The organism is Embleya sp. L77 (assembly GCF_055557415.1).
This window is the reverse complement of the sequence record NZ_CM145710.1, coordinates 2,567,734-2,683,076: the sequence shown is the minus strand read 5'-3', so window position 1 is coordinate 2,683,076 and position 115,343 is coordinate 2,567,734. Positions and strand designations below refer to the sequence as shown.

At 71.5% G+C, this 115,343-nt stretch carries 88 protein-coding genes and 2 pseudogenes (2 of these 90 only partly in view); 49 read left to right on the top strand and 41 right to left on the bottom strand.

Annotated features, from left to right (window positions below; all coding sequences use genetic code 11):
• The 3 genes from ACZOOI_RS41380 to ACZOOI_RS41370 all read right to left on the bottom strand — a co-directional run.
• Positions 1-481, bottom strand: the 5' end (the start) of a protein-coding gene (locus ACZOOI_RS41380) for an SDR family NAD(P)-dependent oxidoreductase (protein WP_465281971.1). Its footprint begins 6,269 nt before the window's first position; the window shows 481 of its 6,750 coding nt (coding positions 1-481); it begins with the start codon at positions 479-481; its stop codon lies beyond the left edge, outside the window.
• 22 nt (positions 482-503) lie between these two features.
• Positions 504-2,090: a PfaD family polyunsaturated fatty acid/polyketide biosynthesis protein gene (locus ACZOOI_RS41375; protein WP_465281970.1), complete on the bottom strand. Its 1,587-nt coding sequence runs from the start codon at positions 2,088-2,090 to the stop codon at positions 504-506.
• A 73-nt stretch (positions 2,091-2,163) separates the two neighbouring features.
• Positions 2,164-3,315, bottom strand: coding sequence for an SDR family oxidoreductase (locus tag ACZOOI_RS41370; RefSeq protein ID WP_465281969.1), 1,152 nt, complete (start codon positions 3,313-3,315; stop codon positions 2,164-2,166).
• A gap of 428 nt (positions 3,316-3,743) precedes the next feature.
• Between ACZOOI_RS41370 and ACZOOI_RS41365 the strand changes: the two genes are divergently transcribed.
• From ACZOOI_RS41365 to ACZOOI_RS41355, 3 genes are all read left to right on the top strand, one after another.
• The gene (locus ACZOOI_RS41365) at positions 3,744-6,143 is read left to right on the top strand and encodes an MMPL family transporter (protein WP_465281968.1); all 2,400 of its coding nucleotides are present in this window, start codon (positions 3,744-3,746) and stop codon (positions 6,141-6,143) included.
• 296 nt (positions 6,144-6,439) lie between these two features.
• Positions 6,440-7,147 (top strand): thioesterase II family protein, encoded by a 708-nt coding sequence (locus ACZOOI_RS41360; RefSeq protein WP_465281967.1) that lies wholly within the window; start codon positions 6,440-6,442, stop codon positions 7,145-7,147.
• A 79-nt stretch (positions 7,148-7,226) separates the two neighbouring features.
• Positions 7,227-8,066 carry an SDR family NAD(P)-dependent oxidoreductase gene (locus ACZOOI_RS41355; RefSeq protein ID WP_465281966.1) on the top strand — a complete coding sequence of 280 codons (840 nt, stop codon included), beginning with the start codon at positions 7,227-7,229 and terminating at the stop codon, positions 8,064-8,066.
• A gap of 71 nt (positions 8,067-8,137) precedes the next feature.
• On the opposite strand, the gene ACZOOI_RS41350 is transcribed toward ACZOOI_RS41355, so the two are convergent.
• The 3 genes from ACZOOI_RS41350 to ACZOOI_RS41340 all read right to left on the bottom strand — a co-directional run bounded on the left by ACZOOI_RS41350 (position 8,138) and on the right by ACZOOI_RS41340 (position 15,492).
• On the bottom strand, positions 8,138-8,419 hold the full coding sequence (locus ACZOOI_RS41350) for a hypothetical protein (protein ID WP_465281965.1): 282 nt from the start codon (positions 8,417-8,419) through the stop codon (positions 8,138-8,140).
• A gap of 239 nt (positions 8,420-8,658) precedes the next feature.
• Positions 8,659-14,196 (bottom strand): ATP-binding protein, encoded by a 5,538-nt coding sequence (locus tag ACZOOI_RS41345; protein WP_465281964.1) that lies wholly within the window; start codon positions 14,194-14,196, stop codon positions 8,659-8,661.
• Positions 14,197-14,583: 387 nt separating this feature from the next.
• The gene (locus ACZOOI_RS41340) at positions 14,584-15,492 is read right to left on the bottom strand and encodes an SDR family NAD(P)-dependent oxidoreductase (protein ID WP_465281963.1); all 909 of its coding nucleotides are present in this window, start codon (positions 15,490-15,492) and stop codon (positions 14,584-14,586) included.
• Positions 15,493-16,199: 707 nt separating this feature from the next.
• On the opposite strand from ACZOOI_RS41340, the gene ACZOOI_RS41335 reads away from it, so the two are divergent.
• From ACZOOI_RS41335 to ACZOOI_RS41325, 3 genes are read left to right on the top strand one after another with little or no spacing between them, the layout of a single operon-like run.
• A complete protein-coding gene (locus tag ACZOOI_RS41335) occupies positions 16,200-16,523 on the top strand; it encodes an acyl carrier protein (RefSeq protein WP_465284152.1) in 324 nt (107 codons plus the stop codon).
• Positions 16,516-17,769, top strand: a complete 1,254-nt coding sequence (locus tag ACZOOI_RS41330) for a beta-ketoacyl-[acyl-carrier-protein] synthase family protein (protein WP_465281962.1) — start codon at positions 16,516-16,518, stop codon at positions 17,767-17,769. The genes ACZOOI_RS41335 and ACZOOI_RS41330 overlap by 8 nt, the downstream gene beginning before the upstream one ends.
• Positions 17,766-19,202 (top strand): hypothetical protein, encoded by a 1,437-nt coding sequence (locus ACZOOI_RS41325; RefSeq protein ID WP_465281961.1) that lies wholly within the window; start codon positions 17,766-17,768, stop codon positions 19,200-19,202. Before ACZOOI_RS41330 ends, ACZOOI_RS41325 begins: the two co-directional genes overlap by 4 nt.
• Before the next feature lie 672 nt (positions 19,203-19,874).
• Here the strand turns inward: ACZOOI_RS41325 and ACZOOI_RS41320 are convergent.
• Positions 19,875-20,243, bottom strand: a complete 369-nt coding sequence (locus ACZOOI_RS41320; RefSeq protein ID WP_391584621.1) for a chaplin — start codon at positions 20,241-20,243, stop codon at positions 19,875-19,877.
• Positions 20,244-20,510: 267 nt separating this feature from the next.
• Entirely contained in the window at positions 20,511-20,873 is a 363-nt protein-coding gene (locus ACZOOI_RS41315; protein WP_465281960.1) for a hypothetical protein, read from the bottom strand.
• Between the two features lie 269 nt (positions 20,874-21,142).
• Here ACZOOI_RS41315 and ACZOOI_RS41310 point away from each other — a divergent pair, with 269 nt between their 5' ends.
• Together ACZOOI_RS41310 and ACZOOI_RS41305 are read left to right on the top strand one after the other, a co-directional pair.
• On the top strand, positions 21,143-21,817 hold the full coding sequence (locus ACZOOI_RS41310; RefSeq protein ID WP_465281959.1) for a TetR/AcrR family transcriptional regulator: 675 nt from the start codon (positions 21,143-21,145) through the stop codon (positions 21,815-21,817).
• 262 nt (positions 21,818-22,079) lie between these two features.
• Positions 22,080-23,264, top strand: a complete 1,185-nt coding sequence (locus ACZOOI_RS41305; RefSeq protein WP_465281958.1) for a GDSL-type esterase/lipase family protein — start codon at positions 22,080-22,082, stop codon at positions 23,262-23,264.
• Positions 23,265-23,436: 172 nt separating this feature from the next.
• On the opposite strand, the gene ACZOOI_RS41300 is transcribed toward ACZOOI_RS41305, so the two are convergent.
• Positions 23,437-23,973 carry a TetR/AcrR family transcriptional regulator gene (locus ACZOOI_RS41300; protein WP_465281957.1) on the bottom strand — a complete coding sequence of 179 codons (537 nt, stop codon included), beginning with the start codon at positions 23,971-23,973 and terminating at the stop codon, positions 23,437-23,439.
• A 245-nt stretch (positions 23,974-24,218) separates the two neighbouring features.
• Here ACZOOI_RS41300 and ACZOOI_RS41295 point away from each other — a divergent pair, with 245 nt between their 5' ends.
• The 6 genes from ACZOOI_RS41295 (at position 24,219) to ACZOOI_RS41270 (ending at position 36,669) form a co-directional block, all read left to right on the top strand.
• Entirely contained in the window at positions 24,219-25,379 is a 1,161-nt protein-coding gene (locus ACZOOI_RS41295) for a trypsin-like serine peptidase (RefSeq protein WP_465281956.1), read from the top strand.
• 206 nt (positions 25,380-25,585) lie between these two features.
• Positions 25,586-27,187 (top strand): amidase family protein, encoded by a 1,602-nt coding sequence (locus ACZOOI_RS41290; RefSeq protein WP_465281955.1) that lies wholly within the window; start codon positions 25,586-25,588, stop codon positions 27,185-27,187.
• A 1,129-nt stretch (positions 27,188-28,316) separates the two neighbouring features.
• A complete protein-coding gene (locus ACZOOI_RS41285) occupies positions 28,317-32,414 on the top strand; it encodes a Pls/PosA family non-ribosomal peptide synthetase (protein ID WP_465281954.1) in 4,098 nt (1,365 codons plus the stop codon).
• Between the two features lie 226 nt (positions 32,415-32,640).
• On the top strand, positions 32,641-34,002 hold the full coding sequence (locus ACZOOI_RS41280; protein ID WP_465281953.1) for an aspartate aminotransferase family protein: 1,362 nt from the start codon (positions 32,641-32,643) through the stop codon (positions 34,000-34,002).
• Positions 34,003-34,093: 91 nt separating this feature from the next.
• Positions 34,094-35,368: an aspartate kinase gene (locus ACZOOI_RS41275; RefSeq protein ID WP_465281952.1), complete on the top strand. Its 1,275-nt coding sequence runs from the start codon at positions 34,094-34,096 to the stop codon at positions 35,366-35,368.
• 212 nt (positions 35,369-35,580) lie between these two features.
• On the top strand, positions 35,581-36,669 hold the full coding sequence (locus ACZOOI_RS41270) for an FAS1-like dehydratase domain-containing protein (protein ID WP_465281951.1): 1,089 nt from the start codon (positions 35,581-35,583) through the stop codon (positions 36,667-36,669).
• A 38-nt stretch (positions 36,670-36,707) separates the two neighbouring features.
• Here ACZOOI_RS41270 and ACZOOI_RS41265 read toward each other — a convergent pair whose 3' ends face one another.
• The gene (locus tag ACZOOI_RS41265; protein ID WP_465281950.1) at positions 36,708-38,036 is read right to left on the bottom strand and encodes an aspartate aminotransferase family protein; all 1,329 of its coding nucleotides are present in this window, start codon (positions 38,034-38,036) and stop codon (positions 36,708-36,710) included.
• A 90-nt stretch (positions 38,037-38,126) separates the two neighbouring features.
• Here ACZOOI_RS41265 and ACZOOI_RS41260 point away from each other — a divergent pair, with 90 nt between their 5' ends.
• Positions 38,127-39,032, top strand: coding sequence for a LysR family transcriptional regulator (locus ACZOOI_RS41260; protein ID WP_465284151.1), 906 nt, complete (start codon positions 38,127-38,129; stop codon positions 39,030-39,032).
• Positions 39,033-39,183: 151 nt separating this feature from the next.
• Here ACZOOI_RS41260 and ACZOOI_RS41255 read toward each other — a convergent pair whose 3' ends face one another.
• The 6 genes from ACZOOI_RS41255 to ACZOOI_RS41230 form a co-directional block, all read right to left on the bottom strand.
• Entirely contained in the window at positions 39,184-39,666 is a 483-nt protein-coding gene (locus ACZOOI_RS41255) for a phosphatase domain-containing protein (protein WP_465281949.1), read from the bottom strand.
• A 302-nt stretch (positions 39,667-39,968) separates the two neighbouring features.
• The gene (locus ACZOOI_RS41250) at positions 39,969-40,898 is read right to left on the bottom strand and encodes a DUF4034 domain-containing protein (RefSeq protein ID WP_465281948.1); all 930 of its coding nucleotides are present in this window, start codon (positions 40,896-40,898) and stop codon (positions 39,969-39,971) included.
• A gap of 260 nt (positions 40,899-41,158) precedes the next feature.
• The gene (locus ACZOOI_RS41245; RefSeq protein WP_465281947.1) at positions 41,159-42,490 is read right to left on the bottom strand and encodes a JmjC domain-containing protein; all 1,332 of its coding nucleotides are present in this window, start codon (positions 42,488-42,490) and stop codon (positions 41,159-41,161) included.
• Positions 42,487-43,782: a hypothetical protein gene (locus ACZOOI_RS41240; RefSeq protein WP_465281946.1), complete on the bottom strand. Its 1,296-nt coding sequence runs from the start codon at positions 43,780-43,782 to the stop codon at positions 42,487-42,489. The genes ACZOOI_RS41245 and ACZOOI_RS41240 overlap by 4 nt, the downstream gene beginning before the upstream one ends.
• On the bottom strand, positions 43,779-45,953 hold the full coding sequence (locus ACZOOI_RS41235) for a DUF4135 domain-containing protein (RefSeq protein WP_465281945.1): 2,175 nt from the start codon (positions 45,951-45,953) through the stop codon (positions 43,779-43,781). The genes ACZOOI_RS41240 and ACZOOI_RS41235 overlap by 4 nt, the downstream gene beginning before the upstream one ends.
• A 101-nt stretch (positions 45,954-46,054) precedes the next feature.
• Positions 46,055-46,204, bottom strand: coding sequence for a hypothetical protein (locus ACZOOI_RS41230; protein ID WP_391584599.1), 150 nt, complete (start codon positions 46,202-46,204; stop codon positions 46,055-46,057).
• Between the two features lie 962 nt (positions 46,205-47,166).
• Between ACZOOI_RS41230 and ACZOOI_RS41225 the strand changes: the two genes are divergently transcribed.
• Entirely contained in the window at positions 47,167-47,922 is a 756-nt protein-coding gene (locus tag ACZOOI_RS41225; RefSeq protein ID WP_465281944.1) for a DUF4328 domain-containing protein, read from the top strand.
• A 146-nt stretch (positions 47,923-48,068) separates the two neighbouring features.
• Positions 48,069-49,481, top strand: coding sequence for a proline--tRNA ligase (proS, locus tag ACZOOI_RS41220; RefSeq protein ID WP_465281943.1), 1,413 nt, complete (start codon positions 48,069-48,071; stop codon positions 49,479-49,481).
• A 173-nt stretch (positions 49,482-49,654) separates the two neighbouring features.
• Here the strand turns inward: proS and ACZOOI_RS41215 are convergent, their stop codons facing one another.
• On the bottom strand, positions 49,655-51,340 hold the full coding sequence (locus ACZOOI_RS41215) for a PucR family transcriptional regulator (protein WP_465281942.1): 1,686 nt from the start codon (positions 51,338-51,340) through the stop codon (positions 49,655-49,657).
• Between the two features lie 577 nt (positions 51,341-51,917).
• On the opposite strand from ACZOOI_RS41215, the gene ACZOOI_RS41210 reads away from it, so the two are divergent.
• Together ACZOOI_RS41210 and ACZOOI_RS41205 are read left to right on the top strand one after the other, a co-directional pair.
• A complete protein-coding gene (locus ACZOOI_RS41210) occupies positions 51,918-52,922 on the top strand; it encodes a GlxA family transcriptional regulator (protein WP_465281941.1) in 1,005 nt (334 codons plus the stop codon).
• A gap of 120 nt (positions 52,923-53,042) precedes the next feature.
• The gene (locus ACZOOI_RS41205; RefSeq protein ID WP_465281940.1) at positions 53,043-53,666 is read left to right on the top strand and encodes an isochorismatase family protein; all 624 of its coding nucleotides are present in this window, start codon (positions 53,043-53,045) and stop codon (positions 53,664-53,666) included.
• A gap of 74 nt (positions 53,667-53,740) precedes the next feature.
• Here the strand turns inward: ACZOOI_RS41205 and ACZOOI_RS41200 are convergent, their stop codons facing one another.
• On the bottom strand, positions 53,741-54,403 hold the full coding sequence (locus tag ACZOOI_RS41200; protein WP_465281939.1) for an O-methyltransferase: 663 nt from the start codon (positions 54,401-54,403) through the stop codon (positions 53,741-53,743).
• A 97-nt stretch (positions 54,404-54,500) separates the two neighbouring features.
• On the opposite strand from ACZOOI_RS41200, the gene ACZOOI_RS41195 reads away from it, so the two are divergent.
• Positions 54,501-55,166: a TetR/AcrR family transcriptional regulator gene (locus ACZOOI_RS41195; RefSeq protein WP_465281938.1), complete on the top strand. Its 666-nt coding sequence runs from the start codon at positions 54,501-54,503 to the stop codon at positions 55,164-55,166.
• Between the two features lie 116 nt (positions 55,167-55,282).
• On the opposite strand, the gene ACZOOI_RS41190 is transcribed toward ACZOOI_RS41195, so the two are convergent.
• On the bottom strand, positions 55,283-57,994 hold the full coding sequence (locus tag ACZOOI_RS41190) for an immune inhibitor A domain-containing protein (protein WP_465281937.1): 2,712 nt from the start codon (positions 57,992-57,994) through the stop codon (positions 55,283-55,285).
• A 635-nt stretch (positions 57,995-58,629) separates the two neighbouring features.
• Here ACZOOI_RS41190 and ACZOOI_RS41185 point away from each other — a divergent pair.
• Positions 58,630-58,893: a hypothetical protein gene (locus ACZOOI_RS41185; protein WP_465281936.1), complete on the top strand. Its 264-nt coding sequence runs from the start codon at positions 58,630-58,632 to the stop codon at positions 58,891-58,893.
• Between the two features lie 45 nt (positions 58,894-58,938).
• Here ACZOOI_RS41185 and ACZOOI_RS41180 read toward each other — a convergent pair whose 3' ends face one another.
• Both ACZOOI_RS41180 and katG read right to left on the bottom strand, forming a co-directional pair.
• Positions 58,939-59,931 carry a phosphotransferase family protein gene (locus tag ACZOOI_RS41180; protein ID WP_465281935.1) on the bottom strand — a complete coding sequence of 331 codons (993 nt, stop codon included), beginning with the start codon at positions 59,929-59,931 and terminating at the stop codon, positions 58,939-58,941.
• Positions 59,932-60,167: 236 nt separating this feature from the next.
• Positions 60,168-62,399, bottom strand: a complete 2,232-nt coding sequence (katG, locus tag ACZOOI_RS41175; protein WP_465281934.1) for a catalase/peroxidase HPI — start codon at positions 62,397-62,399, stop codon at positions 60,168-60,170.
• Between the two features lie 569 nt (positions 62,400-62,968).
• Between katG and ACZOOI_RS41170 the strand changes: the two genes are divergently transcribed.
• Positions 62,969-63,391 carry a Fur family transcriptional regulator gene (locus ACZOOI_RS41170; protein ID WP_465281933.1) on the top strand — a complete coding sequence of 141 codons (423 nt, stop codon included), beginning with the start codon at positions 62,969-62,971 and terminating at the stop codon, positions 63,389-63,391.
• 89 nt (positions 63,392-63,480) lie between these two features.
• On the opposite strand, the gene ACZOOI_RS41165 is transcribed toward ACZOOI_RS41170, so the two are convergent.
• Complete coding sequence (locus tag ACZOOI_RS41165) at positions 63,481-65,880, bottom strand: ATP-binding cassette domain-containing protein (RefSeq protein WP_465281932.1); 2,400 nt, start codon at positions 65,878-65,880, stop codon at positions 63,481-63,483.
• A gap of 424 nt (positions 65,881-66,304) precedes the next feature.
• Between ACZOOI_RS41165 and ACZOOI_RS41160 the strand changes: the two genes are divergently transcribed.
• Complete coding sequence (locus ACZOOI_RS41160; RefSeq protein WP_465281931.1) at positions 66,305-66,754, top strand: DUF6314 family protein; 450 nt, start codon at positions 66,305-66,307, stop codon at positions 66,752-66,754.
• Positions 66,755-66,931: 177 nt separating this feature from the next.
• Here ACZOOI_RS41160 and ACZOOI_RS41155 read toward each other — a convergent pair whose 3' ends face one another.
• A complete protein-coding gene (locus tag ACZOOI_RS41155) occupies positions 66,932-67,837 on the bottom strand; it encodes a MerR family transcriptional regulator (RefSeq protein ID WP_465281930.1) in 906 nt (301 codons plus the stop codon).
• A gap of 101 nt (positions 67,838-67,938) precedes the next feature.
• Here ACZOOI_RS41155 and ACZOOI_RS41150 point away from each other — a divergent pair, with 101 nt between their 5' ends.
• The 7 genes from ACZOOI_RS41150 (at position 67,939) to ACZOOI_RS41120 (ending at position 74,273) form a co-directional block, all read left to right on the top strand.
• Positions 67,939-68,838, top strand: a complete 900-nt coding sequence (locus ACZOOI_RS41150; RefSeq protein ID WP_465281929.1) for an alpha/beta fold hydrolase — start codon at positions 67,939-67,941, stop codon at positions 68,836-68,838.
• On the top strand, positions 68,835-69,383 hold the full coding sequence (locus tag ACZOOI_RS41145; protein ID WP_465281928.1) for a YybH family protein: 549 nt from the start codon (positions 68,835-68,837) through the stop codon (positions 69,381-69,383). The genes ACZOOI_RS41150 and ACZOOI_RS41145 overlap by 4 nt, the downstream gene beginning before the upstream one ends.
• A 2-nt stretch (positions 69,384-69,385) precedes the next feature.
• Positions 69,386-70,384, top strand: coding sequence for an LLM class flavin-dependent oxidoreductase (locus ACZOOI_RS41140; protein ID WP_465281927.1), 999 nt, complete (start codon positions 69,386-69,388; stop codon positions 70,382-70,384).
• Between the two features lie 154 nt (positions 70,385-70,538).
• On the top strand, positions 70,539-71,480 hold the full coding sequence (locus ACZOOI_RS41135) for a DUF1028 domain-containing protein (RefSeq protein WP_465281926.1): 942 nt from the start codon (positions 70,539-70,541) through the stop codon (positions 71,478-71,480).
• Positions 71,477-71,737, top strand: a complete 261-nt coding sequence (locus tag ACZOOI_RS41130; RefSeq protein ID WP_465281925.1) for a hypothetical protein — start codon at positions 71,477-71,479, stop codon at positions 71,735-71,737. The genes ACZOOI_RS41135 and ACZOOI_RS41130 overlap by 4 nt, the downstream gene beginning before the upstream one ends.
• An 11-nt stretch (positions 71,738-71,748) precedes the next feature.
• On the top strand, positions 71,749-72,750 hold the full coding sequence (locus ACZOOI_RS41125) for a M20 family metallopeptidase (RefSeq protein WP_465281924.1): 1,002 nt from the start codon (positions 71,749-71,751) through the stop codon (positions 72,748-72,750).
• A 26-nt stretch (positions 72,751-72,776) separates the two neighbouring features.
• Positions 72,777-74,273, top strand: coding sequence for a purine-cytosine permease family protein (locus ACZOOI_RS41120; protein WP_465281923.1), 1,497 nt, complete (start codon positions 72,777-72,779; stop codon positions 74,271-74,273).
• Between the two features lie 70 nt (positions 74,274-74,343).
• On the opposite strand, the gene ACZOOI_RS41115 is transcribed toward ACZOOI_RS41120, so the two are convergent.
• On the bottom strand, positions 74,344-75,552 hold the full coding sequence (locus ACZOOI_RS41115) for a serine hydrolase domain-containing protein (RefSeq protein WP_465281922.1): 1,209 nt from the start codon (positions 75,550-75,552) through the stop codon (positions 74,344-74,346).
• Between the two features lie 392 nt (positions 75,553-75,944).
• Here ACZOOI_RS41115 and ACZOOI_RS41110 point away from each other — a divergent pair, with 392 nt between their 5' ends.
• Both ACZOOI_RS41110 and ACZOOI_RS41105 read left to right on the top strand, forming a co-directional pair.
• Positions 75,945-76,574 (top strand): ClpP family protease, encoded by a 630-nt coding sequence (locus ACZOOI_RS41110; protein WP_465281921.1) that lies wholly within the window; start codon positions 75,945-75,947, stop codon positions 76,572-76,574.
• Positions 76,571-77,158, top strand: coding sequence for a ClpP family protease (locus tag ACZOOI_RS41105; protein WP_465281920.1), 588 nt, complete (start codon positions 76,571-76,573; stop codon positions 77,156-77,158). The genes ACZOOI_RS41110 and ACZOOI_RS41105 overlap by 4 nt, the downstream gene beginning before the upstream one ends.
• Before the next feature lie 56 nt (positions 77,159-77,214).
• Here ACZOOI_RS41105 and ACZOOI_RS41100 read toward each other — a convergent pair whose 3' ends face one another.
• Complete coding sequence (locus tag ACZOOI_RS41100) at positions 77,215-77,640, bottom strand: helix-turn-helix domain-containing protein (protein WP_465281919.1); 426 nt, start codon at positions 77,638-77,640, stop codon at positions 77,215-77,217.
• Between the two features lie 153 nt (positions 77,641-77,793).
• Between ACZOOI_RS41100 and ACZOOI_RS41095 the strand changes: the two genes are divergently transcribed.
• Together ACZOOI_RS41095 and ACZOOI_RS41090 are read left to right on the top strand one after the other, a co-directional pair.
• Positions 77,794-78,681, top strand: a complete 888-nt coding sequence (locus ACZOOI_RS41095) for an NmrA family NAD(P)-binding protein (RefSeq protein ID WP_465281918.1) — start codon at positions 77,794-77,796, stop codon at positions 78,679-78,681.
• A 264-nt stretch (positions 78,682-78,945) separates the two neighbouring features.
• Positions 78,946-79,926, top strand: coding sequence for a right-handed parallel beta-helix repeat-containing protein (locus ACZOOI_RS41090; RefSeq protein WP_465281917.1), 981 nt, complete (start codon positions 78,946-78,948; stop codon positions 79,924-79,926).
• Positions 79,927-79,999: 73 nt separating this feature from the next.
• Here the strand turns inward: ACZOOI_RS41090 and ACZOOI_RS41085 are convergent, their stop codons facing one another.
• Positions 80,000-81,604: an N-acyl-D-amino-acid deacylase family protein gene (locus ACZOOI_RS41085; RefSeq protein ID WP_465281916.1), complete on the bottom strand. Its 1,605-nt coding sequence runs from the start codon at positions 81,602-81,604 to the stop codon at positions 80,000-80,002.
• Between the two features lie 500 nt (positions 81,605-82,104).
• Between ACZOOI_RS41085 and ACZOOI_RS41080 the strand changes: the two genes are divergently transcribed.
• Entirely contained in the window at positions 82,105-83,664 is a 1,560-nt protein-coding gene (locus ACZOOI_RS41080; RefSeq protein ID WP_465281915.1) for a phytoene desaturase family protein, read from the top strand.
• 272 nt (positions 83,665-83,936) lie between these two features.
• On the opposite strand, the gene ACZOOI_RS41075 is transcribed toward ACZOOI_RS41080, so the two are convergent.
• From ACZOOI_RS41075 to ACZOOI_RS41055, 5 genes are all read right to left on the bottom strand, one after another.
• Positions 83,937-84,674 carry a S1 family peptidase gene (locus ACZOOI_RS41075; protein WP_465281914.1) on the bottom strand — a complete coding sequence of 246 codons (738 nt, stop codon included), beginning with the start codon at positions 84,672-84,674 and terminating at the stop codon, positions 83,937-83,939.
• A gap of 522 nt (positions 84,675-85,196) precedes the next feature.
• Complete coding sequence (locus ACZOOI_RS41070; RefSeq protein ID WP_465281913.1) at positions 85,197-86,114, bottom strand: protein kinase family protein; 918 nt, start codon at positions 86,112-86,114, stop codon at positions 85,197-85,199.
• A 70-nt stretch (positions 86,115-86,184) separates the two neighbouring features.
• Positions 86,185-86,394, bottom strand: a complete 210-nt coding sequence (locus tag ACZOOI_RS41065; RefSeq protein ID WP_465281912.1) for a hypothetical protein — start codon at positions 86,392-86,394, stop codon at positions 86,185-86,187.
• A gap of 429 nt (positions 86,395-86,823) precedes the next feature.
• The gene (locus ACZOOI_RS41060; RefSeq protein ID WP_465281911.1) at positions 86,824-87,321 is read right to left on the bottom strand and encodes an NUDIX domain-containing protein; all 498 of its coding nucleotides are present in this window, start codon (positions 87,319-87,321) and stop codon (positions 86,824-86,826) included.
• 141 nt (positions 87,322-87,462) lie between these two features.
• Complete coding sequence (locus ACZOOI_RS41055) at positions 87,463-88,959, bottom strand: serine hydrolase domain-containing protein (protein WP_465281910.1); 1,497 nt, start codon at positions 88,957-88,959, stop codon at positions 87,463-87,465.
• Between the two features lie 213 nt (positions 88,960-89,172).
• On the opposite strand from ACZOOI_RS41055, the gene ACZOOI_RS41050 reads away from it, so the two are divergent.
• Positions 89,173-90,018, top strand: coding sequence for a M55 family metallopeptidase (locus ACZOOI_RS41050; protein ID WP_465281909.1), 846 nt, complete (start codon positions 89,173-89,175; stop codon positions 90,016-90,018).
• A 130-nt stretch (positions 90,019-90,148) separates the two neighbouring features.
• On the opposite strand, the gene ACZOOI_RS41045 is transcribed toward ACZOOI_RS41050, so the two are convergent.
• The gene (locus ACZOOI_RS41045) at positions 90,149-91,096 is read right to left on the bottom strand and encodes an SMP-30/gluconolactonase/LRE family protein (protein WP_465281908.1); all 948 of its coding nucleotides are present in this window, start codon (positions 91,094-91,096) and stop codon (positions 90,149-90,151) included.
• Positions 91,097-91,362: 266 nt separating this feature from the next.
• Between ACZOOI_RS41045 and ACZOOI_RS41040 the strand changes: the two genes are divergently transcribed.
• The 3 genes from ACZOOI_RS41040 (at position 91,363) to ACZOOI_RS41030 (ending at position 94,749) form a co-directional block, all read left to right on the top strand.
• Positions 91,363-91,812, top strand: a complete 450-nt coding sequence (locus ACZOOI_RS41040) for an Lrp/AsnC family transcriptional regulator (RefSeq protein WP_465281907.1) — start codon at positions 91,363-91,365, stop codon at positions 91,810-91,812.
• 479 nt (positions 91,813-92,291) lie between these two features.
• On the top strand, positions 92,292-94,286 hold the full coding sequence (locus ACZOOI_RS41035; RefSeq protein WP_465281906.1) for an ATP-binding cassette domain-containing protein: 1,995 nt from the start codon (positions 92,292-92,294) through the stop codon (positions 94,284-94,286).
• A gap of 262 nt (positions 94,287-94,548) precedes the next feature.
• Positions 94,549-94,749 (top strand): hypothetical protein, encoded by a 201-nt coding sequence (locus ACZOOI_RS41030; RefSeq protein ID WP_465281905.1) that lies wholly within the window; start codon positions 94,549-94,551, stop codon positions 94,747-94,749.
• 73 nt (positions 94,750-94,822) lie between these two features.
• On the opposite strand, the gene ACZOOI_RS41025 is transcribed toward ACZOOI_RS41030, so the two are convergent.
• The gene (locus ACZOOI_RS41025) at positions 94,823-95,383 is read right to left on the bottom strand and encodes a hypothetical protein (RefSeq protein ID WP_465281904.1); all 561 of its coding nucleotides are present in this window, start codon (positions 95,381-95,383) and stop codon (positions 94,823-94,825) included.
• 356 nt (positions 95,384-95,739) lie between these two features.
• On the opposite strand from ACZOOI_RS41025, the gene ACZOOI_RS41020 reads away from it, so the two are divergent.
• The 3 genes from ACZOOI_RS41020 to ACZOOI_RS41010 all read left to right on the top strand — a co-directional run bounded on the left by ACZOOI_RS41020 (position 95,740) and on the right by ACZOOI_RS41010 (position 99,019).
• Complete coding sequence (locus ACZOOI_RS41020) at positions 95,740-96,384, top strand: HNH endonuclease family protein (protein ID WP_465281903.1); 645 nt, start codon at positions 95,740-95,742, stop codon at positions 96,382-96,384.
• Positions 96,385-96,746: 362 nt separating this feature from the next.
• Positions 96,747-97,382 carry a HEAT repeat domain-containing protein gene (locus ACZOOI_RS41015; RefSeq protein WP_465281902.1) on the top strand — a complete coding sequence of 212 codons (636 nt, stop codon included), beginning with the start codon at positions 96,747-96,749 and terminating at the stop codon, positions 97,380-97,382.
• An 890-nt stretch (positions 97,383-98,272) separates the two neighbouring features.
• Complete coding sequence (locus tag ACZOOI_RS41010; protein WP_465281901.1) at positions 98,273-99,019, top strand: DNA-binding response regulator; 747 nt, start codon at positions 98,273-98,275, stop codon at positions 99,017-99,019.
• 49 nt (positions 99,020-99,068) lie between these two features.
• Here the strand turns inward: ACZOOI_RS41010 and ACZOOI_RS41005 are convergent, their stop codons facing one another.
• Entirely contained in the window at positions 99,069-99,956 is an 888-nt protein-coding gene (locus ACZOOI_RS41005; RefSeq protein WP_465281900.1) for an amidohydrolase family protein, read from the bottom strand.
• A gap of 169 nt (positions 99,957-100,125) precedes the next feature.
• On the opposite strand from ACZOOI_RS41005, the gene ACZOOI_RS41000 reads away from it, so the two are divergent.
• On the top strand, positions 100,126-100,437 hold the full coding sequence (locus ACZOOI_RS41000) for an L-rhamnose mutarotase (RefSeq protein WP_465281899.1): 312 nt from the start codon (positions 100,126-100,128) through the stop codon (positions 100,435-100,437).
• 144 nt (positions 100,438-100,581) lie between these two features.
• Here ACZOOI_RS41000 and ACZOOI_RS40995 read toward each other — a convergent pair whose 3' ends face one another.
• The 3 genes from ACZOOI_RS40995 to ACZOOI_RS40985 form a co-directional block, all read right to left on the bottom strand.
• A complete protein-coding gene (locus ACZOOI_RS40995; RefSeq protein WP_465281898.1) occupies positions 100,582-101,526 on the bottom strand; it encodes an aldo/keto reductase in 945 nt (314 codons plus the stop codon).
• 94 nt (positions 101,527-101,620) lie between these two features.
• Entirely contained in the window at positions 101,621-102,472 is an 852-nt protein-coding gene (locus ACZOOI_RS40990; protein WP_465281897.1) for an SDR family NAD(P)-dependent oxidoreductase, read from the bottom strand.
• Entirely contained in the window at positions 102,469-103,872 is a 1,404-nt protein-coding gene (locus ACZOOI_RS40985) for an L-fuconate dehydratase (protein WP_465281896.1), read from the bottom strand. Before ACZOOI_RS40985 ends, ACZOOI_RS40990 begins: the two co-directional genes overlap by 4 nt.
• A 271-nt stretch (positions 103,873-104,143) precedes the next feature.
• Between ACZOOI_RS40985 and ACZOOI_RS40980 the strand changes: the two genes are divergently transcribed.
• A complete protein-coding gene (locus tag ACZOOI_RS40980) occupies positions 104,144-104,983 on the top strand; it encodes a fumarylacetoacetate hydrolase family protein (protein ID WP_465281895.1) in 840 nt (279 codons plus the stop codon).
• A 41-nt stretch (positions 104,984-105,024) separates the two neighbouring features.
• Here the strand turns inward: ACZOOI_RS40980 and ACZOOI_RS40975 are convergent, their stop codons facing one another.
• A complete protein-coding gene (locus ACZOOI_RS40975; protein ID WP_465281894.1) occupies positions 105,025-105,696 on the bottom strand; it encodes a FadR/GntR family transcriptional regulator in 672 nt (223 codons plus the stop codon).
• Positions 105,697-106,298: 602 nt separating this feature from the next.
• Here ACZOOI_RS40975 and ACZOOI_RS40970 point away from each other — a divergent pair.
• Complete coding sequence (locus tag ACZOOI_RS40970; RefSeq protein WP_391584527.1) at positions 106,299-106,577, top strand: hypothetical protein; 279 nt, start codon at positions 106,299-106,301, stop codon at positions 106,575-106,577.
• A 221-nt stretch (positions 106,578-106,798) separates the two neighbouring features.
• On the opposite strand, the gene ACZOOI_RS40965 is transcribed toward ACZOOI_RS40970, so the two are convergent.
• Positions 106,799-107,155 carry an ArsR/SmtB family transcription factor gene (locus ACZOOI_RS40965; protein ID WP_465281893.1) on the bottom strand — a complete coding sequence of 119 codons (357 nt, stop codon included), beginning with the start codon at positions 107,153-107,155 and terminating at the stop codon, positions 106,799-106,801.
• A 141-nt stretch (positions 107,156-107,296) separates the two neighbouring features.
• On the opposite strand from ACZOOI_RS40965, the gene ACZOOI_RS40960 reads away from it, so the two are divergent.
• Both ACZOOI_RS40960 and ACZOOI_RS40955 read left to right on the top strand, forming a co-directional pair.
• Positions 107,297-108,430: a cation diffusion facilitator family transporter gene (locus ACZOOI_RS40960; RefSeq protein WP_465281892.1), complete on the top strand. Its 1,134-nt coding sequence runs from the start codon at positions 107,297-107,299 to the stop codon at positions 108,428-108,430.
• An 830-nt stretch (positions 108,431-109,260) separates the two neighbouring features.
• Entirely contained in the window at positions 109,261-109,500 is a 240-nt protein-coding gene (locus tag ACZOOI_RS40955) for a hypothetical protein (protein WP_465284211.1), read from the top strand.
• Here the strand turns inward: ACZOOI_RS40955 and ACZOOI_RS40950 are convergent.
• Positions 109,452-109,769 (bottom strand): MFS transporter, encoded by a 318-nt coding sequence (locus ACZOOI_RS40950; RefSeq protein ID WP_465281891.1) that lies wholly within the window; start codon positions 109,767-109,769, stop codon positions 109,452-109,454. The two genes, ACZOOI_RS40955 and ACZOOI_RS40950, sit on opposite strands and share 49 nt — an antisense overlap.
• 42 nt (positions 109,770-109,811) lie before the next feature.
• Here ACZOOI_RS40950 and ACZOOI_RS40945 point away from each other — a divergent pair.
• Positions 109,812-110,569 (top strand): annotated as a pseudogene (locus ACZOOI_RS40945) (SAM-dependent methyltransferase).
• A gap of 1,087 nt (positions 110,570-111,656) precedes the next feature.
• Here the strand turns inward: ACZOOI_RS40945 and ACZOOI_RS40940 are convergent.
• Positions 111,657-114,916: pseudogene (locus tag ACZOOI_RS40940) on the bottom strand (BTAD domain-containing putative transcriptional regulator).
• A gap of 181 nt (positions 114,917-115,097) precedes the next feature.
• Here ACZOOI_RS40940 and ACZOOI_RS40935 point away from each other — a divergent pair.
• Positions 115,098-115,343, top strand: partial view of a polysaccharide deacetylase family protein gene (locus ACZOOI_RS40935; RefSeq protein WP_465281890.1) — the start only. Its footprint extends 624 nt past the window's final position; the window shows 246 of its 870 coding nt (coding positions 1-246); it begins with the start codon at positions 115,098-115,100; its stop codon lies off the right edge, out of view.

The window sequence follows — 115,343 nt, the reverse complement described above, 5'->3', positions numbered from 1 at the left end:
CCTCGGCCACGCCACGAGCGAGCATGACCCGGCGCCAGGTCGGCCGCTGGGACCGGAAGGACATGCGAAAGGCCAGCTCGGTGGGGCTGGCTCCCAGGATGATGCCGGTGCGTTCTCGCATCGTCTCGGACGGGCCCTCGTCGCCACAGGCGTCCTGCAGGACGCGTTCGGCCGCGACCAGGCTCAGCAGTTGCGCCGTGTCGGTGGCGTCGATCGTGGACGGTGGCGTGCCGAAGGCCAGGGGGTCGAAGGCCACCGGCGACATGAACGCGCCACGCTTGCCGTAGGTCTTGTCGGGGGCGGTGGGGTCGCTCGAATAGTGATCGCTCACGAGCCAGTGGGTGTCCGGCACGTCGCGGATGAGGTCACGGGCGTGGACCACGTCGCGCCAGAACCCGGCGACGTCCGAGGAGCCGGGCAGCAGGGTGCTCAGCCCGACCACGGCGATGGGTGGTTGGGAGGGACGGGAACTCTCGGGCACGGGACTCCTTGCGATCTGCGATTCAGAGCAGTTCATGGGCGGGGAAGGTGAACGCCTGGGCAGGCAGGTCGACACCGTGGCTGCGCAGTTGCTGCGCGCGGGTGAGGACCGTTGCGCCCTCCATGAGATTGCGGGCGATCTGCACCACGGACAGGTTCGCGGGATCGGCCAGGAACCCGTCCTTGCGCCAGTCGTTGAATGCGCCCACCGCGGGGCCGCACCAGATCTGGTAGTCCACACTGCGGTCGGCGGTCCCGGTGGTCGCCCAGGTGCTGGACATGCCCAGGTACCAACGGAACACCAGCGCCATGCGGTGCTTGGGGTCCACGGCCGCGCGGTCGGCCTGCGCGGGCTCCCTGGCGCGCCAGAACTCCTCGGTCTGCGCCCACACCTGGGCCACCGGCTGACGGAACATCTCCCGTTCGAGGCGGGCGATCTGGACCGGGGGGATCTCCTCCAGCGACTCGTGATCGCGGTACAGCTGGAAGAGCCTGGAGGCCCGGGCGGCGAACATCGTGCCGCGGCTGAGGACCTGTACCTTCGACCCCATCTCGAACATGTCCGCGGACGGCGCCATGGCCACGTCCATGGTGTCCGCGGCCTGGAGCATCGTCCGGGCCAGGTCGGAGGTGTCGGCCTCCAGGCTGAGCTGGTTGACCGATCCGGTCACCACGTACGCGGCGCCCAGCGCGAACGCGGCGGCGACGGCGTGCGGGGTGCCCAGGCCGCCGGCCGCGCCGATCCTGGTACGCGGTGCGATGCCGTGCCGATGGGCGACCGCGTCGCGCAGGGCCAGGATCTGCGGGAGGGCGGTGGACAGCGGCCTGCCGTCGGTGTGGCCGCCGCTGTCGGACTCCACGGTGAGGTCGTCGACCATCGGCACGCGGGCCGCCAATGCCGCCTCGTCGGCGGTCAGGAGTCCCTCGGCGACGAGTTCCCGAAGCAGTTCGGGCGGCGCCGGGGCGAGGAACTGTTCGGCGACCTCGGGGCGCGAGACCTTGGCCATCATCATCCGAGGACGCACGACCCGACCGTCGGCGCGCACCCGCAGGCCCGCGGCGCAACAGTGCGCGAGGGCGCGGGTGACCTTGCTGAAGGCCGACACCGACACGCACCGCACACCGTGTCGGATCGCGAGGGCGGCGACCTCGTCCTCCCAGGCGGGCGAGTGCGGGTTGTGGATGATGTTCACCCCCCACGGGGCGTGTTCGGGCAGATCGCGGCGCAGTTCCTCGATCGCCCGCCGAACCGCGTCGATCGGCAGCCCGGCTGCTCCGAAGATCCCCAGCAAATCGGCCCGCGCCATCGCCTTGACCATGGCGACGCCCGCGATTCCCTGCGCCATCTCCCCGGCCACGTAGGGGAATCGCACGCCGTGGTCGGTGGTGAAGGACCGGTCGCCGAGCCATTCGGGATACAACGGAGAGAGTGTGCCGACGACTTCGCAACCGTCGACGGGCGCGTCTCCCAGGACGGCGCCGGTCACGGAGTCGGACAGACGCCGAACGATCGTGGCCATGCTCCGCGGTTGGCGAAGCACGGCCAGGAGACCGTCGGCGGTGGGATCCGACATGTCGTGACGGGGTGCTGCCTGTAGTCCGATGGTCATGAACGGTTTCTCCTGTGGGCTTTCGGAAAGGTGGTCGGACTTCGCCGACCTTCGAGGAATCCCGTGTGGACCGTCAAAGAATCCCGTGCGTGCCGGCCAGGAGATAGGCCATGTCGACGGTCGTCCGGGAACAGGGTCCGCCCAGGACACGGCGCGCGTTGCGATCGTCGAAGACCCGCGTGTGCCGAAAATACGCGGCGAACCCGGCGTAACTGTGAAAGCGCTGCTCGGCCGGGGAGAGCTTTTCGGGCAGCTCGGGCCCGAGGACGATGCGAATGGGTGCAAATTTCTCGAAGAGTTCGATGAGCGTCGTGGCGGACACGTCGTCCGGGTGCACGATGTGGTATGTCTCCGCGTCCGTGGATCGGTGTTCCGCGGCGATGCCCACGATGGCCCGCGCGGCGTCCTCGACGGGAAGGCAGTTCAGCCGCGCGTCGGCCCGCCCCTGCATGTGGATGACCGGCCGCAGACCCCGCGGAATGGAGAGCCCGGCGATGCCTCTTTCGATCGTCGACGCACGCAGGAGGGCGCTGATGGTCTGAAAGGGGTGGGCCGGCAGGCCCGGGGTCGGGGCACGGTCCGTCAGGAGAATGCTGGGCCGCATGACCAGCGCCGGCATTCCGCTTTCCCGGGACCACCGGCGCAGCAGGGATTCGGCATCGCACTTGGACCGCTCGTATTCGTTCTCGAAGCCGTACGTGTCGATCAGGTCGGCTTCGGCAACGGTCCCCGATCGTCGGGCGCCCGCCACGAACGCGGTGCTGACATGGCAGAACGGCGCGCCGTGCGGGCTCCGGCCGGCGATGTCGAGGAAGTTTTGCGTCCCGGTGACGTTCACCGGCCTGATCGCCCGGGCGCCGGTATTGAGGTCGATGTTTCCGGCACTGTGCAGGAACATGTCGGTCCGCCGGACGAGCTTTTCGATCCGGTCGTCCGGGAGGCCGAACAGCGGACGCTCGATTTCGATGTCCACCTCGTCGGCGCGTCGGCGAAATTTCTGAATGAAATCCGGTGTCTCGCCCAGCCGTCCGAGGGCATGGGAGATTCGGTCGATCGCACTCGTGCCGCCGCGGCGGGAGAGCAGCGTGACGGAGCAATTCCGATTCACGAGTTCACGAACGAGCCGCAGCCCCAGGAAACCGGTGCCACCGGTCAATGTAACCTGCACGGTCTCATTCCTCTTCTCCGGAACCGATGGCCGGTATTGCGCGTCGATCCTATCCATGACCGGGCCGTGCAAAAGTCCAGGTTACGGGCCGGGAAGTCAGATTCACCGGTATGGCCTAGTTGCACGGATGCCGAGCAGTGGATGCAATTCACCATTGTCGACACATTCATAAGGATTGGCTATTCACGCCTTCGCCCTGCGAGCCGGGCACGTACATCCGATTCTTATACATACGATTTATCGCCGCACGCCGGCCGGGATCGGCAATCGCGAGTTGCGGTCCGCACGCGCGGTACGCTCGCCGGCAGCACGAACAATTCCTCCGAATATCCGCGGCCACGGCGGATCATCGGCAACAGGATTCGCCCCTCGCCCGCCGCCGCCCCGACGCGATGGCCGGCCCGGGTTCGCCCCGTCTGCACCCGACCCCGGTTCACGGGCGTCCTCGCCCATCGCACAGACGACGTCGTCCTGGGAGGACACGCATGCTCGACACCATTCCGGTCCCACCTCCCGAACACGAGACGCCGGACCCGCCCGGCGACCCGCTGAGCCGCCTCGCCGGGCAATGCGTGCGGCACCGCCGCCTGCTCCTGGTGGGCGCGATGATCGTCCTGGTCCTGGCCGCCACCGTGGTCGCCGGCGCCAGGGACCGCTGGTCCAACGGCGGGTTCACCGCGACCGGAACCCGGGCCGCGGAGGCCGAACGCGTCGCCGCCCGATACGGGGCGGACGCCGCGGACCTGGTGTTCTACATCCGCGCCGACAAGCCGGTGGACGACGCCGAGGTGGCGGAGACGGGCCGCCGGCTCACCGCGCTGGTCGCGGGGCGACCGGGCGTGGACGCGGCGCAGTCCTTCTGGAGCACCGGCTCCCCCCTGTTGCGCTCGCGGGACGGCCGGGGCGCACTGATCCGCGTGGACCTGGCCGGGACCGAACGCGACTCCGCGGTCGCCTCGCGCGCCCTGGTCCCGGCCGTGCGCAAGGCCGCCGGCGGTCTGCGGGTCGATGCCACCGGGCCCGCGTGGCTGAACGCGCAGGCCACCGACGAGTCCGAACGCGACCTCGAACGCGGGGAGTTGCTCGCGGCACCGCTGACCATGATCATCCTGTTGCTCGCGTTCGGGTCGCTGACCGCGGCGGCGATCCCGCTCGCCGTGGGCGCGGTCTCCGTGGCCGGCGCCCTGGCCGTCCTGGCCACACTGACGCTCACGATGCCGATCACCGTGTTCGCGATCAACATCTGTGCCGCACTGGGCTTCGCGCTCTCCGTCGACTACGCCCTGTTCATCGTGACCCGCTATCGCGAGGAACTCTCCCAGGGCGTCGAATCACGCCGGGCCATCGCCCGCAGCATGGCCACGGCCGGACGCGCCGTGCTCTTCTCCGCGGCGACGGTGGCCCTGTGCCTGTCCGCGCTGTTCGTCTTCCCGCTGGAGCTGCTGCGCTCGTTGGCGTGGGCGTCGATCCTGGTGGTGATCATCTCGGCGCTGACGTCCCTGCTGGTCCTGCCCGCCTTGCTGGCCGTGCTGGGACCGCGCCTGGACCGGCTGGACCCGTTCCGCCGATTCCGCCGCGGGAGCGGACGCGTGGGCGGCGGCAGTCCCGCTTGGCGTCGCATCGCCACGCTCGCCACCTCCCGTGCGGTCCTGTGCGGGGGCACCGCCGCGGCTCTCCTGTTGGTCCTTGCCCTCCCCTTCCTTCATGCGCGGTTCACCACCATCGACGAGAAGATCCTGCCGAGGAACTCCGAACCGCACCGCACCGCCGAGCTGTTGCGCACCGACTTCGCCGACCCGCCCGAGCGCGTCATCCCGGTCATCCTGCCCCGGGCGAACGCGGCGACCGACGCACCGGCCATCGACGCGTACGCCCGACGGTTGTCCGCGTTGCCCCATGTCGCGCACGTGATCGCCGACACCGGCGACTACCGCGCGGGACTGCCGGTCCCGGCACCGCAGTTGCCCGCACCGGAGGCGGAGGAGCCCACCGCCGAGGGCACCACGCGGGTCGTCGTCCGCCCGGTCGCACCGCCCGCGGCACCCCTTCCCGCCGTCCCGGGCAGCGTGCTGCGCGTGGTCGGCACGGCCGACAGCCAGTCGCCGGACACGGTCGCGCTCGTCCACCGGTTGCGCACCCTGCCCGCCCCCCAACCGCACCTGGTCGCAGGCAAGGCGGCGGAGTTGACCGACACCAAACACACCCTGCGCGAGGCACTCCCCTACGGCGCGGCCATCATGCTGGTCGGCACCCTGGTCATGCTCTTCCTGTTCACCCGCAGCGTCCTGGTACCGATCAAGGCGGTCGCGATGGGCCTGCTGAGCATGACCGCGAGTCTGGGGGCCATCGTCTACGTCTTCCAGGACGGTCATCTGCGGTGGCTGGTGGGCGACTTCACCACTGGCGGATCGTTGGAGACCACGATGCCGCTGCTGACCCTGGCCGTCGCCTTCGGCATCTCGGTGGACTACGAGGTCTTCCTTCTCGCCCGGATCAAGGAGGAGTTCGTGCGCACCGGGGACAACACCCGCTCGATCGTCTTCGGGATCGAGCACACGGGCCGGCTGTTCACCGCCGCGGCCCTGACCGTCGCCGCCACCATGGTCGCGCTGACCATGTCCCACGTCACGCTGCTCAAGACGGTCGGCGTCGGTCTCGCGGTCGCGGTCGTCGTGGACGCCACGGTCGTGCGCGGCGTCCTGGTTCCCGCGCTGATGCAGCTCACCGGCCGGGCGAACTGGTGGGCGCCGTCGTTGTCGTTGCCCCGGCGTCGCCCGCGCGAGGCCGGCCCGAAGCTGCCCGACGCGCGCAGCGAGGCACTCCCCGAACTGGTCGGCCAGGCCGCGGACTCCACCCCGGACGCAACGGACCGACCGCAATCCTGATCCCTGAAGCGGCGCCCGTTCGAACCGCAAATGATCCGATTCACAAGGCTGTTCGGACGCCCGGACGTCGAACTCCCGTCATTGCCCCGTTCGGGCGATCGTGTTTCCGACTCGGCTCCCCCGAGGGCATAGAGTCTGCGCGATCGGCCGGCTTTCGCCGAGCGCACCCGACCCCCGCCCTTTCCCGTAGGACGAATCGAGAATCGCCTGTGGAATCCATCTGCCGCCCACTCAGCACTCGCTCTCCGCGTCCGGACCTGCTCACTTTCACACCCCGGTCGCGCGCTCCCATGCGAATGTTCGCCATTCCCTATGCGGGTGCGGATGCGATGATGTTCGCACCGTGGGTGGAATACCTGCCGGATTCGGTCGAACTGACGGCCGTACGACTTCCCGGTCGCGGCGCACGGACGGGTGAGGTCTCGCTCACCGATCCCGCCCAACTGAGCGCGATGGTCGCGGAACTCGTCCTGGAATCCGACGACGGCCGGCCGTACGTCTTCTTCGGCCACAGCATCGGCGCGATGATCGCCTTCGACACCGTGCGGGAGCTGCGCCGTTGCGGCCACGCGATGCCCGCGTTGCTGGCCGTGTCGGCCGTTCCCCCGCCGCAGGGCGGCGCGTTCGCGCGCGCATGCCGACCGATCCTGGTTTCGGATCAGCCCTGGCGACAATTGGGGCTGACCGACCTGCTTCCGCCCGAGGTATTCCGGGACCAGGGCGCCATGACCGCCTTCGGGCCGCCCATGATGGCCGATCTCCTGTTGGCCCTTCAGCACCGGTACGTCCACGAGCCGCCGCTGGATTGTGCGTTGAGTGTCTTCGGCGCTCGGGACGACACCCTGGTCGCGGTGGAATCCCTGTCGAATTGGCAGGAACAAACCACGCGACCCATGCGGCTGCGCACCTATCCCGGTGGGCACCTGTACGTCCACGAGGCATTGCCGAGTCTGTTGACCGACCTCTCCGCCGATCTGCGCACCACCGTCGGCGCCTTTTCCTGAATTCCGGGGCCGAGTGCCTCGTCGTCCGAATATGTCGAGTGTTTGGAGTGAGCCCGTGATTCGAGATTACGCAGGACGCGTGTGCACGGTGACGGGAGCCGCCTCCGGGATCGGCCGGGCACTGGCGTTCGCCCTCGCCGAACACGGCGCGCAGTTGGCCCTCTCCGACGTCGACGCGGAGGGACTGGGCGCAACCGCGGAGCGGGCCCGGCAGTTGGGTGCGGAAACGGTGCACGCCGACGTGGTCGACGTCGCACAGCGCGCGGAGGTGCAGGACTGGGCGGACGCCACCGCGGAGCGCTTCGGCCGGGTCAACCTGGTGATCAACAACGCCGGCGTGGCGTTGACCGCGAGTGTCGACGAGATGGAGTGGGCCGACTTCGAGTGGATCATGGGCATCAACTTCTGGGGCGTGGCGCACGGTACGAAATCCTTCCTGCCGCACCTGCGTCGCGCCGACCCGGCCCACGGCGCGCACGTGGTCAACGTCTCCTCCTCGTTCGGGCTGTTCGGCATGCCCCTGCGCAGCGCCTACTCCGCGACGAAGTACGCCGTCCGGGGCTTCTCCGAATCCCTGCGCAACGAACTGCGCCGTGAGGGCAGCGAGATCGGGGTGACCACCGCCTACCCCGGCGGGATCAAGACCGCCATCGTGCACAACTCGCGGGCGGCGCAGGGCACCGACCGGACCGAGGTCGCGGCGGTGCACGACTCGTTGGCCAAGACCTCACCGGAGATCGCGGCGCGGGTGATCCTCACCGGCGTCCGCAGGGGCCGCACCCGCGTGTGCATCGGCCTCGACGCGAAGGTCATGGACCTGGGCACCAGGTTGCTGGGCTCCGCGTTCGAACCGGTCGTGCACGCCTCGATCGAACGCGCGAGGTCCAAGGTCGTGCGAAGCAGCGCGCGCGCCGTGTGACCGACGACTGCGGCCTGCCCGATCCGATCGGATCGGGCAGGCCGCAGTCGTGTCCGGTTGCGGTGGAACGGCTACCGGAGGCCGCCCCAACCGCCGCCGCCGCCTTCGCCGCCACCACCGCCGCCACCCCACGGACCCCAGCCGCCGCCACCGCCGCCGCCGTGCGCGTCACCGCCGCCGTGGCCCCAGCCACCCAGGCCGCCACCGGCCCCCCAACCGCCCGAATGCGGGGCCGAGGCGCCCGCGTTCGGGTCGGCGTCGGCCGCCGCGCAGACCGCCGGCGTCGCGGACGCCGCGCCTGCCATGAGCACGGCCGCGACGACGGTGACGGAAGCGCGAGTGAACCTACGCATGAAATCCCCTTACCTTCGAAAAGCACCACCTCGCCCGAGGTGGTCGGATTCATCCTGAACGCAGATCCGAGTGTGCGGCACGCAACGACCCCGCAAATCCCGCCACGATTATCGGGTTTCGGCGCATCGTCGCTGCTCACCGCCCATGTCGGCGATTTTGGAAACCACCCCTACGGACGCAGGCCGCATTGCTGCGTTCGGGCGACCGCCGGCACGACGGGCTCGGCGGCACGCCGTCTTCACAAGAGCGAGCGCTCCGGTACCGGAGCCCGATCTGCGCGCAGATCGGCCCCGGTTGCCTCGGCCTCGTCCCCGAGAGCCGGGCGCAGGCGGGACTCGATGGCCTCGATGATCCGCGGGCGCAGTTCCTCGGCGCGGATGACGTCGTCGACGGAGCCGACCTCGACCGCCCGCCGAACGTCGTGCACCCGGTCGAACTCCGCGGCCACCTCGCCCAGTTTCTCCGCGCGCACCGACGCGCGGAGCTCGTCGAGTTCCGCCTTGCACGCGGCGCGCTCCGCACCCACGGTGGTCGCGACGCGGGCCTCCTGGTTGCGCACACGCGGGTCGGCGGCGGTGCGCGCGTGCACGTCGCCGGCGAACACCACCGCGGCGGCCGGGGCGCCGCCCAGGACCGAGGCGAAGGAGCCCTCGAGCGCGAGCACGGTCATGTTCGGGTTGAGTGCCTTGGAGAAGACCACGAACGCGCCGCCGTGGTAGCGCGAGATCACGCAGAACACGATGGGGCCGCGGAAGTTCACGATCGCCCGGCCGATCTCCGCGCCGTACTCCAGTTGCAGCTTGCGCATCGACTCCGGAGAACCGTCGAACCCGGACAGGTTCGCCAACACCACCAACGGCCGGTTGTCGGACGCCGCGTTGATCGCCCGCGCCACCTTCTTCGACGACTGCGGGAACAGCGTGCCCGCCGTGTACGTGTCCGGGCCGTCCGTGGGCGGGAAGCCGAGCCGCGGCACCGACCGCGACTCGATCCCGATCAGACACACCGGAATGCCTCCGAGCCGCACGTCCTGCACCGCCGCGGTGTCCGCGTCGGCCATGCCCGCCCAACGCTCCGACACGGGGTGGTCCTGGTCGGACAACGCGCGCATCACGGTGCGGATGTCGAACGGCTTCTTGCGGTCCGGGTTGTGCTCCGCGGAGAAGATCTCGCCGACGGTGCCGAAGTCGCTGCCCGCCAACGTGTGCGGGAAGTCGCAGACGTCGCGATCGAACGGGTCGCTCGTCCGTGCCCGCCGCGGCATCCGCTCGCCGGGTGCGACGTAGGTGTGGTCGTAGTGCTCCATCAGCACGTCCCGCGCCGCGCACAGGTTCGGAGCCCAGTACTGCGCCTGCCCGTTGGGGCCCATCACCCGGTCGTAGCCGCCGATGCCGAAGTTGTCCTCGGCGGAGACGCCGCCGGAGAAGTCCAACGACTGCTTGCCGGTGAGCACCATCGCCGAGTCCGGCGTCATCACCAGGATGCCCTTGGTGTGCATCAGCATCGTCGCCTCGGCGTTCCAGTACGGCTGCGCGCCGACGGTGATGCCCGCGACCACGATGTTGATCTCGCCGCCGTCCTGGGTGAACGTGACGATGCGCTTGAGCGCGGCGGCGACCCAGTCCATGTTCTCGGTACCCGAGGTCATCGAGATCCGCGCACCCGCGGACAGCGCGTACCACTCCACGGGCACCCGCATGCGCTCGGCCAGGTCGAGCGCGGCGATCACCCGGCGGCACTCCGGCTCGGACAGCGCCCCCAGCGACTTCGTCGGATCGCCGAGCAGCACCACGCGGGTCACGCCCTGGGGGTGCAGTGCGGTCGCGGTGGTGACCACGCCCACGACGATCGCCGCGGTGTTGTTCCCCCTCGGCCGCTCGACCGGCCTCAGCACGTGCGCGTCGTCCAGGTCGTACTCCACGAAGTCGCCGAGCAGGCGGGTGAGTTCGTACGGGTACACGGTGTTGCGACCGGCCGCGCGGAGCACCTTGCGCCGATAGTCGTCGAGCGGCTCGACGGGTTCGAGCGAGCGCTCGCCGATGGTGAGTTCGGTGCCGCCGGAGACGTCGAAGGAGACTCGTGCCGCGATCTTGCCCAGTTCGCCGGTCTCCCGGTCGCGGCGGCGTGCGATGAACACGATCTCCTCCAGCCCGGCGCCCTCGGCCGTCGGCAACACGCGCCCGATGATCGTCTCCAACTCGGCGCGGGTGATGTCGCTCGGCGGCCAGACGTAGATCACGATCCGGTTGGTGTCGGCGTACTTGCCGGTCGGTCGCCGCGACTGGGCGCGGCGGATCGAGTCCAGGCAGGTGGCGACGACGTTCTCGGCCGTGGGCAGCGCGATCAGTCTGCCGTCGTGCTCGCGCAGTTCGGTCAGGTCACGGACCTGGGCGAAGGCGACCAGGCGGTCGTCCGAGGGGTTCTCCCGCGCCACGCACCGGAAGAGGTAGACCTCCTCGTCCGAGGACGGCAGGCGGGTCAGGTCGAACTTGCTCAGCCGCTCCAGTTGCATCCGCCGGGCGATGTACGGGTGCAGACCGCGGATCAGCCGCTCCTCGACCATCCCGGTGCCGGTCGCACGGAAGGTGAAGTGGTGGTGCATCACCGCACCACCGCGGCCGGCGACGGTGGCGGTGAGTCGGCGCACCCGATCCGACAGCGGGTGCGCGGCCAGGACCTCGTACAGCGCGGCCGCCATCGCATCGGAGTCCGCCGGCTGCTTCTCCCACGCGAGGTAGATGTCGGCTTCGACGGCGTCCCCGTCTCCCGCCAATTCCGCGAGCCCGCGCAGCACCCCGCCGAGTTCGTCGAACCTGACCGCCGAGGAGACCAGCCGCGAGCCCGCCCGCTCGGCGACCACGAACGTGCACCCCGCGACCCGGCTGGAACGAACGTCGGTGAGGCCCTTGTTGCCGTAGTACCGCCGGGTCAGCACCTCCAGCATGATCGTGTTGTCCAGGTCGTCGCGGACGAGCCGACGGCCGAGCAGGCGCACCAGGGGCTCGGTGCTGCGCACCATCGCGGCGATCCGCTCGGCGCGGTCCGGCGCGTCCGGGTGCGCGTCCAGGTGGCGCAGGTGCCTGCGCACGTCGGTGTAGACGCGGGCGCGGTTGCGCCGCAGCAGCGGTTGGGCCAACCAGGCGAACACCAGGCCGCGCGCGAGGTCGGCGACCACCGGGAAGCGGACCTGGGTCGCGGCCACCAGCCGCTCCAGGGCCAGGCCGACCGACTCGCGCAGCGTCGCGTCCGGCGGCGCCTCCCGCAACCACACCCGCAGCAGCGTCGTGACGACCGTGGCGTCGGCGGACGCGCGCTGCTGGGCGAGGAAGATCCTGAACACCGCGGCCTCGAGTTCGGCCGAGGGCTCCGACGCGGTGACGCCGTAGTGGGCGAGTGCTTTGGCGAGCTTGGCCCGGAACGCCTCGGGCAACCCGGCCCGTTCAACGTCGAGGCTCTGCAGGTAGCTGTGGAAGTGTTCACGGGCGCTGTGCACGTGCCCGTCGCCGCCGCCGTCCTCGCCCGCCGGGCGGTTGCGGCTCAGTTCGGCGAGGTCGGCGAACGTGTCGACGAGTTCGAGTTCCTCGGCCAGCAGTTCGTGGCCGTCCTCGACGGCCGCCCGGCGCGCGGCGAGGTAGTCGTCGAGTACCCGGCGTTCGTCGTGCGGATCGACGTCGAAGCCCAGCAGCAGGGCGCGCAGGTCCTCCAGGCCGCGCGCGGCGCGCTCCCGGGTCGGGATCGCCTCGGGAGCGGCCGGCAGGTTCAGCTCGACGGACGAGGTGTCCTCGGCTTCGGCATCGTCGTCAACGAGCGGCTCCAGCCGCATCAGCGCCGCTCCGGTGTCCACCTGACTGCCCACGGACACGGTGCATTCCTTCAACCGCGCCCGGAACGGCGCCCGCAGCACCGTCTCCATCTTCATGCTCTCCAGCACCAGCACCGGAGCGCCCGCCTCGACCTCGGCGCCCACCTCCAGTGGCGTGGCGACGACCAGTGCCGGGGCGGGCGAGCGTACGACGCCGCCCTCGTCGCGGCCGACCCGGTGGGTCACGCCGTCGACCTCGACCAGGTGGATCGGCCCGTGTGTGGCGGTGAGCAGGTGGTACGCGGTGCCGTTGACCAGGATCTGCCCGATGTGCCGGTCGAAGCGGTCGAGTTCGACGTCGGCGGTGCGCGCGAGGTCGCCCGCCTGGATGCCGACCCGGAAGCGACGCGGGCCCACTCGTGCCACGCGCACGCGGTAGCCGACGCCGCGCAGTTTCAGGTCCAGCGGTCGGCCGCTCTCGTGTTGCACCTGCGGGCGTCCGCCGGAGGCGGTGGACAACAGCCGCTGCCGTTCCGCGTGTTCCTCTTCCTCGTACGCGTCGATGGCCGCCGCCGCCAGCGCCACGGCGGAGTGCCGATGCGAGACGAGCCTGCCCTCGCCGCGGACGCGGTCGATCCAGCCGGTGTCCGCGCTGCCGTCGATCACCTCGGGCTGGTCGAGCAGGTCGAGCACGAAGCTCTTGTTCGTCGCACCGCCCTCGATGACCACCCTGGTCTGCAACATCGCCCGCCGCAGCCGGCCGAACGCCTCCTCGCGGTCCCGGCCGTGGGCGATGATCTTCGCGATCATCGAGTCGAAGTCGGCCGGGATGGTGTCGCCTTCGCCGACTCCGGTGTCCACCCGGATGCCCGGCCCGGCGGGCAGGTCCAGACGCACGATTCGGCCCGGGGCGGGCGCGAAGTCGCGGTCGGGGTCCTCCGCGTTCAGCCGGGCCTCGACGGCGTGCCCGCGCTCCACCGGCGGTTCGCCTTCGAGCCGACCGCCCGATGCCACCCGCAACTGGGCCTTGACCAGGTCGAACCCGGTGGTGCACTCGGTGATCGGGTGTTCGACCTGGAGGCGGGTGTTGACCTCCAGGAACGCGAACTGCCGGTCGCCGGGGTGGTAGAGGAACTCGACGGTCGCCGCTCCGCGATAGCCCACCGCGAGGGCCAACCGCTCGGCCGACGCCTTGAGTTCGGCGGCCTGTTCGGGGTCGAGCACCGGCGACGCCGACTCCTCGATGATCTTCTGGTTGCGCCGCTGGATCGAGCAGTCACGCACGCCCAGCGCCCAGGCCGTGCCCTCGCCGTCGGCGATCACCTGCACCTCGACGTGCCGGGCGCCGGTGACCAGACGTTCCAGGAACACGATGCCGCTACCGAACGCCCGTGCGGCCTCCAGGCTGGTGCGCTCGTAGGCGTCCGTCAGCTCGGCCTCGCCGGTGACCACGCGGATGCCGCGGCCGCCACCGCCCGCGGTCGCCTTCAGCATCAGCGGGTAGCCGATCTCGGCCGCCGCCGCCAGCGCGGCCGGCAGGGTCTCGACCGCACCCCGGCTCCACGGCGCGACCGGCACACCGACCTCTTCGGCGATGAGCTTCGCGTAGATCTTGTCCCCCAGGCGGCGCATCGCCTCCGGACTCGGCCCGACGAAGGTGACGCCGATCCGTTCGCACAGTTCCGCGAACGCCGGATCCTCCGCGACGAAACCCCAGCCCACCCACGCGGCGTCCGCCCCGGTCGCCAGCAACGCCCCCTCCAGGACGGCGTGGTCGAGGTAGGGGCGGGCAGCGGCGGGACCGAGGTCGTAGGACAGGTCGGCCTCGCGCACGAACGTGGCCGCGTGGTCGACATCGGTGTGCAGGGCGACCGTCTCGATCCGGGTCCCCGTTTCCGCGGCCAGCTCCCGCACGGCGTGGATGAGCCGCATCGCGGCCTCACCACGGTTGACGATGGCGACACGACTGAACACTCGACCGACCCTCCTGTTTACCAACGATGTGCGTTCCGCAACAGGACGGTTCCGGCGGTGACGACCTTCCGTCCACCGACCGTGGCCGTGTCGCAGACGGGGCAGGCTACAGGGCTTGGGACGCAGGAAATGACCACGAGCCGTCGCCCATTCGGGGCTGACCAGGGCTTATCCGGGAGAGCCCAGGTCCTGGTCTCGATGATCGCCTGATTGGCCGTCGCCCGTTCGGCGCAGCGCCACGCCCGGCGTTCATCCGAATCGGGCAACTGTGGGCGCGGTCCTCCGCGTTGGCCGCGCCGAACGTCGAGGACCCCGCCGCGCGATGTCGGTCGCGCGGCGGGGTCGGGTGCCGCGACTTCCACGGCCTGGCAGGAGCCGGGACACGGCTCAGGGTCGGGACCGGCCGTCCCGCCGGGCTCCGACGGGCAGTACGTCGTCGGCACCCCCGCTTCGGCTCGGCTCCGCCGGGTCGATGTCGAGGTCCATGTCCCTGTCGAGGTCCGTGTCGGGACCCTGCACCCGGGCCGCGCCGCCGCCGAAGTCCTTGGCCGGACCGGGTACGGACAGGAGCCGGTAGGGGACATGGCGCAGCAGACCCGCCAGCACCTTGTAGCGCATGCTCGGCACGCACACGACCGGTGGACGGCGCCGATGAATGGCGCGCACCGCCTGCTTCGCGACGTACGACGAGGCGAGCGTGAGCAGCGGCGGCGGTGCGCTGATGTCCGCTCGCACGTGGAACTGCGAGGCGATGTACCCGGGCACGAGTGCGGTCAGCGCGACGGGCGAGGTGCGGATGCGCCGGGAGTAGGCGAACGACTGGGTCATGGCCAACTCGTACGCCTTGGTCGCGCCGTACGCCGTGCCCAGCCAGGCGGGCCCGACGGCGGCCACCGAGGACACGACCAGGATGCGGCCGGAGCCGCGCCGGAGCATCTCGGGCAGCGCGGCGTGGATGAGCCGGGACGGCGCGACGACGTTGAGGGCGAGCATGCGCTGTTCGTCCGCCCACGCCGTGCGGTCGAAGGACGTGCCCAGCGCCGCACCGGCGTTGTTGATCAGGATGTCCGCGTCGCACGCCGCCGCGGCGACCCCTTCGAGGTCGGCCTCGACGGTCAGGTCGGCGGGCAACACCCCTGCCTTGATGTCGTGTTCGGCCATCAGGTCGGCCGCGAGTCGGTCCAGGGGTTCGGCACTGCGGGCGACCAGGATCAGATCGTGGCCGCGGGCGGCGAGGGCGCGGGCGAGGTCGGCGCCGAGACCACAACTGGCGCCGGTGACCAGGGCCGTGGACATTACTGCCTCCTTCTCGAAGCGGGCGGATGCGAACTGCCCGGCTCCCCGGGGGCGTCGACGGCTCGAACCGGCGGATCCACGGTCGGGGGCCCGGACTTGGATGGACGGGTTGCGGGCTTCGGATCGGCGCGATCACCGGCGCCGGGGCACGGACGCAGCACATGGGGCGACGCCTTCGCGAGGACGTGCGCGCCGAGGGACGGTCTACGTGCCCACTCGGCAGGCCCGCGGCCGAACCTGCGGCCGTGACCGGATCGAGGCGTGCGTCCCGCCACCGGGAGGACGCTTCCCGGGACGGGTCGTTCGGCGTCCGTCCTCCCGCCGCCGGGGGACACGGATCCCGGGACGCATCACCCGGTGTCCGCTGTCCGCGTACGGACGGTCCACCGATCGGCCCCCGTACGGGCCGGTTAACCGCCCGGACTCGGCAAAGGTCACGCCCCCGCCGCCGTCGGGTGATCGCGGTGCCCGTGGTTGCGTACTTGCGGGTGAACATCGGGGCCCGCTCCCGGTGCCGTTCCCGGTCCATCGCCCCAGGTGAAGGGCGGGTTCGGGGCCGTGAGGGCGGCCGGGCGGGAGTTTTGCGCCCGACCCCGCCACCGATACACAAGATGCTCGATCGCATACCCGATCGGGGTTGTTGTACGGCGACGCGCCGCCGGGTGTGCGCGGTCCGACCGAGCAGGAAGGCATTCCCCGTGTACGCGATGCTGTGTGAGTTGCTGGTCCAGGAGTTCGGCATCGACGCCGCGGATCTCGTTCCCGAGGCGACGTTCGACTCGCTGGAGTTGGACTCGCTGTCGCTGGCGGAACTGGCGGTCATCGTCGCGGACCAGACGGACAAGGACTTCACCGGGCTCGGCAACCTGGACAAGGACACCACGCTGGTCGAGGCCGCGGCGGCCTTCGAGGCCGCCCCCCGGAGCGAACCGCCGACCCCGGCCGTCCCCGACCCGGCAGCCTCCTCCGCCGCGGCCGCCGCCTCCGCCCCGGTCTCCGCTTCGGGCCATGCCGCGTCCTCGGATGGCTGAGATGCCCTCCTCCGAGGTCGCGGTCACCGGTCTGGGCCTGGTCACCGCCGGCGGGATCGGCGTCGAAGCCACCTGGCGGACCCTGTGCGCGGGCGTATCCACGGCGCGCCGCGACCCGATACTCGCCGGCCTGCCCGTGGACGTCTCCTGCGCCGTCCCCGACTTCGACGGGGACGCCCGTCTGGGCCGACGGTTGTCCCGCCGGATGGACCGTCCCGCGCAGATGACCGTCGTCGCCGCCCGAGAGGCCCTGGCCGACGCCGCCCTGGATCCCCGGACCTGGGACCCCACTCGCGTCGGCGTGATCATCGGCTCGGGCGGTCCGAGCATGGAATCCCTGACGGAAGCCATGGCGAAACTGGCGGCGGATCGCGCCACTTCCATCTCCCCGGCCGCGCTGCCCCGCTCGCTGCCGAACACCCCCGGCACCGAGGTCGCCCTCGATCTGGGCGCCCAGGGAACCAACTTCGCCCCCGCCGCCGGCTGCGCCTCCGGAGCCACCGCGCTGGGCATTGCCCGTGACCTGGTGCGCGCGGGCACCCTGGACATCGCCTTCGCCGGCGGCACCGACACGATGTGCAACCGGATCACCGCGGCGGCCTTCGCCCAGTTGGGCGCCCTGTCCACGCGTTCCGGCGACCCGGCTCAGGCTTGTCGACCGTTCGACGCCGACCGGGACGGATTCGTGCTGGGCGAGGGCATCGGCATCCTGGTCCTGGAACGGTTGGAGCACGCACGTGCCCGCCGGGCCCGGGTCCGGGCTCTGCTGTCCGGGTACGGCTCCGCGAACGACGCCTACCACGTGACCGCGCCGCACCCCGACGGCCGCGGCGCCCGACTCGCCACCCGCGCGGCCCTGGCCGACGCCGGCTGGAGCCCGGGCGATGTCGACCACATCAACGCGCACGGCACCGGCACGGTCCTCAACGACGCCGCCGAGGCCCGCTTCCTCGCGGCCACGTTCGACCGCTGCCCACCGGTCACCGCCGTCAAGAGCATCCTGGGCCACGCCGGCGGCGCGGGCGGCGCGATCGAGGCGGCCGTGACCGTCCTGACCCTCGAACACGGGAGCATTCCACCCACCGCCAATCACCACCGCACCGACCCGGACATGGATCTGGACGTGGTTGCCAAGGCCCCGCGCCGCCCCACCCGCCTGAACACCGCGATCTCCACCTCGGTCGCGTTCGGTGGCCAGAACGCCGTCCTCGCCTTCCGCGCAGCAACCTCAGGAGCCCCCGCATGACCGTGACCCAAGCGGAAACAATGTCGGCGCGATCCGCCGCCCCGGCCTTCGGCCGGCGGCTGGAGGAGTTGGACTGGTGGCGTTCGTGCAGTGTCCGGGTCGTCGACCCGGCCCCGGAACTCTCCGTCGTGGTGCGCACGTTCCTGGACGATCTGACCGCGGCATTCGTACGCGGCGGGCACCGGGTGGTCCCGCGGGGGGAGAACGAGACCCGGCTCGACGTGGTCCTGGTGGGCGTGTCCGTGCCGGACGGCCCCGGCCCGCTGGCCGACCGCATCGTGGAGGAGCAGACTCCGCTGATGCTCAAGCTCCGCAAGGAGCAGGGCCGGCAGGGCGTGGTCGGCCGTCTGGTCGCGGTCGCGGAAGTGCCCGAGCGGTTGAGCGGGATGTCGCACCCCGAGGTGGTGCGCGCCGCGCGGATCCTGATGGCCAGGGTGGGTGTGTTCACGGTCGTGTTCATCTCCCCCGGCGCGCTGCCCGGGGAGGTCGCCGAGGCGACGCTGTGCACGATGGAGGGCGGACACCCCACCGAGACCGAGGACGTCGCCCAGGGCATCTGCGATCGGCTCGTCGCCGCGGCCTGTGCGCACGAGGTGGCCGGCCGCCACGACGTGGTGCCCGACGCCATCGGCGCCGACGCGTGGGCGGCGGCCCGCACGCCGCGGAGCCTGGCGGTGGCCGGGACGCGGATGGGGGACCTGGGGTTGCTGCCGGCGCCGCATGCGATGCGCGACTTCGTATCGCCTCGGCTGAGCCGCACCTACGCGATGTACCTCAACCTCCAGGGCTTCAGCGAGGGCATGCTGTTCGCCTTCGACCCCGACCTCGACGCGCTCGTGGTCACCGCCTCCGGACGCTGGGGGGTCGACAAGCGCGACCTCTCCGACGGCGACCTCGTGGCCGTCGACCATCGGCTGAACCAGGGCCGGTTGCGCGTCCTGGCCCCCGAGGGCATGCAGCCTATGGCGCCGTCGGTGGAGGCGTGGGAGGTCTGCGCACTCTTCGAGGCGGCACCGACCGTACGGGTCGGCCGGAACGCGGCGGGGCACTGGGAGTGGGACCCGAACGGCACCCGCGAGGTGCCGGCCATCCGGGCGGGCCTGCACGCGCACGTCGGCGTCTCGCACGCCGACTCGGCCCTGATCGAGAGCATCCCGCCGGACCGGGACCGCTATCCGTACGGGTTCGGCTGCGGCACGGACCTGATGATCGACGTCGCCCGCTCCACGCTGGCCGCCTCGCGCGCGCTGCACGACCCCGCGGACACCCGCCACTACGTGCGCTGGCCGATGCTCTACCACGGCGAGATGGCCCTGGAACTGTGGGGACCCGGGCAGCCCGAAGAGCCGCTGCGCGGCCTCCTGGACCTCTTCGACCCGCAGGTGCTGGGCGCCGTGCGCTTCCACCCGGACCACATCGACCAGCCATGCTGAGCAGCACACCCCGCCCGCTCCCGCTCTCGGGCCCCGACCCGGCCGTCCGGACGCACGCGACCGCGCCCCTTCCGGAGCCGTCCGGGACCTGACCGGGCGAACGTCGGCCCCGACCGTTTCGATGGTCGGGGCCGACGGCGTTGAACACCCCGCACCGACATCTTGGGCCGCCGGCCCCGTCGCGAACAGAACCGACCGCGACGCCATGGTCTACGAGTCACGCAACTGCACGGCACCGCGCGTCAACCTGAACCCCGGTGACACGCGCCCGTCCGTGAACGCGTTGGTCGGGCTCGACGCCGGCACGACGCCCGCCGCCGACCTGAACACGGCGAACGCGTCGGCGCCGCCGCCGAGGCGAGGCGACGGCTGCTCCAGGACGCCCGCTGCCGCTGACATCTGCTCGTGCCGAGGTCCACTCTCGCTTGTCGACCGGCCCTCGGGCATGCCGATGACGCGGCGGCCCGCCGGGACCCGGTGTGCTCGGTGTTGCGGCGGTTCGTCGCGTGCGGGGCGGCACCGGTGGTGCCCCGGGGCGCAGCCCGCCCCTCACTCCGGTGTCGTCACAAGGCGGCGACACCGGAGTGGACTTCGGGTTCCGAGGGTTGTTTCCCTCTCCGTTCGACGAGGTTCGGCGCGGCAGGCGGCCGAACCGCTGTCCCGAACGGGGTGTCAGACCCCCACACGCTCGAGGAGCGAGCGGTGGCCGTCGTCGTGCTGGTAGCCGCCACCGTGCGGGTGACCCTGAGGACGGTGGCCCTCGTGCTCGTAGTCCTCGTCGTCGATCTCGTTGTTCTCGATCTCGGCGATGACGCATTCGTTCCCGAACGCCGGGTTGAGCGCGGCACCCGTGTCGGCGGTGTTGCCGCAGCCCATGGCCGGGGTGTGGAACGGAGACTGGCCGATGTTGCCGGAAAAGACGCCCGAGGACTTCACCGCGGCAGCGTCGGCCTCGGAGCTCGCGCTCGCGGCGCCCGCGCCCGCCATGACGAGGGCGGCGGTACCGGCGGCCAGGACACTGGCCTTCTTGAACGAGTTCACGACAATCTCCCGTATAGCGCAGCATCCGCGCCGCCCGATTGCGACGCGCACTCCTCTCAACGAGACGGTTCGACTCCGGCAACCCCACCCCCACACCGGTTCACCCGAATGGCCCCCACCCTCGCACCCTCCAACGGGTGCCCGACCGCGATCCGCTGCGTCCTGCCGACGTCGACGAGCGCTATGCGCGAGTGGCCTCGTACTCGGGGAGCACCTCCGGGGCGGCCGCCTGCGAGCCTGAGGCCTGTCCGGATCCGGGTGGGTGGGTCACTCGGCCGGGAGGGAACGGCGGCGTGCGCGGTGGACGGTGAAGACGAGTGCGGCGGACGCGGCGACGATCAGGGCTACGAACCCGGGGTGGATGTCCTTGGACAGGCTTTGCGCGCCGTCGGGCCGGACCAGCCACACGGTGAGCGGGATCGCGAAGGCGACGGCCACGAGCACGGACGCCAGGCGGACCGCCCGGTCGCGGACCCGGGTGAGGGCGCCGACCAGGGCGATCACGACGGGCACGACCGCGATCAGGGCGAACTGGGCGAGGACCATGACGGGCACCGCCCACGCGCTGATGGTCACGGCCCGAGGCATGCGTCGACCGGTGCCCGCGGGGGAGGTTGCTACGACTGCCATGACGATCTCCTGGTGTGTGCGTGAAGGGGGATGCGTGCGTGGGGTGGGTGAGTGCAGAGTGGGCGTGTCGTGGGCGGCTCGGACGTGCGGAACCGGAGGGGTCGCGCCACCCGGATGACTGAGCAGCCTTGCCGTTCGTTATAAGTTGTAACTCTCACAAGCATCCCTCGTCAAGAACGTGCGTGATACCTTCTAACCAGACCTTGAGCATGTAGCCGACGAGGCTCTCGAGGTTCACCGAGATCCATCGAGGTGGAAAGAGGCAGACCATGGCGGAGACCGACGCGGCGACCCCACGCGAGCGCTACCGCACCCAGGTGCGGGCCGAGATCAAGGAGCACGCCCGGGAGCAGATCGCCACCGCCGGAGCCTCCGCACTCTCGCTCAACGCGATCGCCAAACGTATGGGTCTGAGCGGGCCCGCCCTCTACCGGTACTACGCCGGCCGGGACGACCTGATCACCGAACTCGTCGAGGACGCCTACCGCAGCCTCGCCGACACCATCCACGCGGTCTCCACACCCGCCCCCGACCCGAGGGCGCTGGCGTACGCCATGCGCGAATGGGCCCTGGCCGACCCGCAGCGATACCTCCTCATCTACGGCACGCCCGTCCCCGGCTACCACGCCCCCGACCACGTCACGCTCATCGCGAACGAGATCATGGCGACCCTGCTCGACGCCTGTTCCGCGACGCCCCCCACCGGCCCCGCGACACCGCTCGACGAGCACCTCGAAAACCACCGGCACTGGGCCGGCGACAACCCCGCCCCCGCCGCCGTCCTCCATCGGGCCCTGTCCTTCTGGACCCGCCTGCACGGCGTCCTGTCCCTCGAACTCGCCGGACACTTCAACGGAATGGGCTTCGACCCCGCCGTTCTGTTCGCGGCCGAGTTGGCGGACCTCCTCGCCGATGGCGATGTTCCCCCCGCCGACCGGCACTGACCACCGAAATCCGAGACACGATGGCCGCAACCGCACGCAAGATGAACGTCTTTGCCGCACCCGTCCCGGCCGTCGAGGACGCCTCACCGTTCGATACCCTGCCGACCCGTACCGGCCGGGACCCCGGATGGCACCCGGCCGCCGCGACGCATTGACCACGAACGGCCCTGCCCCGCTGCACAGGCTTCCGGCGCCGGCAGCGGCCACGCCCGAGCCTCCATGGTCCTTCTTCCCACCTCCCCCCGATCGACGAGACCAGGCAATGAGCACCGAACACGACTGGACCACCACGCCCATCACCGCCGACCTCGTGCGCGGCGCCCTCGAACTGGAGTACACCGACCGCGGCGTACTGCCCCACCGGCTGCCCGCACGCGCCCGGCGGCAGATCTCCGACGGTCAACTCGCGATGGCGGAGTCACAACCCTCCGGCGTACGGCTGGCCCTGCGCACCCGGGCCACCGCCGTCGAACTGGACGTCGTGGCCACCAAGCGGGTGTACCTCGGCGCCCCGCCGCGCCCCGACGGGGTGTACGTGCTTGTCGTGGACGGGCGGATCGTGGACCGGGCCGGTGTGACCGACGGCGACACGCTCACGATCGACCTGGCCACCGGAAGCGCACAAACCAGGCCCGGGCCGGTGCAGACCGTGCGGTTCACCGGCCTGCCCGGCGACGAGAAGGACGTCGAGATCTGGTTGCCGCACGACGAGAGCACCCTGCTGGTCGCGCTGCGTACCGACGCACCCGTACACACCCCGCCGACCGGCGACCGCAAGGTCTGGCTGCACCACGGCAGTTCGATCAGCCACGGCTCCAACGCCGCCACCCCGACCGGGACCTGGCCGGCCCTGGCCGCGGCTCTCGGCCGGGTGGAGCTGATCAATCTGGGATTCGGCGGCGGCGCGCTGCTCGACCCGTTCATCGCCCGCACGATGCGCGATGCCCACGCCGACCTGATCAGCCTCAAGATCGGCATCAACATCGTCAACTTCGACCTGATGCGGCTGCGCGCGTTCGGTCCGGCCGTGCACGGTTTCCTCGACACCATCCGGGACGGACACCCCACCGCGCCGCTGCTGGTCGTCTCGCCGATCCACTGCGCCATCCACGAGCACACTCCGGGGCCCGCCGCGCCGGACCCCGCCGCGATGAGCGAGGGACGCCTGCGGTTCACGGCCACCGGAGACCCCGCGCAGACCGCCGCCGGGAAGCTGACTCTGACGGTGATCCGGGACGAGTTGGCCGGCATCGTCCGGCAGCGCGCCGACACCGACCCGAACCTGCACTACCTCGACGGCCTCGACCTCTACGGCGAAGCGGACCAGGCCGAGCTGCCGCTGCCCGACGAGCTGCACCCGGACCCGGCCGCCCACCGCCGCATCGGCGAACGCTTCGCGCACCTCGCGTTCGGCGCGGGCGGTCCGTTCGCCGCCCCGACCGACTGACCGAGCGGCTGACCGATCGGCTGACCGACCGACGGACTGATCGACCGACCGACCGACGGACTGATCGACCGGCTGACCGGCTGCGACCGCAATCGCGGTCGCAGCCGCAGCCGCTGTCGCGTGCCGCCGGCACGACGCGGCCGGAGCACGTCGATGTCCGCCGCCTGGCGGATCAGCGCACCATCAGTCGCAGCAGCGCCTCGCGCAGGTCGTCGCGGCGCCCGGCGACGAGTTCCTCCAGGGTGATGTCGAAGACCATCGCCACGAGCAGATGCGCCATCGGTTCCGGTGGATCCCAGCCCAGGGCGACGAGTTCGGGCTGCACGAGGGCTCTGGTACGGGCGTTGCGGGCGCGGGTCTCCTCGAAGAGGTCGGGGTCCGTGCGGGCCTGGACCAGCAGCGCCCTGGTGCCGGTGGTCGCCAGGGCGGCGTCCAGATAGCCGTGCACGCCGCCGACCAGGCGCTCGCGGCCGGCCGCGAGACCTTCCAGATCGGCCAGGACCCGCTCCTCCAGCCCACCGTGGTACCTGCGATGCAGGGCCACGAGGTAGCCGCGGCGGTCCTTGAAGTGCTGGTAGAAGCTGCCCTTCGCCATGCCCGCCGCGTCCACCACGGCGTTCACCGACATCCTGGACAACCCGCGCGCGTCGGCGACGTCGAGTCCCGCCCGCAGCAACGCCTCGCGCCCCGGTCCGGCCGGCCGTGCCATCGATCACCTCTGTTCGACGGTCAAACCACCTGGTGGTCTTGACAGTTGCGCTCCGCATGAACACCTTATGACCGACCGGCCGGTCATGAACAGAGTCGATCGCGACGTGCACACGGCGCGATCCCGGGGGACGCCTGCACGGGCGCTTCCTCGCGCACGCAACAACGTTCATTCCGTTGCCCATTCGAGAGAACACGGACCATTTCATGCGGATACGAAGCACGTTACGACGCAAAATCGCGACCGTGGTGGGGGTGCTCGGTCTCACCGCCGCGGCGCTGACCGCGACGCCGGTCGCGCATGCCGACAACACCGCCCCGGTCGAACTGCCCCGATTGGTCACCGCCGACCCGGTCAACCACGCGGGGATGCTCCAGGCGGAGGTCGCCTTCTGGAACGTGGCGCGGATCGCCGAGTACGGGCTCAACTCGGACGGCGCCGACGCGTTCCCGCCGCCGGGCGGCTGGGACGACCTGAGCAAGCCGTGGACCGGCCAGGGCGCGATCTCGCACACCGCCGGCAAGCTCCTGATGGTGTACCGCAATTCCTTCGACGGCTCGCTCGTGCCCTCCTCGTGTTCGGCGAACGTGGTCACCAGCGCCAACCGGAGCACCATCGTCACCGCGGGCCACTGTCTGAAGGTGACCGCCAACCTCCGCGGCGGACTCGGCGACGACGTCGTCACCAACGCCGTGTTCATCCCCGGCTTCAACGGCGCGAACGTGTCCCGCTTCACCGGCGGCGACGACACCACCGCACCGCTTCCCGGCACCGACATCGCGCCCTACGGCGTCTGGGGCGTCACCCGTGCCTGGATCACCCCCACCTGGGACGCGGACAGCACCTTCCGATCCGGCGGCGACGTGGCGATGGCGACCGTCGAACGCCCCGGCGACCCCACGCCGATCCAACAGCTCACCGGCGGCCAGAACATCGCCTTCGGCGTGGACGCCAACCCGCTCTCGCTCCACCAGTTCGGCTACCCCACCGACAACACCCGCAACTGGTACTGGACGAAGAACAGCGACGGCACCACCTCCGCCGACTTCGGCGTCGCCCCCTCACTGCGACGCGGTTTCGACGGCCGGACCCTGATGTACGCGCACGGCAGCACGATCGGCGACTCGACCGTCGCACTGGCACACGACATGGCCTCGGCCATGTCGCCCGGCTCCAGCGGCGGCCCCTGGCTGCTGAACTTCGACCCCGCGACCGGCACCGGCACCCAGATCGCGGTCACCTCCCGCTTCACCAACTCCACGGGAAGCTCGCCCTGGTGGGAAGCGGTCTGGGCAATCGTCCACGGCAGCACCCCGAACTGGGCATACGGCCCCTACCTGATGTCCAACGGCTTCGGGGAACTCACCCAGGCGATGTACAACGTCGTCCGCAACGCCACGACCTGACCACCCACATCCATCCCATCCCATCCCATCGCCCCGAACGCACCTACCGAACAGCGCAACCACGGCGCCCCCGGCCACGGCCGGGGGCGCTCCGCGGCCGGTACGGTTGACGGTCCGCAGACGAACCGTGAACGCGAGGCTCTCGATCCGGGCGGGTGTCATGGCTTCCTTGTGCCCGGACACCGGGATGTAGTGCGATGACTCGCATGACAAGAAAGAGAGTTGCCCTACTGATCACCACCCTGGTTGCCGGGTGCCTCGTGACGGGGTCGCCGGTTTCGGCTGCCGAGGCGGCCGGGGCCGGCGGTTCGTCCTCGTTCGCGGATTCGCCGGCGCGGTTGGGGGTCGACCTCGACACGGTGACCATCCCCGAGTTACAGGCGCGCATGGCGCGCGGCTCGTTGACCTCGTCGGCACTGACCGGCGCCTACCTGTGGCGCATCAAGACCATCGATCCCCGGATCGACTCCGTGTTGCGCACGGACCCGACGGCCATGCGCCAGGCGGCCGCCAGCGATGCCAGGCACCGACGCGGCGAAAGCCGCGGCCCGCTCGACGGCATTCCGGTCCTGCTCAAGGACAACGTGGACACCCGCGGGCTGCCGACGACGGCCGGGTCGCTGGCACTGGCCGGAAGCCCGCCGGACACCGACGCCGCGCTCGTGACCCGGCTGCGCGACGCCGGGGCGGTGATCCTCGGCAAGACGAACCTCTCCGAATGGGCGAACTTCCGTGCGGCCAGGCCCACATCGGGGTGGTCGGCGGTGGGCGGACAAACCAGGAATCCGTACGTCCTGGACCGGAACCCCTGCGGTTCGTCGGCCGGTTCGGGCGCCGCACTCGCCGCGTCGTTGTCGCAGGTGGCGATCGGCACCGAGACGGACGGGTCGATCGTGTGCCCGGCCGGGGCGAACGGCGTGGTCGGGCACAAGCCCAGCCTGGGCCTGGTCAGTCAGGCCGGCGTGGTGCCGATCTCCGCCGAGCAGGACACCGCCGGGCCCATGGCGCGCAACGTGACCGATGCCGCGCTCACGCTGTCGGTCCTCAGCGGCGGCCCACTTCCGCACCTCGCCGACTCCTTCGACGTCGCGAGCGGATCGATCCGCCCCGGCGGTCTGCACGGCAAACGCATCGGCCTGTGGCGGCTGCCCACCCTCGGGCCGGAGGTGGACGCCCTGATGACGCGTACGGCGGACCGCCTGCGCGGGGCGGGCGCCGAGGTCGTCGAGGTGAGCCTCCCCTACCAGGAGCGGCTTGCCGAACTGGAGTTCCCGGCGCTGCTGAGCGAGTTCCATCGGGACATCGACGCCTACCTCGGCACCCGCCGGGGACCGCGGAACCTCGCCGAACTGATCGAGTTCAACCGCAGTCACCCGGCGGAGCAGACCTGCTTCGCCGGTCAGGAGTTGTTCGAGCAGGCGTTGGCCGCGCCGCCGACGACCGACCCGCAATATCGCGCGATGCGGGCCGAGTTGAAGGATCTTTCCCGGCGGTCGATCGACGAGACCATGGCCGCACATCGCCTGGACGCCATCGCCTCGCCGACGAACCCGCCCGCCTGGACCACCGATTGCGCGCGCGGGGACAACGACGTGATCCCGTCCTCCACACCGGCGGCCGTGTCCGGGTACCCGTCGTTGTCGGTGCCCGCCGGTTTCGTGCGCGAGTTGCCCGTCGGCCTGCTGCTGATGGCCGGCGACCACCGGGACGCCGAACTGCTGTCGCTGGGCGCCTCGGTCGAACGTCGGCTGGATGCCCGGCAGGCACCGCGCTACCTGCCGTCCGTGGGATCTCGCACCTCGGGGTGAACCGCCGACCCATCCTCGGGACGGGCCCGACCGGCGCTGCGCCGGTCGGGCCCGTCGCCGTTGCCGGTCGGGCGCGGAGCGCGCACATCGGCGGCGGGGCGTTGGACAAAACAACGGCCTTGGACCCGCCGAGAAACAACCGATAGGCAACCGTGAGGGAGTCTTTGCCCCTCCCGGTGGCCACCGGGAGGCACGGGGCGCACTTTTCTGCCCCCTCCGGAGGCCGGTTTTCGCCACGGCGACCCGATTTCGCTGACTCTTGGTGATCGAGCGATTCCGTCGAGTCGGATCACCCCGGGTCGTCGGGCACTCGATCGTGACGCCGACCGACCGCACCCCCGCCGGAAGGCGCCACGCCGTCGACCCAGGACCAAGCCCGCCCGCATCCCGACGGTCCCGCAGGTGACCGGCTCGTCTCCCGGCCCGCACCGGCGTTCTCGGGGGTACCCCCGAGAGCCCCTCGGCGCACGCCCGACTCGTCCGAGATTCCGCCCCCGCCGGCGGATTGCGCCCGGGGGTCCGCAGGCCGCGCGAAGCGTCATCGTCCGGTCACCCGGCGTATCCATCCACCCCCGCCAACGAGCCGATTCACGTTGGCTCGTATTCGCCTGTTCGCACCCGCACGCCCGAACCTATTTTTCATTTCGGCTTCACCCGTGACCGCGAAGAAAGTGCAATCCCCAATCGCGGTCACAAAAATCGGCGAAACCGTGATCCTTCGGGGATGATCACGGCTTCCAATTGCACAGGAAGCCGGTCGGTCGTCGACCGCGGCGTCGAGCGGTGCCGGAAGAGTGGCGCGGGCGATCCTTATCCGATCGTTCGTCGCGGTTTCGCCTCCGTGGGCAACGTCATTTCGCGAGAGCGCTCCGTGCGCCTCGGTGGTTCGCCGGAACCTGCCGCGCGATACGACGGGCGCCGACCCACGTCGGGCCGAAGGCCGTCCCCACGACGGCCGCCAGACAGCTCTTCACCTGCGTCGATGACGCACGCCCGCCCGCTCTTGCGAGCGTGCGGGCAGCCCGCCGAACGACCGGCGGCAGCCGCCGTGCATGTGGATCAACAATCGAATAAAGTCCGAATCGATTAATTCAACCAGGTTTACATAAATCCCATACGAGGATGCGCCATGACCGAAGTGAGATCCGCTCCGGGACCGGCGAACGCGGCGATCGACTCCGATATATCACCGCCGACGACCGCTCTCGACGGCTCGCCGATCCGAGCCCTTCCCCATTTCTTCGAACGCTCCTGCGACCGCAATCCGGACGCCATAGCGGTGGTCTGCGAGAACGTCGAGCTAAGTTACGCGGAAGTAGATTCGCGGGCCAATCGCCTGGCGAATCTGCTCCGGACGCGCGGGGTCGCTCCGGGACATACCGTGGGCATCCTGCTGGAGCGCTCGATCGACTCCTACGTCGCGCTCCTCGGCGTGATCAAGACGGGCGCCGCCTATGTCCCGCTGGATCCCTCCTTCCCGGCCGAACGCATCGCCTTCATCGCCCGGGACGCCGACCTGCGCGATCTGGTCACCACCAGCGGCATGCGTCACCGCACCGCGGAACTGGCCGGTCCGTTCCTGGAACTCGACCAGGCGACCCGCGAGTTGGCGGAGCAGCCCGACGATCGCCCCGACATCGACATCGAGCCGGGTTCGTGGTCGTACGTGATCTACACCTCGGGAACCACCGGCCGGCCCAAGGGCGTTGCCGTGTCGCACGCGAGCATCGTCAACTTCCTGCACGTGGTCACCCCGATCTACCGGGTCCGCGCCGAGGACCGGGTCTATCAGGGCCTCTCGATCGCCTTCGACTTCTCGGTGGAGGAGATCTGGCCCGCCTGGATCGCCGGCGCGACCCTGGTCGCCGGCCCCACCGACGATCGGCGGGTCGGCCGGGGCCTGAGCGACTTCCTGGTCGCCCAGGCGATCACCGTGCTGTGCTGCGTGCCCACCCTGCTGACCACCATCGAAGCCGAACCACCCGGCCTGCGAACCCTGTTGGTCAGCGGCGAGGCGTGCCCACCGGACCTGGTGCGCCGCTGGTCGCGTCCCGGCCGGCGCATCCTCAACGCGTACGGCCCGACCGAGACCACCGTCACCGCCACGTGCGGTGAACTGGCACCCGACCGGCCGGTCACGATCGGCATTCCGCTGCCCACGTATCGCGTCTACATCCTGGACGAGCGACTGCGGCCGGTCGACCCGGGCGTCGGCGGCGAGATCTGCGTGGGCGGTCCGGGCGTGGCCGACGGCTACGTCAACCGGCCCGAACTGACCGCCGAACGTTTCCTGCCCAACCCCGTCGAGCACGAACGGGCCGAAGTCCCGCGCATCTACCGCACCGGCGACCTCGGCAGGTTCACCCCCACCGGGGAGATCGAATACCTGGGCCGCGTCGACACCCAGCTCAAGATTCGCGGCTACCGCATCGAAGCAGCCGAGATCGAGGAGGTGTTGCGCGCGGACGCCGCGATCGAGAACGCGGTCGTGATCCCCCGAAAGCAGGACGGCGTCGTCCAGGACCTCATCGGCTACGTCACGCTCACCGACCCCGCGGGCGGCGCCTCGCACCAGGCGCTGCGCGAGCGGCTGCGGGTGTCGTTGCAGAGCCGGCTCCCCGACTACATGATCCCGTCCTTCGTCGAGATCCTGCCCGAATTCCCGCTGCTGGCCGCGGACAAGGTCGATCGGTCCGCCCTGCCGGCCCCCGCCTCCCCGCCGCTGAACCGGCGCACCACCACCCACGTCGCCCCCGCAACCGCGCTGGAGGGGCTGTTGGCCGCGCTGTGGCAGGAGGTCCTGGGCGGCGAATCGCCCTCCGTCGAGGACGACTTCTTCTGCGACCTGGGCGGCCACTCCATGTCCGCGGCCCGGCTCGTCTCCCGGCTGCGCCGGGAACCCGACCTGCGCGGCGTGGCGATGGGCGACCTGTACGCCCATCCCACCGTCCGCCGCCTGGCCCGCTTCATCCAGTCCGAGGCCGAGGCAGCGGCAGCAGGCCACGCCGACACGGGCACCGCGACCACGGCAACGACGGCGGCAACGGGGCCCGCCTCGACGCTCCCCGAGCCGCTCGCGCCGCTACGCCACTCCGGCGCCCGGGTGTTCGCCTGCGGGCTCGCGCAGATCGCCTGCCTGTACGGATGGCTGCTCGTGTTCGGCCTGCCCGGCGTGGTTCTGCTCTACCGGCTGTTCCTGGTCTGGCACCGGCCGGTGCACCGGCCGGCCGCCGGCGGCGTCCTCGACCGCCTCATCCGGATGAACCTGCCTGGCTTTGTCCTCCTGGAGATCGGCTGGATCCTGGTGAGCCTGCTGATCCCGGTGCTCGGCGGCCGATTGTTGATGCTCGGCGTACGCCCCGGCCGATATCCGCTGTGGGGCGTGACGTACCTGCGGTTCTGGCTGTACGGCAAGATGCTCGTCTTCGGTCCGCTCGCCTTCCTGACCGGTTCGCCCCTGCTGGCTCCGTGGTTGCGGCTGCTCGGTGCCCGGATCGGCCGGGGCTGCCACCTGTCGGCCGTGATCGGCCTGCCCGCGTTCGTGGAGATCGGCGAGGGCACCAGCATCGGCTACGGGGCGCGGTTGCAGCCGTACGTGGTGGAGAACGGCCGGCTGTGCCTGGCGCCCATCCGGATCGGCTCCGGCAGTTTCGTGGGCACCAACAGCGTCGTCCTGGCTGGCGCGGTGATCGGCGACCGGGCCTCGATCGGCGAGCAGTCCCTGGTTCCGGCCGGCCATGTGGTGCCCGCGGACGAACACTGGGCCGGTTCGCCGGTCACCCGCCGGGACACCGCGCCCGCCCTGCTCGCCGCGCTGGCCGCCGAGGACGACGAACGACCTTGGCCGGTAGGGGTGTTGCTCGGGTTCGGCGTCGGCGCGGTGTTGCTCGCACTGGTCCCGCTGCTGGTCGTCGCCGGCGCCGGCACGCTCGTGGGTTGCGTGGCCTGGAAGTTCGGTTTCGGCTGGGCCGTCGCGGCCACCGCCCTGGCCGGTCCGCTCGTCGTGTTGTTCACCTGCACGCTGGTGCTGCTCGTCAAACGAGCCGTACTGCCGCGGGTGCGAGCCGGCATCCACCCCGAACGCAGCGGCTTCGGCGTGCGCAAGTGGATCGGCGACGGCATGATGACCACCAGCCTGACCCTGACCCACTCGCTCTACTCGACGCTGTACCTCGTGCCCTTCCTGCGCCTGCTCGGTGCCCGCACCGGACGCTGGTCCGAGGTGGCCACCGTGAGCTTCGTCGACCCGGACATGCTGATCATCGGCGAACGCAGCTTCGTGGCGGACGTCAGCGTCGTGGGACCGGCGGTCTTCCACCGCGGTCGCGTCTCGCTCGCACCGGCCGAGATCGGCGCACGCAGCTTCGTCGGCAACGGGGCCCTCGTTCCCGGCTCGTGCCGACTCGGCGAGAACAGCCTGCTCGGCGTGCACTCCCTGGCCCCGAGCCGGCCGATCGACCCCGAGACGACCTGGCTGGGCTCACCCGCCATCTTCCTGCCGCGCCGCGAGGCGAGCCGGGACTTCCCCGCGAAACTGACCTACAGCCCCTCCCGGGGGCTGATCGCGGCGCGTCTGGCCATCGAGTACTTCCGGGTGACCCTGCCCGCGACGATCGCCTCGCTGGCCGCGCTGGCCAGTCTGTACGGCTGCATCCGGGTCGCCGAGAACTGCCCGCCGTGGGTGCTGTTCCTGCTCGGTCCCGCCTTCTTCCTGGCCGTCGGCGTGGGTTCCACCCTGGCCGTGGTGTTGCTCAAGTGGCTGGTCATCGGCCGCTATCGGGCCCGTGTCGAACCGCTGTGGAGCATCTGGGTGCGCCGTACCGAGGTGATCACCGGGCTGTTCGAGAACCTCGTCGTGCCGAGTCTGCTCAACCTCCTCACCGGCACGCCGCTGATGGGCCCGGTCCTGCGGCTGTTCGGCGCCCGCATCGGCCGGCGGGTCTGGCTCGCGACGACCTACCTCACCGAATTCGACCTGGTCGAGGTCGGCGACGACGCTGCGGTGGCGGAGGTGACGTCCCTGCAGACCCACCTGTTCGAGGACCGCGTCATGAAGATGTCCGAAGTGCGCATCGGGGCGGGCAGTTCGGTCGGTACCCGGTCGGTGGTGCTCTATGACGCGCGGGTCGGTGCCGGCGCCTCGCTGGACGCCATGTCCCTGGTGATGAAGGGCGAGCACCTGCCGGAAGGCACCCGCTGGCGCGGCATCCCGGCCCGTCCCGGTTGAACCGGCGGACGGTCGCGGGCTGTTCCGCTCTCGCGCCGCTGCCGCTCCGATCCCGCGCCGCTCCCGCGCATCCGCTCCCGTCCCGCGCCGCTCCCGTCCCGCGCCGATCCCGTTCCGCGCCGATCCCGTTCCCCCTCGCTCCCGTTCGTGCCCGACGCACGACCCGATTCCACCCCTCGTCCCCATCCGTCATGCCCCATCTCCCGCCACGCCATCGGAGACCCTCATGGCACCGCTCGTGCAACGCACCATGACCGAACCGCGGGTCGACTGCGACCTTCCCGGCCCCCGCTCCGCCGAACTGCTCGCACGTCAGGGGCGCCGCGAGTCCAACGCCCGCACCTACCCGCGACACCTGCCCATCGCGCCGGCCGAAGCCTCCGGGAGCTTCGTGCGCGACGTCGACGGCAACGTCTTCATCGACTTCCTCGCCGGCGCCGGGGTGTTGTCCCTGGGCCACAACCACCCGGAGCTGGTGCGCTCCGTCGTCGCCCAGCTCGGTCTGCTCACCCACGGCCTCGACTTCCCGACGCCGATCAAGGACGAGTTCGTCGAGGCCCAACTGTCCATGCTGCCCGCGGGCATGCGGAACCGCACGAAGGTGCACTTCTGCGGCCCCACCGGAGCCAACGCCGTCGAGGCCGCGGTCAAGCTGTGCAAGATCGCCACCGGCCGCGGTGACATCGTCACCTTCCAGGGCGGCTTCCACGGCAGCACCCACGCCGCGATGGCCCTGTCCGGACTCGTGGCGCCGAAGACGGCCGTCCCCAACGGCATGCCCGGCACCCACTTCTTCCCCTTCTCCTACTGCGCCAGGTGCCCGCTCGACCTGAGCCCGGCGACGTGCGACACCAACTGCGCGACCTACCTGGAGCGTTCGCTCACCGACGGCAACGGCGGCATCCCGCTCCCGGCCGCGGTGATCCTGGAACCGATCCAGGGCGAGGGCGGCGTCGTCCCGGCCACCGCGGACTTCGTCCGCCGGCTGCGGACGATCACCCGCGAACTGGGCATCCTGCTGATCGTCGACGAGGTCCAGACCGGCTGCGGACGGACCGGGACCTGGTTCGCCTTCGAGCAGTACGACATCGAACCGGACGTCGTCGTCGCCTCCAAGGCGCTCAGCGGCATCGGCACGCCGATCGCGCTCATCCTCTACGACGAGAAACTGGACACCTGGGCGTCCGGCGCGCACATCGGCACCTTCCGCGGCAATCAACTCGCCTTCGCCGCCGGTGCCGAGGCCGTACGCATCGTGCGGCGTGACGACGTCCTGGGCAACGTGCGCCGTCGCGGTGCGCAGATCTCCGCGCGCCTGACGCCGCTGATCGCCGACCCGTGGGTGCGCGAAGTACGCGGCAGGGGGCTGATGTGGGGCATCGAGTTGGCCGATCCGGAAACCGGGCGGCCCGCGGGCGACTTCGCCGGCGCCGTGCAGTCGCGGGCGCTGCGCCGCGGACTGATCATCGAACGCGGAGGTCGCGATGACTGCGTGGTTCGGATCCTGCCGCCGCTCAACGTCACCGCCGACGTCGTGGACACCGCGTGCTCGATCCTCGTCGACGCCATCGAAATCGGCCATCCGTAGGCCCACGCCGTATCGGCCCCGGTCCGATCGGCCCGGCCCGGCGCCGATCCCGGCCGCCCGTCACCGGCAGCCCTTCGAGGAGACCTCCCCCATGGTTTTGATCGTCCAGAAGTACGGCGGCTCCTCGGTGCACAGCATCGAGCGCATCCGACGCGTCGCCGAACGTGTGGTGGCCACCCACCGGGAAGGCCACGATGTCGTCGTGGTGTTGTCCGCGATGGGCGACACCACCGACGAACTGCTCGACCTGGCCCGGCAGATCTCACCCCTCCCCCATCCGCGCGAACGCGACATGCTGCTCACGGTGGGCGAGCGCATCTCCAACGCCCTGGCGGCGATGGCGATCCGTGCCCTGGGCGAACGGGCGTGCTCGCTCACCGGTCCGCAGGCCGGCGTGTTCACCACCTCGGAGTACGGCAACGCCCGGATCGTCGAGGTGGCGCCCCAGCGCATCCGTCGGGAACTCGACCGGGGCGCCATCGTCCTGGTCGCCGGGTTCCAGGGTCTGAGTCGGGAGACCGACGACATCACCACCCTGGGCCGCGGCGGTTCGGACACCACGGCCATCGCCCTGGCCGCCGCGCTCAAGGCCGACATCTGCGAGATCCACACCGATGTCGACGGCGTGTACAGCGCGGATCCGCGAATCGTCCCGCGCGCGGCACTGCTCGACCACATCGGCTACGAGGCGATGCAGGAGATGGCCGCGGCCGGCAGCAAGGTCCTGGCCCTGCGCTCGGTGGAGTACGCCCGCCGCTGCGGTGTGCCGATCCACGTACGCTCCGCCTACGGCGACCGGCCCGGAACCACCGTGTCCGGCGCGCCCGACGACGCCGATGCCGGCCGGTCGACGATCACCGGCGTGGCCCACGACACGTCGGGGGCGAAGGTCACCGTGACCGGCGTACCGAACGATCCCGCGGCGGTGGGTCGGCTCGTGCGAACGGTCGCCGACGCCGGCGGCGAGATCGACATGCTCGTCCACAACGCGGCGCCGCCGAAGGGTGGACGCACCGACATCACATTCGTCCTGGCGGGGGAGGGCGCGCTCGCCGCCCTGGCCGCCCTGCGTGGGTGCGCCGGGGAAATCGGCTTCGAGGAGGTGAGCCACGACGAGGACGTCGGCAAGATCTCGCTCATCGGCAGCGGCATGCGCACGTGCCCCGGAGTGACCGCGACGTTCTGCGAGACGTTGGCGGCGGCCGGGGTCAACATCGAGATCATCTCGACGTCGGAGATCCGGATCTCCGTCCTGTGTCGCACGGCCCGGGTCGCCGACGCGGTCCGTGCCCTGCACACGGCGTTCCGTCTCGACACCGACGACACCGAGGAGGCGGCCCCGGTCCACGCGGGAACCGGCCGCTAGCGGGCCGGCAAGCACCGTGTACGGGCCGCCCGGTCGGCGCCGGGCAGCGCGTACACGGTGCCGCACGACGGCGGGGCGGAGCGGGGCGGCGGGATCGTGACCGGGGCCGCCCGGAACCGTCCCCCGGCCGGACACCCGACGCTTGTCAATGTCAAGCACCTCGATAGGGTGTGCGACGGCAACCTGGCGATCGTCCGGAAGGCGAGGCGGGCATGACGACCGACACCGTGGAACTGGATCGCCTGCTCCAGGAGTGCGTGCTCCGGGGCACCGCATCCGTCGTGCGCGCCCGGCACGCCGTCAACGCGCCCATGCTCGACATGTGGGCCGACGCCCTCGGCGACCCCAACCCCGTCTACCGCGACGCGGACGCCGCCGCCGCAACCGGGCGGCCCGGGATCGTCGCACCCCCGACCATGGTCCAGGCCTGGACCATGCCCCGACTGTCGGCCCTGGCCGCCACGTTGCCGCAGGTGCCCGGGTACGCGCCCTACCTGGGCGGCCAAGCGGCGAACGACGGGCCGTCGCCGACCGGCCGGGTGGACGGGAAGGGCGCCGACAATCCGGCCGCGGCCGTACATCGCCTGCTCACCGCGCACGGGTACGCCGCCCGCGCGGCGACCCGATGCCGGCAGGAGTACCACCGCGAGGCGGTCGTCGGAGACCACCTCACGTGCGAGAGCGTGCTCACGACGGTGTCGGCGCGCAAGCGGACGGCGTTGGGCGCCGGATATTTCGTCACCACCCGGATGACCTTCCGGGACGGGGACGAGGCGGACGTCGCCACGGTCGACTGGACCGTACTGTGCTTCCGCACGCCGGAGGACCGACCCGCCGACGCGCCGGCCGCCGCCGCGGATCCCTCGCCGCCGACACCCGCGAGCGGCCGCACCTGCCGCCCGCTCGCGGCGACCCCGCGGGTGGGCGACCGCACCCCCGCCACCACGATCCCGATCACCCCCACGTTCGTGATCGCGACCGCCTTCGCCACGGGGGACTTCTACGCCGCCCACCACGACGCCGACTGGACACGCGGCTCGCTCCGGCGTCCCGGCATCTTCACCAACATCCTCGCCACCACCGGTCTCGTCGGCGGCGTGGTCACCGACTGGGGCGGCCCGGCCACCCGGCTCCTGGAGGTCGACCTGCGCCTGCTCGCCCCCAACCACACGGGAGACACCCTCACCCTCGCCGGCGAGGTGACCGCCGTACACGACGACGAGACAACCCTGCGCGTCACCGGCACAAACACACTCGGCCCCCACACCCAGGCCACCATCCGCGCCCACATCCCAACCTGACGCCCCGCCGGATCGGCCGGCCGTGGGTGGCGGCGTGCTCAAAGGGTGGCGCAGGTGTCGCCTATCGCCTCGTCCAGGATGGTGAGGCCGAGGGAGAGTTCCTCCTCCGTGGCGGTCAGGGGTGGGGCGATTCGGAAGACCCCGCCCATGCCGGGGAGTTGCACGATGTTCATGTGCAGGCCGAGTTCGAGGCAGCGCCGGGTGATGCGTGCGCCCAGTTCGTCCGTGCTGCGCTTCGCCTCGCCGTCGACGGCCAGTTCGAGTCCGGCCAGCAGGCCCCGGCCGCGGATGTCGGCGACGACCGCGTGGCGCGTGGCGAGTTCGGTCAGGCCGCGGCGGAGGAACCCGCCGAGCGAGCGCGCGCGCTCGTCGAGCCGCTCGCGGATCAGGACGTCGAGGACGGTGTTGCCGACCGCGGCCGGCAGCGGGTCGGCGACGTGCGTGGTGAAGAACAGGTATCCGCGCTCGTACGCCTCCTGCTCGATCTCGGCGCTGGTGACCACGGCCGCGAGGGGCAGTCCCGCGCCGAGCGTCTTGGACAGCGTGAGGATGTCGGGGACGACGCCGTCGCGCTCGAAGGCGTACCAGGACCCGGTGCGGCACAGGCCGGTCTGCGCCTCGTCCAGGATCAGCAGCATGCCGCGCTCCCGGCATTTGTCACGCAGGGCCGCGAAGTAGCCGGCCGGCGGCTCGACGACTCCGCCCGAGCTGAGAATCGGCTCGACCAGGCACGCGGCCAGGCTGCCGGTCGACTGGGCGTCGATCAGGTCGAAGGCGAGGTCCAACTGGCGCTGCCAGTCCGGGGAACCGTCCGCCGTGGTCAGGTCGGGCCGGTACGTGTTCGGCACCGGGATGGCGAAGTTGCCCGGCGCACCGGGGCCGTAGCCCTTGCGTCCCGCGCTGTAGGTGGCGGACGCGGCGGCCTGCGTCATGCCGTGCCAGGACCGCGCGAACGAGACGATCTCGTGCCTGCCGGTGACCAGCTTGGCCATCCGGATCGCGGCCTCGTTCGACTCGGCGCCGGTCGTCAACAGCAGCACCTTCTCCAGCGGCGCGGGCAGCGTGTCGGCCAGCCGCCGGGCGAGGTCGACCACCGGACGGCTGAGCATGCCGCTGTACAGGTGGTCGAGGGTGGCCACCTGTCGCTGTACGGTCGCGACGATCTCCGGGTGCGAATGGCCCAGGATCGCGCTCATCTGGCCGGAGGTGAAGTCGAGGATCTTCCGGCCGTCCGCGGTGAACACGAAGCTCCCGGCGGCACGGTCGATGATCTCGCGGGTGAACTCGCCGCCATAGCGGACGAGATGCCTCTCGGCATCGATCCAGAAGGTTTCGGTGGACGCCGGGACGGTGGTCGAAGCAGCCATGTCTTCGACGGTAGGTCGGGTTCGAGCAACACGTCCAGCTCACAATTCCGGCTGTCCTGTTCGGGAGAACCGCACAACAATGGGGACGTGATGAATCCCTGGCGGTTGCGGCTGCTGAGCCAACTGGACACGCTGGGCACCGTCCGCGCGGTCGCCCAGGCCGCCAACCTGAGCCCGTCCAGCGTGTCCCAGCAGCTCGCCGTGCTGGAGGCGGAGACGCACACACAGCTCCTGGAACGCACGGGACGCCGAGTGCGACTGACCTCGGCCGGGCTGATCCTGGCCCGGCGGGCGCGGGCGATCCTCGACCACATGGACGGCGTCGAGGAGGAACTGCGCGGGTTCGGCGAGGAACCGGCCGGGCTGGTACGGCTGGGGGCGTTCCAGAGCGCGATCCACAGCATGGCGGTGCCGGCGGTGACCCGGCTGGCGCGCGAACATCCGCACCTGGACGTCGAGTTGCTGGAGCTGGAACCGCACGAGAGCATGCCCGCGCTGCGGGTCGGCGATGCGGACGTGATCATCACGACCACCGATTTCGACGAACTGCCGCTGGGGCCCGACCTGGACATCGTGCCGCTGACCACCGACCCGATCGTGCTGGTGGTCCCGCCGGAACACCCCGTGCTCGGGCGCGGCGCCGTGGACCTGGCGGCCTGCGCCGAGGAGCCGTGGGCATTCGACGTGCCGCAGTCGTACATGGCGAATCTGGCACTCCGGCTGTGCCGTCAGGCACGGTTCGAGCCGCGGGTGGTCTGCCGGTTCGGCAACTACATGATGACCCTGCAACACGTCGAGGCCGGACTGTCCATCGCGCTGCTGCCCGGCCTGGCGGTCGACCGCCGATACCGCGTCGCCACCCGGGAACTCGCAACCCCCGTGACCCGCACGATCACGGCGGCGATCCGCCGCGGCCCGCCACCTCGTGCGGCGGTGCGCGCCGTACTGGACGCACTGCGACACAACCCGGACCCGGCGCTCCCGGGGCACGGATAGCGGCGTCGCGTCGAACACGGGGCGGGGCCGGCGGCGAACCCGTCCGCGTCGGGTCGGGGCCGGCGGCCCGGGCGGGACCGGCATCCGGTGTGCACGTCCCGCTCCACCTCCGTCAACACGACGGGTGCCGGGCTTCGGGGCGCGCGGGGTGTCAGGTACGGCCCTGCTGTTCCTGGGCCTGCTTCAGGATCGGTGAGGCGGGCATCCAGTCGGCCCGCACCACCGGGAATCCCGCGGCCGCGTACGCCTCGCAGACCCGGGCGTCGTCGTCGACGACCATGCCGACGGTCCGCCCCCGGGCAAGTTTGCGCAGCAACTCGGGTTTGGCCACGCGGGCCGGACGGCGGTCCCGGTCGGCGCGCATCAGCAGTCGGCCGCGCGGCAGGCCGTGCCGGCGCAACCAGTCCAGGGTGTCGCGGCGGCAGCGCTCCGGGCGGCCGGTGACGTACACCACCTCGTGGGTCTCGACACTGGCCTTCGCGAGCGCGACACCCTCCTCCAGCGGCGCGTCCTGCGCCGCCGCCGCGAAGAACGCCGCCCAGTCGTGCGGACGCGACTCGACGAAGTGCAGCCGGTGACGGGTGTCGGCCACCGTGCCGTCCAGGTCGAACACGGCCAACGGACGAGACTTCACCGACACCTCCAAAACCACTCCGACTCGGCCGCGCAGTCTACGCCGGGACCGGTCACGGCGTTTCGCCGGTGTGGGATCGCGAGGGCACGCGGTCGTGGCGACCCACCCCCCCCAGCCGGCGCGCCGGACGCACGCCCGGACACCACCGAAGCACCCCCGCCCCAACGTCGGCTCGCCTCTCGGCCGGGTGGCTCTCGTCCCTTTCGGCCGCGCCACGGGGGCACGGCCGAAAGGGGTCCGCCGACCGTCTCCGCGAACGGTGTGCGGCCGACCGAGGAGGCCACCGTCCGCACAGGCGTGGCTCAGGCGCGGTAGGGAGCCACTGCCTCCTGCGCGTTCCGGAAGGCTTCGGCGAGGAAGCCGCGGCTGGTGTGGTGCCAGGGGTATTCGTAGACGCTGTTGTTGGCACCCGCGAACTGGACCGCGAGGTCGATCCATCGGTCCGACATCGCGAGCGCGAAGGTCAGGATGCTGAGGTCGTGCAGCCAGGTGGGATTGCGGCCGGCGCCGTCCTTGGGATAGGCCGCGAGGGCCGCGTCCAGGTCGGCCTGACGCTCGGGGTGCGACCAGAACGCGTCGATGTCGAAATCGGAGTCACGGTCGTTCTCGCGCAGCTGGTACTCGATGTGGGCCTGCAACACCAGGAGTGCCAGCGGGGATCCGGCCGGAGCCGCTGTCGCGACCTTGCGGGCGAACGCGTACATCTCCTCATGCGAGCCGTACCACTTGGCGGCCAGGTATTGGAGCGCGCTGTTGTGGCCGAACCGGCTGTGCGGGTCCCGGGCGAGCAGTTCGGACCAGCGGGCCTCGAACACCTCCCGCGGGGCTCCACGGCCGATGGTCACCCACAGTCGGGTGATCCAGGGCGTCGGGTCCTGCGGGGCGGCTTCGCACGCGAGCAGGCAGGCCTGCTCGGCGTGTTCGAGGATCCGGGCGAACTCGGCGAACGCCTCGGAGCTGGTGTCGCGTGCCCACCCACTGCCACGCGCCTCCCAGGCGGCGTTCACCGCGACCTGCGCCTCGACCACGAGCCGGTCGGCCGAATCGGGCTGTGCCCGGGTCCAGGCCACGAACCAGGCGGGGTTCTTCAGGACGCTGTCGGCGAGGGTCTGCGCGCAGAGGGAGCGCCGATCCCAGTTCGAGCCGATCTGTTCGAGCATCTGCGTCGCGGGCTCGAAGCGGCCGGTCCGCACCACGAAGTCGCGGGCCGCGGCCACCTCGAGGTCCAGCATGGCGGGGTCCTCGACGAAAGCCGGACCTGCGGGGGTCTCGTCAGGCCCCGGCCGACGAAACCGCTTGAAGATCGACATGAGAGCGCAGCGTAGGGCATCACCCGCACCCGAACGTGCCCGGCCCGTAGGAGAGGTCGGTGCCGGGTGGAACACGGCGCCCCGGCGCGCGGGGGACCGTGCGTTCGACCACTCGTCGATCTCCGAGGCGGGCGGGCGGTGGATGGCGAGCGCGGCCGCATCCGAAGGCCGCGGCGAGGCGGTCAGGAGTGGTGCAGGGCGTGGAATCGGGTGAGGTCCTCCAGGAGGTGCCGGGCGTCTTCCCGCGCCGCCGTGGGCAGGCGGTCGAGGAGGGTACCGGTCCTGACTCCCTCGCCGGACGTGCGCAGGGCGGTGAGCAGGCGGGTCAGGGTGTGCGCATCGAGTGTGGTGCGGGTGGTGTGTCCGCACGCGGCGACGATCCGGGCGACGCCCGTGTCGTGCCAACGCACCGGCTCGTCGGCCGGCAGCGTGACGGTCGCCTCGTCGTCCAGGGCCCGATGCGGTGCGGGCGGCGGCGACGGGAAGAAGCCGCCGGCCGTCCAGCGGCGCAGCGACAGCGTCGCCACCCACTCGCTCAGCGAGCGCTCGTCGATGCCGGAGCGGAAGAAGTCCACCGCCTGGGCCAGTGCGGGCGGCAGTTCGCCCACCACCGACGGCCCGTCGATCGGGTCGGCCGGTGCCCATGCCGGGCCCGCCAGGGGCGGCAGTCCGGCGGTTTCCATTTCCTCGCTCAGCATGGATTCGGGCGTGGGTTCCGTCAGGTACTCCGCCACCTCGAATGCCGACCGGGTGAACTCGCGCGGCAGTCCGACGTTCACGCTCGTGGCGGGGGTTTCGTCCAGTGCACTTTCACCGACGTGGTGGTAACTCGACGGCCAGTACAACATTTCGCCCGGATGCACCTCGACGGCGAACGAACCGGGCAGGTATCGCTCGTAGTCCAGTACCGACGTGACCGCCTCGGTCCATGGTCGTTCCGGCCAGAAACGCATGCGTTTGCGTCCTTGGAGCGCGAACATGAACGATGCGAACCGGTCCTTGTGTGCCCCGATCTGGGTGTGCTCGTAGTTGCCGTGGAACATCGTGGTGATCGCACTGCTCAGCGGCAGTCCGAACCGCCGGAAGGCGCCGTCGTAGAAAGCTCGTTCACGCCGCCACAGCGCGGGGTGGAAGGCGTGGAACGCCTGCACGGTCAGCGAGTAGCGGCGCCCGGCCAGGCGCTCCGCCAGGCGGTGGGCATAGCCGTCCAGCGAGCCGTCGCCGGCGCGGGGCAGCCAGCCGTCCGGGCGGGACTTGAGGTCGCGGTCCACGGCGAACCGGACGTGCTTGGGGATTTCGCCGGCGGCGTTGGCGGCGGTGGCGGCCACGGCCGAGGCGAACACGTCGTCCGGCCGGAACGGGTGCCGCTCCGGGGCGTCCGCGAGTCGGATCAGCACGGGACGTCGGTCCCAGTAGCGTGCGGCGATCAGTTCCCAGTCCAGGCCGTCGATCACGTCGACTCCCCCGGTCCGGTCCGCGATGTCGGTGCGGTGGTCGCCCCGTGGCGTCGTCATGGTTGCGTCTCCGTCTTCGGTGTCAACCGCCCGTCCGGGTCGCCCGGCTCACCCGGATCGACTGGCTCGTCCGGATCAACCGGCTCGTCCGGCCCGACCGGCTCCAGCGCGCGGGTGCGATACAGCGCCCGCAGCAGTGCCAGGACGCCGTCCTCCCGGGCCGGATGGCCGGCCGCGCCGACCCGCCCGAGCAAGTCGCGTACCGCGGTGCGGCGTTCCGAGTCGAGTTCGGCCAGGACCCGGGCCGCCAGGGTGCCGCGTACCGGGAGCAACAGCCCGTTGACCGCCCACACTTCGCGGTCCGCGCCCTCGCGCACCCGAAGCACCTGCGCGCCGAGCCGGACCCGCGAGTCGGCGCCCGGGCCGAGGTCGGTCGCCGGGCGCGGTTCCGGGACGGGTTCCAGGCCCGCCGCGGAGCGCCGAGCCGCCCAGCGCCGCCGCACCGCCCGCTCCAGCTCCGCGTCGGGGCCGTCGATCACCCGGCGGAGCACGTCGGCCACTTCGGCGAATTCGCCGGAGACCGGCGTCGAGCCGTCGGGGTTCTCCGGCGGCGGATAGGGCAGATACGGCATCGCTCGGTCCGCGAGGGGGTCGCGGCGCACCAGGTCCAGGAGCACCGTGCGCACGGCCGGCAGCGCGGTCGTGGGATCGGTGGGCACCAGGATCCGCAGCACGGCGGCCCGGTCGCGATACACCTCGCCCGCGTCGTCCGGCGCGCTCGCGGCCGGACGGTACAGCAGATCGCCCGCCCGTGCCCCGGGCCCGAAGGTGCCGCCGAGCACCCAGGTCAACACATCCGTGCCGGGCGCCGGCGTGGAGGCGGAGCAGCCGTGGCCGAAGCTCAGTTCCGCCGTCAGCGGCAGCGCCGGCCATCCCGCCCGGCGCCACAGTCCGGCCAGCGCGTCCCGGGTGCGCGCCCATCGGGCGAAGTTCAGCACGAAGGGATGACGGATCGTCAGGAGCCAGCCCTTCCCGCCGAGTTCCCGATCCAGTCGGTCCGCGTAGCGGTCCCGGTCGAGGTCGTCCTCGGTGGGCAGCAGGGCCCCGGGGGCGGCCAGGCGGCCGTCGACGGTGAAGAACCGGACGGCCGACACCGAACGCGGCCGCGCACCGGCCCGAAACGGCCCACTCATCCTGACCGCGGTACCGAATGCCTCCGCCGCGTCCACGGGAGGGGTCACACCGGTGGCATGGACCGGCTCGCGGCCCCACGCGTGGGCGCAGCGCTTCTCCCACGCGGTGTCGGCGTACGCGGGCCCGGTTCCCGCCGATCCGACCGCCGGGCCGCTCACGACGCCTCCTCCGTGGCTGCGGAACGGGCGGGTTCGTCGGGGGTGGTCGCGCCAGGGGCGCGTACATCGGGCGTTGTCGCGGACGCCGCGGGTACGTCCGGCCCGGTCCTGGGCCGGGCGAGTTCCTCCAGGTGGATGCGCACGGCGCCCGCGCTCCACTCGTAGCCGACCCGCCGGCCCGCCCGGGGCCAGTCGAAGTCGACCCGGCCGGCGTCGTGGGACCACCGCAGTCGTACGCCGAGCGCGGGATCCGACAGGGTGCGCACCTCCCCCGTGGGCGGCGTGCCGAGGCTCACGACCGCGTCGCGCAGGGCCGGGCCGAGGGCGCCCAGGGCGGCGTCACGGTAGCGGTGGAGGCCGGCCGTGGGGAACTCCGGGACCTCCGCCTCGGGGCTCTCCTCGGCCGGAACGGGCGCGGCCGTGAACGGCTCGGCGGCCGGGACCATCGCGAGCAGCGGCCCGCCCGAGGCGGCGCAGAAGTAGTACGGCACGTCCCAGCGCCCCAGTTGCCGCTTCTCGTCGATGCCGAACGGTTCCCCGTCCGGGTACACGTCGTCGGTCACGGCCCGCAATCTCGCGTCGATGGCCCGCGCGTAGTCGGCCGTCGGGCGCGGCACGATCCGGATGTACAACCCGGGGCAGCCGCGTTCGAGCTCACCGCGCAGGGCCTCCCGGTGGCGGGAGAACAGCGTCCATGCGTCGAACATGCCGCGGAGCATCGCCGGCAGGTAGGGCGCGCGGCCGATCCGTCCCTCGGTGTCGGCGACGGCCGACGGGACTGCCGTGCGGGTCAGCGGCCGGTCCATGGGGGCCAGGCGCGGCACACCGGTGCGGGGCGAGCGCCGCCACACGAGGGCGCCGCCCTCCTGGTCCGGCCAGTCGGCGGTGTCCTCCAGCCCGGGCGGGAACTCCCCGAGTGCGGCGGGCGGGTGGGTGGGGGCCGGGCTCGGTTCGCTCGCATCCGGTGCCGGGGCCGCCCGTACGTCCGAGCCCGAGCCCGGGCCCGGGACCGTGGCCGAGTCCGGGCCGCGATCCGCGTCGGAGACCGGCGCGGGATCGGCATCGGCCCGCGGGCCGAGGTCGGCGTCGGCGTCGGCGTCGCCCGCCGGGTCGCGGTCCGGTGGCAACAGGCCCGTGGCCCGGAGTCCGGTCAATCCGGTGAAGTAGCACTCCAAATCCACCGGATACAACATCGGCTCGTCGTCGGGGCGATGCGGCCTGGCGCCGGCCAGGATGTTGCCGCCGATCAGGTCGGAGATCCCGAAGGCGACGCAGGCGGCGGCGAGATTGCCCGCCCGCCGCCAGAACCGCGCCGCGTCCTCGGGAGCGAGCACGGTACCGGTCATCGTCCAGCGGCCGTCGACCCGCACGGCGCCCTGCTCGGCCGGCGGTTCGATCCACTCCTGCCAGCTGTACCCCGCCGCCCCGGGACCGGACCCGGTCCACGTGCCCAGCACCGGCAGGCGTACCGGTCCGGACGCCTGCGGCAGGGCGTTGATGCGGGCGAACAGGCCCGCACCGTGGCCGGTTCGGTCACCCTCGGCGAGGAACAACGCCTCGCCGTTCGCCGGCCGCGGCTTGTACGCGACCCGCCCGCCACCGGCGAGCCGCAGCCGCATCACGCGTAATCCCCCGTTGTGGGTTTCCGTGCCCTGGGCCGACAGTTCGGTGACCGGGCCGCGCAGTCGCGCCTCCCGGGGCCAGTCGGGCGAGCGCAGGTCGGTGCGCAGTCGGGCGAGGAAGAGGTCCAGTGCGGCGCACAGTTGTCCCGTGCGCTGCTCCGCGAGGCGGTCGGCGACGTCCGGCGGGGAGTTGAAACACGCGGTGAAGACGGCGCCCAGGGTGGCGCCGAACGCACCGGAGTGGACCGGGTCGAGCAACCCGGGTGCCAGTACGTCATCCTCCACGGCGGAACCGGACCGCACACACCAGGCGTCGAGCCGCTCCAACGCCCGCCGCAGCGGCGCGAATCGCTCCTCCCCCAGGAGCGCCGCCACCTCGTCGGCGTCGCGCCCGCCGCCGAGCGCACGGTCCGGCGCCAGCGTGTCGTGCGGTCCGTCGGTGACGACGGGCGGGAAGAACTCCGGGGCGCCGTGCACTCGTACCCGCCGAATCAGGCGGCCGAGTACGGGCCCGCGGTCGAGCACGTGCCCCGGGAGCGTGGTGGCCATGGCGAATCATCCTTCCGCCCTGCGAGGAGGGCGCCGACGAGTCCGGGAACGAGCCGGATGCCGCGCCCGGCGGGCACGGCATCCGGCAATCAGGCTCGGCCTCAGGCCGGGCAGTACCCGTAGTGGGTACAGCTGGTCGGCGGGCGGAGCCTGTCGTCCACGAGCTCGAACTCCAGGTCACCGACGAGGATGTCGAAGGAGTCGTCCTCGTTCGCCGACTCCACGCGGAGTTCCGTATTGCGCAATTCCATGTGTGCGATCTCCCTTCGTGCCCTCGGTGACAACCGTGTCGACACACGGGTCGTGGGCACGTGCCCCCGTGCACGCCGACAGTTCTCATCATTGGCCGGAGCGGAAACCGACGGGAGCCGAATTCAGGTCACTTGTGCGCCGCCCGACGCCTCCGGTTCCGGGCCCACCCGGACCACCGGCGACCGAGGACGTGCATGCCGTGCCGGGGCCGAACGCGGTGGACCGAAACGTTCCGGCACCGCTCCTCCGATGCGGCCGGCCCGGCGCCGTGGGCCACTTGGCCGGTCGCTCGACCGGTGGCGCAATCCGTGTGGGCCCGCCCCGATCGAGGGTCGGGCCGGCCCCTGCCCCTGCCCCGCAGCAGGAACGCCCCGAAGCTGTGTCCGAAGGCGAAGCGGGCACCGGTGGCCGCGCGCACCGCCTCGATGTCCGCGGCCTCGACCTCGACGCCGTACCGGTCCCCTTGCGGGCCGCTGGTCCCACGTCCGCGTCGCTCGATCGTATGTACCGTGAACCGGTCGGCGAGTGCGGCAGGCAAGCCGGCCTGACGGATGCCGACTTCCGCGGGCGTTCGGGCAAGTCCCGTGGCCGTGTGCGGCATTGCTCGGACTCGACAGCGGTCGCCCCTCGGGCGGCTCACGTCGGCGACCCGGGACCCTCTGCCGACGTGGGTCGACGGTCACGGCATGATGCCGGTAAGCCTCGCCGGATACGGGAGGTCGAGGGGGATCGGATCCGTACTCGCGTGCGCGATCGTCCCGCCGTCATCGACAGGGGAACGCAATCCGTGCTGTGCCCATTCTGCGGCGGGCAACCCGCCGTCCCAGGCCCCTGCGCCGGCTGCGGCAGGCAGGTACCCGCGCAACTCGCGCCGGGCCCGCCGTGCTGGGCGCCTTTCCCGGCCGGCCCGGTCCGGCCGATCCACCGCCCGCTGCGCGGGCTTGCGATCACGCTCTACGTCATGTTGGGGGTCTCGGCTCTCGTTTCGGCGTCCGCGGTCGTTTCGCTGCTCTACCGCGCGGGGCTGTGGGACGACATCGCGCACGGCCGGCAGCCGAGCCGGAATCCGAACGACGTGAACGACACGCTCGCCCCGTTCTGGCACGCGTACGCGTTCGTGCAGCTCGCCCTGATCGTGGTGTTCGTGATCTGGTTCCACGCCGCCCGCGGCAACATCGACGCGTATCCCGGTCGTCAGGGCCGAACACTTTCCCGTGGTTGGGCGATCGGCGGTTGGTTCTGCCCCGTGGTCAATCTGTGGTTCCCGCCGATGATCGCCCAGGAGGTGTGGCGGGCCAGTGACCCTCGCGCACCCCACGTCGGCGGCGCCACGCCCGGACGGCTCGTCCTGGTGTGGGGCTGGTGGATCACCTTCGCCGGCGGACAGCTGGCCGGAGGGCTTTTCCGCCTGCTCGGCCCCGAAGGGGACCCGGACACCTCCTCGCCCACCTTCGACCCGATCGACGCCGAGGCCGCCCACGCAGCCGGTCTCGCGCGTACCGCGATCTTCGTACTCCAGATCGTCGCCACGGGCCTTGCCATCGCCCTGGTCGCCCGCATCACCGGGTTCCAGAACGAACGGGCACAGGCGGCGCAAGCGCCGGTATTCGGCCCCCCGATCAACACCCTCCCACCGTCCGTACCCGGCTATGCGACGGCCGGTCTGCCGGTCCCTCCCAACACGAACCGCACGAACCGCACGAACACAGGGCTCTGACAACTCCGCGGGCCCGGGACCCTCGGGTGCCGGGCCCCGTGTGCCGGGCCTCGTACCCCGGTCCTGGTACGGCCCCCCGGGGAAGCCGCGGCCGATGGGGGAAATCGATTCGCGCCCGCACCGTACCGGGTCCTACCATCCGCAACATGCCCAAGGCTCCTGTTCTCACCCCCCGAGCGGACGACTTCCCCCGCTGGTACCAAGACCTGATCGCCAAGGCCGAACTGGCCGACAACGGTCCGGTGCGCGGCACCATGGTCATCCGACCGTACGGGTACAGCCTGTGGGAACGCATGCAGCAGGAGATGGACGCCCGGATCAAGCAGGCGGGCGCGGCGAACGCCTACTTCCCGCTCCTGATCCCGCAGTCGTACCTGATGAGGGAGGCCGAGCACGTCGAGGGTTTCGCCCCCGAACTCGCGGTGGTCACGCACGGCGGCGGGAAGGAACTGGACGAGCCGGTCGTCATCCGCCCCACCTCCGAGACGATCGTCAACGAGTACTTCGCCAAGTGGGTGCAGAGCTATCGCGACCTGCCCCTGCTCATCAACCAGTGGGCCAACGTGGTGCGTTGGGAGCTGCGCCCGCGCGTGTTCCTGCGCACGACGGAGTTCCTGTGGCAGGAGGGCCACACCGCGCACGCCACCTACCAGGACGCCCGGGACTACGCCGCACGCATCCATCGGGACGTGTACGCCGAGTTCATGGAGAACGTCCTGGCCATGGATGTCGTGCCGGGGCGCAAGACGGCCAGGGAACGGTTCGCCGGCGCGATCAACACGCTCACCCTCGAAGGCATGATGGGCGACGGCAAGGCCCTCCAGTTGGGCACCAGTCACGAGCTCGGCCAGAACTTCGCCAAGGCCTTCGAGACGCGCTATCTGTCCAAGGACGGTCACCAGGAGTACGTCTGGCAGACGTCGTGGGGCTCCACCACGCGCATGATCGGCGCACTGGTGATGATGCACGGAGACGACGACGGTCTGCGCGTCCCGCCGCGGCTGGCGCCGATCCAGGTCGTGGTCCTCGCCGTCAAGGGCGACGACGCGGTCCTGGCCGAGGTCCGCGCGATCGGTGAGCGGCTCCGGGCGGCGGGCATCCGCGTCCACGTCGACGATCGTACGGACACGCCGTTCGGCCGCCGTGCGATCGACTGGGAGCTCAAGGGTGTGCCGGTACGGATCGAGGTCGGGCCTCGTGACCTGGCCGACGGTACCGCCGTGCTGGTCCGCCGCATCGCGGGCAGCAAGGACCCGGTGGCGATCGCGGGACTGCCCGAACTCGTGCCCACGGTGATGGCGGACGACCAGGCGCTGCTCCTGGCCCAGGCCCGCGAGCGGCGCACGAGCCGCGAGGTCGAGGTGAGCACGATCGAGGAGGCCGTGGAGGCCGCGGGCACCGGCTGGGCCCGCATCCCGTGGGCCACGCTCGGCCCGGAGGGCGAGGCCCGACTCGCCGACCAGGGCGTATCCGTCCGCTGCCTGATCGCCGCAGACGGCTCGGTGCCCGATTCCGACGACCAACCCGGCAACACCGCCATCGTCGCCCGCGCCTACTGACCGCGGAACCCTCACCCCGCGCCCGTGCTGCGGCGCCCGGGTGGACGTGAGCAGTCGCCGATCGTTCGGGCGTGGCCCCAACCGAGCAACGAGCGGTCCGGCCGCCGCGGGCGAGGTATCGACCCCGCGGCGGCCGCCGCCCGGCAACGTGCCGGTCGACTCCGCGGTCCTGCCTACCCCTCGACCCGGGCCGTGGCCGACGCCGCGTCGGCGACCTCGCGGGTCGGATCGCCCGGGCGCGGGGTCATCAGCCGCAGTTGCAGCTGGACCGCGAAGCGTGCCGCCGGGTCCTGGAGGTCGATCCGGCCGACTTCGGTCATCCGACGCATCCGGTAGCGGAACGTGTTGGGGTGCACAAACATGCTCGCCGAGGCGGAGGTCACGTCGCCGAAGGCGTCCAGCCACGACCGCAGCGTCTCGACCAGGCTCGTGTTGTGCTTGGCGTCGTAGGCGACGAGTCGGGCCAGCGGACCGACGAGTTCGTCGCCGTTGGCCACGGCGAGGTCGCGCACCTCCAGGAGCAGGGCGTCGATGTAGACGTCGGCGATCGAGGCGACCCGCCGGTTCACATGTCCACCGGTGAGCACCCGCAGGGCGCGGTCCGCGTTGGTGCGCGAGCGGCGCAGCGCGGCGGGTTCCTTCGCGATCGATCCGATGCCGATCAGCGCCTTGACCCGGTCACCGGTGCGCTCCAGGAAGTTCGTGGCGATCTGCACGGTGCGCTCGCGTCCGTCGGCCGGATCGCCCGGTGCCGGCAGGACGGCGTAGGCGACATCGCCCAGGAGGGCGACGGCCGAGCGCGGTTGCACGGCGTTGAGGTGGATCGCGAGGGCTCCGGCCAGCCGCTGCCGTTCGGCCGTCAGTTGTGCGTGGTCCACGCCCGCTCCGGGGGCCAGGCCCAGGGCCAGCACCACCGTGGGTTCGTGCACCAGGCCCAGGCGGTCGAGGGCGTCCACGGCGCCGGGGCCGCCCTCCAGCACCGTGGTGACCAGGTCCGCGCGCAGCCGGTGCTCGAAGTCGGCGCCGGCCCGGTGGCGCAGCAGGTGCAGGGCCGCCAGTTCGGCGGCCTCGCGGAACGCCGTGGCGCGTTCGGGGCTGAGCGGCTCGCGCACGGCGGCCCAGATCGACCCGAGGATCTCGTCGCCCGCCCGGATCACGATCGCCACCCGCGCGAGCCCGAGTTCGTCCTCTTCGAGAGTGGCCGGGGCGAAGAACACCGGTTCCCGGCTGCGGTACAGCTCCTTGAAGACGCCGCGGGCGGCCATGATGCGCAGGTATTCCTCGGGCACTCGACGGGCCAGGATGGTGGCCACGCGTGAAGGGTCGGCCTCGTCCTGTCGGCCGGAAAACGCGAGGACGTGCGAGCGGCGGTCCTCGATGGTGATCGGCGCGTCGAGGAGGGTGGCCACCGCGTTGGCGAGCGCGAACAGGTCCCCCGAGGGGATGCCGCCCAGGGTCGGCGTGCCCGCGTCGCCGACGTCGCCCTCGGTGAGCAACGTACGCAACAGCGCCGCGAGTTGGGCCCACGATGCGCCCCGGGTCAGCGCCAGCAGCGCCACTCCCGCGTGCGCGGCGGCGGTGGCGACCGCGGGGTCCGGGTCGATCGGCCCGCGGACGATCAGCGCGCCGACACCGTGGGTGCCGAGCGTGCGCAGCAGGCGGGCGATCTCGGCGGGCCCGTGCACGGCGGGGCCCAGGACCACGGCGTGCTGGGGGTATTGCGGTTCGTCGTGCGGATCGTGGATGACCACCCCGCCGATCTCCTCCACGGTGTCCGGATCGCCGTGGATCAGGTCGAGCAGGGTGGGGCCGAATTCCTCGAGTACGCGGCCCAGGCTCCTGCGGGAGTGCGTCGTCACGTGTGGGTCACCTCTGTGGGACGGAACCGAAACGGTCCTCCGATTTCGTACGCGGGGACAACAATAGGCACATCCACGATGACCGCCCGGGGCCCCGACGGTGACGGCGTCCGCTTTGCCGGGTATCGCCGGGGATGCGGTGCCCGACCTCCGGCCCGCGCGCAGGCTCGGGAGCACCGGCCGGCAACCGCCGCCGCCCGGTCGTCGCCACGGAACCCGCCGGGCGGGTGGTGGGTCACGCCGGCACCGTGCACGGTGCGCGGCGTTTCGGAGGTGGACCGTCCTCCCCCCGCCGACGCAGGCGACACAGCCCCCGCAGCCCGCCCGACCGAAGGGCTGACGGCGGGAATCCGGCACGGCGGCGCGGGCGGTACCCGACACGCCTTCACCCTGCGCCGCACGAGTCGCACGGACCACACGGGCCGGGGGGCCGCACAGGCCGGGCGGTCACGCGGGTCACGCGGGTCACGCGGGTCAGGCGCGCTTGACCGCCACCCCGTGGATCATGAAGTGCGATGTCCGGATGTGACAGTCGGGCGTCATTGCGGTCATGGATGGTGCTGACGAGGATGGGGACATGTCCTTTTCGCACCGTGTCGTCATCGCGGTTTTTCCCGATGTCGATCTTCTCGACGTCACCGGTCCGGCCGAGGTGTTCGCGCTGGCCAATGAGGAGATCGATGGCGGGATCGCGGGCCGTGCCGGGTATCGGGTTCGGCTCGCCGGGCCGGTTGCGGGTGCGGTGCGTACGTCGGCGGGGGTGCGACTGCTGGCCGATCTGGCCTTCGACGAGGTCGGCGACGACGTGGACACGTTGTTGGTGCCCGGCGCGGTGGAGGTCACCGACGACGGTCCCGTGGCCCTGATCGATCCCGATGTCGTGGCCTGGGTCAAGGAGACCGCCCCGCATGCCCGGCGGGTGGCATCGGTGTGCGTCGGTGCGCACGTCCTGGCGGCGGCCGGCCTGCTGGACGGCAAGACGGCGACCACGCACTGGTCGACCGCCGCCCAACTCGCCGCCGAGCATCCGGCCGTCGCGGTCGACCCGGATCCGATCTTCCTGCGCACCGACTGCGGCCGACTGTGGACGGGCGCCGGGATCAGCGCCTGCCTGGACCTCGCGCTCGCCCTGGTGGCCGAGGACCTGGGCGAGGAGGTGGCGCTCGCGGTGGCCCGCCAGTTGGTGATGTACCTCAAGCGGCAGGGCGGGCAGAGCCAGTTCTCCGTACCGCTGAGCCGTCCCGCCTCCGCCCGCCGGGACATCGACGCCTTGCGGCTGTGGATCGCCGACCACCTCGACCAGGACCTGTCCGTGGAGGTACTGGCGGCCCAAATGTGCCTGAGCGAGCGGCACTTCGCCCGCGTGTTCAAACAGGAGACCGGCGCCGGTCCCGCGGCCTACGTCGAGGCCGCCCGGGTCGAGGTGGCCCGGCGCCTGTTGGAAACCACCGACGATCCACTCGACCGGGTCGCCGGCGCCGCCGGGCTCGGCTCGGCGGAGACCCTGCACCGGGCGTTCAGGCGACAACTCGCCACCACGCCCGCCGCCTACCGCCGACGCTTTCGCACCCGAACCCACTGACCTTCCACCCCGACCGAAATCCCCTGCCGATACCCCGGCACGGCGGACCATTCCGCCGCGCCCGGTTCCCGGCCGCCCGTTTCCCGAGCCCCACTCCCCTGCTGAAAGGCACCACACGCGATGAGCACGAACCGGCCCTCCACGACCCTGCGCGACGTCATCGGCCTGGACAACGAGCCGCCGAGGCCGGCCGACTCCGTCCTGATCATGGTCGACTTCCAGAACACCTATCGCACCGGCGTCATGGCCCTGGACGGCGCCGAGGACGCCCTCGCGGCCGGGGCCCGCCTCCTGGCCCGCGCCCGCGCCGCCGGCGCCCCGGTCGTGCACGTGATCAACGACGGCGGCGAGAACACCCCGTACGACATCCGCGCCCACATCGGCGCCATCAGCGACGAAGTCGCCCCGGTGGCCGGTGAGGCGGTCGTGGTCAAGGAGTTCCCCGATTCCTTCCACCGCACCGAACTGGAGCGGATCCTGACCGACCTCGGCGCCGCACCGGGCAGCGGCAAGGACCTGATCATCGGCGGCTTCATGACCCACATGTGCGTCGGCCACACCGCCCAGGGCGCGTTCAACCTCGGCTACCGCGCCACCGTCGTCGCCGAGGCCACCGCCACCCGCGCCCTCACCGCCCCCGACGGCACGGTCCTGTCCGCCGCCACCCTCCAGGCCGCGGCACTGACCACCATCACCGACCTGTTCGGCACCGTCGTCCCCACCGTCGACGCCCTGCCGGCCTGACCGGCGCGGTCGGCAGGCAGGCACGGGCGCCCGCGGGTGGGTGGCCGGCGAGGGCGGCCCCGTGCGGTGGTAGGTCAGAGGCGGCAGCTGATTTCCAAGCCGTCCTCGACCGGGAACGTCACGTTGTGGTAGCCGTTCTCCGGGTCGCGCACGTAGTCGAGGTAGGGCTGCAGGCTGCTCAGGACGATGTCGTCGGCCACGACGAGCGTGCCGGGTCGCAGGTGCGGTTCGAGCAGTTTCAATACCGGCAGGCACAGGTCCTTCCAGCCGTCCAGCAGCAGGAAGTCCGCGGGACCGTCCAGGTCGCGGAGGGTCTCGCGGGCGTCCCCCTCCAGCACGGTGATCAGGTCGTCCAGGCCGGTCTCGGCGAAGGTGCGGCGCGCGGCGGCGATCTTGTCCTTGCTGAGTTCGGTGGTGACGACGCGCCCGGCGCCGTTGTCGCGTACGGCCGCGGCCAGATACAGCGTCGAGATGCCGAAGGACATGCCGAATTCCACGATCGTGGTCGGGCGGACGGCTCGGACCAGGTTGTAGAGCAGTGCCCCGGCCGCGGCGGAGATGGGCATGTAGATCTCCGCCGCGGCGTCGGCGTGCTCCAGGGGCGACAGCGGCCCCCTTCCGCCCGGCAGTTCCGCGTCGACGCGCGCCGCGACCGCGTCGTCCTGTTCGGCGTGCGCGAACATGCGATCGAGGGCCGTGCGGACGCGCGGGTCGGCAAGCGTGTGTGTGTAGGTCATGCCCCCTAGAGTAGACGCAACGTCTCGTCGTTTCTAGATGCAATATTCTCGACCCGCAGGACGAGACGACACAGGACGAGACGACAGGGGAGGCGAGATGGCATCCAGGACGCAGGGCACCAGGGCGAACGGCACCAGGGCGGACGACACCGGCGGATCCGCACGGCAGCACCACGGCAACCGGCACGGACGCAGCGAACAAGCCCGGCTGGCGGTACTGGAGGCGGCCGACGACCTGCTCGCCGAGAAGGGGTTCGCCGGCGTCACGATGGAGGGCATCGCCGCCCGGGCCGGCGTGGCCAAACAGACCATCTACCGGTGGTGGAGCACCAAGACCGACGTCCTGATGGACGCCTTCCTCCAGGACGCCATCGAGGACCTGACCCCGCCCGACTCCGGGGACCTCGCCCGCGACTTGCGCGACTACCTGCGCCAACTGGCCCATTTCCTGGGCAAGTCCGACTCCGGAGCCGTCTTCCGCGCGCTGATCGCCCAGGCTCAGCACGACCCGGCGTTCGCCCGCGACTTCCGCTCCCGCTGGCTCGACGCCCAACGTGGACGCGACCGCCTGCCGCTCGAACGCGCCATCCACGACGGCCGGTTGCCCGCCGACCTCGACATCGCGAGCGAGACGGATCAACTCGTCGGCCCGCTCTACTACCGCGTCCTGGTGACCGCCGAACCGATCGACGACGCCTTCACCGACGGCCTCGTCGACGCATTCCTGCGCAGGCACGGATCCACCGGCCCGCCGGCCCCCTGAGCGATCCGGGTCCGACCGCCGGCGCGGGGGCCCACCCCCTCCGGGCATGCATCGGCCCCCACGACCACGATCGGGTCGTGGGGGCCGATGTCGCACCCGTGCTCGTGCGCGCCTGCCTACTTGCGTGCGGGCACGATCCACACGACGGCGCCCTTGTCACCCGACAGCGGGTAGACCGGGAACACCGTCACGCCGTATGCCTTGTCCCATCCGGGATTTCCGGAACCGAGCACCGAGGAGAAGAACGGCTTGCCGTAGTTCGCGTAGTCCGGCGAACCGTCCGCCTTGGTCACCCTGGTCGAGTACGGAGCCCGCGCCGGCACCACGGTCGAGCCGGTGGCGTCCTTGGCGCCGAAGCCGGTCGCGGTGGCCTCCGCACCCGGCGCGTAGCCGAGCGAGTCGGAGAAGAACCGCACCGGCTCCTGCTTGGCGAAGGTCGCGCAGTGGTCGCCCGCCCTGCGGCACGCCCGGAACCCGGCCGTGTCCTTGAAGCTGAACGCCGCGTTCGCCGACTGCACTCGGGGTTCGAGGTTGGCCGCCGAGTTCGACGGCGCGTCCGGGAACCGGTAGGGGTTCGGGTTCGCGTCGACGAGGAGCAACTCGCCCTTGGCGCCCCACGACGGGGACTTGTCGATGTTGTCCAGGACCCCGTTGTTCGGGTACGAGCTGTCCCGCAGCCACACCAACAGGCCCGGCGCGTTGTACGCGAGCTTCTCGCGCTTGCCGTTCTCGCCGAACGTGTAGGTGTACTTCAAACCCTGGTCGAAGCCGGACATGTTGCGCCATTCGAGCAGGTAGTACCGCTCGCGGCTGAAGGTGCCGTCGCTCTGGACCCAGCCGGCGCCCTTGGTGCCCGCGCCGACCGAACCGCCCTCCGGAGTCCAGCCGTTGTCGCCCTGCTCGACGTCGTCCGACCACACCGTGGTGGTGCCGTTGGTGAGCGAGAAGTCGTCCGCGACCCAGCCCTTCTCCTGCGTCGCCGCGTCCGTGTCGACGCCGAGGCGCAGCTTGATGGTCTTGCCGGCGTACGGCGTCAGGTTGACCTGGTCATGGCGCCAACCGTTGCTGCTGCCGGTCAACCCGGTGCTCTTGTGGAAGCGTCGGAGGTTGCCGTTCGGGTCCGGGTAGTCCGGCGGGGTCGACACGAGCGTGCCGGCCTCGTTGCGAACCTCCAGCTGCGTCCACGTGGTGCCACCGTCGGTGGACACCTCGACGAAGCCGAAGTCCCAGTCCTCCTCCAGGACGTAGTCGCTCCACCATTGGAACTTCACGTCGGAGCCGGCCGGGACCGCGATGTCGCGGACGAGTTTCACGTCCGCCCAGTCCTGGTCGTTGCTCGAGTACCACGCCTTTTGGCCGCTGTGCGGCGTGCTGAACCTGGTCACCTGGTCCGGGAGGTTCACCCGGACGGCCTGCTTGGTGCCCTTGGGCGTCTTGGCCGCCTGCCCGAGCGTGGCCAGTGCGGGCCGGTCGCCCACCTTCAGGACCTCCGGTGTCAACCAACCCAGCGTGTACTTGGACCACGCGCTCATGTGGGCGGGCATCGACTGGAACAGCGGGCCGGAGTGGGACCCGTTCGCCATCAGGTCCCAGAAGTTGACGTCCGACGCACCACCGGGGACGCTGCTGAAGTTGTCGTACAGGTCCGGCAGACCCAGGTCGTGGCCGTACTCGTGGGCGAACACGCCCACTCCGGAGTCCTCCGGCTGCACGATGTAGTTGGCGACCTTCAGTTGGGTCCCGGGCACCGTGTAGCCGCCCGCCACGGCGCTGGAGTGCGCCCAGATGGCATAGCTGCCCTCGGCACCGCCGCCGGTGGACTTGTCCTTGCCGGCGTGCACGAGGACCAGGTGGTCCACCACGCCGTCCGGCTCCTGCGTGTTGCCGTCGCCGTCGGCGTCGCCGGTGTCCTCCTTGTCGTAGTCGGCCCACGGGAAGTTCGGCTGACTGCGCGCGAGTTCGTTCACCGCGTCGGTGGCCAGCGTCTCGGCGCCGCCCGGGTTGTTCGGGTGTCCGCCCATGTCCTGCTCGCGCTTGCCGCAACGCCCGGCGCCGTACCACGCCTCCGAGTGCGGCACCTTGATCCACGAGGTGGCGGTGCCGGACACGGTGTACTTGCCGCCCGACATCTCCTCGTACATGTTCTTCATCGTGTAGCCGGAGACGTCGATGCCCGGCTTGCCGTCGGGACCGGTCAGGTCCGGACGCATGCGTTCGGTGATGCCCTGCTTGGTGTAGAGCATCTTGTTGAAGTGTTCCGGGCTGAAGTCCTTGACCCACGGCGTGTTGTTGTCCTGCCCGGTGAGCGCCGGGTCGGGGATGGTGTTGTGCAGGGGCCCGTTCTTGATCGTGCCCGGCGGTTCCACCACGCAGGAGGCGTCGCTCACGCTCGCCCTGCGGTTGAATCCGGAGAAGTCGTCGTTGGCTTTCTCGTTGAACTCGACGAGAATCGTCAACAGCTTGGCTTCCTGCCTGGCACCCGGTGCCAGGCCGCTCTTTTCGGCCCTGAGCTGCTCCGGGCTCTTGCCCGTGCGCTGGGCTTCGGCCTCGAGAAGGCGCAGTTGCGATGCCGCCCGCGGGTTGCCCTCGCGTTCCTTGCTGCCGCCTCCCGCTTTGGCCTTGCGGGACTTGTCGGCGGCGGTCTGCTCGGCATCGATGCGGCCGTCGGGGCCGATCTCGGCCTCGACGGGGTTGAAGTACCGGTCGTCGGGGCCGGGATTCCATACGGCCTTGGTGGTGTCCACACGCGCGGCGGCTGCGGACGAGGTGACGCCGGGTGCCGCGGTCAGTCCCGTGACCGCGAGGAGCGAGACGGACAGTAGCGTCACCGGGCCACGCAATCGCCGGATGGCTCGCGGCGGAGTTCCGCCACGTCCGGGTATCGCTCGACTCAAGATGGTCTCCCTTCCGCCCGGAAGGTGGTTCCGGACGCGAAGCGACGCCGATCAGGGTGCTGTGGTGCCGTTATGCGCCCACGACGTCGAGCTGTTTCGGCAGAAACCCGACGCCTGCTCCCACCAACCGTCGGGTCACGGCGACCGGTGGGAAATGGCCGGGTGACCGGACCCTAGAGGCGTGAGTGACGGCAGAGGCAGGGGAAGCCAGAGGTTCTTTGCGAACTCTTTACTCAGCTATCAACGGGGCGTGCCCTGCGCAGTGATCGCACCCGTCCCGATCGGCTAGAGTTCGCCGCCGCGAAATCACCCCGCACCAGGTCGCTGCCTCAAGTGCCTTACCGACAGCGGGACTTCGCCCTCCGAGCACGATGTTGCCGACACCTGCCGCGCGCGGCACGCGGTCCCCGTATGGAGCCGACTTTCGTATCTCGCACCGTCATCCTTCGCGCCGTCACACCCAACTTTCGTTGGTTCCGCGCGAGTCGGACGCCCGTCATCCTGGACCGGTCCGGCGCGCCGTGTGCGTTCGGCGCACCGATCCCGATCCCGCCCCCGACACTCGAAGAATGGACATCCTCGAAACACACGGCACGATCTCGCTCCCGGATCGGGGCGAAGTCGAGGTCACGCTCGACCTGTACGACCCGCCCCGCACCGACGACGTACTCCCCCGCGGGTGGAGCGCGATCATCACCTCCGGTCCCGACCTCACCGTCGGCGACCGGGGCCTGCTCTTCCTCGACGCCCAGGACGGCCTGATCGCCAACCCCTTCATCGTCGTGGCGAGCGCCGACCGCACCACCCGGATCAGCGGCCACGAGCCGTCGTGAAGGAGCATGCCCACCCGCGCACGGGCCGGCTGAGCCCACGAATCCCTATCCGGCCGAGACCAGGATCAGCGCCTCGTTCAGGTTGTGTTCGGCGATCTCCCGCATGAACGCCCGGTCGGGAAAGTCGCCGTCGAGCAGCCGCAGCGGCCCCGCCGTCAGGGACAGTCGTTGGGCGAGCATGTAGAGGGCGAGCCGGTCCTCGTCCAGGCCGCCGACCGCGAAACGCCGGTAGTCGTCGTGCAGCCGGATCCGCAGGAACACGTGCTCCCACTCGACGTCGAAGTACATCAGGTCCTCGATGTCGATCAGGACGGGCCGGCCTTCGCGATCCACCAGTACGTGGTCCAGTCCCAGTTCGCCGTGGACGACCGAATACTCGGCGCGCGGTTGCACCGCCGCGGCGAGCTCGTGCAGCCGCTCGTGCAACCGGTCCCGGGCCCGCGCGATCCGGTGGTCGCGCGAGGCCGCCTCGGCGAGGCAGCGCAGCGCGAAGTCGAGCACGGCCGCCTCGCACGATGCTCCGCGCGACGTCCCGCCCTTGTCGACCAGGTCGACCTTGCCGTAGGCGGGCGCGCGGTGACCCCGCATCGCTGCCAGGGCCTCCGCGAGACGCGCCATCGTCGGCTCGGCGGCGCGCGGGTCACGTTCGAACAGGTCCATCAGGTGCTCGCCGGGGAAGTCCTCCACGACGGCCAGGTCGGCCGGGTAGTGGGTGCGGTCGCGGTCGACCAGGTGGACCGTCGGGACCCGCAGGCCCAGCGAGTCCAGTCGCGCATGGGCGGCCTCGAACAGATCGAGCCCGACACCGGGTGAGAACGGATCGCTGACGTCGTCGTCCCCCTCGGCCGCCGGCCAGTAGTTCTCGGAGTCCTCCCACAGATAGGCGATCGCCGACGTCGCATCGTCCATCGTCAGGCGGTACACGCCTTTTCTGGTGCCACCGGCGAGCCGCTCCACCCCGTCCAGCCGCCGCCCACCGCCCATCGCGGCTCGCGCCGCCCCCGCCAACAGATCCCGCGTCACATTTCCGGGCGCCATGTGCGACCCACCTCTCCGGCTCGACGACCGGAGCACCCTATGCGGGCCGACGCGCGACGCCGAACGATTTCTCCGGCCAAGTGGCGGATGTGCCGGGGAGGTTCACCGGAAACCGAAGGCAAACCGGTACCGAGGGAATCCGATATCGGCCACACCCTCGGCCCGGCCGGGCCGAGGGTGTGGCGAGGGCGCGGGCATCCGGGTCGGCCCGGCGCGGGCCGACCCGGACGTCGTGCTCACGCCAGGTCGAACCGGTCCAGGTTCATCACCTTGTCCCACGCGGCGACGAAGTCGTGCACGAACTTCTCCTTCGCGTCGTCGCTCGCGTAGACCTCGGCGAGCGCGCGCAGCTCGGAGTTGGACCCGAAGACGAGGTCGACCCGGCTGCCGGTCCACCGGACCTCGCCGGTGGCGGCGTCGCGACCCTCGAACGTGCTCGCGTCCTCGGAGGTCGCCTTCCACGTCGTGCCCAGGTCGAGCAGGTTGACGAAGAAGTCGTTGGTCAGCACCCCGGGGGTCGCGGTGAAGGCACCGAGCGGGGACTGCTGGTGGTTCGCGCCCAGGACCCGCAGGCCGCCGACGAGGACGGTCGTCTCCGGGGCGCTCAGGGTCAGCAGGTTCGCCCGGTCGATCAGCAGGTACTCGGCCGGCAGCCGGTTGCCCTTGCCGAGGTAGTTGCGGAACCCGTCGGCGGCCGGTTCGAGCGCGGTGAAGGACTCCACGTCGGTCTGTTCCTGCGAGGCGTCCACGCGGCCGGCCGTGAACGGGACCTCGACGTCGAAGCCGGCGTCCTTGGCGGCCCGCTCGACGGCGGCGGCACCGGCGAGCACGATCAGGTCGGCGAGCGAGATCCGCTTGCCGTCGGTGCGGTCGGCGTTGAACGCCTCCTGGATCCCCTCCAGTGCGCTCAGCACCGTGGCCAGCTCGTCGGGCTCGTTGACCTCCCACCCGATCTGCGGCTGGAGGCGGATGCGCGCACCGTTGGCGCCGCCGCGCTTGTCGCTGCCGCGGAAGGACGACGCCGACGCCCACGCGGTGGACACGAGCTGGGACACCGACAGGCCCGAGTCGAGGATCCGGCTCTTGAGCGCGGCGACGTCCGCGGTGTCGACGAGTTCGTGCGTCACCGCCGGCAGCGGGTCCTGCCACAGCAGCGTCTGGGCGGGGACCTCCGGGCCGAGGTAGCGCGCGACCGGGCCCATGTCGCGGTGGGTCAGCTTGAACCACGCACGGGCGAAGGCGTCCGCGAACTCGGCGGGGTTGTTCAGGAAGCGCCGCGAGATCTGCTCGTAGGCCGGGTCGAACCGGAGCGAGAGGTCGGTCGTCAGCATCGTCGGCGCGTGCGTCTTGGACGCGTCGTGCGCATCCGGCACGGTGCCCGCACCGCCGCCGTCCTTCGGCCGCCACTGGTGCGCGCCGGCCGGGCTCTGGAACAGCTCCCACTCGTAGCCGAACAGAATCTCGAAGAAGCTGTTGTCCCACGTCGTGGGGGTGTTGGTCCAGATGCCCTCCAGACCGCTGGTGATCGCGTCGCCGCCCTTGCCGGTGCCGTAGGAGTTCTTCCAGCCCAGGCCCTGCTGTTCGAGCGGCGCGGCCTCCGGGTCGGGGCCGACGCTGTCCGCCGGGCCCGCGCCGTGGGTCTTGCCGAAGGTGTGGCCGCCCGCGATCAGGGCCACCGTCTCCTCGTCGTTCATCGCCATCCGGCGGAACGTCTCGCGGATGTCGCGAGCCGCGGCCAGCGGGTCCGGATTGCCGTTCGGGCCCTCGGGGTTGACGTAGATCAGGCCCATCTGCACCGCGCCGAGCGGGTTCTCCAGATCCCGGTCGCCGGTGTACCGCTCGTCGCCGAGCCAGGTGGTCTCCGGGCCCCAGTACACGTCCTCGTCGGGCTCCCACACATCCGCCCGACCGCCGCCGAAGCCGAAGGTCTCGAAGCCCATCGACTCCAAAGCGACGTTGCCGGTGAGGACCAGCAGGTCGGCCCACGAGAGGTTGCGGCCGTACTTCTTCTTGACCGGCCACAACAACCGGCGGGCCTTGTCCAGGCTCGCGTTGTCCGGCCAGCTGTTGAGCGGGGCGAAGCGCTGCTGGCCGGAGCCGGCGCCGCCGCGGCCGTCGCTGATCCGGTAGGTGCCGGCGCTGTGCCAGGCCATCCGGATCATCAGGGGGCCGTAGTTGCCGAAGTCGGCGGGCCACCAGTCCTGCGAGGTGGTCAGCACCTCGGCGATGTCCCGCTTGACGGCGGCGAGGTCGAGGGTGTTGAACGCCTCGGCGTAGTCGAAGTCCTCGCCGAACGGGTTGGCCACGGCCGGGTTCTTGGCAAGGATCTTCAGGTTGAGCCGCTCCGGCCACCACTGCCGGTTGCCGCCGCCCTGCGTCGGGTGCGGGGCGCGTCCGTGTGCGACCGGGCAGCCCCCCTCGCCCTCCGACTTCGCGTCTACGACGATTGCATCATGGTTCTCAGACATGGGAATCCTTCCGGACCAGGCGGATCACGGTGCTCGGAACTGCGGATCGCGGTGCTCGGAACTGCGGGTCACGGAGCCGGGGGACTGCGTGGGCGGTGCAACGGTCGGGGCAGCCGGCCCGGGTCGGCGACGACACGACGTCCCCGGTCGAACCGGGCCGGGGCGCCCGCCGGTTCGAGGCGGTGAACGGGTCGCGCCGGCGGGAGCGGGTCGAGGTCCCGGGGTGCGGTCCGAAGGGGAATGTGATCACGTTCGTCCCATACCCACCGCACGCCCGGAAGGCGATCGCCTCGACACCGAGGTGGTCACCGTCCGGAATGCTCCGGAGCAGCGCGACGCGGGTGGCCGTCATGCGCAGGCCGGTACCGCGCGGCTTCTCGACGGTGGTGCCGTCACGTCTGCGTCTCCTGCCGTAGTGGAGTCTTCTGCTGCCCCTTGGCTACCGCCGGAACCGATCCTACGATGGACAGAGTCCAAGTCAAGATGCTCGCCAATCCCGTACCCAACCGGAATCCGGACGTCCACCGGTAAACTTCGGTATCCCACCGAGCCTGAATAGGTGAACCGACATGAGCGACCTGCTGGAGCGGCTGCGAGAGCGCGGTTGGCGGATGACCTCCCAGCGGCGTGTCGTTGCGGAGGTCCTCGACGGCGACCACGTACATCTGACGGCCGACGAGGTACACGCCCGCGCGGCGCAGCGGTTGCCCGAGATCTCCCGGGCAACCGTCTACAACGCGTTGGGCGAGCTGGTCTCGCTCGGCGAGGTCAAGGAGGTCTCCACCGACGGCCGCGCCAAGCGCTACGACCCCAACGCCCACCACCCGCACCAGCACCTGGTGTGCTCCGCCTGCGGCACCGTGCGCGACGTGCACCCGACCGGCAACCCGCTGGCCGACCTCCCGTCGGACCAGCGGTTCGGCTTCACCGTCTCCGAGGCCGAGGTCACCTACCGCGGTCTGTGCCCGTCCTGCGCCCAGACCTGTTCGTAAGTCCTGTTCGCCGGTCCTGTTCGCAGGTCCTGTTCGACGAGCACGAAGCGGCGCGGCTGCCGGTCGGGCGTTGCGCCGATGCCCGTTGTTCAGGCGCCGACGTAGGCCGCGAGGTACTCGCCGGTGAGCGTGGAGCGGTCGGCGACGAGGTCGGCGGGCGTGCCCTCGAAGACGACCAGGCCGCCGTCGTGGCCGGCGCCGGGGCCGAGGTCGATGATCCAGTCGGCGTGTGCCATCACCGCCTGGTGGTGCTCGATGACGATGACCGACTTGCCGGCGTCGACGAGCCGGTCGAGCAGGCCGAGCAACTGCTCGACGTCGGCGAGGTGCAGTCCGGTGGTCGGCTCGTCGAGGACGTAGATGCCGCCCTTCTCGGCCATGTGCGTGGCCAGCTTGAGCCGCTGCCGCTCGCCGCCGGACAGCGTGGTGAGCGGCCGGCCCAGGCTGAGGTAGCCGAGCCCGACGTCGGCGAGCCGGACCAGGACGGCGTGCGCGGCCGGCGTGTGCGCCGCACCGGAGCCGAAGAATTCCAGGGCCTCGGTCACCGACATGGCGAGCACCTCGCTGATGTCGCGACCGCCGAGGCGATACTCCAGCACCGACGCCTCGAACCGCTTCCCCTCGCACTCCTCGCACACGCTCGCGACGCCGGCCATCATCGCCAGGTCGGTGAAGACGACGCCGACGCCGTTGCAGGTGGGGCAGGCACCCTCGGAGTTGGCGCTGAACAGTGCCGGCTTCACTCCGTTGGCCTTCGCGAACGCCTTGCGGATCGGGTCGAGCAGGCCGGTGTACGTCGCCGGATTGCTCCGTCGCGATCCGCGGATCGCACTCTGGTCGACCGACACCACACCCGCGCCCGCGGCGGCCTCCGAATCCTTGACCAGCGACCCGTTCACGAGCGAGCTCTTGCCGGAGCCGGCGACCCCGGTGACGACGACCAGCACCCCGAGCGGGACGTCCACGTCCACGTTGCGCAGATTGTGCGTGCTCGCGCCGCGGATCTCCAGCGCCCCGGTGGGCGTGCGTACCTTCTCCTTCAGCACGGCCCGGTCGTCGAAATGGCGGCCGGTGACGGTGCCACCCGTCCGCAGTCCCGCCACGGTGCCCTCGAAGCAGATGGTGCCGCCTCCCGCGCCGGCGCCCGGGCCGAGGTCGATCACGTGGTCGGCGATCGCGATCGTCTCCGGCTTGTGCTCCACCACGAGCACCGTGTTGCCCTTGTCCCGCAGCCGCAGCAGCAGGCCGTTCATGCGCTGGATGTCGTGCGGGTGCATCCCGATGGTGGGCTCGTCGAAGACGTACGTGGTGTCGGTCAGCGAGGAGCCGAGGTGCCGGATCATCTTGACGCGCTGCGCCTCGCCACCGGACAGGGTGCCCGCGGGCCGGTCGAGCGAGAGGTAGCCCAGCCCGATCTCCACGAACGAGTCGAGGGTGTGTCGCAGCGAGTCGAGCAGCGGCGCCACCGACGGCTCGTCCAGCTCGCGGATCCAGGCGACCAGGTCGGTGATCTGCATCGCGCACGCGTCGGCGATGCTGATCCGCTTGATCTTCGAGGACCGGGCCCCCTCGCTCAGCCGGGTACCGGCGCACTCGGGGCACGTGGTGAACGTCATCGCCCGCTCCACGAACGCGCGGATGTGCGGCTGTAGTGCGTCGATGTCCTTGGCCAGCATCGACTTGCGGATCCTGGGGATCAGCCCCTCGTAGGTCAGGTTGACGCCCTCGACCTTGATCTTGGTCGGCTCCTTGTACAGGAGGTCGTTCAGTTCCCGCTTGGTGAACCTGCGGATCGGCTTGTCCGGGTCGAAGAAGCCGCAGCCGCCGAAGATCCGGCCGTACCAGCCGTCCATGCTGTAGCCGGGGACCGTGATCGCGCCCTCGTTGAGCGACTTGGAGTCGTCGTAGAGCTGGGTGAGGTCGATGTCGGAGACCGTGCCGCGGCCCTCGCAGCGCGAACACATGCCGCCGGTGCGGTTGAAGGTGGCCTTCACCGCCTTCTTGGCACCGCGCTCGACGGTGATCGCGCCGCTCGCGCGGACCGAGGGCACGTTGAAGGCGTACGCGCTGGGCGGGCCGATGTGCGGCTTGCCGAGTCGGCTGAACAGGATGCGCAACAGCGCGTTCGCGTCGGTGGCGGTGCCCACCGTGGAGCGCGGGTCGGCGCCCATGCGCTGCTGATCGACCAGGATCGCGGTGGTCAGCCCTTCGAGGACGTCGACCTCCGGCCGCGCGAGCGTCGGCATGAAGCCCTGCACGAAGGCGCTGTACGTCTCGTTGATCAGCCGCTGCGACTCCGCGGCGATCGTGCCGAACACCAGGGAACTCTTGCCCGAGCCGGAGACGCCGGTGAACACCGTCAGCCGACGCTTGGGGATCTCGACGCTGACGTCCTTGAGATTGTTCACCCGCGCGCCGTGCACCCGGATCAGGTCGTGGCTGTCGGCAACGTGCGGCGCAGGCGACTGCGAGTCCGTTCTCTTGGCCATGCTCGTCGTGTCTCCATCTCTCGGGCGGGACCGCTTTCGCGGCCTCCGCCGGCGTCGCCTGGCTCGATCCGATCGGGTTCGAACCGTACATCCGGTGCTCGTGCGCCTCGGCCGGGCGGAGCAGCCCGGGGAGGGCGCCGCCGTCGGCCGCGGTGTCGGCCGGCCGGCAGGGCGCCGTCCGTGATCATCACGCTAGCCGCGGCCCGGTCGGTCGCGCTTCTCGATTCCTGATCGATCCGGTCCGCCCGCGATCATGCCGGTGGGCTTCGGCGTCCTGCCCGGTCCGCGTGGCCGCGGTAGTCGCCGGACAGGACCGGCGGCAGCGCGGGCTCGGCTTCGGCGAGCGTTGCGGCGTGGATCGTCCCCCGCCCCGGTGCAGCGCCGCATCTTCGGCCCGAGTCGGCTGAGGCGGGATCATGGGCACATGCATCCCGTTTCCGTTCCGGTTCCCGACGCCGCCGCCTTTCTCGCCGGAAGCTGGTCCACCGACCGCACCGTGGTCGACGAGCGCTCCGGCGCGCGGGGCACGTTCGTCGGTACCGCGGTCTTCCGTCGGGTCGACGACGAGCTGGTCGAAGCGGAGTCCGGTGAGTTCGTCTGGGGCGGGGTCGCCAACCCGGCGAGCCGCACCCATCGGCTGGTCCCGCGGGTCGACGGCACCGCGGACGTGCTCTTCGCCGACGGCAGACCCTTCCACCACCTCGACCTGCGCACCGGCCGCTGGATCACCCGACACTCTTGCGCGGCCGACCGCTACGACGGCGAGTTCACCGTCGTGTCGCCGGACGAGTGGCACCTGCGGTGGTGGGTGGAGGGTCCGGCGAAGACACAGTCGCTCACGTCCGTCTACCGACGCATTCGCCCCGCATCCTGAGCGACTCACGCGGCTCACGAGGTAGTCGGCCACGCCGTGTCCGGATCTGCGCGGGCACGATGTGCATGCCCGGGTGCCCACGACGCCGGGTGCGCCGAGGACGATTTCCCGCACGGGTCGGACGGAGCCGGTTCCTCGCACGGGTCGGCCGCGGGCCCATCGCCGCGCGGGTGCGGGTCAGCCGAGGCCGGTTCCCCGCTCCGGTTCCGCGCCGGTGTCGGGCTCCTGCGGGGTGAATCCGGAGGCCGCCCGGACGATGCGTCTGGTCATCGGGTCCGACCAGGCTTTGGGGGACAACACCTCGATCCAGATCGCGCGGGCGGTCTTGCGGCCGACGTTCTCCCAGGAGATCAGCGTCCGGGACGGGAAGGAGACCGAGTCGCCTTCGGCGACGTCTATCGGCTCCGCGACCTGCGCGTGATCGCTCGACCCGCCGCCGACCCGAAAGCGCAGCGTCCCGGACATCAGGAAGGCGAAGGTCTCCCCCGGGCGCGAGTAGGGGCCGCCGCTGGAGCCGTGCGGCGGGATGGACAGCAGCGCCGGTTCCAGATCGTGGCCGGGCAGGAGGAGTTCCTCCCATTGCACGCCGCCTTCGAGGACCACGGTCGCGCGCTCGTCGGCGCGGACCACGCTCGCGTCGGTCCGGGTGAACGACGCCAGGCTGCTCATCGGGACGCCGAGCGCGTCGGTGATGCGGGCGATCAGCTGGGTCGAGGCGCGCTCGACGCTGCGTTCGATCGATGACAGGTGCGACACGGAGGTGTCCGTCATCGCGGCGAGTTCCTTGAGGGACAGGCCACTTGCCAGGCGGGCGCGGCGCAGCCGACCGCCGTCCGCGGGCTCGTCCGGTACCGGGACGTCGTGGGGACCGCTCAGCGAAGTGCGAATGGCTGCGGGGTTCCAGCCGTGCCGCTGCCGCAGGTCGGCGATCCGGCGGGCCCGGCTCACGTGTTCGGGGCCGTAGCGGCGCTGTCCGCCGGGTGTGCGGTCCGGCACGAGCAGGTCTTGTTTCTCCCATGCCCGGAGCGTCTGAGGGCTGACCCCGACCTCGGCGGCGACATCGCCGATGCTTCGCCAATTCATGCTCGGGAGTCTAGGCCGGACGTCGTCCCGACTCTCGACAAACTTACATCGTTACTGTAACTATGGCGCCCCAAGCGGAGAGGGGAAGCCCAATGTCGTCCGTGGATCGAATCGTCTTCGGCGCCGGCTCGGGGTCGGCGTTGGCCAGGCGAGGCACAGTTCCCGGGCCCCCGACGGTGCTCTTCGTACACCCGGCCAACCTGCGGGCCCGCTGCTGGCGGGCGGTCCTGGCGGCGGTGCCAAAGGCGTGGACGTGTCTGGCGATCGACCTGTCCGGACACGGGTCGTCGGCGCGCCGCGACGTGTACGACCTCGCCGGGTGGGTGCGCGAGTGCGTCGAACTGCTGGACGCCTGCGAGGTCGCGGGCGTGCACGTGGTCGGCGCCTCCGTCGGCGCGGCCGTGGCGGTGGAACTGGCCGCCGCCCACCCGGACCGCGTCGAGAGCGTCACCACGGTCGGCGGCGCCTTCCGCCCTGCCGATCCGGCCGCCTCGCGGGAGTTCCTCGCGGCCATCGCCGCCAGGGGTGCGCGCAACGCCGTACTGGACATCCTGGCGAGCGAACCCGGCCTGGACGAGGTTCTCGTGGCCGACGTCGCCGCCGACATCGGTGTCGAGTCCGACGCTCAGGCCGCGCGCATCTGGACGGCGGCCGCCGCGGCCGCCGGACTGGACGCCGCGCCCCGGTTGCGGTGCCCGACGCTCGCCATCGTCGGGGACCGGGACCTGGGTTGTCCCGTCGAGGACTCCCGGGCCTTCGCCGAACTCACCGGCGGCCGGCTCGCGGTCCTCGTCGAACACGGACACCTGCCGATGTACACCGCCCCCACCCGGGTCGCGGCCCACCTCGCATCCCTCGTCGCCGGCACACGCGAGCACCACGGCCACGACCGGGAGCCCGCCGGCGGAAGTCCCACCGGCGGAAGCCTCGGCACCGGAAATTCCAACACCAAAAGCCTCGGCACCCAAAGCCTCAGCACCGAAACAGGAAGCCGATCATGACCGAAACCCCGTTCGCGGAGCGAACCGCACCGAAGGCGGACATCGCCGAGATCCTCAGGCTCCACAAGCAGTGGTGGGAGTCGAACATCGGCTGGGACATCGACCGCATGGTCGAGGTGTTCCCGTCCCCGGGCCACGAGTATCTGATGTTCAACTTCAACGGCCATCCGTACTTCGGCATGACCGAGAAGGTCGCGTTGTGGAAGTGGTACCGCGAGATCATCGCCCAGACGGGCGGCCTGCGGACCGAGATCATGCGCCTGGAGGTGCGCGGCGACACCGCCTGGCTGGCCTGCGAGTTCACCATCGAGGCGGAGATGCTCGACGGCGGCGAGTGGACCGCGGACTCGGTCGACGCGACCATCGGGCGGGCCACCGAGATCTACCACCGCGACGACGGCACCGGCGCACCCCGGTGGCGCATGTGGCACACCCACATCACCGCACTGCCCGACCCGGACGAGACACGGCCCGGATTCGCCGACTCCACCAACAGCCGCGGCCTGGGCCGGGTGCCGTGGAACCCGCTCCCGAAGGGCGTCTGACCATGACCGTCGCCGTACATTCCCCGCGCATCTCCCTGGTCCTCGGCAGCTCGCAACCCCCGGCCGAGATCGTCGCGTCGGCCAGGGCCGCCGACCGCGGCGGCTTCGACGAACTGTGGGTCGGCGAGGACTACTTCTACACCGGCGCCATCGCCTCGGCCGGCGCCGTGTTGGCCGCCACGCAACTCCCGGTCGGCATCGGCATCGTGCCCACCACCTCGCGCCATCCCGCGCTCCTGGCGATGGAGTTGGCCACCCTGGCCGGCCTGTACCCGGGCCGGCTCAGGGCCGGGGTGGGTGCGGGAGTCCCCGACTGGCTCGACCGGATGGCGATTCGCTCGAAGACCCCACTGTCCTCGGTCCGGGACGTCATCGCCGGGCTGCGCACCCTGCTCGCGGGCGACACCCTCACCGTCGAGGCGTCCTCGTATCAGGCTCGTGAGGTGCAACTGGCCCACCCGCCCGCGATCGTGCCGCCGATCCTGGCGGGCGTGGGCGGTCCCAAGGCGCTCGCCATGTCGGGCGCGTCCGCGGACGGGACCGTGCTCTCCGTGCTCGCCGGGACGCGCTACGTCGAGTGGGCGGCCCGCACCGTCGCGGCCGGCGGCGCCGGTCCCGAACACGACCTGGTGGCATACGTCTTCTGCTCGATGCACGACGACGCCGCGGTCGCCCGCGAGCAGTTGCGCGAGTTGTTCGGGCTCTACCTGCTGGCCGGACCGCGCAACCCGATGACCGAGGCCCACGGCATCGCCGACGAGGTCGAGGCACTGGCCGCGCTGGACTTCGAGGACGCGGTACGCGCCATTCCGGACGCGTGGATCGACGACTTGGCGGTGGTCGGGACACCCGCGGACTGCGCGAAGCGGATCGGCGCGCTGGCCGACGCCGGGGCGGACTGCGTCGCGCTGTGCCTGCTCCCCGACGAGGACGGCGCGGCGCAGGTCGACCGGCTCTCGCGCGACCTGCTCCCACTGGTCCGGGCACGGTCCGGCAGGTGACCCGTCCGGCGGCCGGGCCGGCCCTCGACCGGGCGCCGGTTCGGCCGCCGGGCCGGCGACGCCGTCCCCGTACGCACCGAAGCGTCGGGGCCGCCGGGACGCCGGGACACACATCGGCACGGCACACATCAGCGGTCCGAGATCGGAGATCGGGATGACGTATTCGATAGTGGGTTTCCATCCGCACGACGGCTCCCTCGGGTTCGCCGCGCAGTCGCACTTCTTCGCCGTGGGCTCGGTGGTCGGCGATGCCGAGGCCGGCGTCGGCGTGGTGGTCAGCCAGGCCTTCGCCAACACCGACTGGCCGCACGAGGGGTTGTCGCTGCTGCGGGCCGGCGCAACCCCCGACGACGTGCTCGAGGCGCTGGTCGCGGGCGACCCGCTCGCCGACTACCGCCAGGCGATCGTCATGGACGCCACCGGCGCGTACGCCTGCTTCACCGGCGGCAGTTGCGCACCGCACACCGGCGTCGCACGGGGCGAAGGCGTGGCCGCGGTGGGAAACATGTTGGCCTCGGACGAGGTGTGCCGGGCCATGGTCGCCGCACACGGCGAACCCGGCGAACCCGGCGAACCCGGCGACCCGGAATCGGCGTCGGGGCACGCGGATCGGCTGGTGCGCGCGCTCCTGGCGGGTGAGCGGACCGGCGGTGACGCCCGAGGGTCGCAGTCGGCGGTGGTCAAGGTGGTCGACGGCGTTCGCGGCGAGCGGCCGTGGCGGCATGTGCTCGCCGACATCCGGATCGACGACCACGCCGACCCGGTGCGCGAGTTGCGTCGCCTGCTGCCCGTCCACGAAGGCTTCCGCACGATCGGAGCCGCGTTGTTCGCCCCTCCCCTGGTCATCGGCGACCCGGCGGGCATCGCCGCGGCCGACGCCCGGGAGATGGTCGAGGCGCTCGCGGCGGCCGCGGCCGGCCTGGGCGGCAATCCCGAGGCGGACCTGTGGCGGGCGGTGATTCTGCTGCGCTGCGGCGAGTTCGACGCGGGCGGCACACTCCTGACCGAACTCACGTCCGACCGGCCGCAATTGCGGGAATTCGCCCGCGGCCTGGAACGGGTCGGGATCCTCCCGAGGGCCGAGGTGCGACCGTGAGGCCGACCCGGGCAGCCGACCCGAACCGGCCGTCGGTCGAGACCTTCGTCCGGGCCGACCGGGTACGCGCGACGGCGGCCGAACTGGTGCGCATCGACACCCGGAATCCGCCCGGCCGGGAGTCCGCGGCCGTACCGGCGCTGTCGAACCTGCTGAATGCGCTCGGCTGCGACACCGACGTGTTCACCTCGCGCTCCGGGCGGCCCTCGGTGATCGCCAGGTACGGCGCGCCGCGCCGGGCCGGCCGACGCTGCTGATCAACGGCCACGTGGACGTCGTACCGGTCGTCGAGTCGGACTGGACGGTGCCCCCGTTCGAGGGTCTCGTGCGCGACGGCCGCCTGATCGGGCGCGGCGCGGCGGACATGAAGGGCGGCATCGCCGCGGCGATCGAGGGACTGCGCGCCTGCGTCGACTCCGGGGTCGAACTCGGCGCCGACATCGTGTTCCACCTCGTCGCCGACGAGGAGACCGGCGGCGACCACGGCACGGCCGAACTGGTGGCCGCCGGTCTGGTCCGGGCCGACGCGTGCATCGTCCCCGAGCCCACCGAGTTGCGCGTCGCGGTGGCCGAACGCGGCTCGTGGCAGGCTCGGATCGAGGTGTTCGGCACCGCCGGGCACGGCGGCGACCCGGGGCGGGGACGGTCCGCGGTCGCCGACGCGGCGCGGATCACCACCGCGCTGCATCTGGCCCGGTTCCATGCCCGCCCGCACCCGCTGCTGGGCAGCCCGACGTGCAACGTGGCGATGGTGCGCGGCGGTGTCGCGGCCAATGTGATCGCGCCGAGCTGCGAGTTGACCATAGACCGGCGCACGCTGCCCGGGGAGAGCGCCGAGGACGTGCACGCCTCGATCCTCGCGATGATCGACGCGTCCTGCCCGGACGTCGACTACCGAGTGGTCCCCACCTTCTTCTGCGAGGCGTCCGAGCTGCCGCTCCCGCACCCCTTCGCGGACTTCGTCGACGCCTGCCGGGCCGGCGCCGGGCCGGACCAGGTCGGGCCCGGCGCCGGCCCGGACCAGGGCTTCGTCGGCCTGTACCTCGGCTCCGACGCCCGCTTCCTGCGCAACGACCTGCACATTCCCACCGTCGTCCACGGCCCGGGTTCGATCCGTCAGGCGCACGGCGCCGACGAGTGGGTGGCCCTCGACGACCTCACCGCGGCCGCGCGCACCCTCGCCCGCGCCATGGCGGGGTTCGCCGACTTCGCGGCGCACGGCGCCGCCGCCGACCGGAACCAGAGCAGACAAACAACCGGAAAAATGTAGATTCCGCCCCACATGAAGGAGGGCACATGGCTGACCACTCAGGTGCGGTGACAGGCCGGCAGGCGGCGGGAACCGAGCACGCCCGCGGTCCGGTGTTGGAAACCCGCTCCATCGACTACGTCCCACAGTCCGAGCGGCACGGCCGCGCCTGGCATCAGGCGCCGTTCTGGTTCACCGGGCAGTTCGTGCCGACCACGATGGTCGTCGGCTTCGCGGGCCCGGTCATGGGCCTGTCGATCGGCTGGTCGATCGCGGCCACTGTGCTCGGCATCCTGTTCGGCACCTGCTTCATGGCCTTCCACGCGAACCAGGGGCCCACCATGGGCCTGCCCCAGATGATCCAGTCCCGCGCCCAGTTCGGCACCCGCGGCGCACTCGTGCCGATGCTCGCCGTCATCTGCGTGTACATCGGCTTCAGCGCGTTCGGCGTGCTCCTGGCCTCCCAGGTCCTGGAATCGGTCCTGCCCGGCTCCTCGACGCTGTGGGCGGTCGTCATCGTGCTGCTCGCGGCCACCGTGGCGATCGTCGGCTACGACCTGCTGCACACCGTGCTGCGCCTGCTGCCGTACCTGGTGGTACCGGTGTTCGCGATCCTGACCGTGCTGGCGCTGATGCACCTGGAGCCGCACCCGGTCGCCCCCTCCTCGGCCTTCACCCCCGCGGCGGCACTCGCCCAGTTCGTCGCGGCGGCCGGCTACCAACTCGGGTACGCCGTGTACGTCTCGGACTACTCCAGGTACCTGCCCGCGGACACCTCCGAACGCGGCGTCATCGGCTGGACCTACGCCGGGGCCGCGCTGTCGGCGATCTGGCTCATGGTGCTCGGCAACTTCATCGCCGGTTCGGTGCCGGTACCCGATGCGCTGGTCAACCTCCAGGACATCGGCGACACCCTGTTCACCGGCTTCGGCAAGACCGCCGTGGTCGCCGTCCTGGTCCCCAGCGCGATCGCGGTCATGGGTGTCAACCTCTACGGCGCGATGCTCTCGGGACTGAGCATCGTCCAGGCCTTCCGCCCGATCGCGCTGACCGTACGCACCCGCATCGCCGGCATCCTGGCCGGCGCGGCGCTCGCGCTCGCCGTGGCCGAGGGCCTGCCGTCGAAATACCTCGGCAGCTTCAACGACTTCATCACCCTGATCCTCTACGTCCTGGCGCCGTGGACCGCGGTGAACCTGATCGACTACTACTTCGTCCGCCGAGGCCACTACGCCATCACCGAGATCTTCAGCCCGAACAGCATCTACGGGCGCTGGGGTTGGCGCGGTCTGCTCTCCTACGCGCTGGGCGTCGCGGCCCTGGTGCCGTTCATGGTCACCGGCTTCTACACGGGACCCATGGTCGACACACTCGACGGCGCCGACATCGCCTTCGTCGTCGGACTCGTGGTCTCGGGGGCGGCCTACTGGCTCGGCACCCGGGGATTCGACCTCGACGCCGAGCAACAGGCCATCGAGCGCAGCAAGTTGCACCTCGACGGTATCAACGCCGTCGTCCGCTCCAGACCCCGCGCCACCGGATGACACGTGCCGGGTCGACGCCCGCCGCGAACGCGAAGTCGTCGACCCGGCACACCTGTCGCGGGGCGTCGGGTCAGCCCTGGGCGGGGAGTTCGTAGACGTGGTCCGGGGTGACGATGGAGGTGACCGCACGGGCGACCAGGGTGCTCGGCTCGTAACCGTCGTGCACGATGTCGGTGTTGAGCAGGATCACCATGGTGGCGTCCTGCTCCGGCAGGTACATCGTCACGCTCTCGTAGCCCGGCAACGAGCCGTTGTGCCCGACCCAACCGTGGGTCCGGAACAGGCCCAGGCCGTACCCGGCGCCGTCGAAGCCGGGCACCGTGACGAACTTCTCCCGCTCCGCCTGGGTGGCCGGAGAGAGCAGGGTGCCGGTGGCGACCACCTTGGCCCACCGGCGCAGGTCCTCCAGGTCGGAGATCATCGCGCCGGCCGCCCAGCCCCAACTCGGGTTCCAGTCGGTCGCGTCGGCGACCGCGCCGGTCGGTGTCTGGTTCGTGTAGCCGTGCGCGTGCGGCTCCGGGAACTCGGCGCCCCGGGGGAACAGGGTGTGGTGCAGGCGGGCCGGCCCGGTGACGCGCTTGTGGATGAAGTCGGCGAGGGGCATCCGACCGAGCTTCTCCACGACGAGACCGAGTAGGACGATGTTGGTGTTGGAGTACTGGAACTGCGCCCCCGGAGCGAAGACGTTCGGGTGCCGGAAGGCGTACGTCAGCAGTTCCTGCGGAGTGAACGAGCGGGTCGGATCGGCCAGCAGGGTGTTCACGAAGTCCGGGTCGAAGGTGTACGAGAACAGGCCACTGCGCATCTCCGCCAGTTGCCGGATGGTGATGTGCTCGCCGTCGGGAACGCCGTCGAGGTAGGCGGAGATCGGATCGTCCAGCCCGATCAGGCCGTCGTCGACCAGTTCCAGCAGGGCGGTGACGGTGAAGGTCTTGGTCTCGCTGCCGATCCGCATGTTGAGATCGGGCGTCATCGCAGCGCCGGTCGCGGTGTCGGCCACCCCGGTCGAGCGCACGTAGCGGCCCCGGCCGGGCAGCCACAGGCCCACGGTCACACCGGGGATGCCGGCTTCCCGGCGGGTGCGCTCGATCGCCTCGTCGAGGCGGGCCACGAGCGCGGGGTCCAGGCCCTGCGGCGGACAGTCGTCGTGTGGATCGGCGGTGGCGAAGGCCACCGTGGCCGGGGTGGCCGTCGCCGAGGGCGCGGTCAGGGTGAGCGGGACCAGCGCGGAGAGGGCGAACAGGGCTGTGGCGAGGCGACAGGCGGGGGCACGGCGCATGACGGGACGTCTCTTCCGGGGGGTCGAGGGGACCTTGCCCGACCAAGATCACCCTTGGCGCCGGACCGGCCCCCGCGCCGCACGAACGCCGCGCGGCGAGTCCACCCGAACGGCCCCGACCCCCGCCACGACCCGCAACCGTCCACGGCCCGAGCCGGCCCGGTCGTCGGTGGTGCGGGAGTTCGGGGCAGCAGGCGCGGTCGGATCGTGGGCTCACCCCCGGCCCGCCCCGATCCGCTGCGCGAAGCGCCCGCGTGGCGGACGGGCTCGGGCCGTGTCCGGCGGAACTTGGTGGGGCCGCCGGACAGGGCCCGGTGTCGATCCGCTCGGAGCAGATCCGCTGTGGGCAGATCGGCTTGGCGTCGCCGTGGGCGTCGGCCCAGGGTGGAGGCATGAGCGATGACACGAAAGCCCGGCTTTTCCCCGAGCACACGCGGCGCGAACTGTACGCGCAGCGCGTGCTGCTCCTCGACGGCCCGTTGGACGACGACAACGGCACCTTGCTCACCACCCAGTTGCTCACCCTGGCTGCGGAAGACCCCACTGCGGACATCGCGTTGTGGATTCACTCGCCCGGCGGTTCGGTGCCGGCGATGCTCGCGATCCGCGATGTCATGCGGGTCGTCCCGTGCGACGTGTCCACCCTGGTCTTCGGTATCGCCTACAGCGCGGGCCAGTTCCTGCTCTCGTCGGGAGAACCGGGCAAGCGCCGGGCGCTGCCGCACGCGCGGGTGCTCATGCACCAGGGCTCGGCCGGCATCGCCGGGACGGCCGTGGACATCGAGTTGCAGGCCAACGACCTGCGTCACACCCGCGACACGGTGCTCGGCCTGATCGCGGAGGACACCGGCCAGCCGATCGAGCGGGTCTTCGAGGACTCGCTGCACGACCGCTGGTACACCGCGCAGGAGGCCCTCGACTACGGCTTCATCGACGCGATCGTCCAGAGGTTCGACGAGATCGCCCCGCGCGGTGCTCGCCGAGTCGCCAAGAACGCCGGATTCCAGGGAGCCTCGGCATGAGTACGTACACCATTCCGAACGTCATCACCCGCGACTCCCGCGGCGAACGCATCATGGACGTGTATTCGCACCTGCTCGCGGAGCGCGTCGTCTACCTGGGGACCGCCATCGACGCGGGCGTCGCCAACGCGCTCGTGGCGCAGTTGTTGTTCCTGGAGGCGGACAACCACGAACAGGACATCCAGTTCTACATCAACTGCGAGGGCGGCGACCCCAGCGCGATGCTGGCGGTGTACGACACGATGCGCTACGTGCGGTCGGAGATCGCCACCACGTGCGTGGGCCAGGCCGTCGCGGTGGGTGCCGTACTGCTCGCCGCGGGCGCGCCCGGCAAGCGCGCCGCGCTGCCCCATGCGCGGGTGGTGCTGCACCAGCCCGCCGCGCAGGGACGCGGCGCGATCCCGGACCTGATCCTCCAGGCGGACGAAGTGGTGCGCGTCCGCGCGGACATCGAACACATCCTCTCCCGGCACACCGGCCAAAGCACGGCCACCCTGCGCGCGGACACCGACCACGACCGGGTCTTCACCGCGACGGCGGCAAAGGAGTACGGACTCGTCGACGTCGTACTCGAAGAGCGATGACCCACCCCGCCCGGCGCGCCACCGCTGCTCCCGATCCTGCCGCTACCGCGGTGCCGTCACACCGCCAGGGCGAAGGCGGCGCGGCAGACCGCGTTCGAACGGCCCGCCGGGCGGGTGCTCCTCAGGTTTTCGCTGACCGCGAGGGTCAGGTCGACCAGGCCCACGCCCAGTGCGCCGGCCATCGCCGCGATCATCTCGCTCGACGGCTCCTTGATACCGCGCTCCACCTCGGAGAGGTACTGCGGCGAAACGCCGGCGCGACCCGCCGTCTCGACGAGCGTCTCGCCGCGTTCGTGGCGCAGCGACCGCAGGTGCTCGCCGAGCACATCCCGCCACAGCGGCTCGCGGCTCGGCGTGGTCGATCGGCGGGACACCGGCACGGGCACGGGCGCGGGTGTGCGCTCGGGCCTCGGCGCGGGCGCCGGGGCGGCCTGCCTGGTGTCGTCGGTACGGTGCGAAAGCGGTGGGGCGGTCTCGGCCATGCCTCATCGTAGGCCGGACCCCGCGAGCTTTCCCCGTTGTCCGCCCCCAGCGAAATCCGACAAGGCATCGAGCCGGGGACACGGCCATGGCGACTCGTGACCCCGAACGCGACCCCGAGCCTGCCGGATTCAGGAATCGACTCTTCCTGATCGATGCCTACCGTCATCACATCCAAGCAGGCCAATCCGGTGGGAGTAGTCATGATCCTGGTCGTCGGCGCAACGGCACATTTCGGACGCGAGACCGTCGAGGCACTGGCGGCCGCGGGTGCACCGGTACGGGCGCTGTCGCGCACCCCCGACAGGGCGGCTCTGCCCGCGGGCGTCGACGTCGTGCGCGGCGATCTCACGGACGCCGCGTCGCTTCGACCGGCCCTGCGGGGGGTCCGGACCCTGTTCCTCGTCATCCCCTACGGCTTGGCACCGAACGGGCTGCTCGCCGAGGCCGCCGACGCGGGCGTGCGGCACATCGTGTTCCTGTCCTCCGGGGCGGTGGTCGACGGTGCGGACGTGCAGCCGGACGTGATCGCGACCCATCACGCGGGTGTCGAGCGCGCGATCGCGGAGAGCGGCATCCCGTGGACGTTCCTGCGGTTGCTGTTTCCCGCCGTCAACGCGTTGTCGTTCGCGATGCAACTGAAGGGCTCCGACGTGGTGCGCGGCGCGTACGCCGAAGCCGCCGCGTCCGTCGTGCACGAGCGCGACGTTGCCGAGGTGGCGGCCGCGGTGCTGACGGGCGACGGGCACGCCGGGCGCACGTACGATCTGACCGGGCCGGCGTCCCTCACCCAGGCCGAGCAGGTGCGGGTGTTGGGCGAGGTGCTCGGACGACCGCTCTTGTTCGAGGAGTTGCCCGACGCGGACGTCCGCGAGCAGCTGAGCCGGTTCCTGGACGGTCCGTTCGTGAACGCCCTGTTCGACCTGATGGCGGCGACCGTCGGCAAGCCCGCGCCGCTCACGGACGTCGTCGAACGCCTCACCGGCAAGCCGGCCCGCACCTTCGCCGAGTGGGCCGCCGACCACCGCGCCGACTTCGCCTGAGCACACGGGCGGCCGGGCGCGAGCGGTCGGCGCGCCCGGCCGGAACGGCCGGTGATATTCGGCACCAGGTCGGGGGTTGGGGGTTGGGCGCGCCGGCCCGGACGCCGCCGCGAGTCCGCCGTGCGATGAATCCGGGCGGATGTTGGTCTAGACCTTCGCGCGCTCATGCCGCACGCTGGATGCCATCTGCCCGGTCCGATGCCGGTGTTGGGAACCGGCGTCGGGGCGGTCCGTCCCGTCACCACGTCGGCGGAAGGATCCCCCATGCGCACGCGCACCCTGTCGCTCGCCCTCGTGACCGCCGTCGCCGCCGCGCTCGGCTGCGCCCCGTCCGCCGATGCCGCGCCCGCGTCCGCGCCCGCGTCGGTCGTGCTCGTGTCCACGTCGGCGCAACTCAAGGCGGCGTTGGCCGCGGCCGTACCGGGCGAGACCATCCGCCTCGCCGACGGCACCTACACGGGCAACTTCCAAACGGTGCAGGCCGGTCGCGCCGATGCGCGGATCACTTTGGTCGGCTCCGCGAATGCCGTGCTGCGCACCAACACCGGCGGCGGCAACGCCCTCCATCTCAACGGTGCCTCCTACTGGACCGTGCGTGGCATCACACTCACCCACGCGCAGAAGGGCATCATGATCGACGCCGCCCGCGGCGTCCTGGTGGACTCCGTCACGGTGCACGAACTCACCATGGAGGGCGTGCACTTCCGCGACTCCAGCAGCGACGGCGCGATCGTGGACTCGCGCATCTTCGACACCGGCCGGGACAACCGCGGCATGGGCGAGGGCGTGTACGTCGGCACCGCCAACACGCTGTCCGACCGCAGCGACCGGGTACGGATCCTGCGCAACGTGATCGGCCCCGGGGTGCGCGGCGAGGCGGTGGACCTGAAGGAGGGCACCACCGGCGGCCGGGTCGCGGACAACACCTTCGACGGCACGGGCCTGACCGGCAACAACTACGACGACTCGTGGGTCGACGTGAAGGGCAACGGCTACCTGATCGAGAACAACACCGGCCGGAACACCACCAACAACGGGTTCGAGGTGCATGCACAGGCTCCGGGGTGGGGCTGTGGCACGGTCTTCCACGCGAACCACGCCGACCTGACCGGTGCGACCGGCCCCGACCGGCTCGCGATCCACCCCGTCTCGTATCGCCCCGGCTGCCCGACCACGGTCACCGCCGACAACACGTTCACGGGAGGCAACGGCCTGGTCGATCCGGGCGTGCCGGTCATCCCGTGATCGCGTTGTCGATGCGACCCGGTCACGCGCTGTCGATCGTTTCGGGCCGGGGGCGCGTTCGGTACGCGGTGCGTCAGGACACGTCGCGGCGCAGGGCCCGACCGGCCAGGGCGCCGGTGGGCCGGCCGTCGCGCAGCGCGGCGGTCCCGTTCACCAGGACGTGCCGCATGCCGCGTGCGTAGCTCGCCGGGTTCGCGTAGGTCGCCGTGTCCACGAAGTCCTCGGGCGCGAAGATCGCCACGTCGGCATGTGCGCCGACCCGCAGCACGCCTCGATCGCGCAGTCGCAGCGTCGTCGCCGGCAGCGCGGTCATCCGGCGTACGGCCTCCTCCAGCGACACGATCCCCTCCTCGCGGGCGTAGCGGCCCAGCACCCGGGCGAAGGTGCCGTAGGCCCGCGGGTGCACGGGATGGTCGGCGAAGCGTTCCTCGACCGCCGGGGCGTCCGAGTCCGAGCCCACCGACACCCAGTCGCGGGCGAAGGCGAGCCGGATGTTGTCCTCGTTGCCGATGAAGTACGCCGCGTCGGCGTGCGGCTCGGCGAGCACGATGTCCAGCATCGTGGTGATCGGGTCGGCGTCGCCGCGGGCCTTGGCGATGTCCGCGATCGTGGATCCGGTGCGCACGCCGATGTCCGGGTGATTCGACAGGATCACGATGCCCTCGGCGCCGCCGCTCATCCGCCACAGGCTCTCCCAATCGCCGCCGTCGCGCACCGCGTCGACGATCCGCGCCCTGCTCCGGGGGTCGCCGAGACGCTCCCGGAGCTTTTCCGGGCCGCCGAGGTGGAAGGGCGGAGGGACCGCGGCCGACAACAACGTGCTGCCGGCCGTGTAGGGGTAGATGTCGGCGGTCACCTCGACACCCGCGGCCCGGGCGGCCTCGATCCGGTCCAGGACGGCGGGCATCTTCGCCCAGTTCTCGCGGCCGGCGGTCTTCAGGTGGTAGATCTCGGCACGCGCGCCGGAGGCTCGGGCAATGTCCAGGAGTTCGTCGACGCCCTCCAGGAGGCGGTCGCCCTCGTTGCGCAGATGCGAGATGTACAGCGCGTCGTGGCGGGCCAACACGTGGGCGTAGGCGATGAGTTCGTTGGTGTCGGCGTAGCTGCCGGGTGGGTAGATCAGCGCGGAGCCGACACCCAGCGCCCCGTCCGCCAGTTCCTGTTCGAGCAGTGCGCAGGCACGGGCGAGGTCGTCGGCGTCCAGCACGCGGTCCTCCAGCCCGGCCACCGACATCCGAAGGTTGTCCGCCCCGACGAAGCTGGCCACGTTGTGGCCGACGCCCTGGGCTTCGAGCTGCTCCAGGAACGCGCGCAGTCGCGGCCAGGACCGGCGCGTCCCCTCGGCCGACGGGCCGAGCTCGATCATCCCGTCGGTCATCGCGCCGGTTACCGGGCCGAGCGAGACACCTTCGCCGAAGATCTGGGTGGTGACCCCCTGATGGAGGTCGGACAGGCCGCGGGGATCCTGCTGGAGCGTGAAATAGGCGTGGCTCAGCACGTTGACGAAGCCGGGGCAGACCACACAGCCCCGCGCGTCGATCTCGTCCCGGCCCCGGAGATCGCCGACGTCCCCGACCGCGACCACACGTCCGGCATCGATCGCGAGATCGCCGTCGAATGCGGGCGATCCGCTCCCGTCGACGAGGGAGCCTGCGCGGACAACGAGATCGACCTGCATACGGAGCCTCTTCGAGTACGAGTGTGCCGACTTCCGGGCGCCCCTCAGTATCGCCGCCCCCACGCCACCCGATCATGGGCTCCGGCACGAGCGACACGTCGAAGATGTGTCCATCCACACGTAGACCGCAGGTGCCGAAGGCACACCCGGGCAGGCCACGCGATCGAGAACGGGAGCCGGGCAGGAATGCGATGGAGCATCCGACCGACCGCCCATGGCGTACGGACGTGTGAGCAAACCATTGCAAGAAACCGCGGAGACCGGCGCCCGCATCGTGGCCGGGCGATTTGCGCCGGGAGGGCCGGGGTGGGCGGGTGGCGTGGGGGCGGCGGGGTGATGAGCGTCGCCGGGTGGAATGTCCCAGTGTGCCGCGATGCCGGGTGGAGGGGACGGTTCGGGACTCTCGCGAGCGGGGTGGGGCGGGTGGGTCTACGGGTGCCTACGCTGGCTTGTGTGCCGGTGCCGGTGGCCGGAGGTCGTCGATTTCGGAGGCGGATGTGGTGCGTGACGGTGGGAGATTCGACGTCGTCGTGGTCGGGGGCGGGCACAACGGCCTGGTGGCGGCCGCGTATCTGGCGCAGGTGGGCCGGTCGGTCCTCGTGCTGGAACGGCTCGACGAAGTGGGCGGCGCGGCGGTGTCGTGCCGGCCGTTTCCCGGGGTCGATGTGCGGCTGTCCCGCTACTCGTACCTGGTCAGCCTGCTGCCCCGAAAGATCGTCGACGACCTGCGGCTGCCCGTCGAGCTGCGCCGGCGCCGGGTCGGCTCGTACACCCCGCTCGGCGCCGGCGGCTTCCTCGTCGACGCCGCGGACCGCGAACGCACCCGCGCCGAACTGACCCGCTTCGCCGGTTCGCGCGAGGCCGACGCGTGGGAGCGCTTCGGCGCGGCCACGGCGCGACTGGCCGGTCGGGTCTTTCCCACCCTCACCGAACCGCTGCGCTCCGCGGCCGAGTTCCGCCGACTGGTGGACGACGATCGGGTGTGGGACGCGGTGTTCGCGCAGCCCCTGTCCGCCCTGATCGAGGCGGAGTTCGCCGACGACACGGTGCGCGGCGTGGTGGCGACGGACGCGCTGATCGGCACGTTCGCCCCGATGGACGACCCCGAGCTGCGACAGAACCGCTGCTTCCTCTATCACGTCGTCGGCGGTGGAACGGGGGATTGGGACGTACCGGTGGGCGGCATGGGCGCGGTCACCGCGGCCCTTGCCGACGCGGCCCGCGCGGCGGGGGCGCAGCTGCGGACCGGGGCGGCGGTCGGCTCCGTGGATCCCGACGGCGAGGTGCGATACACGCTCGGTGACCGGGAGTTCCGGGTGACGGGTGGGCACGTGCTCGCCGCGGTCGCGCCCGACACGTTGGACCGGCTCCTGGGGAACACCCCCGACGGGCCCGCGCCGGAGGGGTCGCAGCTCAAGGTCAACATGGTCCTCGCCCGGCTGCCGCGGCTGCGCGACCCGCTCGCCGACCCGCAGCGGGCCTTCGCCGGCACCTTCCATGTCAACGAGGGCTATGCACAGCTCGCGGCCGCGTACGAGCGTGCCGCGAGCGGCGAGATGCCCGCGCTGCCGCCGGGCGAGATGTACTGCCATACGCTGACCGACCCGTCCATCCTCGGGCCGCGGGCCCGGGCCGCGGGTGTGCACACGTTGACGCTGTTCGGCCTGCACATGCCCGCGCGCCTGTTCGCCGAGGACAACGAAGGGGCCCGGACGAAGGCACTGCGCGCGATGCTCGACTCCGTGAACGGTGTGCTTGCCGAGCCGATCGAGGACTGTCTGCTGCGCGACGGCGACGGCAATCCGTGTCTGGAGGTGCACACGCCACTGGATCTGGAACACGAACTCGGCCTGCCCGCCGGGCACATCTTCCACCGGGACCTGTCCTGGCCGTACGCGCAGGACGCCGAGACCCACGGCACGTGGGGTGTGGAAACGGCCCACGAACGAATCCTGCTGTGCGGGGCCGGCGCGCGACGCGGCGGCGGCGTGAGCGGTATCCCCGGGCACAACGCGGCGATGGCGATCCTGCACGGAAGCCCGGCCCGACGGGTGCCCTGACGCCGCGGCACTCCTCGGGGCGTCCCGGGCGGACGGCGGGCCCGCCCGCGGCGCTCGCGACGTGCGGCAGGTCGGCCGTACCGCGGGGCGGGCACCCTCCGGGGCCGGGGCGGGCGGACGTTCGTGCCCGATCGTCGTCCGTTCGCGGCGGCGAAGCGGACGACGATCGGGCTGCGGTTCGGCGCATGGTTTCGGTCGCGGTCCCGGAGATGGTTCGGAGCGTGGTTCCGAAGGTGGCTCGGGCCGCGGGGTGAGGCGACGAGTCGGGTCGGTCAGACGCCTGCGACCGACTGGATCCAGGAGCGGTACGCCGTCACGTTCGTGTATGCGGTCGTGGTCTGTCGGTCGCTGGTGGAGGCGACGCCGACCTGGACACCGTTCGCCAGCATCGGACCACCCGAGTCGCCACCTGCGGTGATCCCGTTACCGCGCTGTGCACAGATCGCCGAACCGTTGTACGCGTCGCGGCAACCACCGGTCACGGTCACGTTCGCGACCTTCAGGAACTGCGACTGGCAGTTGATCTCCTGGCCGCACCGTGACGTCGCGCCCCATCCGTAGACCTGGACGCTCTGACCCACCGTCACCGAACCGGGTTGGCCGAGCCGGGAGTAGGTGGCCGAGACGGAGCGGTCGAGCCGCACCAGGGCCAGGTCGGCCGACGGACTGGTGTAGGTCTGGACGCCGTTGGCCACGGTGCCGCCGGAGGTCTGGTCCAGGCTGCCGATGCGGAACGTCAACTGCCCCCCGCTGACGCAGTGTTTCGCGGTCAGGATCCAGGTGGGCGCGATGATGGTCGAGGTACACGTCTGCCTGCCGGCGGAGAACAGGCGGGCCGCCCAGGGGGCGTTCTGCGCATATCCGCCACCGATGATCGGCTGGGGGCCGCCGGCCGACGGGTTGTCGACCGCAACCGCGGACGTGGCCGGGGAGGCGGTGGCTGTGGCGCCGAGGGTGAGCACCATGAGCAATGCGGCCAAGAGAGCGGGGACTATCCTGGTTATTCGCAAAGTTCCTCGTTTCCGAAGACACGCGGCATCTCGCGTGTGGTGTCCAGGGGGTACCAGGATCCCCATGGCGGTCGGCCGCGGGTAATAGCAATCTTCCATGTCGCCGGAGTTATGCCTCCGACCGGAATCGGCCGCGCTGCGCGCCGGCGGCAGGGGCGGGGCGGGCGGTGGGCGGGCGGAACCTGCCGTGGTCCAATCGCATGCCCGCAAGGATGCTCCCGGCCCCACCCGCACGGCCGCCGCGCGGCCCCTCCCCCGCCTACCCGCTTCGACTCCGCGGGCTGCCTTCGCCTGTTGCCGAACTCACCTGTAGTACCTGACAGTTCGGGTCATCTTCACCCGGGTGACACCGGGCAGACCGGCAAGGGGAACCCTGGCGGCGGTCTGATGCGGACTCACCGTGAGGCCCTGGGAGCGGATGCGATCGAGGAGGTGTTCGGCCCCGATCGCCCAGCCGCCACACCCGTCGATGCCGGCGCAGGCGCGGATACGACTCCTCACGGGGTCGATCCCGCCCGCCGGTCAGCGTCGGGCCGGGTTCGGGGCCCGGTGGGCCGGGTCGCGGGCGGTGGTCGTCTCGATCAGGGCCTCCAGCTCGGGGTCGGCCCATGGGCGGTGCGCGGCCAGCGCGGCACGGTGTCGGCCGGTGGCGATGTCCCGGAGGATGTCCTCGGCGGTGACGCCGGGGCCGAGCAGGCGGGTGGTGGCGGGCGCGTGGCCGGTCCAGGCCCAGCGCAGCGATGCGCCCATGCTGTAGACCTCGGCGGCTTCGGTGAGGGTGACGGCGGCGTCGGGCTTGCCGTCGAGGAGTTCGCGCGCGATCTCGGGGGCGGTGGACTGGTCCATGCCCCCTCGGTAGGGACGCGGCAGCGGCAGGTCGGGATGGTGGGCGAGGTCGTGATCGATGAACTCGACCGCGTTTCCCGGGGTGATCAGGATGTTGGCCGGTTGGATGTCGCCGTGCCGCCAACCCGCCGCGTGCAGTGCGGCCAGCAGGGCGAACGCCCGATGGGCGATCCGACGCAGGCTCGCTCGGATGCCAGGCGTGGCGGTACGGCGGGCGGCGACGCACCAGTCCCACAGGGTGGTGCCCGGCCGCCAGGCGATCGCGATCCACGCACCGTCGCCGAGGCGTCCGCTCGCCGCTCCGGCCGGGTGCAGTTCCCGGTCGCGCAGGAGGGCGACGGCACGGGCCTCGTGCAACAACGCGGCGACGGCAGCGGGTTCCGTCGCGGTCCTGATCTTCCAGTGCCGGGTGCGCCAGGCGGCGGTGTGGTCCCGGGTCAGCGGGCGCGGGTCCTCCGCGATGCCCAGGCTTTCCAAGGCGGCGGCGAGCAGCGGGTCCATCGTCACGTCCTCGTGGTCCGGACGATCGAGCCGTTCCGGCCGCCGCGAACCGACCCGCGAGCCGACCCGCGAACGGGCCTGCCGCGTGACCACCGCACGGAGCGGAACGCCGCCGGGCGGTGGCGTGGTTGTGCCCGGCGGCGACCTGCCCGAGGTGCGGACGTCAGTCGTCCTTCTTCCACCGACCGGCTTCCTGGGTACCGGTGTACTCGGAGAGCGCGGCCTGCTTGCCCGCGTGGACCAGCGGTACGCCGTCCGCGGTGACGTTGAGGCCGAGGACAGGGTCGAAGTGGTGCTCGGGCAGCGCAGGGCGCGACGCCCGGGCAGGGTCGGGAGAGGGGGCCCTGCGGGTGAGGATCAGCGGTCGAACCATGGGATTCCTCCTGTCCGTTCGATACGGGCACCGCGGCTGGGACCTGCCGTACTCCGAGTGAACCCCGCGTCGCCGCACATGAACAGCCCCTGCCGGCGGTGGAATCGCCAACGTGCCGCCCCGCCTTCGGCCCGCACACGGCACGGCGAGCCCTGGTGGGGTTGCGGGATACGCAGGGGGCGGGTGGTACACGCCGGACGCACCCAGCCACCGGCACTGCATGCGCCGAAAGGGCCGTCGGGACGATACCCGCGGCGACGGGCCGGCTGCGCTCCCGGGCGCGCTGAGCGCCGCCCGGCCGCCGGCCGGGTTCGGATCCGGCCCGGTGGCCGTGCCGGCGGCGGTCGGCACCGACCGCGTGCTGCCGTGCGTGCTGCGGTACGTGCCGGCGCTGCACGACCCCGCGGTGACGGTCCCCGACCGCGCCGGTCACGGGTGCGGCGGCACGCCGTGGTGCAGGTAGGCGGTGGTGTTCCCGGTCAGCGCCTCGGCGCAGGCCCGCAGGCGGCGGGCCATGTGCGGCGCCATGAGCGCGTCCCACTCGGCGGGGGCCGCCAGACGCCACGCGGTGAGTTCGCCGGCGCCGAGCCGGATCCGCGCACGCGCCTCGGCCTCGGTGAGGGCTCCCCCGTCGAAGAGGTGGTTCGTGAGGGCGGGCCGACCGTCGGGTTGCGGCGGAACCCAGTCGACGACCAGCAGCCGACCGGGAAGCAACGCGAGACCGAGTTCCTCCTCGATCTCCCGGCGGGCGGTGTCCCAGGGATACTCGCCGTGGTCCATGGCGCCGCCGGGGATCTCCCAGTGGCCGTCGCCGTACGCGGGTTCGACCAACAGAACGCGTCCGCGCTCGTCGTGCAGGATCGCCCCGGCGGCGCCGATGTGCCTGGGCAACGACGCGTAGTACTCGGCGGGAGGCAGGTGCACCATGCGAACGAGGCTAACGCCGCCCGGTGTTCGGGCGGGTCCACCTACGCCGTGTCCGGGCTCGCGGGAGCCCGCCCAAGTTCCGGCCCTCCGGTGGTGGGGGACCGGAGAGGAGGCCGACGTTCCGGTCGGCCGGGGTGCGTCTCAGTGCGTGGCTCCGGGCGCGGTGCCGCCCGTCGCGTCCGGCCCGGCGGCGCTCCCGGTGTCCCGGACTCGGCGCAACGCCCGTCCCATGTGCAGGAATTCGGCCTGCTCCCCGTCACCGAGGAAGACGTACGAGGGGTGTCGCCCGCCCTCGGGCTCGGCGGTGATCAGGGTACGCGCGTCCAACGGCACGACCCGGCTGGTGGCGGCCTCGTCGCCGACCAGTTCGGCGATGGCGCCGAGGGCACGCGAGGTGAAGGTCAGGCCGTCCTCGGTCTCGGCGATGTCGATCTGCACGGCCGGCGACGCGTAGCGGCCCACGACGTAGCCCGTGTCGATCGACACCGGTTCGGCGGGCGGCGCGGGCGGCTCCGGGACCTCGACGCCGCCGACGGTGCCGAGCAGTTCGCGGACCAGGTCGAAAGCGCCGTACAGGGCGCCGCCGTTGGTCAGCAACGCCACCGAGAACTCGCGCGAGGGCACCACGCGCAACATCGCACCGTGGCCGATCGTGCCGCCGTCGTGGCCGATGACGGGCTCGCCGGGCCAGTCGTACAGGTTCCAGCCCAGACCCCACGACCTGCCGAGCCGGCCGTCGCCGATGATCTCGATCTGCGGTTCGCACATCGCGCGTGCGGACTTCTCCGACAGCAGTCGTGTGCCGTCCGGGAGCAGCCCGCGGCGAATGTGCGCGGCGGCGAATTCCAGCAGCTCGCGCGCGCTCGTGGCGAGCATGCCTCCGGAGGGGCCGCCGGCGCGGGACATGTGGTGGATGGGTGCCTTGACCGGGCCGTCGGGTCCGCCGAGGTGGCCGATGGCGGTGCGGTGCAGGATCGACTCGCTCGCGTCGTTGGCCACCTCGGTGAGGCCCAGCGGCGTGAACACCCGTTCGCGCAGGGCCGCCTCCCAGGTGCGCCCGGTCAGCACCTCGATCACCCGGCCGAGCAGGTCGAATCCGCTGTTGCTGTACGAGAACGTCTCGCCCGGCGGGAACAGCTGCGTGCCTGCGGTCGCCAGGCTCGCCTCCAGGCGCTCCAGGGCGTCGTGCCCGGGGCCGTGGTCGTCGTACAGCTCGCCCTCGAAACCGCCGGTGTGACACAGCAGGTGACGGATCGTCACCCGCGCGGCGGCGTCCTCGTCGACAAGCCGGAAGTCGGGGAGGTAGGTGCGGATGGGGACGTCCAGGTCGATCAGACCCTCGTCCACGAGCTGCATCACCAGGGTCGTGGTCCACACCTTGGTGATCGACCCGACCTGGAACAGCGAGTCGGGCGTCGCGGGGTAGCCGGTCTCGATGTCGAGCACGCCCACCGCCGCGGTCACGGTTCGATCGCCCAGGCGGACCGCGATGCTCGCGCCGGGTATGCCCGCCTGCTCGGCCAGTTCGGCGAGCCGGTCCCGGAGGTACTCGGACGTCGGCAGGGACGCGGACGCGCTCGACAGATCCGGGCGGCCGGACGACGGCGTGGCGGCCGGGGACGGGGCGGATCGTGCCATGGACGAGCACCTCCTGGATCGGCGGCGGGAGCGCCGCGGTGAGCGCTCACGGTAGGCAGGGCCCCAGACCCTCGGCTCGTCGCCCGCGACGAAGAACCGACACCGAACCTGTACGAATCGCCAACGCCCGGACGGGGTGACGTGCGTGATGCTCGGCGGGGCGTCGCACACCCCCGCGGACCGGCCGAGCAGGGCAACGAACGGGAGAACCCGATGGACGTATACATCTCGATCGACATGGAAGGCATCGCGGGTATCGCCACGATCGACCAGATCGTGCGCGGGGGCGGCGGGTACCGCAATGCGCAGGAGATGATGACCGGCGAGGCGAACGCGGCCATCGAGGGTGCGTTCGCGGCGGGCGCGGACAACGTCCTGATCAACGACAGCCACGGCACGATGGACAACCTGCTCGCGCGCGACCTGGACCCGCGGGCCCGGGTGATCCAGGGGAGCCCCAAGGCCCAGTGCATGGCGAGCGGCCTGGGCGCGAACCACGGGGTGGCGCTGTTCATCGGCTACCACGCGGCGGCCGGCGCACCGGGTGTGCTCGCGCACACGTTCTCGTCCGACTTCGGGGCGGTACGGCTGAACAACCGGCCCGTCACCGAGGCCGAGGTCAACGGACTGCTCGCGGCCCAGCACGGCGTCCCGATCGGGCTGGTGACCGGCGACAACGAGGTCTGTGCGGCGACGGCCGCGGCGTTCCCCGGGGTGATCACGGTCCCGGTCAAGACCGCCGAGGGGGTGCACGCGGCGAACAGCGTGCACCCGTCCACGGCCCAGGACCTGATCCGCGCCGGCGCCGCGGCGGCGGTGGAGAAGGCCGCGAGCGTGGAGCCGTTGGAGCTGCCGGAGAAGTTCGTCTTCGAGGTCGGGTTCCAGATCCCGCTGGCCGCCGAGATCGCGGCGTCCACGCCGGGCGCGGAGCGCGTGGACCAGTTGACCGTACGCTGCGAGGCGCCGGACGCGAACGGCGTGATCGACCTGGTCAACATCTGGGCCACCATCGCCGCGCACTCCGCCCGCTCCCGGCTGCCGATGCTGGCCGTCCGCTAGGACGCGGGGCGCGGGATGACGGGGGACGCGGGACAGGGGGCGCGGGACGGGGGACGCAGGACGCGCGGGCCCGGTGCGACGCGCGGCTCCGCGCCCGACTCGTCCGCGGTGGGCGCCCAGGCGCGGGCGGTCAGTCCGTACCCGGGCCGGGGCGGCGGCCCGGAAGTCGCGGGGTGCCCGTGACCGAAGTGACCAGCGAGTACAGCGCGTTGTTGGCGGCCAGGAACATGCGGTTGAGTTTGGGGCCGCCGAAGGTGATGTTGGCGACGGGTTCGGGAGTGCGGATGCGGCCGATGAGGGTGCCGTCGGGGTCGTAGCAGTGCACGCCGTCGGCCATCGCGGCGACCCACAGGCGGCCCCGGTCGTCGAAGCGGATGTTGTCGAACCGCCCTTCGCCCGGGCGGCATTCGACGAAGACCGCACCCTCGGAGAGGGTCCCGTCCGGGCGCACGTCGAAGACCCGGACGTGGTTGGCCCGGGTGTCCGAGACGTAGAGTCGCTGCTCGTCCCGGGACAGCACCAGCCCGTTCGGTCCGCCGAACCCGTCCGCCACCAGGCGCACTTCGGCACTGACCGGGTCGATGCGATAGACGTTGGTCGCGCCGATCTCGCTCTCCGCGCGATGCCCCTCGTAGTCGGTGGTGATGCCGAAGTCGGGGTCGGAGAAGTAGATCGAACCGTCCGAATGCACGACGGCGTCATTGGGGCTGTTCAGCCGCTTGCCTCCGAACCGGTCGGCCAACACGGTGACGGAGCCGTCGTGTTCGGTGCGGGTGACCCGCCGGTTGTCCTGTTCGCAGGTGATCAGGCGGCCCTCTGCGTCGAGGGTGTTGCCGTTGGGGTGTCCGGCCGGTGAGCGGAAGACGCTGACGACACCGTTGGTCTCGTCCCAGCGCAGCATGCGGTCGTTGGGGATGTCGCTCCAGATCAGGAAGCGTCCCGCCGGGAAGTAGAGCGGCCCCTCCGACCAGCGCCCGCCGGCGTGGAGGGTCTCCAGCCGGTCGTCACCGAAAATGCAGCGCTCGGTGCGGAAACGTTCGTCGATCACGTCGTAGATCGGGGTGCGGGCCTCGGACATCGTCTCGCGACTCCTCGTAGTTTCTGAACACCATCTGGGCTCCATGCATGGATACAGAATATGATTCGGTCACGTCAAGATCAGATCGAACGTCATCTCGTGTCGACGAGCCGGCCTGGAGGGAGCGGACGAGTGCTCGGCCGGGGTGCGGTGGGCCCGCGGCGCCGCGGGCGTACTCGGTCGCGGCGGGCCCGAGACGGCTCGCTACCATCGAGCCGCCTCGATCACCGAGCCGCCCTCGATCGGCGCGACCACGGAGGAACCCCATGGACGACATCGATCGGGACCTGCTCGCGCTGCTCCAGCAGGACGCCGTCCGCACCTATGCCGAGCTCGGCAAGGAGGTGGGACTGTCCGCCGGTGCCGCCCACGAGCGCGTGCGCAAACTGCGGGCGAGCGGGGTCATCCGCCGCACCCTCGTCGACGTGGACCCGGCAGCGGTGGGCCTCGACGTCCTGGCCTTCGTCACCGTCGACTCGGTGGCCTGGATGGGTGACTCCGGACCGGCCTTCGCGGCCGTCCCGGAGGTCCAGGAGGCGCATGTGATCGCCGGGACGGCCTCGGTGCTGCTCAAGGTCCGCACCACGTCCACCGAGGCGATGCAGGATGTACTGCGCCGCATCCACGCCATCGACGGAGTCAGCAGCACGCAGGCGACGATCGTGCTCGAAACCTTCTTCGAGCGAACGATCCCCACCGGCGGCACCGCCGGCTGAACCGAACGTGCCGGAGTCGGTCCGGGTCCGGGCCGGGTCCGACCGGTCGCGGGCGCGGCGAGTGGCGGCGTGCGGAATTGCGTCGCATCGTGTCGCGCCCCGCCACGCGGGTTGCGTCGTGTCGCCTCATCTCGCGCGTCGCGTCACCTCACGCACTTCCCCGACTCCTTCGGCCCACGACTCGCCCCCGGGCGGCCATTGCGCAATGCCGCCGTTCGCGGAGGTCGCGCGCTCCGCCCGCGTGCGCCCGGCGCACAGCCGCAGCGCCGGCGAAATCCCGGACCCCGCGCCGTCCTTCCCGAAGGCCGTCCGATCACGCCCGGCAGCGACTCGTTTGGTCGAGCGTCCGGTCCGGGCGCCCTCGTCGCCCCCGCGCCTTGCTCGCACATCCGTGCGCTCTGCCGGGGCCGGGCACACGCCAGAAGCATGAGCGGACACTCCCGCAGGCGACCCCGCCCGCACCTTCAGGAGGCACCGCGATGACCACGAAAGCCACCGGAGGAGACCCCTCCTCGGCACGCTCGAAACCCGGCTCCACCGGCATCCCACCCCAGGCCGGCACCGCTCGACCGACCGCGCCGAACCCCGCCACCGCGGACGAACCCGCGGACCAGGAACCGCAGTTCGCGCCGCCCGGACGCGACACCGCGGTCGCGCTGACCAGGATCACCACGCGGGCGATGGCGGCCCGTCTGCCCCGACTGATCATCCGCGCGATGCGCCTGGCCTGGCGGGCCGACCCGGGCGCGTTGATCGCGCTGCTGGTGTGCCAGGTCCTCGCCGGGCTCCTGGAAGCCGGCGGCCTGCTGGCGACGACGGGCACGATCACGGCACTGATCTCCTCGGGCGACGTCGCCGACCGCCTGCGCGAGGCGTTGCCCTCCATCGTCCTGCTCGCCTCGGCGGTCGGCCTGCGCGCCGTACTGGGCATCGCCGTCGTCGGCCTGTCCGCGCGGGTCACCCCTCGCCTGACCCGCGAATCCGAATGGCTCCTCCTCCAGGCCGCCTCCCGGGCCGAGTTGGCCGCCTACAACCACCCCGGCTACCAGGACCGCTGGGACGCCGCCGATCGCGGCCTGCAGTCCATGCGCGGCCTGATGCCGCAATCCCAGGATGTGCTCGCCGCGTGCGCGTCCCTGATCGCCGCCGCGTCCGTCCTCACCATCCTGCACCCGGTGCTGCTCCCGCTGCTCCTGCTCGGCGCGCTGCCGCGCGGAGTCGCCGCGGTACGCGGGGCCAGGGTCGAATACCTGACCACGCTCCGCACCCAGGACGAGCGGCGGCTGCTCAACATGCTGCGGTGGCACATCTCCGACCAGCGCTGGGCCGACCAGGTCCGCGCCTGCACGATGGCCCCGTACCTGCTGAACCGCTACTCGATCGCCGCCGAACGCGTGCAACGCGTCACCCAGGCCGGCGCCTGGACCACCGCGAAGATCGGCCTGGTCGGCGCCGCCGTGGGCGGCCTCGCCGCGAGCCTGGTGTGGGCCACGCTCGCCTATCTGCTCTCCACCGGCCGGATGTCGGTGGCCGCCGCCGGCACCGCCGTCATCGCGCTGCGCACCGTGGGAACGGCACTGGGCGGTCTGGTGGTCTCGGGCAGTCGGCTGTACAGCGTCGGCCTCTACTTGGACGACTGGGCCCGCTTCCTCGACGAAGCCGGCGGCCACGGCATGAAGCGGGGCACCATCGCACCGAGTTCGCCGCTCGTCGTGCGCGCGGAGAACGCCACGTACCACTACCCGGGCAAGGCGACCGCCGCCGTGGACGGCGTCGACCTGGAGGTGCGCAGGGGCCGAATCCTGGCCCTGGTCGGCGAGAACGGCTCCGGCAAATCCACCCTCTCCCGCCTCCTATGCGGCCTCTACCTGCCGCACGAGGGCCACATCACCTGGGACGCAACCGACGTCGCGGACCTCGACCCGCACGCGGCCTGGGCCCATCTCGGTTACGTCCCGCAGGAGATCGCCCGGTGGCCGCTGTCCGCCCGGCTGAACATCAACCTCGGCCAACCACGCGCCGACGACGACGCCGCCCTGGACCGGGCGGCGACCGCCTCCGGCGCGGACGACGTCATCGCCGGCCTGCCGCGCGGCCTCGCCACGCTTCTGGCCCGGGAGTGGTGGGGCGGCATCGATCCGTCCGTGGGTCAGTGGCAACGCTTCGGCATCGCCCGGGCGTTGTACCGGCAACCCGGCCTGATCTGCCTCGACGAGCCCACCTCCGCACTCGACCCCCGGGCCGAGCACCGAATCTTCGCCGGACTGCGCGGCATCGCCCGGGACAGCGCCGTGCTCCTGGTCACCCATCGCCTGGCCAACGTGGCGGTGGCCGACGAGATCGTCGTGATGGAGTCGGGCCGTGTCGTTCAGCGCGGCGCATTCGAGGAACTCCTCGCCGACGAGGACGGGTTGTTCGCCGAACTGTGGCGCCTGCAACAGGACCGCGGCGCCGACCCGGACGGCCGACCGTGACCGACCGCACCACCGACCACGCCATGCTCTCGCCCATGCGATCCGACCCGAGGACCGGGGTCGGGGTCCGGATCGGGGTCGGGGTCGGGGTCGGGGCCGGGGCCGGGGCCGGGGCTGAAGCCTGGGCCCGAACCGACTCCGGCATCGCGACCGGGACCGAAACCGTGACCGGGACCGGGACCGGGACCGGGACCGGCGCCGCCGCAGCCGCGGCCATCGCCGCCACTGAACGCCTGCCCACCGACGACGAGGAAGGCCCGCTGTGCAGATCGGAACGAAGGTCGAGGCCGTACGAGACCTCGGCGGTGCCCTCGCCCAGTCGATCCCCGCGGGCACCCGGGGCGTGGTCGTCGGGCATCGATTCGACGGACGCCTCGACGTGGCCTTCACCCTTCCCGGCCTTCTGGGCGGCACCCGCTCGGTCAACGTCTGGGTGACCGACACCGAAGTGCGCACGGTCTGAACACACCCACCGCTCCCACGCCGCCCCCGCCCGGTCACCCCGGTGGGGGCGCACCGGGTCGGGCCGGGCCGGGTCAGTCCAGTTCGGCCATGCCCTCGGCCGCTCGTCTGACGGCCGCCGCGTCGTCGGGGCGGTTGTCTTCGTCGTAGCGGTCGGCGAGTGCCTTGGCGGCCTCGATGAAGGTGTCCGGTTCGGCGTGGCCCAGTTCCAGGCCGGTCGTCAACGCGCGGACCGTGAACTCCAACACGTCCACGAGCGCGGCGGGTTCCCGACCGCCGGCCACGGCCGAGGTGTAGGCCGCGTAGCCGAGGAGGCCGAAACGTACGTGCGCGGGCCCGTTCTCGGGCTCGTCCTCGCGCAGCCGGCCCAGCACGTCGATGGCGGAGCTCAGGCAGCGGAAGGCCATGCCGTGGTTGCCGAACGCGGTGAACGCCGCGGCACAGTCCGCGAAGGCGTCCGCGGTCGCGAACGCGTCGCGCGTCGGCCACTCGTCGGCGAGTAGCTCGTATGCGGTGGACGCGCGGACCAATGCGCGACGCTCCTTGCCCTGAACGGCCAGTTCACGGGCCTGTCGGGCCAACGCCCGCCCCCCGTTCCTGGGACCGAGATCGGCCGCTCGTCGCCCAAAACGCATGAATCTCCTCCGATTCGTACCCACCGCGGCTCACCCCAACAAAGCCCACCCCCTTCCGACGCACCGCATCCCCTTCGCGTTCCCCTGCTCGCGGCCGTGCTGCCCGACCCCGACGGGGTTCTCCGGGCGCGCTGGATGCCCTGATCGGCCGCCGTCCGGGCTCGCCCCGACTCGGTTGCCGGAGAACGAAGTTCACGCTGTACGTCCGCGCACGTAGCGGGCTCGGCGGCGCCCCGTCACCAAGAATTCACGCCGCGCGGGGTCCCGGTGGGCCGGGGTGCTCCGGCACGCTGGGCGCGCCGATCCGCGCCCGGGTCCGGGCCGGATGCCGCCAACCGCCTTCGGGAGGCCCTGCCGTGACCACTCCGTCCGCCCTGCGCCGCGCCGCAACCACCGTGTGTATAACCGGGCTTGCCCTCGCCGCGACCGCCACCGCGACCACCCCCGCGCACGCCGCGTTGCCCACGCCGATATCGGCGGCGACCGCCCGCTCCTACCTGGCCGGCATGACCGCGACCGCCGAGACGCACGGCGACAGCTACGACCGCGACCTGTTCCCGACCTGGATCACCATCTCCGGGACCTGCGACACCCGCGAATGGATCCTCAAGCGGGACGGCGCCGGCGTTACCACGAACAGCGCGTGCACCGCGACCTCCGGGACCTGGACCAGCGCCTACGACAACGTGGTGACCACCAACCCGTCGACGTTCGACATCGACCACCTGGTACCGCTGTCCGAAGCCTGGGCCTCCGGCGCCTGGGCCTGGACCACGACCCGTCGTCGCACCTTCGCCAACGACGTGAACGACCCCCAACTCATCGCCGTCTCGGCCTCGTCCAACCGCTCCAAGGGCGACCGGGATCCCGCCGAGTGGCTCCCCCAGACGTCCTACCGCTGCACATACGCCCGAGCCTGGATCCAGGTGAAGCACGACTACGCACTCACCGTCGACTCCACCGAGAAGAACACACTCACCACGATCCTCAACGCCTGCTGACCCGACGCCCCGGCACGTCCCGACCACACCCGAGCCGTCGCCCCGGCCGACGGCCCACCCACGGCCCCGCACCCGGGTCGCAGGCCACCCGCTCCATCTCCCGGCATCACCGGAGTCGGCTGCCACAATCTCGGTAGCCATCGTCGAACCGCCGTGCGAGCGCTCCTCCACGTCGGCATTCCGGAAGGATCCCGGCCATCACCGACGACCTCGACCACGCGATCGCCCAACTCCACGACGACGACCCGCAGTCCCGACGCACCGGCCTCCTGACGCTGTACCGCATCCGTGGCCCGCAGGCGGAGGCCGCCGTCACCGCCTTCCTCACCCGCACCGCACCCACGCCGGAATCCCCCTTCCGGTTGTCGAAAACCCGCGAGATCGCGGCTCGCATCGCCGCCGAACTCGACCCCGACCGCGATCCCGACCCGATCATCGATGTCCTGCGACCGTTCTACGAGGACATGGCACGCGGCATGGCCCGGTTTCGCCTCCCGAAGCGATACCGAGCACCCTTCGTCAGCCCGACCAACCCGCTGTACATGATCTGCCTCGGCGTCGCCCGCTTACGTCGTCTTTCCCCAGTCACCCACTACGCGAGCATGCTCGCCTCCGATGAGCCCCAGCAACGGCACTTCGCCTGTGTGGCACTGGGCGATACTGCGGACCCCGACGCCCTGCCGTTTCTCCAGGGCGCCCTGCACGACCCGCACCACAGGGTCCGCACCAAAGCCGCCGACGCCCTGCGCCGACTCCACAACACGGGAGTCACCTGGAACGGCGGCCCCATCGACACGACGCTCCGGCACGGCTTGGCCGACGATCATCACCATCCGGCACTCGCCTGCGCGCACACCCTGATCGTGGTCGGCCGACGCGATACCGTTCGCGCGGCGCTGCCCGATCTGCGGCGAAACCGGCAACGCCGCCTCGCCGCCGTCCTCGCCGGCGACGTCCCGCGTGTGGGCCGCCTCTGGCCCGAGGACGCCACCACGTGACCGGCAGACCCGAGCAGGCAGCGAAGTCCACCACATAGACGAGTCCGTGCGCCTTCGGATAGCGCAAGGCCGGTTCGGCGAGGAGGCGTCCTCCTCCCGTCCGATCCGCGGACTACCGTCGCCCCCGGGCGTTGAACTACCGTACGCACCCCGGGACTTACCTGTTCACACGGTTCTTCGGGAAGCGTTCCTCGCTCCGCTGCGCCGTGTTCGGGAGGATGACCCCACCCACGACGGCACCGGTCCGTGGCGGGTTCGGTTTCGGATACGGTCGTCGTCGCGTGCGACCGGCGCGCGAATCGGTCGCTCGAACTGTCCCGTTCGCCGTCCCCGCCGTCGTCCCCGCGCGCCCGGCCACCGCAACGAACACCGCCGCCGCCGCGAACCCACGGACCCACCGCCCCGACCCCACGATTGCCATCCGCGGGACCTACCAGCGTTGGTGACGGAGATTTCGCGCCGAACGTCCGTGCGGCCGGGCACCTTCCACGGCCATTGGCACGAATGCGGTCGGGAGCGGCCCCCTCGGGTGCCGGATTCGATCCAGCACCCGCCGGATCGAATCCGGCGCCTCTTCGGTAGGGCCCGCCGTCCGGGCGGCTCTGCGGGTCGCGAGCGACCCGCGTTCTCCCCTCCCCGGCGAGCCCGTGGGCGACCCCACGGACGTCGGGACGGATTGCTTGTGCCGAGCGCGGCTTCGCCCGCGCGCCCCGTTGGCGTGAACTCGCCAGTGGTACGGACTTCAACGTCTCCAACCGACCTCGACCGCTTGGACCCGGTTGGACCCGCTTCGACGCACTTCCGCCGTCGGAAAATCGAATGCGCCATACGCTCGGTTGCGTACTCTCGGTGATGACGGGTTCGTCCATGCTTGTCCGAGGAGAGCGGTCATGTCGGTGTCGTCCGGCCCTGCGCCGACGCGTTCGGTCCTTCGCGAGTCGTTGAGCGAGACGCTGGCGGAGTCCGCCTTTCACGCCGATCGCGGAATCAGGCCGCCCGCCCAGCGGGTGCGCCCCGAGCATGTCGGCGCCAACGCCGCCCGACTCTCCGCCGCCACCCGGCACGAACTGCTCACCTTCGACGACCCGTCCGGCTGCATCGGGCAGGGCGTGCCGGAGCGCATGCTCGCGCACGCGGCGACGTGCGTCCGCGAGGTCGTGGCCCGCGTTCCGCACGTTCGCCAGATCACCTCACGCCGCGGCCTCGCCCGGGACGCGGAGGTGGGCACCATCCGATGGCGTGACGGTGGCCAGGCCCGACTGATCGATGAGATCCCGTTCCGGATGGGCGTCATGGACCGGTCGGTGGCACTGGTCCCGGTCGATCTCGACGTGCTGTACAACGGCATGCTTCTGGTTCGCGATCCCGTCGTCGTCCGCGCCCTGGTCCGGGCCCACCAGCGTTCGTGGCAGTGCGGCGAGGACCCGAACGCCCGCCCCTGCGACGAGGAACCGCCCGCGCACCTGCTGCCCGTACTCGACTGCCTGCTCGCCGGTCTGACCGACGAGGCGGCGGCGGCCCGGATCGGCCTGTCCGCGCGCACGTACTGCCGCCGGGTCGGCGACCTGCTCGCCCTGTTGGGCGCGGACAGCCGCTTCCAGGCCGGCGCCCTGGCGATTCGCAAGGGGTGGGCCTGACCCGAATCGGCCACCCGCGTGCCCCGGCCCCACCGGCCCCGCCGGGTGGTCAGAACCCGTACACCGCCCGGGCAGTACCGCCGAAGACGCGCTCGCGCTCGGCCGTCGACAGGTCGGCGCAGGTGCGTTCGGCGACGAATAGCACGTCCTCGTACGAGGCGGCGAGCGCGCAGACCGGCCAGTCCGAGCCGAACATGGTGCGTTCGGGCCCGAACGTCTCCAGCGCGTGACGTGCATAGGGAAGGACCTGGTCGACCGTCCATTCCCGCCAATCGGCCTCCGTGACGACGCCGGACAGTTTGACCGTGACGTTGGGCAGCGCACCGATCTCGCGGATCGCCTCGGCCCACGGTTCCCACCGGCCGACGCCGATCTCGGGCTTGCCGATGTGGTCGAGCACGAAGGACAGTTCCGGATGCTCCCGGGCCACCCGACCCGCGGCGGCCAGTTGCGGCGGCCTGACCAGGAGGTCGTACACCAGGCCCGCGCGGGTCAGCGCGGCCAGCGAGCGGGTCACGTCCGGGCGCAGCAGCCACCCGGGGTCGGGCTCGTCCTGGACGAGGTGCCGGATCCCGACCAGGTGCTCGCCGCCCGGCCCGGCGCGCAGTGCGGCGATGCGATCGGCGGTGTCCGCAGCGGTCAGGTCCACCCATCCGACGACCGCGGCGACCGGTGTGCCCGGATCGGCCGCGATCGCCAGCAGTTCGGCGCTCTCCGCGGTGTCGGCGACCGCCTGCACGGCGATCGTCGCCACCTGCCCCCGATTGCCGACGGCCGCCGCTAGTTCGTTCGGCCCGAACCTGCCGCGCAGCGGGTCCGCCCAGGCGCCGTCCATCCATCCGTATTCGCGCTCGGCCGTATCCCACAGGTGGTGATGCGCGTCCACTCGCACCGAAACGGTCACGCTCGGGATCTCCTGTACATGAGAGGTAGTCATCGGATCATTGGGTTGTCTAGAGTCCGACTTGCGCGCGAAGCTGCGGCAATCCGAAGAATTGATCCGATCACTGAAGCGTGACGGCCGACCCACTGTCAAGGCTCGACACCGTCACCGGTGCCGGCAACCCCCACCCACAACCCACCAACCACCCACCAGGGAGTTCATCATGCGCGTAGCCCTGCACACCCGACTCGCGGCCGGCCGCGAGAGCGAGTACGAACAGGCCCACCGCGAGGTGCCGGACGCACTGATCGCCGCGATCCGGGCGGCCGGCGTGCACGAGTGGAACATCTGGCGCAGCGGCCTGGACCTGTTCCACGTCCTCGAATGCGACGACTACGCCGCACTGCTCACCTCCCTCGCCGACCTGCCGGTCAACATCGAATGGCAGGCCCGCATGGGCGAATTGACGGAGGTACCGCACGACTACTCGGCCGACGGCAAGGAGGCGACCCTGCCCCTGGTCTGGAGCCTGTGATGCCCCGGGCCCTGCCCGGCAACGCCCCGACAGCACACGTAAAGTGACCGCGCGTCCACGCAACCACCCGACAAAAGGGCCCGTTTCCCGGGCGGGAAACGGGCCCCTCGGCTCGCCCTGCCCCAGTGCGGGGCGAGTCGATTCTCAGGTCGCGGCGGCGAGTTCGGCCCACAGGGCCGCCGGGACGTTCCACTCGCCCATCGTGACCGCGTCGGCCGCCTCCTCCGGGCTGCGAGCGCCGACCAGGACGGTGGCGACCGCGGGGTGCGCGGCGGCGAAGCCGATCGCCGCGGCGCGCAGGGGGACGTCGTGGCGCGCGCAGATCGCCTGCAACCGCAGGGCGCGGGCGAGCAGCTCGGCGTCGGCCGGTGCGTAGTCGAAGTGGGCGCCCGGTCGCGGGTCGGCGAGCAGACCGCTGTTGTACACGCCGCCCGCCAACACCGAGACGCCGCGCTTCGCGCAGTGATCGAGCAACGCGCGGCCGCTGTGGTCGAGCAGGGTGTACCGGCCGGCGAGCAGCACGCAGTCCACGTCGGTTTCGGCGACGAAGCGATCGAGCATCGCGGACTGGTTCATCCCGACCCCGATCGCCCCCACGACCCCCTGCTCGCGCAGGGCCACCAGCGCGGGTACCGCCTCGTGTGCGGCCTGCTCCCAGTGTTCGTCGGGGTCGTGCACGAGCGCGATGTCGATCCGATCCAACCCCAGGCGTTCCAGGCTGGATTCGAGACTGCGGCGCACGCCGTCCGCGGAGTAGTCGCGCACGCGTCGCCGACGCGGCGTGTCGACGAAGCCGTCCGCCGCGGTCGGTGCGGCCGGGTCGTCGACGAGCAGCCGGCCGACCTTGGTCGAGATCGTGTACGCGCTGCGCGGGCGCCCGCGCAGCGCGACCCCGAGCCGGGTTTCGGCCAGGCCCACCCCGTAGTGCGGCGCGGTGTCGAAGCAGCGGATCCCGGCGGCCCACGCGGCCTCGACGGTCGCGTACGCCTGTTCGTCGTCGGTGGCGGTGTACAGATTCCCGAACGCCGCAGCCCCGAGCCCGATCGAACTCGTGACGACCGGCGTACCGCCGATGCGGTTGGTGTCCACGAACGATGCTCCCTTGCTGAAAAACGACCGCGGAGTCGAGGGCGCGCACGATGCGTTCGCCTCCCTCGACTCCAGGATCCCGGTCGTGATCGGGTTATTCCGGCCGCAGCCGCAGTCCCTGCATGCCGCCGTCGACGGCGAGCGAGGTACCGGTGGTCGAGGCCGCCAGCGGGCTCGCCAGCGAGCAGATCGCGAATGCGACCTCGTCCGCCCCGACGAGCCGGCCCATCGGCTGGCGGGCGTCGAGGGCCGCCCGCTCGCGCGCGGGGTCGGCCGCGGCGTCCAGCAGTCGGCCGATCCACGGGGTGTCGGCGGTGCCGGGGTTGACGCAGTTCACCCGGATGCCCTCACGGACGTGGTCGGCCGCCATCGCCAGGGTCAGCGCCAGCACCGCGCCCTTGGAGGCGGAGTAGAGCGCGCGTTGCGGGAGACCAGCGGTCGCGGCGATCGAGCACGTGTTCACGATCGCGGCGTGCGCGGACGCTCGCAGGTGCGGCAGCGCGGCCCGGGTGACCCGAACCAGGCCGACGACGTTGACGTCCAACACCCGGTGCCACTCGGCGTCCTCGTTGTCGGCGACGGTGCCGGCCGCGCCGATCCCGGCGTTGTTGACCAGGATGTCCAGGCCGCCGAGCAGCGCGGCCGCGTCCCGGACGGCCGCGGTGACCGAGGCGTCGTCGGCGACGTCCGCGGTGAACGAGGACAGTTCCGGGTCGCCGGCCAGGGCGGCCGGGTCGCGGTCGAGCACGGCGACGGTCGCGCCGCGGGCGGTCAACATCCGGGCGGTGGCCAGCCCGATGCCGGACGCGCCGCCGGTGACCAGGGCACGCAGGCCGGCGAAGTCTCCGGCCGACGGCGGGGCCGGCGCGGAGGCCGAGGACGAGACGGCCGGGGCGGACGAGCCCGGCGAGGAGGACGGGTTGGACGGGCCGGCCGGCTTGCTCATGCGGACACCTCCACGACAGGCGCCTGTGCGGCGCGATCGGCGACCCAGAACTCGCCGTCCGGGTAGCGGAATCGGGCGATCGAGGCGGGATTCATGGTGGACGAGAAACCGGGTGCGGACGGCGCCCGGTAGTTGCCGTCGGCGATCACAACCGGGGCGAGGAAGTGCTCGTGCAGGTGGTCGACGTACTCGATCACCCGGTCCTCGATCCGGCCGCTGACCGCGACGTAGTCGAACATCGAGAGGTGCTGGACCAGTTCGCACAGGCCCACGCCGCCGGCGTGCGGGCATACCGGGACGCCGAACTTGGCGGCCAGCAGCAGGATCGCAATGTTCTCGTTGACGCCGCCGACCCGGCACGCGTCGATCTGTACGAAGTCGATCGCCTCGGCCTGGAGCAACTGCTTGAAGACGATCCGGTTCTGCACATGTTCGCCGGTGGCGACCTTGATCGGGCTGATCGCCTTGCGGATCGCCGCGTGGCCCAACACCTCGTCCGGGCTGGTGGGTTCCTCGATCCAGTGCGGGTCGAACGGGGCGAGCGAGCGCATCCAGACGATCGCCTCGTCCACGTCCCAGCGCTGGTTGGCGTCCACCGCGATGCGGATGTCCGGGCCGACGCTCTCCCGGGCGATCCGACAGCGCCGGACGTCGTCGGTCAGATCGGCGCCGACCTTGAGCTTGATCTGGGTGAAGCCCTCGGCGACCGCCTCGCGGCACAGCCGGGCGAGTTTGTCGTCGTCGTAGCCCAGCCACCCGGGGGAGGTCGTGTAAGCGGGATACCCGCCGCGACGCAGTGTTTCGGCCCGCTCGGCGCGGGTCGGCTCGGCGCGGCGCAGGATCGCCAGCGCGTCCTCGCGGGTGAGCGCGTCGCCGAGGTAGCGGAAGTCGACCAGGTCGACGATCTCCTCCGGCGTCAGGTCGGCGAGCAGTTGCCACAGCGGCTTGCCCGCGCGTTTGGCCCTGAGGTCCCACGCGGCGTTGACGACCGCGGAGATGGCCATGTGCATGATGCCCTTCTCCGGGCCCAGCCAGCGGAACTGGCTGTCGCCGACCAGGGATCGGGAGAACGCGCCCAGGTCGTCGAGCAGTTCGTCCAGCGGCCGGCCGACCACGTACGGACGCAGCGCGTCGATCGCGGCGACCTGTACGTCGTTGCCGCGCCCGATGGTGAACGAGAAGCCGTGTCCCTCGTGCCGGTCGGCGGCGTCGGTGCGCAGGACGACGTAGGCGGCGGAGTAGTCCGGGTCCGGGTTCATCGCGTCGGAGCCGTCCAGGTCCCGAGAGGTCGGGAAGCGGATGTCCGTGGTCACGAGTTCGGTGACGACGGGTCGGGTCGGTGTCGTGGGCCGTTCGGGTCGAGCGGGCGGGCTCACGCCGTTCGGGTGCTGCGGGGTCACGTATGGCTCCTCGGTTGTCGGCCGTGCGTCCCGGCCGCCGCGAACGGGGTGGGTTCCCGGTGGCGGGGTGTCCGGGACGGGCTGGGCCCGGACACCCCAGACATCCGATGTATACCGTGGGTGGCGTGCGTACGTCCAGCACTCGTCGGATGAATATCGCGATAGGCGGGCACAGTAAGCCATAATCGACTTGTTTCAACCCTCTACTATGACCTATACATCGGATGACTTATTCGACAAGAGCAAGACGCGATCACTCGAGGAGACCGTTGTGAAGCTGGTCCGTGTAGGCGAACCCGGTTGTGAACGCCCGGCCGTCCTGGATGCCGACGGGACCCTGCGCGACCTGTCGGGAGTGGTCCGGGACATCGACGCCACGCTGCTCGCGGACCTGTCGGTGCTGCCCGACCCGGCGAGCCTGCCGGTCCTGGACGCGACCGGCCTGCGCTACGGCCCGCCGCTGGCCCGACCCGGGAAGATCGTGTGCGTGGGCCTGAACTACCACGACCACGCGCGCGAGACCGGCGCCGACATACCGACCGAGCCGATCGTGTTCATGAAGGCCCCGGACACCGTGGTCGGCCCGAACGACACGGTCCTGGTGCCGCGCGCGTCCCTGGCCACCGACTGGGAGGTCGAACTCGCGATCGTGATCGGCCGCACCGCCGCATACCTGACGGCCGATCAGAACCCGCTGGATCACGTGGCCGGGTACACGATCAGCCACGACGTCTCCGAGCGGGACTTCCAGTTGTTCCGCGGCGGTCAGTGGGACAAGGGCAAGAACTGCGCGACCTTCAACCCGCTCGGCCCGTGGCTGGTCACCGCCGACGAGGTGCCCGACCCACAGGCGCTGGCGCTCACCCTGAGCGTCAACGGCATGCTGCGCCAGAACGGCACGACCGCCGACATGATCTTCCCCGTGGCGTTCCTGGTCGAGTACCTGTCGCAGTTCATGACGCTGTACCCGGGCGACGTGATCAACACGGGCACCCCGGCCGGCGTCGCGCTCGGTCAGCCCGAGCCCAAGCCGTACCTGCGCGCCGGCGACACCGTCGAACTGGCCGTCACCGGCCTCGGCACCCAGCGCCAGACCTTCGCCGACGCCTGAGCCGCCCGACGCGCGGGACGGCCGCCCCGCCGGACCGCGCGTCAGGCCACCTTGCGCAGCCACTGCTCGACACCCGCGATGTGGGCCGTCGAGCACGCCCGCGCGGCCTCCGCGTCGCCGCTCTCCAGTGCGTCCACGATCGCCTGATGCTCGCGCACCGTACGCTCCCACGAGTCGCTCTGGGTCAGACCGCGCCAGACCCGGGCGCGCATCGTCGGACTGGACAGCGAGTCCAGCAGCGAGCACAGCACGAGATTGCCGCCGAAACCCGCGATCGCCTGGTGGAAGCGCAGGTCCTGCTCGATCAGTTGCTCGGCGGAGGGATGCGGCTCGTCGACCTGCGCGAGGCCGCGCAGCTCGGCGATGCCCGCGGCGTCGATCCGAGCGGCGGCGAGCGCGGTCGCGGCCGGTTCCAGGATCCGCCTGACCTGGAGGAAGTCGAGCACGCTCCGGTCGTGGTGGAAGTCCACGACGAACGCGATCGCGCCCATCAACAGACCGGGTTCCAGACTCGTCACATAGGTGCCGTCACCCTGCCGCACGTCCAGGATCTGGATCAGCGACAACGCCTTGACCGCCTCGCGCAGGGAGTTGCGGGACAACCCCAGCTTGGCGGCCAGGTCCGCCTCTTTCGGAAGCTTGTCGCCGGGCCGAAGCTCCCCGGAGACGATCATCTCCTTGATCCTGTCGATGGCCTCATCCGTCACAGCCATGCCGATGATCCTTCCAGAGGTCCGATGACTTCCAGTATGACGGGCCGGTGCACAAGAAGACAGGCCGGTCGGGTCGCCACCCGCCGGCCGGCCCGCTCGCGGCACGCGGTCGCCGTCACACCGGCCCGGGTGCCGGTCGTGTCCGCGGCACCGCCGGTTCGGACAACACCGTCCCGAATGGGCCTCATCGGCAAGCCCTCCAGGCCACCGAGGGTGCCGAGGGCGCCGCCCCCGCGAGCCACACAGCCGGCGTCGACGGCGCCCGCAATCCGCTCGGGCCCGAGACGCCGGCGCTCGAGCTGTCCGGGGAGGTTGCGTACAGGCCGCCGTCGGGTACGGCGCAGCGCACCCGCAGCCCCTCAGCCCTCCGACCTTCCGCGGCGTGCCCCGTCGTCCCGATATCCCGTCGTTCCGTCGGCTCGGGTGCTCCACCGGTCGGACCGTCCCGAGGCACGGGATGCGGGGCCCGTGGTGCGTCGAGCCGCGCAGATCGAGCGAGCGGCCACGCAATGTGATCCAGGTCACACAATCCGTGTCATACCGGGTGTCGTCACCGAACGTGTACGGGATGTCCGCTTTTCGCACTTCCAAGGAGTTCCATCATGCGTCTCCGCAACTTCGTCCTCGGCCTCGCCACCGGCAGCGCCGTCCTGGCCGGCACCGTGCTGGGCGCGGCGCCCGCCCAGGCGGCTCCCGCGACGGTCGCCTGCACCCACCCGTGCCACCCGCCGGCCAGCCCCGGCTACACCTACATCACCGACTACTACTGGGCCAGTGCGTGCAACGACACCGGCAACCAGGGGATCAACGCCGGCCGCTGGTCGACCTACCAGTGCACGGGCGGCGGCCAGTTCGAGAACTACGAGCTGTGGGTGAAGTAGCCACCCCGACCCCGGCCGTCCGCCGATCCCGCGGCCGTGGCACCACCCTCGGCGTCGTCCCCACCGACCACCCGTCGGCGGGGACGACGCACCGCACCGGACCCGGGCCGGCCGCCGCGTGAACGGTGGCCCGAGAGCGAGCCCGCGGCACGCGGCACGCGGCATGCGACTCCGAGGAGTGCCCGGCTGCGTGAGCCGGGAGTGGCCGGGTCGGGTCGTGGTCAGTCGTGTGGTGGGAGGTTGCCGATGCGGTGGTCGGCGACCCGCAGGGCCTCGGCGACTAGACGGTTGACGTGCCCGTGGGGCAAGGCGTAGACGACGCGGCGGCCTTCCTTGCGGGTGATCACGAGTCCGGCCAGGCGCAGCCGGGCGAGATGTTGGCTCACGGAGGTGCGGCTCGCGCCACACGCCTCGGTCAGGGTGCCCACATCGGCCTCGCCCTCGGCCAGGCGTCGCAGCAGGGCCAGTCGGGTGCGGTCCGCCAGCAGGGTCAGGACCTCCACCGCGACCGCGTATCGCTCGCTTTCGTCATGCACCTGCGCATCGTACGCAAATGATAAGTGCATGCGTGCGCTCATACGCACATAATTGGGCAGTGCGGCCTGCCGACGACGAGCCGAATCGGCGGGTCGGGCACCAAGCACAGCGCAGAAAGCACAGCGCGCGGAACACGCGACGCCGACCGCCGACCGCCGACCGCCGACCACGAGGATGCCGCCGTGCCCGAGACCACGCCGGACCACCCGCACGACCATCGTGAACACGAACACCAACACGCACACCGACACGTGCGCCCCGAGTCCGAGCCCGGCCCGGGGCACGCCCACGCTCACTCCCACGCCCAACCCCACGGGACCGGCCGCCGGTCCCGAATACGCCACGTCGTGACCCACGCGCTCGCCCCCCACTCGCACGAGGCATCCGACCGAATCGACCCGACCATGGAGGCGTCGGCGGACGGTATGCGCACGTTGTGGGTCTCACTCGCGATCCTGGGCGCGACCACCGTCCTGCAAGCGTTCGTCGTGGTGTGGTCCGGGTCGGTCGCGCTGCTCGGCGACACCGTGCACAACGGCGCCGACGCCCTGACCGCCGTGCCGCTGGGCATCGCGTTCGTCCTCGGTCGCCGCGCCGCGACCCGCCGCTTCACCTACGGCTACGGCCGCGCCGAGGACATCGCCGGGATCGTCGTCCTGCTCACCATCGTCGCGTCCTGCGTGTTCACCGCCTGGACCGCGATCGACCGCCTGTCCCACCCCCGGGAGATGTCACACCTACCCACCGTCGCGGTCGCGGCCGTGGTCGGCTTCGTCGGGAACGAGTGGGTGGCCCGCCTCCGCATCCGCACCGGACGCCGCATCGGCTCCGCCGCCCTGGTCGCCGACGGACTGCACGCGCGCACCGACGGCTTCACCTCGCTGGCCGTGCTCCTCGGTGCCGCCGGTGCCGCGCTCGGGTGGACGTCGGCCGATCCGATCGTGGGTCTGCTGATCACCCTGGCGATCCTGGCGGTCCTCAAGGACGCCACGCGCGAGGTGTTCCGGCGGTTGATGGACGCCGTGGACCCGGCACTGGTCGACACCGCCGAGCGCACGGTACGCGCGGTGCCCGGTGTGCTGGAGGTCGGCGAACTGCGGATGCGCTGGATCGGCCATCGCCTGCGCGTCGAGGTCGCCGTGATCGTGGACGCCGATCTCGACCTGCGCAGCGCCCATGGCCTGGCCGTCGCCACCGAACACGCCCTGCTGCATGCCCTCCCCCGCCTGGACGCCGCGTTGGTCCACACCGACCCGGCCACACCCACCGACGGCCACGATCCGCACGCCGCCCTGGCCCACCACTCCCGCACCTGAACACGTCGCACTCTCATCGGGCCCGCCGCCGGCGAAGCGGGGCCCAAGCGCTCCCGAAGACGCGCAACCCGCCGGCCGTCGAACCGCCCGGCGACCCGGTCGCCAACCCAATCCGGGGCGTGCGCAGCCGACATCCGCACGCCCCCGCGGCGCCCCCGCGGCGCGTTCGCGCGCCCGCCACCGCGCCGTCGAGCCATCGGGACACCGCCACCTGCCGACCGGTTTTCCACCGGCTCCCACCCCCGCGGGGGTCCCACTCCGACTCGGCCGACCCGTACGGCCTAAAGCTGCCACGGACAGGGCCCATTCGTACTCGGTCCGGCCCGGCCTGGACTGCTCCGCGTCCGGGGCCGCACAGAGCCATCGGACGCGGCGCCGCCGGGGCGACGGCGCCCCGCCGCACACCTACGGCTCGGCGGGATCGGGGCGCACAGCCGGCACGCGCTCGGCGAGTCGAGGGCGACCAAGCAATCGGGCGACCGAACGACCGACTGACCGATCGACCGGCCCGCCTCGACCCGACCCGGCGGCGCGGTCAACGACCGTGCGCCGGCCGCGAGACGTCGCCCAACTCGACCCGATTGGCACAGCGCGCCCGACCGAGCAGGTCGCGACCCGGCAGCCGGACGCGAATCCGCAGGTACCGGCCCTGCGCGGCCTCCGCCGCCGATTCCCCCGCCGCCACTCGCGCAGCGCGGGTCCGGAAAAACCCGAGGTGGGCGGCGCCGCGTCCACACCGCCGTTCGGGTGATCGGCGATCGGCCGGCCGACCCGCCGTCCGCGCCCGTGGTACCTGTGGAGTGGCCTTTCCGGTCGGAGAAGGAGGATTCATGTCCGACACCGTCCGTCCCGATGTCGACGCCACACCGACGGCCCGGGATTCCCGGCTCACCGTGACCGTGTACCGGGTCGACCCGCACGGTACCCGGCTGATCCGAGGCTCCCGCGTCCATCAGGGAACTCCGCCGTCGATCCTCGCCTTCCCGGAAGAGCCCCCCTGCCGCTGCTCCGCCGCCTGCCGCTACCCAAACACCGACGACCCGCACCCGGTCGGCTCACCCGAAGGGTGATCCCCGCCCCGGCATGGAACGGAACACGCAGAACAAAGGAATGCGCGGTGAACCCGGCCGCCACGCCTGCCCGTAGCCGAGCAGAAGGCAACGCCCGTCAGCAGCACGATGGTTGCCATGTCGCCCGCCACCGCCGCAGCGAGTGCGGCGACCAACAGGGCCCGGACCGGATCGACGAGCCACAGGATGCGCCGGCGGTCGAGGCGGTCCGCCAGTACGCCCGAGGGTAGGCCGAGGAGCAGCCAGGGTGCCTGTTCGGCCGGCGACACGGCCGCGATCTGCGCGACAGCTCACCGGAGTTGCTCGAAAAGCTGGTCGTCGCGTACGCGGACCGCTTTCGCGCCCAACCCGGGTACCGCCGCGTCTGGCCGGTGGACCGGGTCCTGGGCGAGCAGTTACAGAAGTCCTTCCCGCAGATCGTCGACATCGCCCGCGCCTCCCGTCGGTTCCAGGCACGCGCGGTGCGCCACCTGGCGGGCGAGGCCGGGGTACGGCAATTCCTGGATCTGGGCACCGGGTTGCCCACGGCCGAGGCCACTCACGAGGTGGCCCAGCAGGCCGCTCCGCAGGCGCGCATCGTCTACGTGGACAACGACCCGATCGTGCTCGCCCACGCCCGCGCGCTCCTGTCCGGTCCGGCCGCCCTGAGGGAGCCACCGCCTACGTGCCGGCCGATCTCACCGACGCCGAAACCGTGTTGCGCGAAGCCGGCAGGACGCTCGACCTGAGCCGACCGATCGCGCTCATGGTGCTCTCCACCCTGGGTCATGTCACCGACGACGCCCGCGCCGCCACCCTGTTGCGCACCTATCTGGACGCATTCCCCGCAGGCAGCCACCTGGTTTTGTGCGACACCGTCGAAACCCCGCTGACGCGCGCCGCATCGGACGAGTACGCCGACGGAGGCGCCCTCCCGTACGTCTCGCGTCCCGCCGACGTACTGCGCTCCTTCGCCGACGGCCTCGACCTCCTCGAACCCGGCTTCGGCTCGATCAGCCTGTGGCGCCCCGACGAGCCGGTCACCACCGAGCCGGTCGACCAATGGGGATTCGTCGCCGTCAAACGCTGACCCCGACCGGTGCGACGAGGGCGAGAGTCGGCGCGAGTCGGCAGAGCACGGTCGTAAGGAAGCTCGCGGGAATCACCGCAATCACCCTCGACTGTGCGGATCCCGCGAAGCTCGCCGAGTTCTACCGACTGACCGAGCGACCGGCCGAACCGGTCAGACCCACCGGAAGGCTCGGTCCGATCGAACCAATCGAACCGGTCGGACCGGCCCGACCGGCCCGACCGGTCGGGCCCAGGCTCCCCGGCGTCGATGCGAATCCTCGTGGGGACATGTTCCCCTCGTTCCGATCACTTCCGCGGGGGCGCCCCGCGCCGGGCTGCGCGTCGGCCCCCGGAGGTCGATTCCGAGGTCCCTCCGGTCAGTTCTCCGATCGCGTGCGTGCAGCGTTCGGTCACGCCCATGCATCGCGGGCAGAACATCTCGTGCCGGCGTCGGCCCTCGCCGATGCCGACGTCGTCGAGCCCCTGCGTCGGGCCGACGCCGTGCCGTACCGAGCCCTTGCGGCCCGGCGACTGCCAAGCGGCATTCGGCGTGTTCGGGGCCGTTCTCGTCCTGCGCATGTTCGCTCCATCCGAAATGATCCGTCGCCTTCACCAGGTAAGCCGCCGGCAACGCATTGCGCATGCCCGAGAACGAGCCCGGCGCGCCGCCAAGCCCGCCCGGGACCGGAAGAACCCGCCCCCGGCCATGCGCCCGCGCGGGTGAACACCCACCGCGGACCACACGCACGCCTCCCGCTCGCCACGCCGACCATCGCATCCACCCCCGGCCCCCAGCCCCCTGCCCCGGCAGCGCATGGACACGATCGGCCGTCGGCACCCGCATCCCCCAGCGGTGCCCCGACGAAGGCCGTCCCCTCGCGTGAGCCGACGAAGCCGCCGGCCCCGCCCATCGCACCCGCCTCCGCCTCCTGCCCCGGCAGCGGCCCCGACCCGGCCCCGGCCCCGGCAGCCGTTTGCAGCCAACACCCCAGCCACGACTCAGCCGATGACCGCGCAGCCCCCACCGACGGCCCACGACAATCGGGGACGCAGTCACCGCCCCCGGCAACCCGGAAACCCTGCCACCCAGTCACCCGTTCGGCGGCTCACCCCGCGGCGGCCAAAATCTCCGTAGCGTTTCGGGCCGTCGTCTCCGGGGGCGATGTGGCGCCCCGGGTGAACGCGGCGGTGAACGCCGCCGGGCCCAGTGTCGCCGTCACGGCCCGGGTGATCCGGTTGACGTCGATGCGCTCGGCGGCCGGCAGCGGCGCGCCCACGCCGCGCCTGGCCGCGTCCGCCGCGCCGAGCAGACGGGCCGCCTGCTCCGCCGCAGCAACCGTGCCCGCGAGCAAGGCCGCGCCGGCCAGGCCCTCCAGGGACAGGGCCAGCGCGCGCGGTTCGGCGAGCGAGCGCGCGATGTCCAGGCTGCGCAGGTGATGGGCGAGCGCCCCGGCGGCGTCCCCGCGCAGTTCCTCGACGAAGCCCAACTCCGCCTCGAGCAGATGTTTCCCGGCCGGCGAGGAGAGTTCGGCGTCCCGCATGTGCACCAGGTACGCCTCGGCCTCGTCGAGATCGCCGGAGCGCCGTGCCCCCAGCGCCAGGCCCATCAGCGCGTGGATCTCGCCGTACTTGTAGCCCTGCTCGACGGCCGCCCGTCGCGCCTGTTCGTGCAGCTCGCGGGCGCGCTCCCACGCGTGTTCGAGCAGCGCGAGTCGGCCCAGGCCGGACAACCGCGCGCAGACCTCGACCGCCAGACCCAGTTCCCGGGCCGGCCGCAGGCCCTCGTGATGGAGACGCGTCGCATCGGCGTGGTCGCCCTTGATCTCGGCGAGTGCGGCCAGCGGTTGTACGGTCTGCGCCTCGCCCCAGCGGTCGCCGACGGCCCGGAAGAGTGCGGCGCTGCGCAGGCCGTCCTCGCGCACCGCGTCGAGATCGCCGCGGATCAGCGCGCACATCGCCCGCAGCGCGAGCCCCGCGGCGGTGCCCCACCAATCGCCGTCGGCGTCGAACCGGCCCAGCGCGCGATCGTTGACCGCCTCCGCGGCGCGCACTTCGCCCCCGTTGAACAACCCGTACGCGTACAGCCACAACGCCGGCGCGGGCACCGCCGGATCGGCGACGGCCGCATCCGAGTCCGTCGGGGACGTCGGACGGTTCCCGGTGAGCAGGGTGAACGCGTCGTAGAGCAGGCGTAGTTCGGCCGCCTCGGGCACCGCGTCCAGGATCCGCCCGAGCCGCCGCCGCGCCTCGCCCGGCCGCCCGCGCAGGAGCCACCACCAGGCCAGCGCCGCGGCGAAGCGCCGGGCCGGTTCCGCGCCCATACCCTGGCCGGCCCCCGGGTCCGCGTCCGCCGACGCGTGTCGGATCGCCGCGTCCAGCGCCGCGTACAGGTTGGCCGACTCCGCGTCCAGGCGCTCCAGCCACTCCCGTTGCCCGTGGTCGCACAGGCGCGGTCGCGCGCGTTCGGCGAAGTCGAGGTAGTAGGCCAGGTGTCGGTCCCGGACGGCCTCGGCTTCCTCGGTCCGGGCCAGTCGTTCCTGCGCGTAGGCCGCGACGGATTCGAGCAGGCGATAGCGAGGCGCCGTGTCGCCGGCGCCGTCGACCATCACGACCAACGACTTCTCGACCAACCGCGCGAGCAGGTCGACGACCTCGTCCGGCCGCACCCCCGCACCGGCGCAGACCGCCTCGGCCGCCGCCGGCGTGCAGCCGTCCCGATGTACCGAGAGCCGGCACAGGATGATGCGCTCGCGGGTACGGAGCAGGTCCCAACTCCAGTCGATCATCGCTCGGAGCGTCTCTTGCCGGGCCGGGGTGCCGCGGCGTCCGGACGTGAGCAGCCGGAAGCGGTCGTCCAGGCGGGCCGCCAACTGGGCCATGCCCAGGGCCCGTACCCGGGTGGCGGCCAACTCGAGGGCCAGCGGGATGCCGTCGAGCCGCAGGCAGACCTCCGCCACCAGGTCCCCGATCTCGCCGGGCGCGGTCGCCGCCGCCGGCGAGAAACCCGGGGCCGACGCGGCGGCGCGTTCGGTGAACAACCGCACCGCGTCGTCCCGCTGCAGCGGCTCGACCTGGAACACCGTCTCGCCGGGCAGCGCCAACGGCTCGCGGCTGGTGGTCAACACCCGCAGTCCGGGCGCGCCGGCCAGGAGCCGGCCGGTGAGTTCGGCGGCGGCTTCCACCACGTGTTCGCAGTTGTCCAGGACCAGCAGCACCCGCCGGTCGCGCAGCGCCGCCACGAGCCGCTCCGCCGTCGAGCGGCCGGGCGCCGGCCCGAGTCCGTCGTCGCGGACCCCGAACACGTCGCAGATCACCTGTGCGAGTTCGGCCATTTCGCCGCCGCGCCCGGCGAGTTCGACCAGCCGTACGCCGTCGGGCACGTACTCCGCGGCCTCCCGCGCGAATCGGCCTGCCACCTCCAGGGCGATTCGGGTCTTGCCCACGCCGCCCGATCCGGTCAGCGTCACCAGGCGCGTACGTTCCAGGAGCGGCCCGAGTTCGGTGACGGCCTGTTCGCGCCCGATCAGCGGGGTCAGCGGGACGGGCAGCCGAACCTCGGGCGCAGCGGCGGGCCCTCGGGTGTCCGGCCGGCCGCGGGCGGCGTCCGCAGCCTGCGCGACCGGCGCCGCCGGGCGCGGCGACTCGTCCTGGCGCAGGATCGCCGCGTGCAGGGCGACGAGTTCCGGCCCGGGATCCAGGCCCAGTTCGTCGGCCAGGCGCTCGCGCAGGTCCGCGTACGAGGCCAGCGCCTCGCTTTGCCGACCGGCGCGGTACAGCGCCCGCAGGTGCACCGCGCGCAGCCGCTCACGCAACGGATGTTGCGCGACCGGGCCCGCGAGTTCCGCCGCGAGCACCGCGTGCTCGCCCGCCTCCAGCCGCGCGCCCGCGTGTTCCTCGACGGCGACCAGGCGCAGTTCCTCCAGCCGCCGGGCGGCCGGCCGGGCGAACTCCTCGTCGGCGAAATCGGCATACGCCGGACCGCGCCACAGGCCGAGTGCCCGGGCGAGCGTCGCGGACCGCTCCCGTGGATCGCCCTGCGTCCGGGCTGCTCCACCAGGGCCGCGAAACGGTGCGCGTCCAGGTCGGCGTCGACGGCGTCGATCCGCTCCAGGAGCAGCCGATATCCGGGCGCCTGGTACACCACCCGGTCCCGGCCCAGAGTCCGGCGCAGTACGGAGATCCGGGTCTGGAGCGCGTTGCCGGGTCGGCCGGGCGGGTCGTCGCCCCACAGGTCGTCGACGAGCCGGTCGGCGGAGACCGTACGGCCCTCGTAGGTCAACAGGTCGGCGAGCAGCGCGCGGACCCCGGTCTCGGGGACCTTGATCGGTTCACCGTCGTCACCCCATACCGCCAGTGGACCCAACACCCGAACCGCATCGAACCACCGTACACAGCGGCTCCGGGTGACCCCTCAGCGGATCCTCAGTGACCCCTGAGCGCCGGGGAGCACAGTCGTGTCCATCGCCGGAAGGACGCACCGAAAGCGCCCGATCCGGACAGTTCCACCGAACGGGTTCGGCACGAACCCCGAGACCGGAGGCAGCACCATGGACAACGCCCTGTACGACTACAGCCCGATCGTGGACCGCGAGCCGATCCACTGGCCCGACGGTGCCCGCGTCGCCTTCTACGTGGGTCTGAACGTGGAGCACTTCCTCGTCGGGACCGCGTCGACGAGCATCAACCAGGCGACCGCGGGCCTGGTCCCGGACCCGCTGAACTTCGGCTGGCGCGACTACGGCCCGCGGGTGGGCATCTGGCGGATGATGGAGGCGTTCGACAAGCACGGGATC

Coding starts and splice junctions, on each gene's coding strand:
- ACZOOI_RS41375 (WP_465281970.1), bottom strand. CDS start 2,090: ATGACCATCGGACTACAGGCAGCACCCCGTCACGACATGTCGGATCCC.
- ACZOOI_RS41370 (WP_465281969.1), bottom strand. CDS start 3,315: ATGGATAGGATCGACGCGCAATACCGGCCATCGGTTCCGGAGAAGAGG.
- ACZOOI_RS41365 (WP_465281968.1), top strand. CDS start 3,744: ATGCTCGACACCATTCCGGTCCCACCTCCCGAACACGAGACGCCGGAC.
- ACZOOI_RS41360 (WP_465281967.1), top strand. CDS start 6,440: ATGTTCGCCATTCCCTATGCGGGTGCGGATGCGATGATGTTCGCACCG.
- ACZOOI_RS41350 (WP_465281965.1), bottom strand. CDS start 8,419: ATGCGTAGGTTCACTCGCGCTTCCGTCACCGTCGTCGCGGCCGTGCTC.
- ACZOOI_RS41340 (WP_465281963.1), bottom strand. CDS start 15,492: ATGTCCACGGCCCTGGTCACCGGCGCCAGTTGTGGTCTCGGCGCCGAC.
- ACZOOI_RS41335 (WP_465284152.1), top strand. CDS start 16,200: ATGCTGTGTGAGTTGCTGGTCCAGGAGTTCGGCATCGACGCCGCGGAT.
- ACZOOI_RS41330 (WP_465281962.1), top strand. CDS start 16,516: ATGGCTGAGATGCCCTCCTCCGAGGTCGCGGTCACCGGTCTGGGCCTG.
- ACZOOI_RS41325 (WP_465281961.1), top strand. CDS start 17,766: ATGACCGTGACCCAAGCGGAAACAATGTCGGCGCGATCCGCCGCCCCG.
- ACZOOI_RS41315 (WP_465281960.1), bottom strand. CDS start 20,873: ATGGCAGTCGTAGCAACCTCCCCCGCGGGCACCGGTCGACGCATGCCT.
- ACZOOI_RS41310 (WP_465281959.1), top strand. CDS start 21,143: ATGGCGGAGACCGACGCGGCGACCCCACGCGAGCGCTACCGCACCCAG.
- ACZOOI_RS41305 (WP_465281958.1), top strand. CDS start 22,080: ATGAGCACCGAACACGACTGGACCACCACGCCCATCACCGCCGACCTC.
- ACZOOI_RS41300 (WP_465281957.1), bottom strand. CDS start 23,973: ATGGCACGGCCGGCCGGACCGGGGCGCGAGGCGTTGCTGCGGGCGGGA.
- ACZOOI_RS41290 (WP_465281955.1), top strand. CDS start 25,586: ATGACAAGAAAGAGAGTTGCCCTACTGATCACCACCCTGGTTGCCGGG.
- ACZOOI_RS41285 (WP_465281954.1), top strand. CDS start 28,317: ATGACCGAAGTGAGATCCGCTCCGGGACCGGCGAACGCGGCGATCGAC.
- ACZOOI_RS41280 (WP_465281953.1), top strand. CDS start 32,641: ATGGCACCGCTCGTGCAACGCACCATGACCGAACCGCGGGTCGACTGC.
- ACZOOI_RS41275 (WP_465281952.1), top strand. CDS start 34,094: ATGGTTTTGATCGTCCAGAAGTACGGCGGCTCCTCGGTGCACAGCATC.
- ACZOOI_RS41270 (WP_465281951.1), top strand. CDS start 35,581: ATGACGACCGACACCGTGGAACTGGATCGCCTGCTCCAGGAGTGCGTG.
- ACZOOI_RS41265 (WP_465281950.1), bottom strand. CDS start 38,036: ATGGCTGCTTCGACCACCGTCCCGGCGTCCACCGAAACCTTCTGGATC.
- ACZOOI_RS41260 (WP_465284151.1), top strand. CDS start 38,127: ATGAATCCCTGGCGGTTGCGGCTGCTGAGCCAACTGGACACGCTGGGC.
- ACZOOI_RS41250 (WP_465281948.1), bottom strand. CDS start 40,898: ATGCTGGACCTCGAGGTGGCCGCGGCCCGCGACTTCGTGGTGCGGACC.
- ACZOOI_RS41245 (WP_465281947.1), bottom strand. CDS start 42,490: ATGACGACGCCACGGGGCGACCACCGCACCGACATCGCGGACCGGACC.
- ACZOOI_RS41235 (WP_465281945.1), bottom strand. CDS start 45,953: ATGGCCACCACGCTCCCGGGGCACGTGCTCGACCGCGGGCCCGTACTC.
- ACZOOI_RS41230 (WP_391584599.1), bottom strand. CDS start 46,204: ATGGAATTGCGCAATACGGAACTCCGCGTGGAGTCGGCGAACGAGGAC.
- ACZOOI_RS41225 (WP_465281944.1), top strand. CDS start 47,167: ATGTTGGGGGTCTCGGCTCTCGTTTCGGCGTCCGCGGTCGTTTCGCTG.
- proS (WP_465281943.1), top strand. CDS start 48,069: ATGCCCAAGGCTCCTGTTCTCACCCCCCGAGCGGACGACTTCCCCCGC.
- ACZOOI_RS41210 (WP_465281941.1), top strand. CDS start 51,918: ATGTCCTTTTCGCACCGTGTCGTCATCGCGGTTTTTCCCGATGTCGAT.
- ACZOOI_RS41205 (WP_465281940.1), top strand. CDS start 53,043: ATGAGCACGAACCGGCCCTCCACGACCCTGCGCGACGTCATCGGCCTG.
- ACZOOI_RS41200 (WP_465281939.1), bottom strand. CDS start 54,403: ATGACCTACACACACACGCTTGCCGACCCGCGCGTCCGCACGGCCCTC.
- ACZOOI_RS41195 (WP_465281938.1), top strand. CDS start 54,501: ATGGCATCCAGGACGCAGGGCACCAGGGCGAACGGCACCAGGGCGGAC.
- ACZOOI_RS41185 (WP_465281936.1), top strand. CDS start 58,630: ATGGACATCCTCGAAACACACGGCACGATCTCGCTCCCGGATCGGGGC.
- ACZOOI_RS41180 (WP_465281935.1), bottom strand. CDS start 59,931: ATGGCGCCCGGAAATGTGACGCGGGATCTGTTGGCGGGGGCGGCGCGA.
- katG (WP_465281934.1), bottom strand. CDS start 62,399: ATGTCTGAGAACCATGATGCAATCGTCGTAGACGCGAAGTCGGAGGGC.
- ACZOOI_RS41170 (WP_465281933.1), top strand. CDS start 62,969: ATGAGCGACCTGCTGGAGCGGCTGCGAGAGCGCGGTTGGCGGATGACC.
- ACZOOI_RS41165 (WP_465281932.1), bottom strand. CDS start 65,880: ATGGCCAAGAGAACGGACTCGCAGTCGCCTGCGCCGCACGTTGCCGAC.
- ACZOOI_RS41160 (WP_465281931.1), top strand. CDS start 66,305: ATGCATCCCGTTTCCGTTCCGGTTCCCGACGCCGCCGCCTTTCTCGCC.
- ACZOOI_RS41155 (WP_465281930.1), bottom strand. CDS start 67,837: ATGAATTGGCGAAGCATCGGCGATGTCGCCGCCGAGGTCGGGGTCAGC.
- ACZOOI_RS41145 (WP_465281928.1), top strand. CDS start 68,835: ATGACCGAAACCCCGTTCGCGGAGCGAACCGCACCGAAGGCGGACATC.
- ACZOOI_RS41140 (WP_465281927.1), top strand. CDS start 69,386: ATGACCGTCGCCGTACATTCCCCGCGCATCTCCCTGGTCCTCGGCAGC.
- ACZOOI_RS41135 (WP_465281926.1), top strand. CDS start 70,539: ATGACGTATTCGATAGTGGGTTTCCATCCGCACGACGGCTCCCTCGGG.
- ACZOOI_RS41120 (WP_465281923.1), top strand. CDS start 72,777: ATGGCTGACCACTCAGGTGCGGTGACAGGCCGGCAGGCGGCGGGAACC.
- ACZOOI_RS41115 (WP_465281922.1), bottom strand. CDS start 75,552: ATGCGCCGTGCCCCCGCCTGTCGCCTCGCCACAGCCCTGTTCGCCCTC.
- ACZOOI_RS41110 (WP_465281921.1), top strand. CDS start 75,945: ATGAGCGATGACACGAAAGCCCGGCTTTTCCCCGAGCACACGCGGCGC.
- ACZOOI_RS41105 (WP_465281920.1), top strand. CDS start 76,571: ATGAGTACGTACACCATTCCGAACGTCATCACCCGCGACTCCCGCGGC.
- ACZOOI_RS41100 (WP_465281919.1), bottom strand. CDS start 77,640: ATGGCCGAGACCGCCCCACCGCTTTCGCACCGTACCGACGACACCAGG.
- ACZOOI_RS41095 (WP_465281918.1), top strand. CDS start 77,794: ATGCCTACCGTCATCACATCCAAGCAGGCCAATCCGGTGGGAGTAGTC.
- ACZOOI_RS41090 (WP_465281917.1), top strand. CDS start 78,946: ATGCGCACGCGCACCCTGTCGCTCGCCCTCGTGACCGCCGTCGCCGCC.
- ACZOOI_RS41085 (WP_465281916.1), bottom strand. CDS start 81,604: ATGCAGGTCGATCTCGTTGTCCGCGCAGGCTCCCTCGTCGACGGGAGC.
- ACZOOI_RS41065 (WP_465281912.1), bottom strand. CDS start 86,394: ATGGTTCGACCGCTGATCCTCACCCGCAGGGCCCCCTCTCCCGACCCT.
- ACZOOI_RS41060 (WP_465281911.1), bottom strand. CDS start 87,321: ATGGTGCACCTGCCTCCCGCCGAGTACTACGCGTCGTTGCCCAGGCAC.
- ACZOOI_RS41055 (WP_465281910.1), bottom strand. CDS start 88,959: ATGGCACGATCCGCCCCGTCCCCGGCCGCCACGCCGTCGTCCGGCCGC.
- ACZOOI_RS41050 (WP_465281909.1), top strand. CDS start 89,173: ATGGACGTATACATCTCGATCGACATGGAAGGCATCGCGGGTATCGCC.
- ACZOOI_RS41045 (WP_465281908.1), bottom strand. CDS start 91,096: ATGTCCGAGGCCCGCACCCCGATCTACGACGTGATCGACGAACGTTTC.
- ACZOOI_RS41040 (WP_465281907.1), top strand. CDS start 91,363: ATGGACGACATCGATCGGGACCTGCTCGCGCTGCTCCAGCAGGACGCC.
- ACZOOI_RS41035 (WP_465281906.1), top strand. CDS start 92,292: ATGACCACGAAAGCCACCGGAGGAGACCCCTCCTCGGCACGCTCGAAA.
- ACZOOI_RS41025 (WP_465281904.1), bottom strand. CDS start 95,383: ATGCGTTTTGGGCGACGAGCGGCCGATCTCGGTCCCAGGAACGGGGGG.
- ACZOOI_RS41010 (WP_465281901.1), top strand. CDS start 98,273: ATGTCGGTGTCGTCCGGCCCTGCGCCGACGCGTTCGGTCCTTCGCGAG.
- ACZOOI_RS41005 (WP_465281900.1), bottom strand. CDS start 99,956: ATGACTACCTCTCATGTACAGGAGATCCCGAGCGTGACCGTTTCGGTG.
- ACZOOI_RS41000 (WP_465281899.1), top strand. CDS start 100,126: ATGCGCGTAGCCCTGCACACCCGACTCGCGGCCGGCCGCGAGAGCGAG.
- ACZOOI_RS40990 (WP_465281897.1), bottom strand. CDS start 102,472: ATGAGCAAGCCGGCCGGCCCGTCCAACCCGTCCTCCTCGCCGGGCTCG.
- ACZOOI_RS40975 (WP_465281894.1), bottom strand. CDS start 105,696: ATGGCTGTGACGGATGAGGCCATCGACAGGATCAAGGAGATGATCGTC.
- ACZOOI_RS40970 (WP_391584527.1), top strand. CDS start 106,299: ATGCGTCTCCGCAACTTCGTCCTCGGCCTCGCCACCGGCAGCGCCGTC.
- ACZOOI_RS40965 (WP_465281893.1), bottom strand. CDS start 107,155: ATGAGCGCACGCATGCACTTATCATTTGCGTACGATGCGCAGGTGCAT.
- ACZOOI_RS40955 (WP_465284211.1), top strand. CDS start 109,261: ATGTCCGACACCGTCCGTCCCGATGTCGACGCCACACCGACGGCCCGG.